The sequence below is a fragment of the Streptomyces sp. NPDC052910 genome (assembly GCF_055585605.1).
In genome coordinates this window covers 165724-277484 of sequence record NZ_JBVJJR010000002.1, presented here as the reverse complement: position 1 = coordinate 277484, position 111761 = coordinate 165724, and the positions used below count along the sequence as shown (strand labels likewise).

Here is a 111761-nt window from a genome sequence, read left to right as displayed (position 1 = left end):
CCCTCAACCTCGTCTACGAGGAGACCACCCCGGAGCGCGCGGTACTGCGCCTGCCCGACCAGGCCGAGTACCGGAACCACGTGGGCGGCCCGCACGCCGGCGCCATGTTCACCCTGGCCGAGTCGGCGAGCGGGGCGATCGTCCTGGCCGCGTTCGGCGACCACCTGTCGCGGATGACACCGCTCCCCGTCCGGGCCGAGATCGCGTTCAAGAAGATCGCCAAGGGCGAGGTCACCGCCACCGCCGTCCTGGGCCGCCCGGCCGCTGAGGTGCTCGCGGAACTCGACGCCGGCGAGCGCCCCGAGTTCCCGGTGCGGATCTCCATCACCCGCGAGGACGGGGCGGAGACCGGCGAGATGTCCGTCGTCTGGACGCTGCGCCCCAACGCCTGACCGCTGACCTCGCCGGGGGAGGGGCCGGTCGACGCGGACTCCGCGCCGACCGGCTCCGCCCCCCGCTGTCGCGTCACCGTGCGGTCACAATGCGGGAACGGCCGGAAGGCCCGGAAGGACGGACGACGCGGAGGGCTTTTGTCAGTCCGAGTCCGTATATGAACGCCGTGAGGCAGGCCACCGTGGACGTGGCGCCGGGTCCGGCGGTCCGCCGCACGGGCGCCGCACCGGAACAATGCGAACAAATGGCCGTTCCCCTCAACCGATCGCCCCGGAGATGAGTCCTTACCTCCAGTAGGCTTCCCGGCGTGCGCCGCCTCGGCGCACGCCGGGAACAGTTCGTCAACCGGGGAGGAACCGGCGTTGCACATCCAGGAGTGGCTCGAATCCGTACCGGCGGTCGCCGTCTACCTGCTGGTGGGCGGGGTCATCGGGCTGGAGAGCCTGGGCATCCCGCTCCCCGGCGAGGTCGTCCTCGTGAGCGCCACGCTGATGGCCGCCACCCAGGACCACATCAATCCCTACATCCTCGGCGCCTGCGCCGTCGCCGGCGCCATCATCGGCGACTCGATCGGCTACCTGATCGGCCGCAAGGGCGGCAAGCCGCTGCTCGAATGGCTCGGCCGCAAGTTCCCCAAGCACTTCGGCCCGCACCACGTCGCCACCGCCGAGCGGTCCTTCGAGAAGTGGGGCATGTGGGCCGTCTTCGTCGGCCGCTTCATCGCCCTGCTGCGCATCTTCGCCGGCCCGCTCGCCGGCGTGCTGCACATGCCGTACTGGAAGTTCCTCATCGCCAACGTCCTCGGCGGCATCGTCTGGGCCGGCGGTACGGTCGCCCTCATCTACACGGTGGGCAAGGCCGCCGAGGAGTGGATCGGCAAGTTCGCCTGGCTGGGCCTGCTGGCCGCCGTGCTCTTCGGGGTGGGCTCCTTCGTCGTCATGCGGATCAAGGCCAAGAAGGCCAAGGCCGAGAGCGAGGCGGACCTGGCCGCCGAACGGCCGGAGACGGTTCCCGCCGGCGACTGACGCGCTGCCTGTTGTGATCTTCACCCCATCCGGCCCCGACGCCTCCAGGCGCCGGGGCCGTCGGTCTACCGTGCCGGGAACGACGGCGACGAGGAGCGGACCATGACGACGGAACGGGCACTGATCACCGGTGTGGGCGGCAAGGAACCGACGGTCGACCCGGCGGCGTTCACCGCGCCCACCTCCGTCGTCCTCGGCGACGTCACCCTCGCCCCCGGCTCCGGCGTCTGGTACCACGCCGTCCTGCGCGCCGACTGCGGGCCCATCACCCTGGGCGCGGACAGCAACATCCAGGACAACTGCACCGTCCACGTCGACCCCGGCTTCCCCGTCGCCATCGGCGAACGCGTGACCGTCGGCCACAACACCGTCCTGCACGGCTGCACCGTCGAGGACGACGTCCTCGTCGGCATGGGCGCCACCGTCCTCAACGGCGCCCACATCGGCGCCGGCTCCCTCGTCGCCGCCCACGCTCTGGTGCCCCAGGGCATGCGGGTCCCGCCGGGCTCCCTGGTGGCCGGCGTCCCGGCCAAGGTCCGCCGGGAGCTGACCGACGAGGAACGCGAACACATCCGCATCAACGCACTCCTCTACGTGGAACTGGCGAAAACCCACCGCGAGGCGCTGGGCGGCTGACCCGTTCCGGCCGGCCGCCACCGCCGCCGGGCCCCGGATCCGGGGACGCCCGCGGGCCGGGACGGCCAGGCGCCGGAAGGCGTACGTGCCGCACCGCCTACGCGCTTGAACGCAGTGACCCCGCGCGGGGGTTGGGGCATAATCGCGGGTGCTTCGGCCGTACGAGTGTCGGGGGTGGCCTGCGGTGGCCCGGTATCTGGATGTGCCGCTGGACGGCGGCGGCAGTGTGCTGATCGAAGTGGCCGGGGACCCCGGCGGTGATCTCGAGCGCGTGGGCCGGGGGCGGCAGCTCGTCCACGACGCGGCGGAGACGCTGCAGCAGGCGCTGGCCCGCGTCCGGCCGGCCGTGGGCGCGGTCCTGGACAGCGTGCGGGACATGGCCGAGGCTCCCGACCACGTGAAGCTCGAGTTCGGGGTGAAGCTCACGGCCGAGGCGGGGGTCGTAGTGGCCCGCGCGGCGAGCGAGGCGAACTTCACCGTGACGGTCGAGTGGACGCGGCGCGACCCGGGCGGCGGCGATGCCTCCTGAGGGAGCGGCCCCGCGAACCGGCCGGGACCGGCTCGTCCCCGGTCTCGCGCGGATCCGGACCGTTTCCGGCCCGGTGGCCGGAGCCGGCTTCCTGGTCGGCGACGACCTGGTGTGCACCTGTGCCCACGTGGTGGCCGACGCACTGGGCACCGAGGCGACGGTGGCGGACGCGCCGGAAGGAAGCGTGTGGGTGGAGTTCCCGCTGCTCGCCCCGGGCGCCCTGGTCGAAGCCGTCGTCCACCACTGGGAACCGATCGGCCCCGACGACCGCGGCGACATCGCCCTGCTGCGGCCGGCGGAGCGCGTACCCGGCACCCTGCCCGTCCCCCTCGTCGCCGGCGGAGACGTATGGAACCACGAGTTCCGGGTGCTGGGGTTCCCGAGGGACCGGGACCACGGTGTATGGGCCCACGGCCGGTTGCGCGGCGTCCAGGGGCTGGGCTGGGTGCAGATGGACGCCTCCCCCGGCATACGGATCGAGCGCGGCTTCAGCGGCTCACCGGTGTGGGACGACGCCCTGGGCGGCGTGGTCGGGATGACGGTGGCGGCCGACGGCCCCGCCCGTCCCGGCACCGCCTACCTCGTTCCCGTCGCCGCCCTGGGCGAGGTGGCGCCGCGGCGCTGGCCCTGCCCCTACCGCGGCCTGTCGCCGTTCACCGAGGAGGACAGCGCCCTGTTCCACGGCCGGGACGCCGACATCGACCGGCTGGCGGCCGCCGTGCGCGGGCCCGGACCGGTGGCGGTGACCGGTCCGTCCGGAAGCGGCAAGTCCTCGCTGGTCCGCGCGGGGTTGATCCCCCGATTACGGGCCGAGGGCACCACCGTGACCACGGTCCGACCGCTGACCGGCCCCCCTCCGGCGCTGCAACTCGCCCAGGCGCTGCTCCCCGCTCTGGAACCGGGCCTCGGCGAGGTCGCCCGGCTGGAGCGGGCCAGGTCGCTCGCCGCCCTGCTGGGCACGGACGAGGCCGGGCTGGTCGCCGCACGGCTGGCGGAGCGCGCCGGCCCGGGCGGACATCTGGCGTTCCTGGACCAGTTCGAGGAACTCACCGCCGTCGATCCGGGGGCGGCTCGCGAACTCTTCGGCGTCCTCACGCGCATGACGGCGTCCGCCCCCGGGCTGCGCGTGGTGGCGACCCTGCGCACCGAGTCCGTCGACGCCCTCCTGACCAGCGCCGTCGCCACGTCCCTCCGCACGGTGCTGATCGCCCCGCCGGACCGCGGACAACTGACGGCCGCCATCGTCGAACCGGCCGCCTCGGTGCCGGGCCTGGTCTTCGAACCCGGCCTGGTGGAACGGATCCTGACGGACGCGGGCAGCGAACCCGGCCGGCTGCCGCTGGTGGAGTTCGCCCTGACACGGCTCTACGAGCACCGGGTCGCCGGGCTGCTGACCCACGCCGCATACGACGCCGTCGGCCGGGTGACAGGAGCCCTGGCCGCCTACGCCGAGGAGACCTGGCTCCATCGCCTCACACCCGGCGAACGCCCGGTCGTACGACGCGTCTGCACCCAGCTCGCCCGCCCCGACGGCCGCGGGGGGTTCGTCAGACGTCCGACGCCGGCGCGTTCGCTGGACGCCGACGACTGGCCGGTCGTCCTGCGGCTCGCCACCGAGACCCGTCTGGTGATCGTCGGTCAGGACGCCGAAGGCGAACCGATCGTCGACCTCACCCATGACGCGCTGATCCGCCAGTGGCCGCGGCTGGCCGGCTGGCTGGTGGAGACCCGCGAATTCCGGGCCTGGCAGGAGCAGTTGCGTGAACACATGGCCCAGTGGCGGGACACGGGCGAGGACCGGGGCGGCCTCCTCCGCGGCGCACCGCTGGCCCGCGCCCGGGAATGGCTCGCCTCCCGACCGGACGACATCGCACCGGACGAGAAGGAGTTCATCCGGACCAGCCGGCGCACCGAACGCCGCGGCATCCGGCTGTGGCGCGCCGTGACGGCCACCGCCCTGGCGCTCGCTCTGGCGGCGGGCGTACTCGCGGTGCTGACCGTACGAGGCAACGCCGTCATCCAGCGCCAGCTCCGCACCCAGGCGTCCTCCCTCATCGGACAGGAGGCCCGGCGTCAGGCGGGTACCGCCCCGGCCACGGCGCTGCAACTCGCCCTCACCGCGTGGAAGAGCGACCCCGGCACCAGTGAGGCGTACGCTGCCCTGCTCCAGCAGTACCTCGCGCTGGGCACGGCGGAGAAGGTCCTGCCCGGCCTGTGGCCCGGAGCGTTCGGTTCCTGGCACCCGTCCGCCGACGGGCGGACGGTCGTCGTCTCGTCCTCCGGGACGGACGGCGGGCAGGCGATCACGGTGTGGACCGGGATGCAGGGCGACGACCCCCGACCGTGGCGGGTGCCGGAGCGGTCCGGCAGCGTCACCGTCGCGCTGAGCCCCGACGGACGCACGCTGGCGGCGGCCAGGACGGACGGGACGGTGGCGCTGTGGGACGTGCCCGGCCGGCGGGGGCCGTTCGTCCTGCGGGGCCGGGACGCGGTGGTCACCGACCTGGTCCAGGACACGAGCAGTCTGGCGTTCTCGTCGGACGGCACGCGGCTGCTGCAACTGCGGCTGGGAACAGGGGACTTGGTCAGCCGACGGCGGCCCGCCGGTTTCTTCGTCTGGGACGTGCGCCGCCGGCGTCCGCTGCCCACAGGGCCGCTCGTCTCTCCCGCGAATCCCCCTGTGGAGGCTGCCTTCGGGCGGGACTCCGGCTCCGTGGTGCTCGTGGCGGGGGAGGGAAGGGGAGCGGAGAAGAACAGCGCTGTGGAAGCCGACCTGGCGACGGGCAAGAGGAGACGTCAGGTCTTCGGGAGCGAAGTGGTCCTGGCCGAGGGGGCCCGGGCCGTCGTGACCTGTTCGCTCCTCGGGGAGCCAGGTCGCGTGGTGCGGGTCACGGACCTCCGTTCCGGTGCGACGCGTGCCATCGAGGGGCAGACCTCCTGCTCGGGCGACGCTCCGAAGTACGACGACCATCCCCTGGACGGCACGGGCCGGTACCTGGTGGAGAAGACCACGGCGGACGGCCAACGGTACGGCCTGGTCGTCCTGACCGACGTCGTGACCGGCCGGACGTACCGGACGACCGTGCCGTCACCCGACGTCGCGGCGGTGTCCGCCGAGTCGATCGGCGAGCACCTGCTGGTGCTGCCGAGCCCCGACGGCCGCCCGGTGGTGCTCGCGGCCGTGGGCGCGGACCTGCTGCGGCTGCGCGCCACGGAGATCCCCCCGGTCGGCCTGCCCACCAAGCACAATGCCCTGACGGTGCTCCGGCCTGGCTCGTCCGCCACCGAGCCGCTCAGCCCGGACGGCCGGTACTGGGCTAGCGTCTTCGACAAACGCGTGACCGTCATCGACGCCCGCACCCACCGCCTGCTGGCCGACGAGCCGACCCCTCCCGGCGAGCTCTTCAAAGTGGCGTTCAGCGGGGACAGCCGGTCCCTCGGCGTCCTGGCCGGCGACACCCTCACCGTCTACACCGTGCCCGGCCTCGCCCGCGCCTTCCGGGCCCGGATCCCCGATCCGCCGCTGACCGGGCCCGAAGACACCAGCAGCATGTTCTCCCAGTGGTACACGGACGTTCTTCCCGGTACGGGGAGCGAGGTGGTGGTGTGGAGAGGAGGCGCCTTCTCCCGGTGGGACACCACGAGCGGACGTCCGGCGGCGCCCCCACTGGAGATCGCCCGGACCGGCGAGGAAGCCCGGGAACTCGCCAACCAGGCCCACGTCTTTCCGCGCGCCGGCCACTCCCGCCAGTACATGGTGGCCACACCGGACGGCAGCGTACGGCTGTGGGACCTCGGGCGGCGTTCGCTTGTCTCCCGCTTTCACGCGGGCACCGCTTTCGACTCCGGGCACACGTCGGCTCCGCTCGTCTCCGATGACGAGGGCGAGCGGGTGGCCGTGGTCAACGTGAGGGGGACGGTGACCGTACGTGCCGTAGGCTCCGGGCGCCCGCTGTTCGAGACGCTTCCGGTCAAGGATCTGCACTGGATCGTCGGCTTCGGGCCACGCGACACCTTGCTGGTTCTGGTCGAGAACGGCCGGGCCGATGTGTTCGCACTGCAAGTCTGGGACCTCGCCCACCACCGGCTGATCACCATGATCGACACACCGGCCAAGGCCCACCACTGGATGGTGCGGGACGGCCGGCTCACCGCCTACCTGATGCGCACCGAACTCTCGGTCTCCCTGCGGCCGGAGGTGTGGTTCCGTACCCTTTGCGCGGCCGGTGGCCGGGCCCCCACGGCGGAGGAGCGGAAACTGCTGCCGGCGGGCGCGGACTCGTCGGCGCCCTGCCACTGACGGCCGCCCGGCCATGGTCCGTCGGGAGGGCCGCCGCCCGGTGGCCTGCCGTGGTGGGGGCAAGATCACAGGGTGGGCCCGGGCCGCCGTGGGGTCGGCTGAGTACGGTGGGCAGGTGCCGAAGTATCGAAACACGTTCTCGTCCGGCGCCGCTTCGGCTCTCGGGGCCTGGCGGCGCCGTGCCGTCTCGCGCGTGGTCCACCGCGGCTGGCGCTGGGTGCAGGACCATGGCGCGGTGACCGCGGAACGCCCGGGTCCGTACCGTTTCCGCAGGATCGGGGACCACACGCGCCTCGCGTTCCCCCTGGGCACCGTGTTCGGGGAGCAGTGGATCGAGATCGGCGACCACTGCATCATCGGCGAACAGGTCACGCTGACCGTCGGCATGGTGCCCGGCATGGACCTCGGGCCCGATCCGCTGCTGCGGCTGGGCAACGGTGTCGTGCTCGGCCGGGGCAGCCATGTGATCGCCTCGCGGGAGGTGACCATCGGGGACGACGTCTTCTGTGGCCCGTACGTCTATGTGACGAGCGACAACCACTCGTACGAGGACCCCGGGCAGCCCATAGGCCGGCAGTGGCCGCGCAGCGCGCCGGTGGTGATCGGCCCGGGCAGTTGGCTGGGCGCCGGAGCGGTGATCCTGCCCGGGGCCCGACTGGGACGGAACGTCGTGGTGGCCGCCGGGGCGGTGGTCCGTGGCGAGGTGCCGGACCACGCCGTGGTGGCCGGCGTACCGGCGAAGGTCGTCCGGCGGTGGGACGAGGAACGGGGCTGGACCCCGCCGCTGCGGCCGGTACCGGAGCGCGAGACGACGGAGTCGTGAGGGCGGGGGTGTGGGGGCGAGGGGGCGGGGGTCGGGGAGGGATGTGAGGTGCCGGATGCCCGCCGGGCACCCTCCGGCGACGCTCAGCCCGTCGCGAGCAGCACCGTGCCGACCAGCGCCAGCCCCGCGCCCGACGCCTGCACCGAACGCAGGCGCTCGTTGAGGACGCCGCGCGCCGTCAGCGCGGTGACCACCGGATAGAGCGAGGCGAGGACGGCCGCGACGGTGACCGGGCCGCTGTGGGCGGCCACGCTGTAGGTGCCGTTGGCCGCCACGTCGGCCAGTCCGACGAAGGCCAGGGCGGGCAGGACGGGCAACAGGGCGCTCCGGCCGCCGTCCGGCAGCACCGCGCCGCCGCGCCGCGCGGAGACGAGCAGGGCGCCGCCGCCGACGAGCACGTTGCACAGCCGCTGGACGAACAGCGCCAGGAACAGGCCGGTCAGGGTGTGTGAGGCCTCGGCGACCAGGGCCATCACCGCGCCGAACCCGAAGGCCGCGACGAGCGTGAGGAGCAGGGTCTGCCGCCGTACCGCGCCGCCGCCCGGCCCGCTCGCCAGGACCACACCGGCCACGGCGACCACGATGCCCGCGACCTTGAGCGCGCCGGGCCGCTCGCCGGCCGCCAGGCCGACGCCGAGCGGCACGAGGACGCCGCCGAGCGCGGCGACGGGGGCGACGACGCCCATCGGCCCCTGGGACAGCGCCTGGTAGAAGAAGAGCATCGCCACCGGGCCGATCACCCCCGCGGCCACCGCGAACCACAGTCGGGGGCCGGCCTCGGACCAGCCGCCGGTCGCGACGACGATCGTCCCCAGCGCGGTGAGGGCCAGTATCTGGGAGATCACGACCACGGTCAGGGCCGGGATCCGCCGGGTGAGCAGGCCGCCGCCGAAGTCGGCCAGCCCCCAGAGGAGACTGGTGGCCAGGGCGAAGATCGGTGTCATGGGGTGAACCTCACAGTGCAGTACAGTGAATGCGCGATCGAGCACACACTAGTTCACTGCACTGAACCGTGTCGTCGAACATATTGGATGGAAAGTGACGACGGACCTCGACCAGCTCACGCAGTCGCTCGCCCGGAACCTCAAAAATTGGCGCGCCGAGCGGAACTTCACCCTCGACGCCCTCGCGGCCCGCTCCGGGGTGAGCCGCGGCATGATCATCCAGATCGAGCAGGCACGGACCAACCCCAGCGTCGGCACCACCGTCAAGCTCGCCGACGCCCTCGGCATCAGCATCACCACACTGCTCGACTACGAGCACGGCCCCCGCGTCCGGCTGGTCCCGGAGGGGGAGGCCGTGCAGATGTGGTCCACCGAGGCCGGCAGTCGTACGTCCCTGCTGATCGGCGCCGAGAGCCCCGGCCCGCTGGAACTGTGGGACTGGCGGGTGGAACCCGGCGACGCCAGCGCCTCCGACCCGCATCCGGCCGGCACCGTCGAACTGCTCCGCGTGACCTCCGGGACGCTCACCCTCGTCGTCGACGAGGAGGAGTACACCGTCCCCGCCGGAACGGCGGCGGCGCTCGAGGCCGACGCCCGGCACACGTACCGCAACGACGGGAGCGAGCCCGTCACGATGACGATGGTGGTGGCGGTGCCGCCGCTGCGGCCGATGACGTCCGGTGGGCCGGTGCGGTCCGGTGGGCCGATGCCCCGCGACTCCACCCACCGTGCCTGACACGGCTGTTAGCGTGGCGGCATGATCAGGCAACGGACCCCCATGGACGCCTTCGACGACGTCCGGCCCGCGTCGGAACGGGCGGACCTGCTCGTGCCGCCCGTCGCCGCGGCCCTCCGCGCCCGGCCCTTCGGCGGCCCGGCCGGCGCCGGTACCGCCGAGCGGGTACTGCACGTGGACACCGCGCCCGAAATCGCCGACACCGCCGTGCTGGTGGAGAACCACGGCCCCTGGCTGCTGGAACAGTCCGCCAACTGCGTCGTCGTCGCCGCGAAGCGCGGCGGGGTCACCGGCCTCGCCGCCTGCGTCGCCCTCGGCCACACCCGCGTCGACGTCAACGGCACCGTCCGACGGCACCTGGGCGCGCGCAAAGTCTCGTTCGCGCCCATGGACACCGCTCTGGAAGCCACCGGCATGGAATACGGCGGCATCACGCCGATCGGACTGCCCGCCGACTGGCCGCTGCTCATCGACGCGGCGGTCGTCGCGACCCCGTACGTCCTCATCGGCAGCGGCAGCCGGCGCGGCAAACTCATCGTTCCGGGCCCGGCCCTGGCCGAACTCCCGGGCGTAACGGCGCTGGAGGGCCTGGCGTCCCCCGCCTGAACCCGGGCCCCGGCCTGACCCTGCTTCCGCCGCTCAGCGACCCGGGAGAGGGAGGGGCCGGGACGACACGTCGAGCGAGAGCGCCGTCGAGTGCTCGGCGAACCCGAGCGAGCGGTACAGCCGCTCGGCGTCCGCCGTCGCGTGCAGGTCCACCCGCGTCACACCGTGCGCCGCGAACCAGCCGAGCAGCGCCTCCGTCGTCGCCCGCCCGAACCCCCGCCCCCTGTACCGGTCGTCGGTGCAGACACTGAACACGAACCCGAACCGCCCGGTGGGATGACCGGGCGCCGGCAGCCGCTGCTCCACCGTCCCCATCGCGCACGCCGCCAGATGCGGCGCCCCCGCCCCTTCCCCCGGATCCCCGTCCACGACGAACGCCCCCAGCCGCGGAACCGGGTCGGTCAACCGCTCGCGCACGATCCCCTCGGCCGTCCGCTCCCACTCCCCGGGGGAGTCGTACCCGTCCATGGCGGCGAACATCAGCCGACGCAACCGGACCATCTCGGCCGCGTCCTCGGGACGGGCCGCACGCGTTTCGATCATGCCGCGACGCTAACGGAGGCCCGCACGCCCGGGGAGCCGGGGGAACTCGATGGCCGGGCAGCGATCCATGACCATGTCCAGCCCCGCGGCGCGCGTCCGCTCGTACGCTTCCTCGTCGACGACACCCAACTGGAACCAGACCGCCTTGGCGCCGACCGCCACGGCCTCGTCCGCGACGGCCCCGGCGAGCTCGGACCGTACGAACACGTCCACGACGTCGACGGGGAACGGCACGTCGGAGAGCGACGCGTATCCCTGCTCCCCGCCGACGGCCTCCGCCTTGGGGTGCACCGGCACGACGCGCTTGCCGTGGCGGCGCAGGACTTCGGCCACGCCGTAGGCGGCGCGGTGCTTGTTACCGGAGAGGCCGACCACCGCCCAGGTGTCGCCGCTCCGCCGGAGGATCTTCTCGATGATGCCTGGTTCCGCGTACATGCCCCGGTCAACGGGGCGTGAGGCGTCGGCATTCCCGACGGAGAGGTGTCGGGACGAAGCTCGTGTGGCATCGGAGGGGCGTGCGTCCGCCAGGGCAGGTCCGCGTGCCCATGGGTGACGGGCAGGCCGGTGACGGTACCGCTGTCCCGGGGCCGGCGCGCCGGGCCGATGCGTCCCGCGCGTTGCGAGTGCACCAGCCCGCGGCGACGCTCACCGGGCCCGTGCGACAGGGCGCGGCGAGTTCAGTCGAGCGTAGGTCGTATGCCTGTTCGCCCGGCACCCTTGCCTAGGCCTTGCGGGCGAGGAGGTGCATCTCCTGGTACTGCCGCCGGTCGGTCGGCTGGGGTTCGCGGATCATCCGGGCCGTCTACGGTCATTCCCCCCTCACGCAGCAGTCCGGCGAGGTGGTCGGGCGACCAGCGGTAGGCGGGCGCGATCGGGTGGGTGCTCGTACAGCCGGTTTCGGCAGGTCGAAGCGGCAGTCGTGAAGGGAAAGGGCCTCTCGCGGGGTGCTTGGCCGGTTCTTTGATGCCTTGGTCTGCCCGTCATTGGGACGGGCGTACCGATTCGGCAAACACCCAACGTCTGTTCTCCTGCGGTGATATGGGACAGGCTGGAAGAGAGGCTGGACTGCGGATCCCTTGCCCTTTTTTGACTGTACGAGCCAACTTGACCATGACATGATCAGACCGCTCAGGGGCGGGCCGACCGCGGCAAGGGGGCAGCATGCGGTCGCCGGATTGCTCACTGCTGCGAGGTTCAGGGGGGAGTGGCTGGTGTGGGTGCGTAGAAGCGAGTTTGGCGAGGGGAAGGCCGCTATCACCCGATGGCGACTGGCAGTTGCTGTTGTCAGTGCAGTATTGGCTTGTATGCCGGCCACCACGGCTCGGTCCGATGACGCACGATCGCCGACGGTGCCGCCTTCGCATTCTTCGGACGTTCGCCTGGAGTACTTCGGTCTCCGCCAAGGCATTGAAGTGGGTGGCCCCATCGCCTTCAATGCCATGAACGTGCCGGCGGGAACAGATGAAGTGATCGTCACCTCGCCCGCTCTGGTCGAGCCGATTTCGCTGACCCCGTACAAAGCGGGCTCCGGCCAGTTTGCCCAGGTGGACAGCCCCGGAACGCACCACGAGATCCGCAGTGATATCCCTGGGGGCGTCTACCCCGTCACGGCGACGATCCGGGGCCGTGTCGTGGCCACCGTGCGGCTTGCCGTCGCCGGCAAGGACGCGCTGTCCATCGACCGGTTCGTCATCCATCCGAAAGGCGCGGCGCCATGCAGTTCCGATCCCGCGGCCGTTCGGCCCGGGAGTGAGGTCGACGTACTGGTCGCCGACACTCATATCGGCCGCCACGAGACCACGATGACAGTCAAATCACCTGCTTTCGCACACCCGGTGACCATCAAGAAAGGCGCCAACGAACCGGGATGCAAGGGGGATGACGGCGACGCCGTCTACGGCGGGCATGCCACTGTGCGGGACGATGTACCCCCCGGTCGGTACCCCATGACCGTGGTCACCGGCCGGCAGCGTGCGAGCCGGCAGATGACGGTGGCCGGAAAACCGGTGTCGCACGGTCACTCGTGGCTGCCCGCGGGCCTTGCCGCCGCCGGGATCGGCATCCTGGCTGCCCTTGGCCTTGTGGTGCGCCGCCGCCGGAAGGTCGCCGCTTCCCCCTCGACCTGATCAACTGCCAGGCGCGGAGAAGCGCTTCTGCCGTGACGTCGTGAGATGCGCTCATGGCGCTTGATTCTGCGGGCCTCGGCGGTTCACTAGCCCTCCGGCCCTTTGGCCGGAGCACTTCACCGTATGAGCGAAGGAATTCCCTTTGTCAATTTCTTGTTCGCGGCTACGCCGTTTGACTGTATCCGCTATAGGTGCCGCTCTGTTGCTGGCGGCCGGAGCGCCTCTCTCGCACGCCGATGGTGTGGGCAGAGAGCGCCGGACGACATCCCCGACTCCCGCTGCCGCTACCGCTGAGCCCCATTCGCCGGCCCGTCCGCCGGCCGCGCCACACTCGCCGGCCGCCCGGGACCCGAAGGTCGATGGCAGCGGGTGGACAGACGCTGACGCGCTGCGGTTCTGGACCCCCCAACGGATGGCGTCGGCGACCGACCCCGCCTTCCCCGCCGGGCGGTCCAGCGCGAGCGCTCCGCCCAAGCGGCGTGGCGCAGCAGCCGACATGCCGAAGGCGGAACACGTCCTGGGGCTCAAGTCCGTCGGTGTGGTCTTCACCTACGACAAGGATCCGACCACCGGAGAGATGCGGGCCCACCACTGCTCGGCCAGCGTGGTACAGAGCCCCGGCCACGACCTGATCCTCACCGCACACCACTGTGTGGCAGGTAATTCGATATTTGTTCCCTGGTACCGCACCGAATCCCCGCTGGACAAGCAGCAATACGGTTTCTACCGAGTGGAACGCTGGTACGCGGATCCCCGGTACGGCAAGTCCAACAACAAGAACCCGGAATCGGACCTGGACTTCGCCTTCGCGCAACTCGCCGCTTCCTCCAGCGGCAAGAAGGTCCAGGACGTCGTCGGAGCCAACTCGCTGGCACGCACGCCCGGATACAACAACAACGTCACCATGGTGGGCTATCCCGCGGCCAAGCACGACAGTGCGGACCATGCCGTACGCTGCCCCACCCAGACATGGGCGCTTCCCAACCAGTACCAGATGCAGGCGCTGTGCAGTGGCATGTACGGCGGGGTGTCCGGCGGCCCGTGGTTCTCGAAGGTCGACTGGAGCAACGGAACCGGCGAGATCATCGGTAACGTCGGCGGCTACAACGGCGGCGGAAACGATGAGAACGTCGACTGGTTGACCTACAGCCCCATGCACGGTGACTCGTTCTTCGAACTGTACGACGATGCCAAGGCCGGCCGGCAGGTCAAACGCTCCCAGCCCTACAAGCAGCCCCCGCTTCCCTACTCCATGGGCGGCGGCTCGACCTGGAAGCACGCCAAGCTGATGGCCTCTGGCGACTTCAACGGCAAGGGCCGCAGCGACATGATCGTGGTGTGGACCGACGGCGAGGTCACCCTCTACGACAGCAACGGCCGCGGTGGTTTCGACGGCGAGCGGCGTCTGATGAAGAAGGACAACGGCACATGGGATCACGCGGAAGCGATCACAGGCGGTGACTTCACCGGATCGTCCCAGTTCGACCTGATGGTGCGTTGGTCCGACGGTGAGGTCACGCTCTATGGCGACGTCGGCTCCAAGGGCCTGGACTGGGCCGGCACCCAGTTGATCGACCCCAAGAAGACCGACACGTGGAAGCACGCCACCCAGATCACCGCGGGTCGCTTCAACGCCGAGAAGTACGTCACCGACCTGATGGTGCGCTGGTCCGACGGCGAGCTCACCCTCTATACGAACGTCGGCGCCGAAAAGAAATTCGCGGAGGAACACAAACTCAAGGACCCCAAGGAAACCGATCACGCCTGGGAGAAGGCGACCCTGCTGACAGCCGGAGAGTACGGCGGAACCAGTAAGTGGGATCTGTTGGTGCGCTGGGAGGACGGCTCGATCAACAGCTACGTGGGCACCACGGCCGACAAGCTCGGTGCTACGCACACCGTCCACGGGGGCGACTTCGGCACCTGGACGCACAGCACCGTGATGACGACCGGCAACTTCACCGGCAATGGCCGAACCGATGACCTCGTCATTCGTTGGTCCGACGGCGAGACCTCCCTCTATCAGGACACCACCACCGAACACCTCGGCACGGAAATCAACCTCGTGCCCAAGGCGTGACACCGGCCGCGCATGCCTTGACACGGCATGCGCGGCATCCGTCATCGGTGCCCCCTCAAAAGCTTTACGCCATCAGCGGCCGGTTGTTCGGAGACGGGTGCCCGCCGGCTTCCCGCAAATCGGGAGCCTGCGGCTCGTATAGGCTGTTTCCGCAGGTCAAGGCCTAACCGTCGAGGGGTAGGATGCAGGACGCTTACCGCACCGTGGCCCATGAAGGTGTGCACGAGATCGAGATCAGCAAGTCGCGCTTCATCTGCGCGCTCGCGCCCGCCGCGACGGAGGAGGAGGCGCAGGCGTTCGTCGCCCGCGTCCGGAAGGAGCACCCGACGGCGCGGCACAACTGCTTCGCCTACGTGCTGGGGGCCGACGGGTCGGTGCAGAAGGCCAGTGACGACGGGGAGCCCGGTGGTACGGCCGGGGTGCCGATGCTGCAGATGCTGGTGCGTCGGGAGATGCGGTACGTCGTCGCGGTCGTCACCCGGTACTTCGGCGGGATCAAGCTCGGGGCGGGCGGGCTGATCCGTGCCTACGGGGGAGTGGTCGGCGAGGCGCTCGACACCCTCGGGACGGTCACCCGCAGGCGTTACCGGCTCGCCACCGTCACCGTCGACCACCAGCGCGCCGGAAAGCTGGAGAACGAGCTGCGGGCGGCGGGGCGCACGGTGCGCGAGGTGTCGTACGGGGCCGGGGTGACGATCGGGATCGGGCTGCCGGACTCCGAGGTCCAGGCCTTCCGCGCCTGGCTGGCCGACGCCACGGCCGGTACGGCGGTGCTGGAGCTGGGGGACGAGGCGTACGGAGAGGCGTAGGCGGCGCCCGGTCTGCGGCCTCAGGCGCCGGTGGGCCCCAGGGGTCCGGCCTCAGGCGCCGGTGGCCCCAGGGATGCGGTGGGACGTGGGCGTGGTCGCTCCGTCCGGGCGGACCTCCGGTCCAGGCGGGCACCCCCGGGCGGGTCTCCGTCCGGGCGGGTCCCAGCCGGTGCGCTCCGGCGACGTGAGGTGGCGCTCGGGCAGAGGTCCGGAACGCTGTCCGGAGCGGGGGCACCCGCGCCGTCTCCCCTCAGGTCGGGTCAGGTCAGGGCCGCGGCCCCGCCCACCCCCACCGTGCCGACCGCGGCGCAGACGAGGGACCAGCGCACGTACACGTGTTTGCGCCAGGCGATCCGGCTCATGACGACGAGCTCGCGGCTCAGCGCCGGCAGCGGATCCGCCTCCCGGAGCCGGTACTCCAGCGCGCCGGGCTCCCAGTGGCGCAGGTGGCCGAAGTAGACGAACCGCTCCTCGGCCGGCCCGGGCACGTCCTCCCGGAGGTTCGGCGCGACCGCGAGGACCGCGCAGGCCAGGCCCACGACAAGGGCCGCGACCCCAGCCCACAGCAGCACCGTCGCCAGGCCTCCCGCGTGGCCGAAGCCCCGGCCCACACCCGCCACCAGCCCCAGTACCAGGAGGACGGTCGACTGGGCGGTGAGGGCGAACGACGCCTTCGCGTCGGCCTTGCCCGTCCACTCGCACAGCGCGGCGTGCAGCCGCCAGGCGGTGTCCTGGGGGGATTCGGGCACGGCCACCTCGTTCCTCTCGCCTCCGGGTCCTCTCACCTCCGGCTGATCGTCCCCCGGGGCCGGGCGCTCCACGGGCCCGAGCGGCAAGCTGACCGAAAGACCGCGCAGAGCGGCAACTTTTCGCCCGTGTGAGAGGTGACGCGGACACCGGTGAGCCGGGAGCCCGGGTGCCGAAGCCGCCGGGTGAGGCGGAGCAGTGTCGGAGGGGCCGTCCCGGCTGCCCCACCTCCGTACCCCTCCTCCGTCTCCCGGCCCCGCCGCCGGATGCGAGACTGTGGGGCGGCCCTGACTCCCGCGCCGGCCGGTCGTCGGGAGGCGCGCGGGTCGGCCGGGTCGGATGAACCGGTCGGGCCGGATGGATCGGACGGGCCGGATGGATCGGACAGGCCGGATGGATCGGACGGGCCGGGCCGAAGCGTCCCGTACCGGCGGGGCCGCCGGCAGCAGTGGGAACGGCAGGCGCAAAGGAAGCCGAGGAGCGCATGGGTACGGGAGTCGACGCGTGAGACTGCTGCATACGTCCGACTGGCACCTCGGACGCTCCTTCCACCGGGTCGGCCTCCTGGACGCCCAGCGCGCGTTTCTCGCGCACCTCGTGGACACCGTGCGCGAGCGCGACGTGGACGCCGTCCTCGTCGCCGGTGACGTCTACGACCGGGCCGTGCCGCCGCTCGCCGCCGTCGAGCTGTTCGACGAGGCCCTGCACCGGCTCGCGGAGACCGGCGTGCCCGTCGTCATGATCTCCGGCAACCACGACTCCGCCCGCCGGCTCGGCGTCGGCGCCGGACTGCTCGGCCGGGCCGGTGTCCACCTGCGCACCGACCCCGCCGACTGCGGCATACCCGTCGTCCTCTCCGACGCCCACGGCGACGTCGCCTGCTACGGCCTGCCCTACCTCGAACCCGCGCTCGTCCGCACCGCCCTCGACGCCCGGGGCGCCGGGCACGTCGCCGTGCTCAAGGCGGCGATGGACCGGGTCCGCGCGGACCTCGCCGGACGTCCGGCCGGCACGCGGTCCGTCGTCCTCGCCCACGCCTTCGTCGCGGGCGGCGCCTCCAGCGACAGCGAACGCGACATCACCGTCGGCGGCGTCGCGGCCGTACCGCCCGAGATCTTCGACGGCGTGAACTACGCCGCCCTCGGCCACCTCCACGGTTGCCAGACGATCACCGACCGCGTCCGCTACTCCGGCTCGCCGCTCGCCTACTCCTTCTCCGAGGCCGCCCACCGCAAGACCATGTGGCTGATCGACCTCGCCGCCGACGGGACGGTCACCGGCGAGCGGATCGACTGCCCGGTGCCCCGCCCGCTCGCCCGGATCCGCGGCCGGCTGGACGAGCTCCTGGACGACCCGGCCCTCGACCGGCACGAGGACGCCTGGGTCGAGGCGACCCTCACCGACCCCGTCCGCCCCAAGGACCCCATGGCCCGGCTGGCGACCCGCTTCCCGCACGTCCTCAGCCTGGTCCTGGACCCCGAGCGGGCTCCCGAGGACCCCCTCGCCTCGTACGCCCGGCGGCTGCGCGGCCGGAGCGACCAGCAGATCGCCGAGGACTTCGTCGCCCACGTCCGCGGCGAGGGCCCCGACGCCGCCGAGCGCGCCCTGCTGACCGACGCCCTCGACACCGTCCGGGTCGCCGCCGCGGAGGGGGAGCGATGAGGCTCCGCCGACCGGCGTGCGCGGTCGCCGACCGGCACGCCGCCGCCGGCGTCAGCCGCCGAGCAGAGCGAACCCGCCCCCGAGCAGGGCGAATCCACCGTCGAGCAGAGCGAACGCGCTGCCGAGGAGAGCTGACCCCTCAGGGGGAGAGCGAATCCTCCACGAGGGAGAGCGGACCCGCCGCTGATCCGAGCGGACCCGCCGCTGAGCAGAGCGTGCCCGCCGCTGACCAGAGCGGACCCGCCCCCGCGAAGGGCGAGCGATGAGCCCCCGCCGCCCCGGGACCGCGCCCACCGTCCGGTACGCCGTCGTCGGCGACTCCGCCGCCGCCGAGGGGAACCGATGAGACTGCACCGCCTGGAGATCACCGCCTTCGGCCCGTTCGCCGGCACGCAGCACGTCGACTTCGACGAGCTTTCCGCCGCCGGGCTGTTCCTGCTGCACGGCCCCACCGGCGCCGGCAAGACCTCCGTCCTCGACGCCGTCTGCTACGCCCTCTACGGCGGCGTCCCCGGCGCCCGCCAGAGCAGCGGCGGCGGGCCCGGACTGCGCAGCGACCACGCCGCACCGGACACCCCCACCGAGGTGGTCCTGGAACTGACCGTCGGGGGACGGCGCCTGGAGGTCACCCGGCGGCCCGAGCAGCCGCGTCCCAAGAAGCGGGGCAGCGGCTACACCCGGGAGAAGGCGTTCAGCGCCCTGCGCGAACTGCGCGACGGGCAGTGGCACGGGCTCAGCCGCTCCCACCAGGAGATCGGCGAGGAGATCACCCGGCTGCTGGGGATGAACCGGGAGCAGTTCTGTCAGGTCGTCCTCCTCCCGCAGGGCGACTTCGCCCGCTTCCTGCGCGCCGACGACGCCGCACGCGCCGGGTTGCTGGGCCGGCTGTTCGACACCGGCCGATTCGCCGCGGTCGAGAAGCGCCTCGCCGAGCTGCGCGGGGCGGCGGAGGCGCGGGTGCGCGCCGGCGACGAGCGGCTGCTCGCGCTCGGCCACCGGATGCGGCAGGCCGCCGACGACCCGTCGCTGCCCGAGGTCGGCACGCCGTCGCCCGCCACCGCGGCCCCGGCCCGCGGCCGGGCCGGCATCCCCGCACCACGGGCCGCCGAGCCGCCGCTCGCCGCCGGTGCCCCCGGGCTCGCCGCCGCCGTGCTGGAGTGGGCGGCCCTCGCCCGTACCACCGCCCGCGAGCGGCGCGCCGTCACCGCGTCCGCCGTCCGGGCCGCCGAGGACCTGCACGCCCGCGCGGCCGAACGCGCCGCCGAGGTCCGCGAACGGGCCCGGCTCCAGCGGCGGTACGCCGAGGCCCGCCGCCGCGCCGACGAGCTGGCGGAGCGGCGCCCCGAACGGGACGCGCTCCGCGACCGACTGGAGCGGGCCCGCGAGGCGGCCGCCGTCGCCCCCGCCCTGGAACTGCGCGCCGAGGCCGGACGCCGGCACCACGCGGCGGCCGAGGCCGAACGCCGAGCCCGCGCCCGGCTGCCCGAGGAGCACCGGGAGGCCGGCGCCGACCAACTGGCCGCGCTCGACCATGCCCACCGCGAGGAGCTCGGTTCGCTCGCAGCCGCCCGGCGCGCCGAGGAGCGCGCCGCCCGGATCACCGCCGAGATCGCCGTCCTCGAACGCGAGGCCCGCGCCGACGAGGACGCCCTCACCGACGACGCCGACTGGCTGGCCGCCTGGCCCGCCCTGCGCGAGGAGCGTCAGCGCCGCCTCGACGCCGCCCACGAGGCCACCGCCCGCGCCGAACAGCTCGGCGCGCGCGTCGCCCCCGCCGAGGAGCGCCTCGCCGCGGCCCGGCGCCGCGACGCACTCGCCGTCGAGGCGGCGGCGGCCGAACAGGCGGAAGCCGACGCCCGCGACGAGGCCGCCCGCGCCCGCGAGCACTGGCTCGACACCAAGGAACGCCGGCTGCGCGGCATCGCCGCCGAACTGGCCGCCGGACTCGTCACCGGCGACCCCTGCACCGTCTGCGGCGCCACCGAGCACCCCGCCCCCGCCCGCGCCGCGGCCGGGCACGTGGACCGCGCGGCCGAGCAGACCGCCGAGGCCGCCTACCGGCGCGCCGACGCCGCCCGCGAGGAGGCCGTCCGCCGCCACGGGCCGCTCCGCGAGGCCCTGGCCGCGGCCCGCGCCGCCGCCGGCGAGGCGGCCACCGCGGAGCTCGCCGCCCTCGCGGACGCCGCCCGGCGGGCGTACGCCGAGGCGCGTACCGCCGCCGCCGACGCGCCCGCCGCCCGGGCCGCCCTCGCCGAGGCCGAGCGCGAGTACGAGCACCGCCGCGACGCCCAGCAGCAGGCCCGGCTGCGGATCGCCGCGCGCACCTCCCACCGCGACGACCTGGAACGCGAACGGGCCGTCCTGCTGGAGGAGTTGGCGCGGGCGCGCGGCGGCGAGGAATCCGTCGCACGCCGCGCCGCCGCACTGGAGGAACGGGCCGGCCTGTTCGCCGCCGCTGCCGGGGCCGCCCGCGCGGCCGAGGACGCGGCGACCGCCCTCAAGGAGGCCGACGACCGGCTCGCCGACGCCGCGTACCGCGCCGGCTTCGCCACCCCAGCCGAGGCGGCCGACGCCCTCCTCGGCGCGGCGGAACTCCGTTCGGCGCAGGCCCGGCTGGACGCCTGGCGGCAGGAGGAGGCCGCCGTCGCCGCCGCCCTGGCCGACGAGGAAGCGCTCGCCGCCGCCGGCCTGCCGCCCGCCCGCCCGGAGGCCGCGGACGCCGAACTCGCCCTGGCCGTGGACCGGTTGCGGGCCGCGTCGGACCGCGACGCCGAGGCCCGGCGCCGCTGCGACGCCCTCGACCGGCTCTCCGCCGAGGCCGCGAACGACGTCCGGCGGCTCGCCCCGCTGCGCGAGGAGTACCACCGGATCGCCGGCCTCGCCGGGCTGGCGGCCGGCACCTCCGCCGACAACGAGCGCAAGATGCGCCTGGAGTCGTACGTGCTCGCCGCCCGGCTGGAACAGGTGGCCGCCGCCGCGACCGTCCGGCTCGGGCGGATGTCCGCCGGCCGCTACACCCTCGTCCACTCCGACGCCCGCGGCACCGGACGCGGCCGGTCCGGCCTGGGCCTGCACGTCGTCGACGCCTGGACCGGCAGTGAACGCGACACCGCGACACTGTCCGGCGGCGAGACGTTCTTCGCCTCGCTCGCCCTCGCCCTCGGCCTCGCGGACGTCGTCACCGAGGAGGCCGGCGGCACCCGCCTGGACACCCTCTTCATCGACGAGGGCTTCGGCAGCCTGGACGAGCAGACCCTCGACGAGGTCCTCGACGTCCTCGACTCGCTGCGTGAACGCGACCGCGCCGTCGGCATCGTCAGCCACGTCGCCGACCTTCGGCAGCGCGTCCCGGCCCAGCTTCAGGTCGTCAAGGACCGCTCGGGCTCCACGGTGCGGCACCTGACGGCCCGTCCGTCCGGCTGAACGCCCGGCGCTCCAGCGGCGACGAGTACACCACGCTCGTCGTCACCGACCCCAGCGCCCCGATCCGTCCCGCCACCTCTTCCAGGTGCCGCATCGACCGGGCGGCGACCTTGATGACGAAGCAGTCGTCGCCGGTCACGTGGTGCGCCTCCAGCGCTTCGGGGGTGGTGGCGAGCAGGTCGTGGAACGGTTTGTAGTTGCCGTTCGGATAGCGCAGCCGCACGAAGGCGAGCACCGGCATGCCCAGCCGCTCGGGCCGGACGACGGCCGTGTACCCCTCGATCACCCCTGCCTCCTCCAGCCGCCGGACGCGCTCGGTCACCGCGCTGGAGGACATGTTCACGATCCGCGCCAACTCGGCGTACCCGGCGCGGCCGTCACTCTGCAGCGCGTCGAGTATCCGCCAGTCGGTGGCGTCGAGGGAATGCTCGCTCATGAGCGGTGTCTAACAGGCGCGTCCCGTTTGATCAAGCGTTCGCGTCGTTCGTCACATGCGCGAATCCCACCGGCCGCCGGTCGGGAGGGGCACTTCGGGGCGAGTGGGAGAACACCGGCCGGAGGTTCCGGATGCCGGGGATTCCCCGGCGGGACGTGCGGAGGGCCGGGGAATCACGGTTCACCGCCACCAGGGTGGCGCCGTAGATTTCCGGCCATGACAGCAACGACCTCCCCGGTCCGCCCCGCCTCCCGCGTCCTCTCCGTACCGCCCGCCGAACCCGCCGCGGCCGCCGCCTACTTCGCCGCCCGGCTCGCCTTCCACACCGACGTCGCCGACGTCCACGCCGCGCTCGCCGATGGCACCGCCGACTTCACCGTCGTCGACTCGCGCTCCACGGCGGCGTGGGACCAGGGGCACGTGCCCGGCGCCGTCCACCTTCCCACGGCGGGGATACCGTCCCTGGCCGGCGAGTTCCTCGACCCGGCGCGGCCCGTCGTCGTGTACTGCTGGGGGCCGGGCTGTGACGGCGCCACCCGCGCGGCGCTGGCGCTCGCGACGCTCGGCTACCGGGTCAAGGAGATGCTCGGCGGCATCGAGTACTGGATCCGCGAAGGCTACGAGGTCGAGACCTGGGAAGGCACCCGCACCCTGCCGCCGGACCCGCTGACCGCGCCCGTGGACGGCGCGGACTGCGGCTGCTGACCCTCAGCCCCGGGCGAGGGCCGCGAGCAGGGGGCCGGGATCGCCGTCCCGCGGCAGATCGCTCACCTGGCCGTCGCCCACCTCCACCACCCGCCACACCCCGTCCTCCCGGAGCGCCACGTCCGTGGTCACGAACCGGCAGCCCAGCGCGGCGACACACGGCGCCACCGCGTCGAGGTCCGGCTCCGGGAGACGGTCCGGGGTGTCCGGGTGGGCGGTCACCAGGACCGGCCGGCCGTCCAGCCACCACACCCGCGCCTCGCCCGCCGCCGAGAAGCGCTCGAAGGTCCGCAGGACGACGCCGCCCGCCAGGAACTCCGCCTGGAGTTCGACGAACCGGCCGACGACCGCCGCAAGCCGGCCCGTGTCGGCGAGGTCGGGGACGTGACACGCCTCGTCCCACTCGTGCTTGCGGGACTTCACGTAGTCCTTCACCACCACCGGACCGGAGCCGCCCAGCAGCGCCGCCCCCGCCGCCAGCCGCTCCCGGCCGGGTGCCCGTCCGGCCTCCGCCGGGAACCACACACTGTGGGGTGTCACCGCTTCGAACGTCCCATACCAGCCCGGCAGTTCATGCGCCCGCCGGTACGCCTCGGGGGGCGTCAGCAGTGTCACCCCGCGCCCGGCCAGGGCCTCCGCCAGCTCCGCGTACCGCCCCGCGGGGATCATCCACCCCCGGTACCACGCCGCCCCCGCGTCCCGCGGCACCCCCGCGACCGCCCCCACCGCGTCCCCGGCGAGCAACGCGTCGTGATCGACCAGCGCCACCCGCAGCCCCCGGTCGCCCGCCACCCGCGCCTCCACGGCGAAATGCGGATCCGGACGACGGGGGGAGAGCGGGTCGCGGCAGACGAGGAGCAGGGGAGTCATGTCCGGGACTCTACGCGGGGCTCCTGAGCGTCCCGGGTCTGTGATCCGGGTCACTTGAGAGGGTGCCCTGGGGTGGTGCGGCTCCGTCGCGAGCCGGCGGCGGAGGCGGTTTCCGCCGGTGGGAGCGATGGCGGTCCGCCGCGGAGGCGGATCGGTCTGCTGCACACGACGCGCTGCGGGCGACCGTCGACCGACTGAAGGCCGACGCCGTCGAGGAGTTCGGGCCGGGCCGCGTCCTCCACCCCGGCCCCCGGCTCGCCGACCGGATCGAGGAACTCGCCGGCGTGCTGTGAACCCGGGGCGGGCGGCCGTGCCGCCGTCCGCCCCGCCGGCCGTCAGAGCGCCGAGAGCTCCGCCACCAGGTCGTCCAGGCCCAGCGAGCCCTGGGAAAGCGCCGCCATGTGCCACGCCTTGGCGTCGAACGCGTCGCCGTGCCGCTTCCGCGCCGCGTCGCGGCCCGCCAGCCAGGCCCGTTCGCCGAGCTTGTAGCCGATCGCCTGGCCCGGCATGCCCAGGTAGCGGACCAGCTCGCTCTCCACGTAGTCCGCCGGGCGGCTGCTGTGCAGCCCGAAGAACTCCTGGGCCAGCTCCGGCGTCCAGCGCTCGCCGGGGTGGTACGGGGAGTCGGCCGGGATCTCCAGCTCCAGGTGCATGCCGATGTCGACGATGACCCGGGCGGCGCGCATCATCTGGGCGTCCAGGTAGCCCAGCCGCCGCTCGGCGTCGGTGAGGAAGCCCAGTTCGTCCATCAGCCGCTCCGCGTACAGCGCCCAGCCCTCGGAGTTGGCGCTGACCTGGCCGAGGGTGACCTGGTAGCGGGAGAGCCGGTCGGCGACGTGCGTCCACTGGGCGAGCTGGAGGTGGTGGCCCGGCACGCCCTCGTGGTACCAGGTGGACACCAGGTCGTACACCGGGAAGCGGGTCAGGCCCATGGTCGGCAGCCAGGTCCGGCCCGGGCGGGAGAAGTCCTCCGACGGCGCCGTGTAGTAGGGGGCCGCCGCGCCGCCGGGCGGCGCGATGCGCGACTCGACCCGCTTGACCCGCTCGGCCAGGTCGAAGTGGGTGCCGTCCAGCGCCTCGATGGCCTCGTCCATGATGCCCTGGAGCCACTCCCGGACCTCGTCCACGCCCTCGATGTGGGTGCCGTGCTCGTCGAGGTGGGCCAGCGCCTCCCACGGCGTCCGCGCTCCCGGCAGGACCTTCTCCGCCTCGACGCGCATCTCCGCGAGCAGGCGGTGGAACTCGGACCAGCCGTAGGCGTACGCCTCCTCCAGGTCCAGGTCGGTGCCGTTCCAGTAGCGCGCCCACCGGGCGTACCGCTCCCGGCCCACCACGTCCGGGGCGCCCTCGACGGCGGGGGCGTAGACGTCCCGCAGCCAGTCGCGGAGTCCGGCGAGGGCACCCGTCGCGACCTCGGCCGCACCGTCCAGCTCCGAGCGCAGCGCCTCGGGACCGGGGGCCGTGAAGTCGCCGAACCAGCCCTTCCCGTCCGTCCCGATCCACTCGGCGAGCTGCCCCAGCACCGTGGCCACCTGCCGCGGGCCGCCCGGCAGCCCGCGCTTCAACCCCTCGGCGAGCGACGCCCGGTAGCCCTCCAGCGCGGCCGGCACCGCCCGCAGCCGGTCGGCGACCGCCGACCAGTCCTCGGCGGTGTCGACGGGCATGAGGGTGAAGATCTCGCGTACCAGGTGCAGCGGCGAGTGGATGTTGCTGACGGCGCGCAGCGGCTCGCCGGCGTCGTGCACCGCGAGTTCGGCGGTCAGCCGCTCGCGCAGCAGCCGGGCGCAGCGCCGCTCGGCGTCGTCGTCCGCGCCGGGCCGCCGCTCGGCCTCCGCCAGTCGGGCCAGCGTCTCCCGTGCCAGGGCCGCCACCGCCTCCTGCCCCTCGGGCGAGAAGTCCGGCATACGGCGGGCGCTGGACGCCACACCGAGGTAGGTACCGGTGATCGGATCGAGTTCGACGTACGCGTCGACGTAGGCGTCGGCGACCTGGCGGGGAAGCTGAGAGCTCGTGGTGTTCGGCATGCGCACATCCTCGTATGCCGGAAGGCGCCGCGTCACGCGGGATTCACGGGGTGCCGGGGGACGGCGCCCGGCGCCCGGGAGGCGAGGCGCGGGACGGCGGCCGGGGTGACCCGGGCGGTGATCACCAGCGTCCCCTCCTCGACCTGGTAGTCCAGCGGCAGGTCCAGCCCGCGCATCGCCGCCACCATGCCCGTGTTGGACGCCCGGGTGACCGCGTAGACGCTCTCGCAGCCCGCCTCGGCGGCCATGACCACCAGCTTGCGCAGCAGTTCGGCGCCGACGCCGCGCCGCTGCCACGCGTCCTCGACGAGCAGCGCCACCTCCGTCTCCTCACCGTCCCACAGCAGGTGCCCGAGGGCGACCAGCTCGCCGGACGGCGCGAACGCGGCGAGCGTCCGGCCGAATCGCGGGCCCAGCAGGTGGCCGAGATAGCGGTCGGCTGCGGCGACGTCCCGGACCGGCCCGTGGTAACGCAGGGCGAGCGTGGCGGGGGAGCAGCGTTCGTGCATCGCCCGGGCCGCCGCGAGGTCCGCCGGCCCGGCGCGGCGGACCGTCACCTCGTCACCGGCGGGCAGCGTCAGCACGTCGTCACGGCGCGGGAACCGCGGGCCCAGCCGCGCGTCCAGCTCGACGAGCGCCCGGGCCCGCGCGAACTCCGCCGGGGTGAAAGGGAGATGCGGGCGCTCGACGATGATCGTGCCGCCGGACGGATCGCGCAGCCGCAGCACGGTCTCCCGCCACTCGCCCTCCGCGGGCACCTCCGCCCGGCCGGCCGCACCCGCCGGTACCGAGCGGATCGCGCACCGGCCGAGCAGCCGCCGCAGCGCCAGCGGCAGTTCGGCGGAGTCCAGCGCGGTGCGGGTGGCGAGGTCCAGCACCCGGGTGGGGGCGTCGACGAGGTCGTGGGCGTCGGCGCGTTCCAGCCAGGTCGCACGGCCCCCGCCCGCCTCCGCGGCCGCGGCCAGCGCGTCGGCCGTGAGCCCGCCGGGCGCGCGCAGCAGCAGCTCGTCGACCGTTCCGTCGGCCAGCGGGTGCGTCTGGAGGGCGAGGATGTCGACGCCCCGGCCGGCCAGGGCCAGGCAGAGCGCGGCGAGGCTGCCCGGCTCGTCGCGGACCGTGGTGCGCATCCGCCACAGCGTGCCGCCGACGGCCCCGTCCGCCGGCTCGGGGGCCGGCGCGGGGGCGGCGGACCGGGTCCGCCGGCGCCGGTGCCACCAGGCGTGGAACCCGGCCGTGGCCAGCAGTGCGGCGGCCGATCCGGCCAGCAGGGCCGGCCCGTCGGGACCGTGGACCACGGTGTCGGCCACGCAGTCGGCGGCGGCCACGGCGGTGAACAGGGCGGCCAGTTCCGCCAGGTCACGCCGCCAGTGGTGCGCGCGGTCGGGGGCGCCCGCGGGGGTCGCGTCGGTGTCGGTCATGACGTCCACCCTGACGAAGCGGTGTTGCCCGGTCACGAACACCTCGTGTCCTCCGGGTAAAACCGGGAAAGGGGTGCTTCCGGCGCGTTACGGGCGGGTTCGCCCGTGTTAGGGGCTTCCGCGCCGGTCGTCCCCCGCGACCGCCGCCACCTGCGGCGGCACCGGCCGCCGGGCGGGTGCCCCCGGTCGGCGGCCCGGTCCGGCCCATGGATACTGGCCGGTATGCGCGTTGACATCGACATCGACACCGCCGGGCGGGCCGCCGCCTACCGGCTCCTCACCTCGGTGGTCGTGCCCCGGCCGATCGCCTGGGTGTCCACGGTCGCCGAGGACGGGACGGCCAACCTCGCCCCGCACTCGTTCTTCACCATCTCCTGCGTGGAACCGCCGATCGTGCAGTTCACCTCGGTGGGCCGCAAGGACACCCTGCGCAACGTCGAGGCGACCGGCGAGTTCGTCGTCAACCTGGCCCCCGAGGGGCTCGAACGGCAGATCAACGAGACCGGCGCCGACTTCCCGCCCGGCATCGACGAGTTCGACGCCGTCGGCCTCGCCAAGGAGCCCTCGCTCCTGGTGAAGGCGCCCCGGGTCGCGGACGCCCCCGTCGCCCTCGAATGCCGGCTGCACAGCACGCTGTGCCTCGGCGACTCCACGATCGTCCTCGGCCGGGTCGTACACGCCGCCGTCAGCGCGTCGGTACTGGACGGCGATCATCCGGAGATCGGTCGCATGCGCCCGCTCAGCAGGCTCGGCAAGGACCAGTGGGGGACGGTCGGCGGCGTCCACTCCACCCCGCGCGTCGCGTACGCGGACCTGCGGCCCGGCGACCCGAACTGACGGACCCGGCGGGCCGGCGGGCCGCGGGGCCGCAAGGCACCCGGGCCGCCCGCCCGGCCGCCCCCGCCGGTCATGGCCCCCACTCCGCCCCACGTCCGTCCGGGGCGGAACCGGTCGTCCGCGACCCGGCGCCAGAGCACGTCGCGGACGTCGTCCGGCCCCTGTAGGGCGACGACGCCTCCCCGGGCCTTCGCCCCGGCTCTCCGCCGGCGCCCCGCCCCTATCCCCCCTCGACCAGATCCCGCAGCGCGTCCTCCACCCCCCGGTGGAACGTCGGATACGCGTAGATCATGTGCCGCAGTGTCTCCACCGGCACCTCCGCCTGCACCGCCACCGCCGGTCCGTACAGCATCTCGCCGCCCGCCGGGCCGGCCGTCGTGGCCCCGACCAGGATCCCGCGGTCCACGTCCTCGACCAGCTTGACCAGTCCCTGGTTGCCGGCCTTGTGGATCCAGCCACGCGCCGAGGACGGCACCCGCGCGAGCCCGGTCCGCACCCGCAGACCCCGCTCGCGTGCCTGACGCTCCGTCAGGCCGACGGCGCCGATCTCGGGATCGGTGAAGGTCACGCGCGGCAGGGCTCGGTAGTCGGCGCCGGGCCCGGGCTCGCCCAGCACCTCCCGGGCGACGATCTCCGCCTCGTACATGGCCACATGGGTGAAGGCACCGTGGCCGGTGACGTCCCCCGCCGCCCAGAGCCCGTCCGCGGCCCGCATCCGGGCGTCCGTGCGCACCGACCGGGCGTCCGGGTCGAGGCCGACGGTCTCCAGCCCGAGGTTCCGCAGGTCGGCCCGGCGCCCGGTGGCCACCAGCAGCCGGTCGGCGGTCAGTTCCTCGCCGCCGTCCAGGACGAGGGTGAACGCGGTGCCGTCGTGCCGGGCCCCGGCCGCCCGGGCGCCCGTGCGGACGGTCAGCCCCTCGGCCGCCAGCACCTCGACGAGCAGCGCGGCGGCCTCCGGCTCCTCCGCCGGTACCAGGGTGTCCGTCGCCTCGACCACCGTGACGCGGGTCCCGAACCGGGCGTACACCTGGGCGAGTTCCACGCCGATCGAGCCGCCGCCCAGCACCAGCAGCGACTCCGGGGGTTCCGTCGCGGCGACGGCGTCCCGGTTCGTCCAGTACGGGACGGCGTCCAGCCCGGGCACCGGCGGGATTTGCGGTGTCGTCCCGGTGGCGAGCACCACGCCGCGCGCGGCCTCGAAGGCCCCGCCCTCCGGCCCGTCCACCGTCACCGTGCGGGGGCCGGTGAGCCGTCCCCGGCCGCGCACCAGCCGGCCGCCCTTGTCGCGGAACCGGTCGGCGGCCACCTGGTCGTTCCAGTCGTCAGTGGCCTCGTCGCGGATCCGCGCCGCCACCGGCGACCAGTCCGGCTCCACCCGCGCGGTGCCGGCCATTCCCGGGATCCGGCGGGCCTCGGCCAGCAGATTGCCCGCCCGGATCATCATCTTGCTGGGCACACAACCCCAGTACGGGCACTCGCCGCCGACGAGTTCCGCCTCCACGCCCACCACCCGCAGCCCGGCCTCCGCCAGCCGCCCCGCGACATGTTCGCCGCCCGGGCCCATCCCGATGACGACGACGTCCACCTGCTCGGTCATGGCACCGCACTCCGCTCCGTCGAGGGCTTCCGCAGGACCCGTTCACCCTGCCAGCACCGGGAGCGCCCGTCACGGCCGACGCGCGCCGGGCGTACGGTCGGATGGCGGACACACCGGTGAAGGAGGCGGGGGCACGGGGAGCGGGAGCGTTTCGTCGTGGTGACGGGAGGGCCCGGCGCGGGCAAGAGCACGCTGGTCGACGCGTTGGAGGCGGCCGGCCACCACCGCTCGTGGGAGGCGGGACGCGGTGTCATCCGCGACCGGACGGCCATCGGGGGACGCGGCCCGCCCTGGGCCGACCCGGACCTGTTCGCCGAGCTCATGCTCTGCTGGGAACTGCGCTCCCACCACGACGCGGCCGAGTGGCCGGGACCGTCTTCTTCGACCGCGGCCTTCCCGACATCGTCGGCTACCTGCGGCTGACGGGCCGTCCGGTGCCACCGCACATCCGTGCCGCGGCCGAGCGGTTCCGGTACCACCGCCGGGTGTTCGCGGCCCCGCCCCGGCCGGAGATCCACACGCGGGACACCGAACGCCGGCAGAGCTACGAGGAGGCCGTCCGCACCCACGAGGCGGTGACGGCCGCCTACGCGGAGCTCGGCTACGAGACCGTGGAGCTGCCCCGGACGGCGGTGGGGGAGCGGGTCCGGTTCGTCACCGGGCGGATCCCGGAGGGCGCCCGGGGCGTGTGACCGGTTCTGCCCTTGGGGGGTTTGCGCAGGACGTGCAGAATTCCCCACCGTACCGCCATGCGTCTCGCGTCACGTCGGTTCACGTCTGTGAGGAGAAGTCATGCGCTCGGTGAAAACGCTGCTCGCCCTCGGTGCCGCGGCCCTCGCCGCGGCCGGTGCGCTCACGGCCCCCGCGGCGGCGGCCCCGCCCGCCCCCGACGCCAACGGCAAGGCCATGACCTGGACCCTGCTCGCCGACGGGCCCGGGGGCACGGTCCAGGTCGGCGGCGGCCCCCTGAGCAACCCGTACCAGGGCGACACCGCCACGACCACGGCCCTGCCGCTGCTCTGCCTCAAGGTCGACGGCCGTCCCGTCCCCGCGGGCATCACCCCCGGTTTCTACGCCGGCTGGGCGCGCGGCACGGTCGCGGCCACCGCCCCGATCCGCGGCAGCCGCCTGACCGGCCGGGCGGTCGCCGACGGCGTCTGCGCGAACAACTTCGGCGCCGGCTGGCGCATGGCCGAGTTCCACGACGGCAGATACGGGACCAATCTGGAGAGCTCGGGCGGCTGGAGCTTCTGGGCCGAGGGCGACGTGCCCGCCGGCACCCGCTTCTGGACGGCGATCAACGACCAGCCGGCCAACCCCTGGAACTGACCGGCCCGAGGGCGGCCGCGCTCAGCCCGGAGTGACGAACCCCGACTCGTACGCCGCGATCACGGCCTGGGTGCGGTCCCGCGCCCCCAGCTTGCCGAGCACCGCGCTGACATGGGTCTTCACCGTCTCCGTGCCCAGCACCAGGTGCTCGGCTATCTCGGTGTTCGACAGCCCGCGGGCCATCAGCCGCAGCACGTCCGTCTCCCGGCCCGTCAGCGCGGCCCGCTCCAGGACCGCGCGGGCGCCGGGATTGCCGTGCGCGGCGGCCAGCCGCCGCAGGGCGGCGGGGAACAGGAGGGAGGAACCGGCGGCCACCAGCCGGACCGCGTGCACGATCTCGGCCGGGTGCGCCCGCTTGAGCAGGAACCCGTCGGCCCCCGCGCGCAGCGCCTCGTAGACGTACTCGTCGTTCTCGAAGGTCGTCACCACCAGGATCTTCGGCGGCTCGGGGAACGCGGCCAGCACCGCCCGGGTGGCCTCGATGCCGTCCATCAGCGGCATCCGGACGTCCATCGCCACCACGTCCGGGCGCAGTCGCCTGACCAGCGGCAGCACGGCGGCGCCGTCGGCGGCCTCGCCGGTCACCTCGATGTCGGGCTGCGCGTCGAGGATGGCGCGCAGCCCGGCGCGGACCAGGGGTTCGTCGTCGACCAGGAGGACGGAGAGCGGCATGACGGCAGCCTAAGCGGTCGGCAGCCGGGCGCTGACCCGCCAGCCGTCCTCGTACGGTCCGGTCTCGGCACGCCCGCCGAGCAGGGCGGCGCGTTCGCGGATGCCGCGCAGCCCGCTGCCCCGGCGCGGGCCGGCGGCCGGCCGCGGGTCCGGCAGCGGATTGCGGACGTCCAGTTCGACGGCGTCCCCGGTGACGGCGATCCGGACGGTGACGGGCACCGGCCCGGCGTGCCGCAGCACGTTGGTCAGCGCCTCCTGCACGATGCGGTAGCCCTCCCGGGACACCGGGCCGGGTACGGCGTCCAGCGGCCCGGTCAGCTCGGCGGTGACCTCGGCGCCGGAACCGTCGGCCGCGTCCAGCAGCCGCCGGGCGTCGGCCAGCGTGGGCCGTCCCGCCGGATCCTGGGCGCCTTCGCGCAGTACCTTCAGGACCCGCTCCAGATCCTCCAGGGCGTGCCGTCCGGTCTCCTCGATCGCGGCCAGCGCGCGCTCGGTGAACTCCGGCGACCCGGCCGCCCGGGCCGCGCCCGCCTGCACCACCGCCGTGGTGAGCGCGTGACCGATCGAGTCGTGCAGCTCGCGGGCGAGCCGGTTGTGCTCCAACAGCCGTTCCGCGCGCTCCTCCAGGGCCGCGATCCGCTCGGCCGCCGACGGCGCGAGCAGCCACCGGGCCGCCGCGGCGACCAGCTCGCCGGCCCCCACCACCAGCGCCGCGAGGGCCGCCAACGGCAGCGGCGCCAGCAGGGCGTACGCCCACTCCCGGTGGACGGCCAGGTCCACCGCCGCCATCGGCAGCCACACCGAGGCGGCCAGCGTCACGGTCCCCAACTGCACCCGCAGCACCAGCCAGCCGACGGTCCGCCACCGGTCCGCCCAGGACGCGGCCGGTGTGGTGGCGACGGCCGCCGCCTCCGACCGGCCCGGGCCGCGCGAGCGCCGCCCCGGGACGAGCATCAGCCGGGCCTGCACGCCCTCGGCGACCCGCACCGCCGGTACCAGGCCGAGCACGACCAGCGGCGGGACGGACGCCAGGGACCCGAGCAGCAGCGCGAACCGCCCGCCGCCGTCCCCGGGATAGACGAACATGCACACCGTCGCGAACAGGCCCCCGGCCACGAGGTGCAGCCAACGGGTACAGGTGACGGCGCGGGTCAGGGGGCTCAGCAGCCGGGGGACGGGGTACATGGCGATCATCCTGGCAGCGTCGCGGACCGGGCGGCCTCCCCCGGGCGGGGGAGATCGTTTCCCCGGGCGGGGGAAGCGCCGGGCCCGGCCGGTCGGCGAGCGTGGAGCCATGACCTCGATCGACATCAGGGACCTCGTCAAGGAGTACGGCACCGTCCGGGCCCTCGCCGGGCTCACCGTGAGCGTCCGGCCCGGCCGCGTCACCGGCTTCCTCGGCCCCAACGGCGCCGGCAAGTCCACCACCCTGCGCGTCGTCCTCGGCCTCGACCGGGCGACGTCCGGCACCGCGACCGTCGGCGGCCGGCCGTACGCCCTGCTGGACCGGCCGCTCCGGCACGTCGGCGCCCTGCTGGACGCCACCGCCGCCCACCCGGCGCGCACCGCCCGCGGCCATCTGCTGGCCCTCGCCCACAGCAACCGCATCCCCCGGGAGCGCGTCACCGCCGTTCTGGAGGAGACCGGACTCGCGGCGGTGGCCCGGCGGCGCGTGCGCACCTTCTCGCTCGGCATGCGGCAACGGCTCGGCATCGCCGCCGCGCTGCTCGGCGACCCACCGGTGCTGATGCTGGACGAGCCCACCAACGGGCTCGACCCGGAAGGCATCGTCTGGCTGCGCGGCCTGGCCCGGCGGCTGGCCGGCGAGGGCCGGACCGTCCTGATCTCCAGTCACCTGATGGGCGAGGTCGCCGCCACCGCCGATCACGTGATCGTGCTCGGCCGGGGCAGGCTGCTCGCCGACGGCCCGATGGACGCCTTCCTCGCCCACCACGCCCCGGCCCGGGTGCGGGTCCGCACCACCGAGGGCGAACGGCTGCGGACGGCGCTCGCGGAGGGCGGCCTGCGCGCGGTGCCGGACGGCGACGGCCGGTGGACGGTCGAGGGGACGGAGGCCGCCCATGTCGGCGCCCTCGCCGCCCGGTCCGGCGTACCCGTCCTCGAACTCGCCGACGAACGCGCCTCCCTGGAGGACGCCTACCTCCGACTCACCTCCGAGGACACCGAGTTCGCCACCCCCACCACCGCCCGAGGAACCCGCCGATGACGACGACCCCGCCGCTCTCCGCCCTCACCGCCGCCGCCCGCGCCGAGTGGACCAAGACCCTCTCCGTCCGCGGCCTGGTCGCCGCCCTGGCCGCCACGGTCGTCACCACGATCGCCCTCGGCGCGGTGGCCTGCGCGGTCGCCGGGGACGCGACCGCGGAGAGCGACTTCGACCCGATCCGCTTCTCCTGCTTCGGGGTCGGCGTCGGGCAGATCGCGGCGCTCTGCTTCGGCGCCCTGGCCATGGCCGGCGAGTACACCCACGGCTCCCTCCGCGTCTCGCTCGCCGCCGTGCCGCGCCGCGGCGTCTTCTACACCGCCAAGCTCACCGTCGTCACGGGCCTGACGCTGGCGGCGGGGCTCGTCGCCGGGTTCGGCGCGCTCCTCGTCGGACAACCCCTGCTGGGGGACGCCGGGGTGGACGCCGGCACCCCGGGTGCCCTGCGGGCCGCCGTCGGATGCGGCCTCCACCTGGCCCTGCTCGCCCTGCTGGCGGCGGGTACGGCGGCCGTGCTGCGCAGCCCGGTGGGGACGCTGGGGCTGCTGGTGCCGCTGGTCTGTCTGCTGTCGCCCGTCCTGGGGCCCGACGCGCTGGGGGGCGCCGGGCAGTTCCTGCCCGACCGGGCGGGGCAGCAGATGATGTCCGCCGACCCGGAGGGGGCGCTCGGCCCGTGGAGCGGGCTCGGTGTCGCGGCTCTGTGGGCCGCCGTCGCCGTGGCGGCGGGCTGGTGGACGCTGCGGCGCCGGGACGCGTGAGCGGCGGTGGCGCTCGGGGGCGCGGGCCGGTGGACCCGCGCCCCCGGCGTGTTCAGGCCGCCGTCGGGCTTCCGTCAGGCCGCCGGGAAGACGAAGACGCCCTGGTCCACGGAGACCGCGCCGTGCCCGTCGGTGCTGAACACCGGGACCCGGTCGGCGTCCAGCTTCTTCGCCAGGACCTTCTTGGTCTTCACGTCGACGGCGATCGGGTCCCAGTACCCCTGCGTCCCGGGGTTGGTGTAGCCGTAGACCACGCCGTCGCCGGCGTTCAGCGGCGCGAAGTCCTTCTCGTCCGGCCCCTGCGCCCACAACCGCTTGCCGCTCTTGAGGTCCCAGGCGGTGGCCAGCCACGGCTTGCCCATGTCCGGCCGCCCCGCCGTGACGACGGTTCCGGTGGCCGCGTCGTAGGTGGTGAGGAAGGTGGGGTTGCTGTCCGGGTTCCCGAAGTCGGTCCGGGAACCGGGCGCGTCCGCCCGTACGACCGGGCCGGTGGTCAGCAGCCGGCCCGTCCTGATGTCGTTGACCGACAGGATCCAGGGCTCGGAGGAGGTATGCGTGCCGCCGTCCGTCTGCCAGGCGAGGACGACGCGGTCGCCGACGACCGTCACCGGGACGACGTTGACGTCGTGGGACTTCTCCTCCGGGATCGCCTTGTCGGGGCGGCCGGCCTCGGTGGTCGTCCAGGCCTTCTTCCCGGTCGCCAGGTCGGTGACCACCAGGCGCTTCATGTTGTTGTACGAGCCGCGCTCCACCTGCTCATAGGAGAAGGCGTGGTCGCCCGCGAACGTCCGCTCCTCCGGGGCGTACCGGTGGACGTCCTGGGAGCGGGCGGGTCCGTGGACGGCGCGCAGCTCGCCGGGCACGTCCGGCTTGTGTGCCGGTCCGCCGTCCGCCCGCGCGACGGTGCCGTCCTCGGCGGCGAACCAGCCGTCGGCGACGTGCGTCGCCCCCTCCGGGGCGCGGCCGAGCCTGGCGCCCCGCCCGTCGTAGATCTCCTCCACCGTCGTGGACTTGTCGGAGGTCATGCCGTCGGACGGGGTCTTGCTCGTCACGTACACCCGCAGGGCCGGGGCGCCATGCCAGGTGTCCGCCACGACGGTGGCGTCGCCGAACGTGAGCGTCTTCCGGATGGAGCCGTTCCGTGCGTCCCGGAACTCGACGGACTTGGGGCCCTCCCGCAGCGCGGGCCCCTTGTCGTTCGCCGATTTCGCGGCCCCCGGCGCGGTCACCACGGCGAAGGCGTCGCCGACCGCGAACACCTCCGTGCCGCCGGGCGCCGCCGGCACGGTCCAGGCCGGCTTCGCCGCCAGGCCCGGCAGCGCGGCGTCCCGCCAGGCGAGCCGCGCCGACTGTGCCGTCTTCTGCTTCGCCGGGCCGTCGTCCTGCCCGGAACCGGAATCCGAGCCGCAGGCGGTGAGCCCGGCGAGGAGCGTCACGGCCACGAAGGCCGGGACGAGGACGGTGCGCGCGGTGGACGTCACTGCGAATCCCCCAAGGTCATGCTGGCTGATCCGGCGATCTTATGCCGTCGTGGATCATGCTCCGCTGAGGGATCCTCAGGCGCGACCGCAACCGCTGCTACGCGCGGGTTCCCCGTGCCGCGGCGTCCAGGACGACCCGGGCCACGAGGGCCGGATCGTCGTTCATCGGGACGTGTCCGCAGCCCGGCAGCCGGATCAGCCGGGCGCCGGGGATGACCCGCCCGGCCCGGATGCCCTGCCGGCGCAGCAGCACCCGGTCGCGGGTGCCCCAGGCGATGGTCACCGGCAGGTCCGGCAGCTCGTGGGCGAACAGCACCGAGCGGCCCGCGGCGAGGGTGGCCTCGAACCCCACGGCGTCCCGCAGCGCGCTCGCCTCCGCTATCACGGCGTCGACCGGCCGCCGGCCGGGCCGGGCGTACACCAGGCTGACCAGCGCCGCCCGGCCGGCGGCGGTGGCGGCCAGTTGGGCCATCCGCTCCGGCGGCAGCCGGCGGGCGCCGTTGCGCAGGCCCCGCAGGACGGTGAAGGCGTAGCGGCGCTCCGACTCCGTCCAGAACCCGGCGGGGGACAGCGCGGTGACGCTCCGTACGAGCTTCTCGTGGCCCAGTTGCAAGGCGATGAGGCCGCCCAGGGAGTTCCCGGCCACGTGCGGGCGGTCCAGGCCGAGCGCCTCGAAGAACGCGCGGAGGACGGCGGCGGTGCTCGGCAGGTCGTACGGCACCGCCGGCGGCAGGGCGGGGGAGCGCCCGAACCCGGGCAGATCCACGGCGACGACGTCGTGTTCGGCGGCGAGTATCTCGAACACCGGGTCCCAGGCCTGGAGATGGTGTCCGATGCCGTGCAGCAGGACGAGCGGCTCGCCCTCGCCGGCGCGCCGGTAGACCGCCTCGGCCTGGCGCGGGCCGGCGGGGGTGTCGAGGGAGAACGTCGCGGTCCGCAAGGTGTCCAAGGTGTCACCCATGAGTCGGCTCCTGCTGATTGTCGAGGGGCTTTGTAGACAGGATGTCAGCAATGGTTACCGAGGGGTAGACCTGTGACGTGCGCCCGTCGCGCGGGGCGCTCACGGCGCTCGGCGCCCGCGTCCGCGCGCCGCTCACACCGCTTTTCCCGTGTCCCCGGCGACGGTTGGTGACGGGCCTTGCCCGCGTGGCCGGAAGGGAGCTCGCCGCGGTCACCCAGCGTGCCGAAAAGTCCGTACCACCTGCGGTGGATGCGGCGCATTGGTCTTGACCAAGTGCGCACACCGTCCTATGGTCACAGGCATACTGCAACAACCTTTAATAAAGAAGCGCGCGAAAAGCCTTTGCGGAGGATGAGGGTGGGGACGACGCAGTTGGAGACGGCGCCCGAGCCGAAGTACTGGCACCTGAAGACGGTGTTGAGCGACGCGCTCGACTCGGAGTTCGCGGTGGGGGAGATCCTGCCCAACGAACGCGAACTGGCCGCCCGTTTCGGGGTCGCGCGCGCCACGCTCCGCCAGGCGCTCGAACAACTGGAGCTCGAGGGCCGCCTCCAGCGCCGCCGCGGCGTCGGCACCACGGTCGCCCCGCCGCGCGTGGGCGTCGCCGTCGCCGACGCCGAACACGCCTGGCCCGGCACCACCCAAGATGACTGGCAGCCGGTGGACAGCGCCGAGGCCGCCCCGCCCGCCGCCGTCGCGCTGTCGCTCGGCACCGCCCGCGACGAGGCCGTGCACACCGTCCGCCGCACCCGCAGCAGCCACGGCCGGCCCGTCGCCACCGAGCTCCTGTACGTGCCCGCCGCCGGCGTCCCGGGGCTCGACATCCCGGACACCGCACCCGGGCCGGCCCGGGCCCGCGCGGTGCTCCGCGCTCTCCACCGGTTGCCGCTGGAAGGGCAGGACCGCGCCGTGGAGCTCGGGTCCGCTCGCGCGGACGACGCCAAGCAGCTCGATCGGCTGCCGGGGGCGCCCGTCCTGCTCGTCACCACCCGCTACTTCGCGGAGGGGCGCACGGCGGCGGTGGCCGTCGCCACGTACCGGGCCGACACGTGCCGGCTCACTTTCGGGGACGGCGATGCGGTGGGGTTGCTGGCGAGCTGAGCACCGGTGACCGGGCGGCCGCGCCCCGGCCCCTCCCCTTCACCGTTTCTGCGGGGCAAGCCCCCGCACCCCCGGAGCGCGGTTTCACCCCGCCGTAACCGGCCGCTCCACGGCGAAAAGCTCGCCCTCCACATGATCCAGCGCCAGCCGCAAGGCGCCGGTCGCCACCGCCGAGTCCCCCAGCAGCGACAGCGCCACCCGCGGCGGCCGCAGGCAGTAGCGGGCCAGTTCGGTGCGGAGCGGGTCCAGGATGCCGCCGATGCCGGCGGCCCAGCCGCCCACGACCACCAGTTCCGGATCGAGGGCCAGCACGAGCGCGGCGACGTCGTGCACCAGCCGGCGGAGATAGCGGTCGACGGCGGCCCGGGCCCGTGCGTCGCCCTCTCTGGCCAGGGCGAACACCCGGACCACCTGGGCCTCGTCCAGGGGGTGCAGGGGTTCGTCCGTCGGTGAGAGGACCTCTTCGGGCGTCGCCTCCCGGCCCAGCAGGTGCAGTGCGCCGATCTCCCCGGCCGCGCCGCCGAACCCGCGGTGCAGCCGTCCGCCGATGAGCGAACCGGCTCCCGGGCTGAGACCCGCCAGGACGAAGACGACGTCGTCCACGCCCTGGGCCGCGCCCTTCCAGTGCTCGGCCACGGCGGCGGCGTTGGCGTCGTTCTCGACCAGCACCGGGCAGCGGAACGAACGCCGCAGCCGCTCCCCGAGCGGCAGCCCCGTCCATTCGGGCAGCGCCGTGCCCAGCCGGACCGTGCCGTCCGCCTCCACGATGCCCGGGCTGGCGACGCCCACCGCCCGCAGCGCGCCGCGCGGTACGTCGGCGCGCCGCAGCAGGTCGGCGACGACCGCCCGGACGCGCTCCAGCCGGGCGTCCGCCGACGCGGTCTCGGTCACCTCGGCCGCCGCCGAACCGGCCACCCGGCCGCTCAGGTCGGACAGCAGCGCCGCCACCCGGTGCGGTCCGATCTCCACACCCAGCAGATGCCCGGCCTCCGCCCGGAAGCGGAACCTCCGCGCGGGGCGCCCCTGGCGCCGTGCCACGCCCTCCTCGGCGGACGCCTCCGCGACCAGTCCGGAGTCGATCAGCCCCTCGACCACGCCCTCCACGGTCGGCCGGGACAGCCCGGTGGCCTTGACCAGGTCGGTGAGGGTGGGGGAGCAGGACGGCGCGGTGGCCCGGAGGGCGTGCAGGACCACGGCCGAATTGATCCGCCGCAGCAGGGACGGGTCCCCACCGGTGAGCCGCCCCAACGTCGCCGCCTCCCTGCTCTCGCGTCTGTCGCGTCCGCGTCTTTTGCGTCCTCTTTGCCGCCACCGGATCGTAGCCGGTGCGCCTGGGGGCGGCGAGGGCCGGTGCGCCCGGCCGTGCTCCACCCGGGCAGCTTTGACGGCGGTTCACGGCGGAGTGCGCCCGGTGGTCCCCGGCCCCGCCCGCACAGTGGAGGCACCCTCGGGATCCCTCAGGACCAGCGACCCGGCACAGGAGGCCAAGCGCGTGAGCGATGTGCTGCGAGAGAAGTACGAACACCGGTTCCGCCAGCTCGACGTGGACGGCGACGGGTTCGTCAGCCAGGACGACGTCCGGGGCCGGGCCCGGCAACTGGCCGACGCGCTCGGCGTCCCGGCGCACGACCCGCTGACCCGGTCCGCCGAGGACGCGGCCGACGTCTACTGGAAGGGCGTCGTCTCGCACACGCCCGACGGCGGGGCCCGCCGGGTGGGCTGCCCGGAGTTCGTCGCGGCGCTGGAGGCGGCGCGGGAGGACGGGACGCTGCGGGCGATGGTGAAGCCGTCCGTCCGCGCGCACCTGGCCGTCGCCGACCAGGACGGCGACGGTGTCGTCGACACCGCGGAGTTCGTCGCCGCCCAGCAGGCGCTGGGCATCCCCGAGGACCGGGCCCTGGCCGCGTTCACCGTGCTGGACGCGGACGGCGACGGCCGGCTGACCCTGGCCGAGTGGGAGAACGCCGTCTGGGACTTCTACACCGGCACCGATCCCGACGGCCCCGGCGCCCGGGTCCTCGGGCACCCCTGACCCGTTACGGGGTCTCTGCCGCCTCCCGGAGCCGTGCGAACTCCTCCGCCATCGTCGCGAGCGACCAGTGGGCATTGAGTCCGCTGGGATTGGGCAGCGCCCAGATCCGGGTGGTGCCTATGGTGCGTTCCTGCGGGCCGATCCGGGCCTTCTTGTCACCGAAGGCCGTCCGGTAGGCCGTCACCCCGGCCACCGCCAGCCAGCGGGGCCGCAGCCGCTCCACCTTCTCGACGAGGAGCCGGCCGCCCTCGCGGAACTCCTCGTCGCCCAGTTCGTCCGCCCGGGCCGTGGCCCGCGCCACCACGTTGGTGATGCCCAGCCCGTACTGGGGCAGCAGATGCTGCTCCGACGGGTGGAGGCGGCGCGGGGTGAAGCCCGAGGCGTACAGCACCGGCCAGAACCGGTTGCCCGGCCGGGCGAAGTGGTGGCCGGTGGCGGCGGACATCAGACCGGGGTTGATGCCGCAGAACAGCACGTGGAGACCGTCCGCGACCACGTCGGGGACGAGGCGGTCGCGGGCGGCTTCGAGTTCCTCAGGAGTCGGACGGGCCATGCGTCACAGGATGGCACCCGGCCGGTACGCGGCGGCCTCCGGGTGGGCCTTGACGATCTCCTCGACGCGGGCGGCCACGGCGGCCACCTGGTCGGCGGCGGCACCGGAGAAGGACAGCTTGTCGGCCATCAGCGCGTCCAGCCCGGCCCGGTCCAGCGGGATCCGCTCGTCGGCGGCCAGCTTGTCCAGCAGCTCGTTGCGCTCGGCCCCCCGCTCGCGCATGGCCAGCGCGGAGGCTACCGCGTGCTCCTTGATGGCCTCGTGCGCGACCTCGCGGCCGACACCGGCCCGGACCGCGCCCATCAGTACCTTGGTGGTGGCCAGGAACGGCAGGTAGCGGTCCAGCTCACGGGCGACGACCGCCGGGAAGGCGCCGAACTCGTCGAGGACGGTGAGGAAGGTCTCCAGCAGGCCGTCCAGCGCGAAGAACGCGTCCGGCAGCGCGACGCGGCGCACCACCGAGCAGGACACGTCGCCCTCGTTCCACTGGTCGCCCGCCAGCTCGCCGGTCATCGAGGCGTAGCCGCGCAGGATGACCATCAGGCCGTTGACGCGCTCGCAGGAGCGGGTGTTCATCTTGTGCGGCATGGCGGACGAGCCGACCTGGCCGGGCTTGAAGCCCTCGGTGACCAGCTCGTGCCCGGCCATCAGCCGGATCGTCTTGGCGAGCGAGGACGGCGCGGCGGCCAACTGCACCAGCGCGGTGACCACGTCGTAGTCCAGCGACCGGGGGTAGACCTGGCCGACGGAGGTGAAGGCGTGCCCGAAGCCCAGGTGCGCGGCGATCCGGCGCTCCAGCTCCGCCAGCTTGCCGGCGTCGCCGCCGAGCAGGTCCAGCATGTCCTGGGCGGTGCCGACCGGGCCCTTGATCCCGCGCAGCGGGTAGCGGGCCAGCAGCTCCTCGACCCGGCCGTACGCGACGAGCAGCTCGTCGGCGGTGGTCGCGAAGCGCTTGCCGAGGGTGGTCGCCTGGGCGGCGACATTGTGCGAGCGGCCGGCCATGACCAGTTCGGCGTGGTCGGCGGCCAGCTTCGCCAGCCGGGCCAGCACGGCGACCGTGCGGTCGCGCACCAGCTCCAGGGAGAGCCGGATCTGCAACTGCTCGACGTTCTCGGTGAGGTCCCGGGAGGTCATGCCCTTGTGCACGTGCTCGTGGCCGGCGAGGGCGTTGAACTCCTCGATACGGGCCTTCACGTCGTGCCGGGTGACCTTCTCGCGCTCGGCGATCGAGGCGAGGTCGACCTGCTCCAGCACCCGCTCGTAGTCGGCGAGGGCGGTGTCCGGCACCTCGATCCCCAGGTCTTTCTGGGCGCGGAGCACGGCCAGCCACAGCTTGCGCTCCAGGGTCACCTTGTACTCGGGGGACCACAGGACGGCGAGCTCGGCGGAGGCGTAGCGGCCGGCCAGCACGTTGGGGATGCGGGGCTTCGAAGACGCGGCAGATGCGGCAGGTGCAGTCACGTGACGTAAGTCTACTGGCGGAACGCGCAGACCCGTGCGGCGGTCCGCCTGGTGCGTTCCTACGAGGACGGCCGGGGGGTGGTGGTGCCGTCCTCCGGCGGCGTCCAGCGGCACCAGCCGGTGACGCAGCCCGGCGGGTCCGCGGCCGGCGTCACGAAGAACGCCTCACCCGGCCCGGCGCTGAAGTGCGCGCCCGTCCGGCCGTCGCCCGAGGACCGCCCGGTGAGCCGGCGGCCTATCCACGGGCCCAGGTGTTCGCGGGCGAACCGCAGGTCCGAGGTGCGCCGCGTGACCCAGTCGGGGCGGACGGCCGGCGGCAGGGGCCGCCGCCAGTCGGACTCCGGCGGCAGGCCGAGCGCCTGCCAGACCGCCTCGGCGACGCGCCGGTGCCCCTCGGCGTTCAGGTGCAGCCGGTCCTCGGCCCACAGCCGGGGATCGCCCAGCACGTCGGCGCCGAACAGGTCGACGACCAGGGCGCCGTGCCGCTCGGCGAGCTCGTCGAGGAAGCCGAACAGCCGCTCCATCCGGGGGCGGAACCGCTCCAGGACCGGGCCGCGCCGGCCCGGACTGCGCATCAGCACCAGTTGCCGGCAGCTCGGCGCCAGCCGCTCGGCGGCCTCGGCCAGCCGCGCGCACACCAGCTCGACGTCGCACTTCGGCCGCAGCACGTCGTTGAGGCCGCCGACCAGCGTCACCAGGTCGGCGCCCAGCGCGGCGGCGGGCGCCGCCTGCTCGTCGGCGATCTGCCCGATGAGCTTGCCGCGCACCGCCAGGTTCGCGTACCGGAAGCCGGGCGCGCGGCCGGCGAGGCGGGTCGCGAGCAGGTCGGCCCAGCCGCGGTAGGAGCCGTCCGGCAGGACGTCGGACATGCCCTCGGTGAAGGAGTCGCCGACCGCGACGAAGCTGGTGAACACGGGGGCCGCCGGTGACTCCGGCGCGCCGTCGCCGGGCTCGGCGCCGTCGGCGGCCCGCGGGTCGTCCGCGTTCCGGGGGGCGTCGGCGTTCTGGGGGTGCGGGGCGTTCGTCCGCGAGGCATTCATCGGCATGGCGCGGCGATCCTACTCCCGTCCCTCGCCGCGCCCCTCCGGTCCCTCCCGCCCCCGTCGCCCCCCTCCTCCCTCACACCCGGCGTCCCACGAGCTGCCGGAGCACGTCCTCCAGCGTGACCAACCCGGCCAGCCGGTCGTCGGCGCCGAGCACGGCCGCCAGGTGGGCGCCGGTGCCGCTCATGGCGTGGATGACGTCGTCGAGCGGGGTGTCGGCCCGTACCTGCGCGATGGTGCGTATCCGGCGCAGCGGGAACGCCACGTCGCGGGGCGTCGCGTCCAGGGCGTCCTTCACATGCAGGTAGCCCAGGATCCGGCCGCGGTCGTCGACCACCGGGAAGCGGGAGTAGCCCGACCGGGCCGCCAGCGCCTCCAGTTGCCCGGGGGTGACCCCGAAGCGGGCGGCGACCACCCGGTCCACCGGCAGCACGACGTCCGCGACCGGGCGCTTGCCCAGTTCCAGGGCATCCCGCAGCCGTTCCGTCGACCGCTCGTCCAGCAGTCCGGCGGCGCTGGCGTCCGCCACCATCCGGGCCAACTGGTCGTCCGAGAAGACCGCCGCCACCTCGTCCTTGGGCTCCACCCGCAGCAGCTTCAGGATGCCGTTGGCCAACTGGTTGATGGCGAACACCACCGGGCGCAGCGCGCGGGACAGGGTCACCAGCGGCGGGCCGAGGAAGAGGGCGGTGCGGACCGGCTCGGCGAGGGCGATGTTCTTGGGCACCATCTCGCCGAAGAGCATGTGCAGATAGGTCGAGACCGCCAGGGCGATGGCGAACGACACCGCGTGGATGCCCCCGGGCGACAGGCCCGCGGCGTGCAGGGCGGGCTCCAGCAGGGCGGCGATGGCCGGTTCCGCGACCACACCGAGCACCAGCGTGCACAGCGTGATGCCGAGCTGCGCCGCCGCCATCAGGGCCGAGATGTGCTCCAGGCCCCACAGGACCCGGCGGGCGCGCCGGTCGCCCTGGTCGGCGTGCGGCTCCACCTGGCTGCGGCGGACCGAGATCAGGGCGAACTCGGCGCCCACGAAGAAGGCGTTGGCGACCAGCGTCGCCAGGCCGATCAGCAACTGCACCGCGGTCATCGGCCGGCCTCCCCGTGGCCGTCCGTGCCGTCGGCCTCCGGGCCGCGGTCGGGTGCGGTGAGCCGGACGCGGGCGGCGCGCCGCCCGGACGCGTCCGTCACCTCCAGCCGCCAGCCGGCCACCTCCAGGGTGTCCCCGGCGGCCGGGATCCGGCCGAGTTCGGTGGCGACCAGCCCGGCCAGCGTCTCGTACGGGCCCTCGGGCACCCTCAGCCCGATGGCGTCGAGCTGGTCGGTGCGGGTCGCGCCGTCGGCGTCGTAGCGCTCCCGGCCGTCCGGGCCGGTGCCGGCCGGGGCGAGGTCGGGGCGTTCGACGGGGTCGTGCTCGTCGCGGACCTCGCCCACGACCTCCTCGACGATGTCCTCCAGCGTCACCACGCCGGCCGTGCCGCCGTACTCGTCGATCACCACGGCCATGCTGCGCTTGGCGGACAGCCGGTCCAGCAGCCGGTCGACGGTCAGCGACGCCGGGACCAGCAGCGGCTCGCGGAGCAGGGTGGTCACCGGGCGCTGCGGGCGCTGGTCGGCGGGGACGGTGAGGACGTCCTTGATGTGCGCGATGCCGACGACGGAGTCGAGGCCGCCCCGGTAGACGGGGAAGCGGGACAGGCCGGTCGCCCGGGTGGCGTTGGCCACGTCCTCGACGGTGGCCCGCTCGTCCAGCGCGGTGACCTGCACCCGGGGCGTCATCACGTTCTCCGCCGTCAGGTCCGCGAGGTTCAGGGTGCGGACGAACAGCTCGGCGGTGTCCGGCTCCAGCGCGCCCTCGCGGGCGGAGTGCCGGGCGAGGGCGGCCAGTTCGCGGGGGCCGCGCGCGGTGGCCAGTTCCTCGGCGGGCTCCACGCCCATCCGGTGCAGGACGCGGTTGGCGGAGTCGTTGAGGTGCCGGATCAGCGGCCGGAAGAGGGCGGAGAAGGCGCGCTGCGGCCCGGCCACGGCCCGGGCCATGGGCAGCGGCCGGGAGATCGCCCAGTTCTTGGGGACCAGCTCGCCGACGACCATCAGGACCACCGTGGAGAGGACGGTCCCGAGGGCGATGGCCACGGAGGACGCCACCGACCGGGACAGCCCGAGGGCCTGCACCGGGCCGGTCAGCAGGGTGGCCAGGGACGGCTTGGAGAGCATGCCGATGACCAGGCCGGTGACGGTGATGCCGAGCTGGGCGCCGGACAACTGGAACGTGAGGCCGCGCACCGCGCGCAGGGCGCCCTGCGCGCGGCGGTCGCCGGCCTCGGCGGCCCGCTCGAGCTCGCCGCGTTCCACGGTGGTGAGCGAGAACTCGGCGGCGACGAAGACGGCGCACGCCAGTGTCAGCACCAGGGTGAGCACCAGCAGGAGCACTTCGGTCATCGGGTCACCTCCGTCCCATGGTCGGGCACGGGCCGGAGGGGCGCGCGGCGTCGGACGCCGGTACCGCTGGGAGGTTCACCCATGAGGGGACGCTCACACCTTTCGCTTCACTGGGGGACGGTTCGCGGGGAGTCACGGGAAGACGGATTCCCCGGGAACCGTGACCGCCCATGGTAAAGGAAAGGCAAAGTCATCGTACCGGGCCGCGGCCGGACCGCCGGGCTCAGCCCAGCCGCGGCGGCGTCCAGGCGGCGTGGCGCAGGACCGCGCGGACCGCCAGGCCCGACGGCGCCAACCGGAACACCGCGTTCCGGAGGGCGATGGCCAGAGGGCGGTCCAGTTGCTGGCCCATCCGTCCGGCCTGCCGGGCGGCACGGGCGACGCCCTGGCTCCTGGGCCGCCGCTCGGCGTCGTAGCGGGCCAGCGCGGACTCGACCGACGGCCCGGCGGCCAGCGCGGCGGCCAGGGTGACCGCGTCCTCCAGCGCCTGGCAGGCCCCCTGCCCGAGGTGAGGCGTCATCGCGTGGGCGGCGTCGCCGAGCAGTGCCACGCGGCCCGCGGTGAAGGAGGGGAGGGGGGTCGCGAGCTCGTGGATGTCGTGGTGCAGGACGTCCTCCGGGCGGGTGGCGTCCAGCAGCGCCGGGATCGGGTCGTGCCAGCCGCCGAACCGGCGGCGCAGTGCGCCGAGGGGGTCGGCGGTACGGAGCCCGGCGGGCGCGTTGAGGACCGCGTGCCACTCCGCCCGGCCGTCGGCCAGCAGGATGTGGCCGAACTCGGCGCCCCGCCCCCAGGTCAGCTCGAAGTCGCCGGTCACGTCCACCGGGTGCTCGGTGATCGCCCGCAGTACCGTCGAGCCGCTGTACGCCGGTCCCGGGTGGGCGGGGAACAGGCCGCGGCGCAGTCGGCTGCGGACGCCGTCGGCGGCCACCACCAGGTCCGCCGACCGGACCTCGTCGCCCCAGCGGACCCGGGGGCCGGACGGGTCCGCGCCGTCGACCTCCGTCACCTCGGCCCCCGTCACCAGGGCCCCGGGCGGCAGGGCCGCCCGCATGATGCCGTGCAGCACGGACCGCGGTATCCCGACGATCGGCGTCCCCAGTTCCCGTTCGAGCGCCGCGCCGTCCATCCGGGCCAGCCGGCGGCCGTCGGGGGTCCGCGTCCCGCCCGTGTACTGGAACCGGGACGCGGCGCGCACCGCCTCCCCGACGCCGAGCTCGTCCAGGGCGCGGACCCCGTTGGCCGCCAGCGAGATGCCCGCCCCCGCGTCGTCCAGGACGGGGGCGCGTTCGACGACGGTCACCTCCCAGCCGATCCGCCGCAGCCCGAGGGCCGCCGCCAGCCCCCCGATGCCCCCGCCGACGACCACCGCGCTGCCGCCCATGTCAGGCCCCTTTCCGCGTCGTGTCAGAGTGGATTTTCTACACCTGTAGAAGATCCGTGGCAGGAGCATAGGCCAGAGCTTCACCTGCGATAGAAAGGGGGGTGTGGCCACCACCGAACGACGCACCCTCATCGCCGACGCGGCCCTCGCCGTCCTGGCCGACGAGGGCATGCGCGGACTGACCCACCGCGCCGTCGACCGGGCGGCCGGCCTGCCGTCCGGCACCACCTCCGCGTACTTCCGCACCCGCAGAGCCCTGCTCGACGCCCTGGTCCGGCGGCTCGTCGACGTCGACCAGGCCGAGCTCCGGACACTCGGAGCGGCCCTGCCCGTGCCCCGGGACGCGGACGAACTCACCGGCGCCCTCGCCGCGTTCACCGAACTGCGCCTCACCGGACCCGGGCGGCGGCGCACCCTGGCCCGCTACGCCTGCGCCGTCGAGAGCGTGCGCGACCCCGCGCTGCGCGACGTCCTCCGACCGCGCGAGAACGCGGCCAGGACCGCCGTCCGGGACTTCCTCGCGGCCCGCGGCGTCCCCGACCCCGAGGAACGCACCGTCACCCTGCTCGCCTGCGTCGACGGCCTCGTCTTCGACCGCCTGGTGGCCGGCGGCGCGGTACCGCGCGCCCACCTCAGGGGCGTGGTGGAGGCGGCGCTGCGGCAGCCCGACGGCGCCTGACGACGTTTGACGACCACTCAGCCCGGCCCCTCGCCGGGACGGACCGCGACCCCCGTGACACAGGAGGACGACGGCAGCCGCGGGCCCGTCGCGGGCACCCGCACCCGGTGCCACGAACGGACCGCGAACCCGGCCGCGGACAGGGCGCCCAGCGGATCCCGGGCCGTCCGGCAGCCCCCGAACAGCCGGGGCCACACCGTCCGGTCGGCCACCCGCTGCACGGCGGCGAGAATGCGCTCCTCGGCGCGGCCGTGCTCGAAGAAGCGGACCTCCGCGCCGGGCCGCAGCACCCGCCGCAGCTCACCGAGCGCCCTCGGCACATCCCGCACCGAACACAGCACCAGGCACACCACAGCCGCGTCGAACGCCTCACTCTTCACCGGCAGCGCCTCCGCCGCCGCCGGAACGACGTCCACCGGCACCCCCGCCCGCACCGCCGCCTCCGCCGCCGGCCGGCGCAGCCGCCGCTCCGGCTCCACCGCCACCACCTCGGAGACGCCCTCCGGGTAATACGGAAAGTTCAGCCCCGGCCCCGCCCCGATCTCGATCACCCGCCCCGACAGACCGGCCAGCAACTCCCGCCGGTGCGCGGCCATCCCGCTGCGCGCTTCCAGCGCCGGGGCGGTGCGGGCGTAGAAGCGGGCGAAGAGGGGGTGGTGGACGAGGGTGGGGTCGCGCGGGGGCATGGCACACCTCTTTCCGGTCGCGCCGGGGGCCGGCTAACGCGATTGTTCCCCGGACGGGGGGTGGTGAGCCCCTGAGCGCGCAGCGCGCTTCGGGGTGCGGGGGCCCGCCCCCGCGAGAAACGGTGAAAGGGAGGGACAGGGGCCACTCAACCCAGCGCCGCCGGGGACCACGTCCCCGAAAGCTCCGGCCCCAGCCACCCCGCCGCCCGCGCGCGGAAATCGGCCGGCGGCAGGGCTCCCGCCCCAGCGGGCAGGGCGCCGATCAGCGGAGCCCCCGTCACCTCCGGAAAGTCGATGACATTGCACCGCATCGCCAGATCCGGCTCGGCCGGCCAACTGCCGACGACAACCCCCGCACAACCCAGCCCGCGCGAGCGCAAAGCCTCCGCCGTCAGCGCCGTGACGTTCAGCGTGCCGAGCCCGGCCGCCGCCACCACCACGACAGGAGCGCCCAGCAGCCGCGCCGCATCGGCGAGCGTGCCCCCTTCGTCGTCGAGCCGGACGAGCAACCCGCCCGCCCCCTCGACGAGTACGAGGTCGTGCTCGGCGGCGAGCCGCTCCGCCGCCGTCGCGACGTCCCGGGGCCGGACCGGGGGGAGGCCGGAGCGGCGGGCGGCGGTGGCGGGGGCCAACGGCTCGGGATAGCGGGCCAGTTCGAGGCCGGTGACGGGGCCGGCGAGCCGCCGGACCTCGGCGACGTCCCCCGGCTCGCCGGTCGCGACACCGGTCTGGGCCGGTTTGAGTACGGCCACCGAGCGGCCCTCCGCCAGCGCGACCGCGGCGATCGCCGCCGTGGTCATGGTCTTGCCGAGCTCGGTGCCGGTGCCCGAGACGATCAGTACCGTCATGCCCGCTCCCTTCCCGCCGACCCGGCCGCCGCCGCGGCGCGTACCGCGCGACAAATTTGGGCCAGGTCGTCGTCGTCGGTGACGAACGGCGGCATGGTGTAGACGAGGTCGCCGAACGGCCGCAGCCAGACGCCCTCGCGTACCGCGGCCTCCGTCGCCGCCGCCATCCCCGCCGCGTCGAGCGGCGCGTCCAACTGGACGACGCCGATGGCGCCCAGGGTGCGGACGTCCCGTACCCCCGGCACGCCGGCCGCCTCCGCCAGGCCGTCCCGCAGCCCGGCCTCGATCCGCTTGACCTCCGCCTGCCAGTCCTGGCCCAGCAGCAGGTCCACGGACGCGCAGGCGACGGCCGCGGCCAGCGGGTTGCCCATGAACGTGGGCCCGTGCGCCAGCACCGGCACCTCGCCCCGCGAGATCCCGTCGGCCACCCGCGGGGTGCACAGGGCCGCCGCCATCGTCAGGTAGCCGCCCGTCAGCGCCTTGCCCAGGCAGAGCACGTCGGGGGTGACCCCCGCGTGGTCCGCCGCGAACAGCGCGCCCGTACGGCCGAACCCGGTGGCGATCTCGTCGAAGACCAGCAGCACGTCGTGCTCGTCGCACAGCCGCCGCAGCAGCCGCAGGTAGCCGGGGGAGTGGAAGCGCATCCCGCCCGCGTTCTGCACCACCGGCTCCACGATCACCGCGGCCACCTCGTGCGCGTGCCGCTCCACCAGCTCCCGCAGGTGCGCCTCGTACGCCGGGTCGGGCTCGGCGTCGAAGCCGGCCGGCGGCGCGTCCGCGAAGACCTGCTCCGGCAGCACGCCCGACCAGAGGCTGTGCATCCCGCCGTCCGGATCGCACACCGACATCGGCGTCCAGGTGTCCCCGTGGTAGCCGCCGCGCCAGGTGAGCAGCCGCCGCTTCTCCGGCCGGCCCAGCGAACGCCAGTACTGGAGGCACATCTTGACGGCCACCTCGACCGAGACCGAACCGGAGTCGGCGAGGAAGACGTGCTCCAGGCCCTCCGGCGTGATCTCCACCAGTCGGGCGGCCAGCCGGACGGCGGGCTCGTGGGTGAGCCCGCCGAACATCACATGGCTCATCCGGTCCAACTGCGTCCGCGCGGCCTCGTTGAGCACCGGGTGGTTGTAGCCGTGCAGCGCCGACCACCAGGACGACATGCCGTCCACCAGCTCGGACGCGCCGTACGCCGGTTCCGCCAGCCGCAGCCGGACACCGGACGCCGACGCGACGACCAGCGGGTCCCGCCGGCCGGGCATCGGCGCGTACGGGTGCCAGACGTGCCGCCGGTCCAGGTCCAGCAGGCGGCGCGGGGTGAGGGGGTCCGCCCCGGGGCGGACGAGCGGGTCAGGCATTGGGCGGCAGGTCCGTTCCCGCGCCCCGGCGGCGTACCGCGACCAGGTCCGTCCGGGCCGCGCCGGACTCCTCGGCCGGGGTCTCGGAAACCTCACCGGCCCCCGCGTCCCCACACGGCTCGCAGGTACCGCCACCGCACCCCGCCGACCGCACCCGGTGCGCGGGCAGCGTCGTGGTGTCCGCGCCCTCCACCTCGAAGCCCGCATCCGCGATCATGTCGAGGTCGGCCTTGCCCTCCTGGCCCTCGCTGGTCAGGTAGTCGCCCAGGAAGATGGAGTTGACCAGGTGCAGGGCCAGCGGCTGGAGGGTGCGCAGATGGATCTCGCGGCCGCCGGCCAGCCGGACCTCGGCGTCCGGGTGGACGAAGCGGACCATCGCCAGGATGCGCAGCGCCCGCTGCGGGGTGAGGTTCCACCGCTCGGCGAGCGGAGTGCCCTCGAACGGGATGAGGAAGTTGACCGGCACCGAGTCGACGTCCATCGCGCGCAGCGCGAACACGACGTCCACCAGGTCCTCGTCGCTCTCGCCCATGCCCGCGATCAGCCCCGAGCAGGCCGACAGCCCGGCGCCCTGCGCCAGCCGCACGGTCTCCTCGCGGTCGGCGTAGGTGTGGGTGGTGGTGATGTCGCCGTACGTGGCCTCGGAGGTGTTGAGATTGTGGTTGTAGGCGTCGACGCCCGCCGCGCGCAGCCGCTCCGCCTGGCCCTCGGAGAGCAGTCCGAGGCAGGCGCACACCTCGACCTGCTCGTTCTCCTCCTTGATCGCCTCGATGGTGCGCGAGACCCGGTCGATGTCCCGGTCCGTCGGGCCGCGCCCGCTGGCCACCAGGCACACGCGCTTGGCACCCCCCGCCACCCCCGCCGACGCCGCCTTCGACGCCTCCTCGGGCTTCAGCCAGGTGTACTTGAGGATTTCGGCCTTCGAGCCGAGCCGCTGGGAGCAGTAGGAGCAGTCCTCGGGGCAGAGCCCGGACTTCAGGTTGACGAGGTAGTTGAGCTTCACCCGCCGCCCGAACCACTTCCGGCGCACCCGGCCCGCGCCGGCCACCACGTCCAGCAACTCGTCGTCGGAGGTCGCCAGCACGGCCAGCGCTTCGTCCCGGGTCGGCGACTCGCGCCGCAGCCCCTTCTCCACCAAGGTGTCGATCAGGTCCATGAGGAGTGATCCTCGCCCACCGGCCCGCTCCGGGCCAAGGTAGGGATCTCACAACACCCGGTGTCCAAGCTGGGTGGATCACGACATGCTGATCACGTGCGGGAACGGCTAGTTTGAGGGTCGGCCGTACTCGGCCCGGCGAACGGACCCCACGGCGATTTATGTGAATCCCACAGACGGCCCCGGGGCAGCACCCGGACCGGCACGGTGCGCACACCCGTAGTCCACCCCCTCAGGGACCGCACAGGAGCCGGGACGGCCGATGCCCCACGACAGTGCCCACAGCGTCGACGGCGTTCACCACGCCCACAGCGCCCACAGCGTTTTCGACTGGATCGACGAGCAGCACCGGGCGCGGCGGGACGCCGGCCTCATCCGCACCCTGCGCCCCCGCCCCGCCCGTCCCACGGGTGACACCTCCACCACCGACCTCGCCGGCAACGACTACCTCGGTCTCAGCCGCCACCCATGGGTCACCCGGGCCGCCGCGGCGGCGGCCCACCGCTGGGGCGCCGGCGCCACCGGCTCCCGCCTCGTCAGCGGCAGCACCGAACTGCACGCCGAACTCGAACGGAGTCTCGCCGAGTTCTGCGGCTTCGAGGCCGCGCTCGTCCTCTCCTCCGGTTACGCCGCCAACCTCGCTGCCGTCACCGCCCTCGCCGCGCCCCCGGACCCGGCGGGCACCCCGTCACTGCTGGTCTCCGACGAGGGCAACCACGCCTCGCTGATCGACGGCTGCCGGCTCGCCCGGGCCCGGAAGGCGATCGTCCCGCACGCCGACCCGGCGGCCGTCCGCAAGGCCCTGACCACCCACCCGGGCCGGGCCCTGGTCGTCACCGACTCCGTCTTCTCCGTGGACGGCGACGCCGCTCCACTCGGCGATCTGGCACGGGTGTGCCGGGAGAGCGGCGCGGGGCTGCTGGTGGACGACGCGCACGGGCTCGGAGTGCTGGGGGAGGGGGGCCGCGGCGCGGTGCGCGCCGCCGGCCTGGCGGGAGACGCGGACGTGGTGTCCACCGTCACCCTCTCCAAGTCGCTGGGCGCCCAGGGCGGCGCGGTGCTCGGCCCCGCACGCGTCGTCACCCACCTCGTCAACACCGCCCGGACCTTCGTCTTCGACACCGGCCTGGCGCCCGCCGCCGCCGCGGGGGCCCTGGCGGCCCTGGAGGTGCTGCGCCGGGAACCGGACCGGGCGGCCCGCGTCCGCGCGGTGGCGGGCGGCCTGCACCGGCGGCTGACGGCCGCCGGGTTCACCGCCGTACGCCCCGACGCGGCCGTCGTCTCGGTCCGCGCCCCCTCGCCGGAAGCGGCGGTGCGCTGGCAGGCCGCCTGCCGGGCGGAGGGGCTCGCGGTGGGCTGCTTCCGCCCGCCGTCCGTGCCGGACGGCGTCTCGCGGCTGCGGCTGACCGCCCGCGCCGACCTCTCGGACCGTGAGGTGGAACGGGCGGTCGCGACCATCGTCCGGACCGCGCCGCCGGCGGCCCGCGGCCACTGAGCCGGGGTGCCGGTCGAGCCGGGGCGCCGGTGGAGGAGGGGCCGGACCGGGCCGTCGACGCGTGCTGCCGGGCTCGTGCCGTCGAGTGTGCCGCCGACTCGTGCCGCTGACTCGTGCCCTCAACGCGTGCCGCACCCGTGGCCCGGGCCGTCCCCCGCCGCCCGGAGCAGGCCGACGAACGGTCTCCAGGCCGCGGGCCCCACCTCCACGCGGGGACCCGCCGGCCGCTTGGAGTCGCGCACGGCGAGACGGCCGGTGGCCAGGACGGCGGCCTCGACACAGTTGTTCATCCCGGTGCTGTGGCTGCTGCGCCGCCACTCGGCCGCGCGCGGAACCGAACGAGAAGGTACGTACCGCCGTGGTGCGGACATGGCGCCTCCTTGCGCGTCCTCGCGTGTTCGGGGCGGATCACCGCGTGCGGCCGCGCTCTCCCGCGACCTCCGCGATGTAATCCAGGGACTCTTCGTGAGCGAGGGCGTGCGCCCGGAGCGTGGTGAACGCGGCGCCGTACGCCCTGAGGTCTTCTTTCCGCTCCAAGTAGAGGCTACTCGTCAAGTGGTCGAGAACAACCACGTCCAGATCGGCGATGCGCGGAAAGGAAAAGATAACGAAAGGCCCGGTGATACCGATGTGATTGCCCCGGGCGAACGGGAGGACGTGCAACCGGACATGAGGCAGCCGCCCGGTGTCCAGCAGGTGCCGCAACTGCCCCGACATCACCTCCGGACCGCCCACCTCGTGCCGCAGCACCGCCTCGTCCAGGATCGCGCACAACTCCAGCGGCCGCGACCCGCGCAGCACCGACTGCCGCGCCATGCGCACCCGGACCAGCTCGTCGACCTGCCGCTCGGGCGGGTCCCCCAGCGCGGCCCGGGTCACCGCCCGGGCGTACTCCGGGGTCTGGAGCAGGCCGGGCACCACCGTGGTCTCCAGGGTGCGCGAGCGCGAGGCCTCCGATTCCAGGCTGATGAAGTCCAGATACGCGGAGGGCAGCAGATCACGGTAGGCGTACCACCAGCCGCGCCGCGAGCCGGAGCCGGCGTCCTCCGCACCCGTGGAGTCCGCTCCGCACAACGCCCCCAGCAAGGCCCGGAGTTCGGGGTCGGAGACCCGGTAGGCGTCCAGCAGCCGGGCCACGTCGGCGGGTTTGGCCCCGCTGCTGCCGGTCTCGATGCGGCTCACCTTCGACTGGTGCCAGCCGACCGCGTCCGCGGCCTGCCGGCTGGTCATCCCGGTCAGTTCGCGCTGGCGGCGCAGTTCGGCACCGAGCTTGCGGCGGCGCACCGCCGGTCCGTACCGCAACGGCGCTCCCTCCCCTCGTGCGTCGTACGTCCCACCAGTCCCGCGCGGGCCGGGTGGGGATGCCGTACGTCTTCGCATGCGTACCCCTGAGTCAATAGAGCATCGATCCGCTCACATACGGTCTGCCGTCGCAGAGTTCACCGCTTCGAGCGACAGATATATGCACATCTCGGTGGATCGCGCCCATCACGGGCGTTATCAGTGGCACCCTGACGGGAAGAGCCGCCCGTGGGCCTCTCCCGACCGGTCCTGTGTACGCCGCTGTACGGCGCGTGTGCTCGCGCACCGCTCCGGGAGCCCGCCCCGGTGGAACCCGGTGGAGTCCGGTGGAACCCGGTCGAAAGGGACAGCGACATGGCAGATCTCCAGGAAGCGTCCGTCACTCTGCCGAGCGCCCCGGCGTCGGTGTCCACGGCCCGCCGCTATGTGTCGTCCGTCCTGGGGGAGTGGGGGCTGCCCGGGGACACGGAGGCCGCCGAGGCGGTGCGGCTGATCGTCTCCGAACTGGCCACCAACGCCGTGCAGCACACCCGCGGTCAGTCCCCCACCTTCACCGTGGATGTGCTGCTCGAACGCGACGAGGAGTTGCGCATCGGGGTCACCGACAGTCACCCTCGTCACCCCCGCCGGCTGCCCGCCGCGGTCCAGCAGGACAACGGGCGGGGGATGGTGATCGTCCGCTGGCTCGCCGCGGAGCGCGGCGGCAGGGTGTCCGTCACACCGACCGCCGAGGGCGGCAAGACGGTGTGGATCCGCCTTCCGTGGGGCGTGCCGGTGCGCTGAGGGCGGGCCCGGGGGCGCGGTCCCCGGCCGGCCGGCTCAGGTCACCCGGCCGTACCAGACGCTGTTCGTCCAGATCCGCTCGAGGCGGACGACGGAACCGGTCTTGGGGGCGTGCCACATCTTGTCGCCCCCGGCGTATATCCCGACGTGGTAGACGCCCCGCCCGGAGTGGAAGAACACCAGGTCGCCGCGTTCGCGCGCGGAGCGGGGGATGTGGTGGGTGCGGTTGTACTGGGCCGCCGCGGTGCGCGGCAGTTGCTTGCCGGCCCGCTTGAAGGAGTAGAGCGTCAGCCCTGAGCAGTCGAAGCGGTACGGGCCCGTGGCGCCCCACTGGTAGGGCGAGCCCTGCTTGGATGCGGCGATCTGCAGCGCCCTGACCGAGACGGATGCCGCCTCCGCCTTGGAGGTGCCGCCCGGCGTCAGAACCGTGACGCCGACGGCGGCGAGGGTCAGGGCCGATGCGGCCTTGGCTTTGGACAGCCTTGCGGGACGTTTGTGCGCGCCCATGCGCATACCCTTCGTCAGCCGCCTGTGAAGGATTGCCTGTCGGGTTCGGGCAGGCGAAGAATGCCCGGCCGCCTGAGCGGCTTCACCCCAAGGGGCGGTTTGCCAAGACCGCCCCGCCGTGCTTGGGTCCTCCATCCCTGCCGATGCACTCCTCGTCGACCCGCCCCGGCGGCGGCAGGGTTCGGCGTCCGCCGGGACCGCCCCGCCGTGTGGCGGGGGCTTGTCGTCCCGAGGATCTTGGCGCAGTCGCGGCCGGCTTTCCGAGCGGAACCCCGGTTATGTGAGCCTCGTCACGTGTGGGCAATTCGGGTGGACGCAGGGCGGTTTGACCCTCATGGGAAAGGCGTGCTGAGGCCGCCACCTGCGCCGGTTGCGGATCACTCGAGCGCGGTGTGCGCGGGCCGCTGAGAGTGATCACCGCACCGCGTCTACGCTCCCGTCCGCTGTCTGGAGGAATCCAGTTGAAAAGCGTTTCCGCTTCTCAACTCGCGGATGGCGGCGGCAACATCACCCGGCGTGCACGGCGCTCTCCGCCGAGGACACGCAACGCCCGTGCCATTGTCCCCGTGTACACCTCCCGTTCACCGCGTTCGAACATGACCGCCAGGGCGTCCCGCAGTCCCGTGCTCGCGACCACCAGCGCCTGCGCGGCTCGTAGCCCCCCGTACGTGCCCTGTACGCGCGCGGGATTGATCCTGCCGAGGAGATCCAGTACCTCGAGGTACCGGTCCACCACTTCGCCCTCGGCGCGGGTCAGGGCGGGCAGCGGAGGGAGGTCGGGCCAGATGCCCCGCGTCCCGTCCGTCCCGTCCGTCCCGTCCGTCACGTCCGACACGGCGCCCTCACCGCCCGGCCGGCGCGGCGGGCCAGGCGGCACGGTTACCGACGACCCGGTCGGCCAGGCCGTAGGCCACCGCGGCCGGGGCGTCGAAGACCGTGTCCCGGTCGGTGTCGGCCAGGATCCGCTCGGTGTCCCGGCCGGTGTACCGGGCCAGCAGCTCCGCCTGGACCGCCCGCCGGCGCAGCAGCTCGTCGGCGTGGACGGCCAGATCGGAGGGGGTGCCGCGGACCGGCTCCGGCAGGGACGGCGGCCCGAGAAGCACCCGGGCGTGCGGGAGTACGGCGCGCTTCCCCGGGGTGCCGGCGGCGAGCAGGAGGGCGGCGGCCGGGGCCGCCTGGCCCAGGCAGACGGTCTCGATGTCGCAGGAGAGATAGCGCATGGTGTCGTGGACGGCGCACAGGGCGGCGAAGGAGCCGCCGGGGGAGTTGATGTAGAGCGACACGTCCCGGTCGGGCGCCGCGTACTCCAGGTGCATCAGTTGGGCGATCACATCCGTGGCGGCCGTGTCGTCGACCGCCGTCCCCAGCATCACGATCCGCTCCGACAGGAGCTTGGAGTAGGGGTCGAGCGTGCGGCGGCCGTCGGTGGTGCGTTCGGTGAACTCCGGCAGGACGTGGCGGGACGTGTACGGGATCACGGCTGGCCTCCAAGGGCGGACGCGCGGGGGCGTGCGGGGGCGGACGGCTCGCAGGTCGCGGAGCCGTCTGTAAAAAATGTACAGGACGTACGTGCCGATAGAATGGCCTCATGGCCTACGAGATTCCTGTGACGCAAGCCCGAGCCGAGCTGGCGGAGCTGATCAACCGCGTCGTCTACGGCGGCGAGCGGGTGGTCGTCACGCGTCACGGGAAGCCCCTGGTCGCCCTGGTGTCCGCCGCCGACCTGGAACGACTCGAGCGGCGCGAGGCGGAAGCGGCGGAACGGACCGCGGACGACGAGCCCGTGATCAGTACCGTCTCGACGGTGCGGCACCTTCCGTCCGCCCCCGGCGAACCCGGCCGGTTCGGCATCGCCGCCGAACATCGCGACCCGGGAAGCGGGCCCCGGCACTGACGGGTTCAGCGGCCGAAGACCGCGCTGGCCAGCACCACGTGCAGCAGGGTGCCGCCGAGGACGGAGAGCGGGACGTTCCGCCGCCACCAGTGCAGCGCCACGGTGAAGGCCAACGCCGACGCCACCGGCCAGACACGGGCGGGCACGCTCGGATCGACGTCGCGCAGGGTGTAGACGGCGAGGACGACCATTACCCCGACCGGCATCGCCTTTTTGAGGTACCCGGCCGACGGGCTCGACCGCAGCCGGGCCAGGACGGCGAAGGGCAGGGCGCGCAGCGCCCAGGTGACGGCGGTGGCGGTGGCGACCGCGGCGATGAGGTAACCGGTGTCAGGCACGGGTCCGCTCCCCGCGCGCCCACCGGTAGCGGACCAGCAGCCCGGCGGTGAGCAGGACGAACCCGACCAGGAGCGGTTGCCCCGGGAACACCAACCGCCCCACGAGAGCGCAGGCCAGGGCGAGCAGCGGAGTGGACAGGTCGCGGCGGGCGCGGAACGCGTCGAGGGCCAGCACGGTGAAGAGGGCGGTCACCGCGAAGTCCAGGCCCCTGATCGCGTCGGGCAGCACCGAGCCGAGCAGGGCGCCGGTCGTCGCCCCGCCGGCCCAGTAGCAGTGGATGAACACCTGGAGCCACAGCACGCGCCGGCCGGAGTACGACCGCGCGGCCGCGCCGGCGGTCACCGCGTACGCCTCGTCCGACAGGGCGAAGGTGCTGTACGCCTTGCCGAGCCGCCCCCGGACGCGGTGCAGCGGGAAGGACAGCGCGTAGAAGACGTGCCGGAAGTTGACCAGGAACGCGGTCACCGCGATCGACGCGAGCGACGCGGTGGACAGCACCAGGCCGAGGAGGAGGAACTCCAGGGAACCGGCGTAGACGCAGCCGGAGAAGACGCTCGCCCACCACCACGACAGCCCCGAGTGGGCGACCAGCACGCCGAAGGCCACCCCCATCGGGAAGGCGCCGAGCCCCACCGAGCCGGAGTCCCCGAGCGCACGCCGCAGGTCCGCCCGCAGCCTCTCGCGAGGGCTCGGGGAAGCCGGAAGGCTCGCGGAAACCGGAGGGCTCGGGTGAGCCGGTGGGGTCGCCATGCCGCAAGCGTAGGGCGATTTCCGCCTTATATGGTTGCCAAATATGGCCGTACGGTGGCCATATGAGCAACAAAACCACAGTCGACGACATCGATCGCGACATCTTGTTTCACCTCCAGCGGGACGGCCGGCTGACCAACGTCGAACTGGCCCGGAGGATCGGCCTCACGCCACCGCCCTGCCTGCGGCGGGTGAAACGGCTGGAGGAGGCAGGGATCATCACCGGGTACCGGGCGCGCGTGAACCACGAGGCGGCGGGCCGGGGGCTGGAGGTGCTCGTCTCCATCGAGGTCTCGGTCAGCGACCTCAAGACACTGGAGGGACTGGAGTCGGCCATCGCCGCCTATGAGGAAGTCGTGGAGTTCCGCCGCACCTTCGGCACGCCCGACTACCACCTGCGGGTCCTGGTCGCCGACTACGCGGCCTACGAGGCCTTCCAGACGCAGAAGATCATCGGCATCCCCGGTGTCGCCCGGGTCATCTCCCAGCCGACCATGAAGAAGATCAAGGTCATCGACTGAAGGAGGCGCGGAGCGGAGCCCGTTCGCGGGTCGCCTCACGGTGACTTCTCCCTGACGGTGACTTCTCCATGACGACGCAAAGCGGCGGTTAACACGGTGGAAAAGCTTGCGCAGTAAGTTGCAATCACCGGCCCCCGGGCGGGTCCGAGCCCCTCGGCACCGTGCTGAACTGGGGTAACGTCCCGCTGCGTTCGGACGACAGTGAGGTGGGACCCGTGCTACTGACCCCGCACGAGCAGGAGCGGCTGCTGATCCACGTGGCCGCCGACGTCGCCGAGAAACGCCGGGCCCGAGGGCTCCTGCTCAACCACCCCGAGGCCGTGGCCCTCATCACCGCGCACGTCCTGGAGGGCGCTCGCGACGGCCGGACGGTGGCCGAACTCATGGCGTCCGGACGCAAGGTGCTCACCCGCGACGAGGTCATGGCCGGTATCCCCGCGATGATCCCCGACGTCCAGGTCGAGGCCACCTTCCCGGACGGGACCAAGCTCGTCACCGTCCACGAGCCCATAGCCTGACGAGGGGACCCATGACCACCGCCGCCCCGATACCCGGCCAGATCCTCTACGCGGACGAGCCCGTCCGCCTCAACGAGGGCCTGCACCGCACCCGGATCACCGTGCTCAACGCCGCCGACCGGCCCGTCCAGGTGGGTTCGCACTACCACTTCGCCGAGGCCAACCCCGGGCTGGAGTTCGACCGGGCCGCCGCCCACGGCAAGCGGCTCGACGTACCGGCCGGCACCGCCGTCCGCTTCGAGCCGGGCATCCCGGTGGAGGTGGACCTCGTACCGCTGGCCGGCAAGCGGATCGTGCCGGGCCTGCGCGGGACGTGCGGCGGCCAGCTCGATGGCTGACCCCGTCACCGGTTCCCCGGCCGGTTTCCCGACCGGTCCCGTCACCGGTTCCAGAGCCGACTCCATGGCGGGCGGGAGCGCCGCCGGAACGCCACGGCTCGACCGGGCCGCCTACGCCGCCCTCTACGGCCCGACCACCGGCGACCGGATCCGCCTCGCCGACACCAGCCTGCTGATCGAGGTGGAGGAGGACCGCTGCGGCGGGCCCGGACGGGCCGGCGACGAGGCGGTGTTCGGCGGCGGGAAGGTCATCCGCGAGTCCATGGGACAGTCCCGGGCCACCCGGGCCGAGGGCGCGCCCGACACCGTCATCACGGGTGCGGTGGTCCTCGACCACTGGGGCGTCGTCAAGGCCGACGTGGGGATCCGCGACGGCCGGATCACCGGCGTCGGCAAGGCGGGCAACCCCGACGTCATGGACGGCGTCCATCCCGACCTGGTGATCGGCCCGGAAACCGAGATCATCTCCGGCAACGGCCGTATCCTCACCGCCGGGGCCGTCGACGCCCACGTGCACTTCATCTGCCCGCAGGCCGCCGAGACCGCCCTCGCCACGGGGATCACCACTCTCGTCGGCGGCGGCACCGGCCCGGCGGAGGGCAGCAAGGCCACCACCGTCACACCCGGCGCCTGGCACCTTGCCCGGATGTTCGAGGCGATGGAGGCGTACCCCGTCAACATCGGCCTCCTCGGCAAGGGCAACACCGTCTCGTACGACGCCATGCGCGCCCAACTGCGCGCCGGCGCCGTGGGATTCAAGATCCACGAGGACTGGGGGGCCACCCCGGCCGTCATCGACGCCTGCCTGTCCGTCTGCGCGGAAAGCGGCGCCCAGCTCGCCATCCACACCGACACCCTCAACGAGGCCGGGTTCGTCGGCGACACCCTGGCCGCCATCGCCGGACGCTCGATCCACGCCTACCACACCGAGGGCGCGGGCGGCGGGCACGCGCCCGACATCATCACCGTCGTCTCCGAACCCAACGTTCTGCCCAGCTCCACCAACCCCACCCGCCCGCACACCGTCAACACCGTCGAGGAACACCTCGACATGCTGATGGTCTGCCACCACCTCAACCCCGCCGTCCCCGAGGACCTCGCCTTCGCCGAGTCCCGCATCCGCCCCGGCACCATCGCCGCCGAGGACGTCCTCCACGATCTCGGCGCCATCTCCATCGTCTCCTCCGACTCCCAGGCCATGGGCCGCATCGGCGAGACCGTGCTGCGCACCTGGCAGACCGCCCACGTGATGAAGGCCCGCCGCGGCCCGCTGCCCGGCGACGGCCCGGCCGACAACCGGCGCGCCCGCCGCTACGTCGCCAAGTACACGATCAATCCGGCCGTCGCGCAGGGGCTCGACCACGAGATCGGCTCGGTCGAGGAGGGCAAGCTCGCCGATCTGGTGCTGTGGGAACCGGCGTTCTTCGGTGTCCGGCCGCTGCTCGTCCTCAAGGGCGGCCAGATCGCCTGGGCGCAGATGGGCGACGCCAACGCCTCCATCCCCACTCCGCAACCGGTGCTGCCCCGGCCGATGTTTGGGGCGGTGGGCCGCGCCCCCGCCGCCACCTCCCTCAACTTCGTGACACAGTGGGCCCTCGACGACGGCCTCCCCGAACGCCTCGGCCTCGGCAAGCGCTTCCTGCCCATCCGCGACACCCGGGGCGTCACCAAGGCCGACATGCGCGAGAACGACGCCCTGCCGCACGTCGAGGTCGACCCGGACACCTTCACCGTCACCATCGACGGCGACCCGGTGGAGCCGAGCCCGGTGGCGGAACTGCCCATGGCTCAACGCTACTTCCTCTTCTGATGATCCCGGTGAACCGCATGCCCGCCGTCGACACCACCGCCCTCGCCCCGCTGCTCGTCCTCGCCGACGGGCGGTTCCCCGCCGGCGGCCACGCCCACTCCGGCGGCGCGGAGGCGGCCGTCGCGGCGGGCCGGATCCGGGACGCGGCCGACCTGGAGGAGTTCTGCCGCGGCCGGCTGCACACCGCCGGGCTGACCGCCGCCGCGCTCGCCGCGGCGGCCGCCTCCGGCGCGGACCCGCTCCTGCTCGACGAGGCCGCCGACGCGCGGACGCCGTCCCCGGCCCTGCGCGCCGTCGCCCGCCGCCTCGGCCGCCAACTGACGCGCGCCACCCGGGCCGTCTGGCCCTCACCCGCCCTCGACGCCCTCGCCGCGGCCCGGCCGCGCGGTGCCCACCAGCCCGTCGTCCTCGGCCTGGCCGCCCGCGCGGCCGGCCTCGGCCCACCGGCCGCCGCGTACGCCGCCGGCTACGAGGCGATCGGCGGGCCCGCCACGGCGGTCGTCCGGCTCCTCGGCCTCGATCCGTTCGCGGCCACGGGCGTGCTGGCCCGGCTCGCGCCGGAGCTGGACGCGGTGGCTTCGGCCGCGGCGGCGGCGGGGGAGCGCGTACTCGACGAGGGGACGGACGTACTGCCGGCAGCGTCGGCGCCGCTGCTTGATGTGATGGCGGAGGTGCATGCGGGGTGGCCGGTGCGGCTGTTCGCTTCGTAGGGGGTGGTGCCCCGGTCCCGCCCTTTCACCGTTTCCCGGGGCTGCGCCCCAGGACCCCTTGTTCGCGGCTTCGCCGCTCGTCCTCAAACGCCGGACGGGCTAGAGCAGCCTGCCCGGCGCTTGAGGGCAACCGCGCGGAGCGTGGTTTCGGGGTCTGGGGCTTGCCCCAGGAATCGGCGAAGGGGCGGGACCGGGGCAGCCCCCCCCGCAAACCTCAACCACCCACCTAGGGAGACCCACCATGCACCTCGACCACCCCACCACCCCCTACCCACACCGCCACACCCACTCCGCCACCCCGGCCCTACGGGCGAACGGCACACGCCGAGCGCTCCGCATCGGCCTGGGCGGCCCCGTCGGCACCGGCAAAACGGCGACCGTGGCCGCCCTCTGCCGCACCCTCCGCGACGACCTCTCGATCGCCGTCGTCACCAACGACATCTACACCCGCGAGGACGCCGAGTTCCTCCTCCGCAACGCCGTCCTGCCCCCCGAGCGCATCACCGCCGTGGAGACGGGCGCCTGCCCCCACACCGCGATCCGGGACGACATCTCGGCGAACCTCGAAGCGATCGAGGACCTGGAAGAGACCATCGAGCCCCTCGACCTCGTCCTCGTCGAGTCGGGCGGCGACAACCTCACCGCCACCTTCTCCAAGGGCCTCGTCGACGCCCAGGTCTTCGTGATCGACGTGGCGGGCGGCGACGACATCCCGCGCAAGGGCGGCCCGGGCATCACGAGCGCCGACCTCCTGGTCGTCAACAAGACGGACCTCGCGCCGTACGTCGGCGTCGACCTGGACGGGATGGCCCGCGACGCCAAGGCGCAACGCGGTGACCTGCCGGTGGCGTTCACGTCCCTCGCCACGGAGGGCGGCGTCGCGCCGGTACGGGACTGGGTGCGCGAGCGGCTCGCCGCCTGGAAGCGGACGTGACCGCCGTCCGCGTCGCCGGGCAGCGGGGGCCGGCGGCCGCCGTCCGGGCCGCGGCCCGCCTCGTCGCGGCCCCGGACGGCCGTGGCGGCACGGCGCTCCCCGTCCTGTCCGGCGAGGCGCCGTTCGCGCTCCGCAGGACCGGGCCGCGGGGCCCGACGGCGCACGTCGCGCTGGTCGGCGCGATGACCGCGCCGCTCGGCGGCGACCGGCTCACGCTGTCCGCCACGGTCGAGCCCGGCGCGGCCCTCCGCTTCACCACCACGGCCGCCACCCTCGCCCTGCCCGGCCGGACCGGCGCACCGGCCACGTACGACATCCGGATCGCCGTCGGGGACGGCGCGACCCTGCACTGGCTTCCCGAGCCGCTGATCTCCGCCGCCGGCAGCGACCTGCGGACCACCACCCGCGTCGAACTCGCCCCCACGGCACGACTGGTCCTCCGCGAGGAACAGGTGCTGGGCCGCGCGGGCGAGCCGCCCGGGCGGCTCACGGCCCGGGTGACCGTGCACCGCGCCGGCCGCGCGCTCTACGACCAGGAGCTGGCCTACGGGCCGGGCGCGCCCGGCTGGGACGGCGGCGCGGTCCTCGGCGGCCACCGGGCCGTCGGGCAGCTCCTGGTCGTCGACCCGGCCCTCGGCGACGCGCCGACGGTGCCGCGCCTCGGAACGGCCGAGGGCACGGTGGCCGCCGCCATGCCGCTCGCCGGACCCGCCGTCGCGGTGAGCGCCGTCGCGTCCGACGCCCTCCGCCTCCGCGCACTGCTGCGCGCGGCGGAGACCGCGGTGACGCCCGAACCGGGACAGCCGGGGGTGACGGAGGACGCCACGGGAGGCATCCGGCATGACGTCATCCTTACGGATTAGTAAAGATTCACCCGAACAACCTGTCCATCTTGGTACGGGAGACGGAATCATCCCTGGTGCAGCTCTGTGATCATCGCCGTCCCGATCCGAGGACGGCGTTCCCAGCAGGGGGATTCCCACGTGAGACCTAAAGCGATACTCGGCGCGGCCACCGGCACCGTGATGACCGGCGCCCTCGTCGCGGGCTTCCTGGCCGCTCCGTCGGCCGGCGCCACCGAGCGCGTGCCCGGCGGCGCCGCCGAGGCCAAGGGCGTGCAGGCCGCCGCCGCGAAGGCGGCGAAGACGGGCGTCAAGTGGCAGGACTGTCCCGCCACCTGGGGCCTGGAGAAGCCCATCCAGTGCGGTTGGGTGACCGTTCCGGTCGACTACGCCAAGCCGAACGGCCCGACGATCAAGATCGCCGTGGACCGTGTCCGCGCCACCGGCACCGCCAAGGAGCGCCAGGGTTCGCTGGTCTACAACCCGGGCGGCCCGGGCGGCTCCGGCCTGAAGTTCCCGCGCAAGGTCACGACGAAGAACCCCATCTACACCAAGGTCGCCAAGGCCTACGACTTCGTCGGCTTCGACCCGCGCGGCGTGGGCAAGTCCGCCCCGATCTCCTGCGTCGACCCCAAGCAGTTCGTCGCCGCCCCCAAGGCCGACCCGGTGCCGGCGAACAACGCCGACAAGCTGGCCCAGCGCAAGCTCGCCAAGCAGTACGCGGACGGCTGCGCCAAGCGCAGCGGCAAGATGCTGCCGTACATGACGACGATGAACACCGCCCGCGACCTCGACGTCGTGCGTGCCGCCCTCGGCGAGAAGAAGCTCAACTACCTGGGCGTCTCCTACGGCACCTACCTCGGCGCCGTCTACGGCACGCTGTTCCCGGGCCACGTCCGCCGCATGATCGTGGACAGCGTCGTCAACCCGGCCACCAGCAACATCTGGTACGACGCCAACCTCGAGCAGGACATCGCCTTCGAGGGCCGCTTCAAGGACTGGGAGAAGTGGGTCGCCAAGTACGACTCCGTCTTCCACATCGGCAACAGCCAGGCCAAGGTGCACGCCCAGTGGCTGAAGCTGCGCGCCGAGGCGAAGAAGAAGCCGATCGGCGGGGTCGTCGGCCCGGCCGAGCTCATCAACTTCTTCCAGAGCGCCGCGTACTACGACTCTTCCTGGATCCCGGTCGCCGACACCTGGGCCAAGTACCGCGCCGGTGACAAGAAGGCCCTCGTCGAGGCCGCCGGTCCGGACTTCGCCGGTGCCGTCTCCGCCGAGAACGGCAACGCCGTCTACACCGCCGTCGAGTGCGCCGACGCCAAGTGGCCCACGAGCTGGAAGAAGTGGGACCGCGACAACACCCGCATCCACCGCCAGGCCCCCTTCATGACCTGGTCCAACGCGTGGATGAACCTCCCCTGCGCCACCTGGAAGGGCCCGCAGGGCACGCCCCTCGAGGTCAAGACCTACAAGGGCCTGCCGCAGACCCTCATCGTGCAGTCCACCCGTGACGCCGCCACCCCCTACGCCGGCGCGGTCGAGCTGCACAAGCGCTTCAAGGGCTCCCGCCTGATCACGGAGAAGGACGCCGGCTCGCACGGCGTCACCGGCCTGGTCAACCCCTGCATCAACAACCGGGTCGACACCTACCTGCTCACCGGCAAGGTCGACGCCAAGGACGTCACGTGCACCCCGCACGCCGTCCCGGCGCCGAAGGCCGCCAAGTAACACGCCGACAGGCACACCACCACCTCCGCACCCCGGGCCGGACCACGGCCCGGGGTGCGGTCTTTTCCGAGCCCGGCGCGGCACCCCGGACGAACCCCGGGTGCCGCGCCGGCGCAGAGCGGACAGGAACTGGAACCGCATGACAGCAACAGCACCGGCCACCGTCGTCGCACTGTGGTCCTACCCGGTCAAAGGCTGCGCCGGAACCCCCCTGGATCAGGCGCTCCTGACACCGACCGGTCTCGCACACGACCGCGCGTTCATGGTCGTCGACGACGAGGGGGTCTTCCGCAGCCAGCGCAAGGACCCGCTCCTCGCGACCATCCGGCCCGAGGTCGGCGCCGACGGCGCACTGCTCACCCTGCGCGCCCCCGGCGCCGGCGAGGTCGTCGTCGAAACCGACACCACCGGCCCCCGGCGCGGCGTCGAGATGTTCGGCGCGCCCTACCGGGCCATCGACCAGGGCCACGAGGCCGCCGCCTGGCTGAGCGAGGTGCTCGGCGCACCCAGCAGGCTGGTCCGGGTGCCGCCGGAACACGACCGCGTCACCGACGGACTTACCCCCGGCACCGCGAACTGGGCCGACAGCGGCGCCCTCCACCTGCTCTCCCGCTCCACCCTCGCCCTGCTGGACCGGAAGCTGACCGAACGCGGCGCGGAGCCGCTGCCCGTCGACCGCTTCCGCCCCAACGTCGTCGTGGACCACTGGGACGAGCCCCACACCGAGGACCGGCTGCGGCACTTCACCGTCGGCGACGCCGAACTGGCCTACGCCAAGCTCGCCGTCCGCTGCGCGGTCACCATGGTCGCCCAGGAGTCCGGCACCAAGGCCGGCCCGGAACCGCTCCGCACCCTCGCCACCTACCGGCGGGCACCGGGCGGCGGCGTCGTCTTCGGCGCCAAGTTCTCCGTCCTGCGACCGGGCAAACTGTCCGTGGGCGACGCACTGGCCGTCCACGCCTGGGGAGACCCCGAGGCCTGACATACCGCCGGCCCACTCGCCCCGCCCGTGGGCCGCGGGCGGGACGGGTGTGCCGCACGCGTCTTGCCGTGGCTCGGGACGGTCCACGACGATGCCCCCATGAGCCTGACGACCGAAGGCCGTGCGCCCGGGCCCGTGCGCTTTCGCCTCGCCTGCGACCGCGGCGACTGCACCCGACACACCACCTTCGACCTGGTGATCGCCGAACCGCCCCCGGACCGGGAGACCGACTTCCTCGGCCACCTCCTTCACGAGGCCCACCAGGCCATGCCCTACATCGACGGCCTCGGCTGGGTCTGCGCCGAGGGCGAGGGCTACCGCTGCCCGGCCTGCGCCGCGGCGTGCAGCCGGCCGGCCGACACGGCGTGAGCGCGCGTCGGCGGGCGAGTCCGATCCGACGTGGGCGGGCGCGGCCCTTCGCGGCGACGGCGGGTGGACGGGGTCCGAGCGGCGTCGGCGAGTGAGTCTGATCCCGCGTGGGTGGCACGGGCCGAGCCTTTGCCGGGGGCACAGGGGCTGGGGCCGGCTTCCGGGCGGATCACTGCCGGAAGCCGGCCCCAGCGGGTCAGGCCTCGCCCTCCGGCGGTGCGCGAACACGGCCCGGCGAGCAGCGGTGAGTGGTCCCGAAGCCGCGGGGCGGGCAGGGCGCGAGCCCGCGACGGCCGCGTGAACACGGTCCGAGCGGCGCCGGTGGGCGAGCCTGATCCCCGCGGGGAGGGGCGGTCCGGGCTCGCGGTGGTGGGCGAACGCGGTCCGAGCGGCTGCCGGTGGGCGGGCTCGATTCCGTACCGGTGGGCACCGCCTCGGTCACCGACGGCGGTGCGCGGACGGGCCACCCTGTGCCGATGACGGTCACGGCCGTCCCATGTCGGCGGGCGGCGGGGTGAACGGCGGGCCGCCGGGGGAGGGCGGCCGTCGGCCGTCGTGTCACCCCGGCCCGGGACCCGTCAGGGCCCGGTCGGCCCGGTCGGCCCGGTCGGCCCGGTGGGTCCGCCCGAGCGCTCGAACACCGCCGCGAAAGCGGCCCGCGTCGGCGAGTCCGGGCGTCGGTCCAGGACCGCGAAGACGACGTGCTCGAACCGCCCGGCGAAGCGGCCCCCGCCCGTCAGGTGCCCGGCGAACGCCGCGGCCACGTCCGCCGGTTCGTTGCGGAACACCCCGCAGCCCCACGCGCCCAGCACCAGCCGCCGGTGCCCGTGCGCCACCGCCACCTCCAGCACCCGCCCGGCTCGCGAGGCGAGCACGGCCGGGATCCGGCCGGTCTCGTCCGGCGTCCGCCGTGCGATCACGCCCGCGTTGGGCGCGGCCGAGGTCAGGAACCCGGCCGGGAACGGAGCGTCGAGCAACTCGCCCCGGTCGTCGCGGAAGACCGGCACGCCGGGGGAGTGGATCACACGGTCGCTGTAGAAGGGGCTGGGGTCCGCCCGGTGGGCGGCGTAGAACCCGGGCACCTCACGCAGACAGGCGTAGAGCGCCGAACCCCGGCACACCGCCTCCTCCTGCGCCTGCGCACCGTTGAGATAACCCCCGCCCGGATTCCGGGCGGAAGCGAAGTTCAGCACCGCGACCTCGTCGCCCGTACCGCAGTCCGCCAACCGGCGAGCCGCCGTCAGACTGCCCTCGTCGGTCACCTCGAACACCGTGGTCACCTGGGCCCCGTCCCGCTCCGGGACGGCCACCGGCTCCGGTCCGTACATGCGCGTCCCGGCCCGGGCCGCCGCCACCGCACCGGCGATGTCCGCCACCCGCCCGCCGGGCGCCGTGTAACGCCCCTCGGCGACGATCCGTTCCGTCTCCTGCGCCATCCCGCGCAGCCGTGCACTCATCCGTCACTCCTTGTCACGGGGGTGACTGTATGCACGCGAACACCGTGGCGGCCACGGCATTTCCCTGTGAGCACCACGCCGGCAGAGCCCCGGCGTTCCCCGGCCACTCGCTCATCGCTACGGCCGACACGTCCGGCAGCCCGGGCAGCCCGCCGCGCGACGGCGCTCCGCAGTGGACGCAAGCGGCGACGCCGCCGGTGTGGGCGCATCCGAGGAGTCCTTCGAACGCGGCGAGAATGCGGCAGTGTGGGCCGGCGTCGCGGAAGCCGTTGCCTGCGAGCGTTCGGAGGAGCGCTTATGGGTCCCGGGTGCTGTGAGCGGTCCGGAAGTGCGTGGGCCCGCGAGCGTTCCGGGGAAAACCGTGTGCGCCGTCGCCCCGCCCCTTGGTACCGTCGCCGGCATGTGCTTCCTCGCCGCCCAGAGCTGGTTCCTCAAGCCCCGTAGTGCCGCCTAGCGGCAGGCTGCGACCGGCATTTCGTCAGCTTCGCCGCGCTCCGGTTCCCCGCCGGTGCGGCGCTTCACGCTGCCCGGCTCCGACGACGATGACGCACACCGCGGAGCACATCTCATGAACGAACAGCATCACGGCCACGACACCGGCGATCTGCGCGACCTTCTTCCCGCCGCCGAGCCGACGTTGACAACCGCCCCCGCCGAGTTGGTGCGGTGGGTCGGCCGGAACGCCGTCCGCCTGACCCCGCCGGGTCCCGGCGCCGATCCGGACGCCCCGCTCGACGACCTGGAGCCGCTGCGCGACCTCGTCGGCGACGCCCGCGTCGTCGCGCTCGGCGAGAACGCGCACCAGATCCGCGAGTTCGGACTTCTGCGCCACCGTGTCCTGCGGTTCCTCGTCGAGGAACTCGGCTTCACCGCCTACGCCATGGAGTACGGCGCCGCCGAGGGGCGCGCCGTGGACGCCTGGGTGCGGGGCGGGCCCGGTGACCTCGACGGCCTCCTCGCTCCCGGTGCCGCGGAGAGCGGCGTACATCGCCTGGGGCTGCCCGTCGAGGTCCGGGACACCCTGCGGTGGCTGCGCCACCACAACGCCACCGCCACGCACCCGGTCCGCTTCCTCGGCTGCGACATTCCCATGGCGGGCGGCTCGCTCGCGCCCGTCCTGGGCCCGGTCGCCGCCTACCTGGCGGACGTCGACCCCGGCGCCCTGCGCTTCCTGGACGTCGCGCGGGAGATCGACGCGTCGATCTCGGGCGGGACGGTGATGGTTCCCGCCTACGCCCGGCTCGACCTCGATCCGGCGGTCCAGGACCGTCTCACCACCGCGCTCGCCCGGCTCCTCGGCCGGTTCACAGACCTGCGCGAGGTGCACACCGACCGCGCCGGCCGTGCGGCGTACGAGACGGCGCTGTCGGACGTCCGCGCGGCGGTCGCCACCGACCGGGCCCAGCGCGCCATGGCCGAGGCGCTCTCGGGCGCGTCCGACGGCCCGGGCTTCGTGGCGCGGGAGCGCTACCTCGCCGACACGCTGCTGGATTTTCTCGACCGGTCGGCGGCCGACACCCGCGTCGTCCTCGTCGGACATAACGCCCACATCCAGCGCTGCGTCGTCGGCGCCGGCGGTCCGGTGGCGGTGACCACCATGGGCCACCTGCTCTCCCGGGCGCTCGGTGCGGACTACGTGCCCGTCGCCCTGACCGGCAACGGTGGCGAGACGGTCGAGAACCTGCCCGACCGCGACCACCCGGCCGGGATGCGCTGGGGCCGGGCCGCCGCCCCGGACGCCGTACCCGACAGCGTCGAGGCGCTGTTCGCGGCCGTCCGCGGCCGGCCCGCGCTGGTGGACGCGCGGGCGCTGCGCGCGTACGCCCGACGGAGCGGGCTGCCCGAGCCGGTCCGCACCCGGCTGGACACCGCCTTCATCGAGGTCCCCGCCCTGGAGGCGTTCGACGGAATCATCTGCGTGCCGGACACCACCCTCAGCGCCGACCTCCAGGAGTGATCGACAGGCGGTCCGCTTTGCCCCGAAAGAGGGGTGAAAGTGGCGGTCTGCGGGGCGGGTATGCGAGCATCCGGGCCCGCCCTGCCGGGCCCCACGCTCCTCGGAAGGCACAGCCATGTCCGTATCCAGTACCCTCGCCGCCGGCGCGGCGGTCGTCGTCGCGCTCGCCCTGCCGGCCGCCCCGGTATCCGCCGCGCAAACGGACCCGGTGCAGGGTGAGTTGCTGCTCACCCTCTCCGGCGGCGACCACACCTGGATCCGTGGCGTCCGGCTGACCTGCCCGGACGCGGGTGGTCCGCACCCGCACGCGGCCGAGGCGTGCGCGCGCCTCGCCGAGGCGCACGGCCGGCTGAACGCGCTCCCGCACGAGGACCGGCCGTGCGGCGCCGAACGGGAGCCGGTCACCGCGACGGCCGACGGACGCTGGGGAGCGGCCGACCTGCACTGGAAGGGCACCTACTCCGGCCCATGCGCCCTCGACGCGGCGACCGGGCCGGTGTTCCGCTTCTGAGCGGGGGGAGGAGGGGGGGGAGAGGCGCAACCTGCCGAGGCGTTCCCTTCACGGCCCGGCGGCGGCGAGCGGCCCGGCGATGGCAAGCGGCCCGGCGGCGTCGAGTGACCCCGCCACAATGGGCCGCTTGCCGGAGTCGGGCCGTCCTCGTCGGGCCGCCGGACCAGGAGCGACGGAGCCGGAGCCCGCCGGGCCACGAGCCCGCCCACCGGCAAGTCCGCCCACCGGCAAAACCGCTCCCCGGCAAGCCGCCCACCGGCCAACCCGCCCAGCCTCTCACCCCTCAAGCGCGCCCCTCACGTCCCTCGGGCCACCAGCGCCCCCACCGTCGTCAGCCCCAGCACGACCCAGGCGAACCAGAGCCAGCCGTTGCCCCCCAACGTCACCGTGTAAGCGGTCACGGCCACCAGGCCGCCCACGGTGAGCCAAGCCATCGTCTTCGTCGATCCGGGCACCCCGCACCTCCTCACGGCGGCCTCGCGCACATATGAGGCGCACATATGCGCGAGCCGCGGCCGGAGACCATCGTCCCCGGCCGCGGCCGTCAATGCCACAGCGCTGTAGGTGCTTGTCGCTCGGCGATGCCCGAGCCGGTGCGACGCCGCCCGAGCCGGTGGGTCAGTACCCGAGCCGGTTCACCTGCGGCGCGCCTGGAGCGAGGCCAGGTACGCGTTGTAGGCCGCCAGCTCCTGGTCGCCGTCCCGGTCCGCCTGCCGGTCGCTGCGGCGGGCCTGCCGCTGCTCGGAGCGGTACCACTGGAAGGCCAGTGCCAGCAGCACGACCACCGACGGGATCTCGCTGAAGGCCCAGGCGATGCCGCCGCCCGCCTGCTGGTCGTCGAGCGCGTCGATGCCCAGTGAGGCCATGGGGTGCTTGTACGTCCCGATCATGGGCTCGGACGACATCATCAGCGCGATGCCGAAGAACGCGTGGAACGGCATGCCCGCGAACAGCTCCAGCATCCGCATCACATAGCCCGGCCGGTGCGGGCCCGGGTCCACGCCCATGATCGGCCAGAAGAACACCAGGCCGACCGCGAGGAAGTGGATCATCATGGCGATGTGGCCGGTCCGGCTCTCCATGAGGAAGTCGAAGAGCGGGGTGAAGTAGAGGGCGTAGAGGCTCGCGATGAACATGGGGATCGTGAACGCGGGGTGCGTGATGATCCGCATATAGCGGCTGTGCAGCAGCATCACGAGCCACTCGCGCGGGCCCTTGCTCCCCCGGCGCGCCGGCGGCAGTGCGCGCAGGGTGAGGGACACCGGCGCGCCCAGCAGGATCAGGATGGGGGAGAGCATGCTGATCACCATGTGCTGGACCATGTGCACGCTGAACATGACCATGCCGTAGTCGTTCAGCTTGGTGCACATCACCAGCGCCACGGAGAGGACGCCGAGGGTGAACCACACGGTCCGGTTCACCGGCCACTTGTCGCCCCGGCGCCACAGCCGCACCACCGCATAGCCATAAAGGGCCAGCGCCACGGCGCAGGCGGTGGTGAAGAACGGATCACCGCTCCACTCCAGACCCCGTCCGAGGGTGAACGGTGGCATGTCCATCATGTCCATGCCGTGCCCGCTGTGATCCATCCGCTCTCTCCCGATTAGGACCGATGCGCCGGGTCCAGAGTAGAGGCGCCCCCGGTGTGACCTGCGCCCGGGGGCTCCTCCGAAGCGGTAGCGGAAGGGTGGCGAAGAGTGAGGAAGGGGGGCTCAGAGCACGGAGTCGACCTCGCCGTACCGGTCCTCCGGCACCGTCTTCAGCGACTCCACCGCCTCCGCCAGCGGCACCAGCGTGATCTCCGTGCCGCGCAGCGCGGTCATCATCCCGAAGTCGCCCCGGTGGGCCGCCTCGACGGCGTGCCAGCCGAAGCGGGTGGCGAGGACGCGGTCGTACGCGGTCGGGGTGCCGCCGCGCTGGACGTGGCCCAGGATCACCGGCCGGGCCTCCTTGCCCAGCCGCCGCTCCAGCTCCACGGCCAACTGCCGGGCCACCCCGGCGAAGCGCTCGTGCCCGTAGACGTCCGTGCCGCCGCTCTCGAACGGCATCGACCCCTCGCGCGGCTTGGCGCCCTCCGCGACCACCACGATCGCGAACCGCTTGCCGGCCTCGAAGCGCTTGCCGACCACCGACGTCAGCTCGTCGATGTCGAACGGCCGCTCCGGCACCACGATCGCGTGGGCGCCGGCGGCCATGCCCGAGTGCAGGGCGATCCAGCCGGTGTGCCGGCCCATGACCTCGACGATCAGCACCCGCTGGTGCGACTCGGCCGTCGTCTTCAGCCGGTCCAGGGCCTCCGTGGCGACCCCGACGGCCGTGTCGAAGCCGAAGGTCACGTCGGTGGCCGCGATGTCGTTGTCGATCGTCTTGGGGACGCCGACGATCGGGATCCCGCCGTCGGACAGCAGCCGGGCCGCCTTGAGCGTCCCCTCGCCGCCGATCGGGATCACCGCGTCCAGACCCAGCGCCGCGACGTGCTCCCGGGCCCGCTCGACGCCGTCCCGCAACTGTTCGGGACGGACCCGCGAGGAGCCGAGGATGGTGCCGCCCGCGGCCAGGATGCCGGCCACCGCGTCGAGGTCCAGCGGCCGGTGGTCGCCCTCCAGGAGACCCCGCCAGCCGTCGTGGAAGCCGATCACCTCGTCGCCGTGGTCGGCGACCGCCCGGTGCACGACGGAACGTATGACGGCGTTGAGACCGGGGCAGTCGCCGCCGGAGGTGAGCACACCGATGCGCATGGTGGAAACCTTTGTGACAGGGCCGACGACCGGACCCCGTCGTCCGGTGGAATCCCCGCCACCCTACCCAGGGCGGGTGACGGGGAACACCGGCGTCCGTCATACAGACGGAGCGGACGTACAGGCCGCGTCAAAAGGTCACGCGGGCTGTGTCGCCGCCGCGATCCGCTCGTTGCGCAGCGCGTCGTACCAGCGGTCGTCCACCGGCGGCAGCGCGTTGACGTCCAGCGCCAGCTTCAGCAGCAGGTCCGCGATGTGCGGGTTCCGCGCCATGACCGGGCCGTGCATGTACGTACCGAAGACCGTCTCGTTGAACGCGCCCTCGGTGCCGTCGCCCGTGCCGTTGCCGTTGCCGAAGCGGACCCGGGCGAACGGGCGCGCGGCCGGGCCGAGGTGGGTGACGCCCTGGTGGTTCTCGAAGCCGGTCAGCGGCGGCAGGCCGAGCTGCGGGTCGATGTCGCCGAGCACGTCACCGACGCAGCGCTCGCCCTCGCCGCGGGTGCTGTAGACGTCGAGCAGGCCCAGGCCCTGCTCGCGCTGGCCCAGGTCGTTGATGAACTCGTGGCCCAGGATCTGGTACCCGGCGCAGACCGAGAAGACGATCGCGCCGTTGGCGACCGCCCGGTTGAGACCGCCGTCGCGGCGCAGCCGCTCGGCCGCCAGCCGCTGCGGACGGTCCTCACCGCCGCCGATCAGGTAGATGTCGCCCGAGGTGGGGATCTGCTGGTCGGAACGGACGTCCAGGCGCTGGACGTCCAGCCGGCGCTGGTGGGCGCGCCGCTCCAGGACCAGGACGTTGCCCTGGTCCCCGTAGGTGCTGAGCAGGTCGGGGTAGACCCACACCACACGCAGACTGTTCTGGCTCATGCTGATGGTCCTTTGCGGGTCAGTTGCCGACGCGGCGGCGGAGGTCCTGGAACGCGGTGTAGTTGGCGATGACCTCGATCCGGCCGGGCGGGGCCGACTGCACGGCCTCGTCCACGGTGTCGCAGACCCGGAAGTCCAGGCCCGCGACCTCCAGGCGCACCGCCAGGTCCAGCTTGCGGTCGCCGATCACGAAGATCGGGTGGCCCGCGAGCCGGGTGTAGTCCACGTCCCACAGCCACGAGGTGTCCGTGCCGTCCGCGCCGCGCGCGTTCACCGACAGCAGCACCGGCGTCGGCGGGCCGTCGATCAGCGAGAAGGTCTCCAGCCAGCCGGCCGGGTTCTTCGCCAGCAGCAGCCGCAGCTCGCGGTTCATGAACGTCACCACGTCGTACCGGCCGGCCACCGCCTGCACCTGGTACATCCGCTCCAGCGCCACCTGCGGCGGCACCCCGAAGGTGGCGGCCACGGCGGCGGAGGTGGTGGCGTTCGCCTTGTTGGCCCGGCCCGGGAGCTGGAGGTGGATCGGCCACGCCGACCCGTGCGGGTCCAGCACGTAGTCGCCGGAGAGCGCCCAGCTCGGCGTCGGCCGGCGGAAGCCGCACTCGCCGCAGAACCAGTCGTCGCCCGGGCGCTGCATCACACCGCCGCAGGACGGGCAGGACCAGGCGTCGTCCTTCCACTCCTGGCCGGCCGCCACCCACACCACGTTCGGCGAGGACGACGCGGCCCACACGATCAGCGGGTCGTCCGCGTTCGCGATGATCACCGCCTTGCTGCCGGCCAGGCCCTCCCGCCACTTCTCGGCCAGCATGCGGGTCTCCGCCGCGCGGTCGAGCTGGTCACGGGAGAGGTTGAGCAGCGCTATGGCCTTGGGCGAGACGTCCCGGGCGACCATCGCCAGGTACTTCTCGTCCACCTCGATCACGCCGAAGCGCGCGTCCGAGCCGCCGGCCAGGGCGGAGGTGATGCCCGCGGGCATGTTGGCGCCCAGCGCGTTCGACACCACCGGGCCACTGGCCCGCAGTGCCTCGGCGATCAGCCGCGTCGTGGTCGTCTTGCCGTTCGTGGCCGAGACGAGGACCACGTCGAGGTGGGTCGCCAGCCGGGCGAGCAGGTCAGGGTCGAGCTTGAGCGCGACCTTGCCGCCGATCACCGATCCGCTGCCGCGCCCCGCGGCCCGCGACACCGCTGCCGCGGCCTTGCCCGCTGTCACGGCCAGCTTGGCCCGTGCGGACAGCGGCCCCGAGTTGCCTGCCATCGTCCTAGATCCTCCTTGTTCGGCGCCGTCGCCTGCCCCTGGTCCGCCGGCGGAACGCCCCCTCCGCGCCGAATCGTCAGCCAGGAGGCTTCGGTCGGGGATCAGCCTATCGAGATCCGCCCGTGGGCCCGAAACCGTCGTCCCCGGCCCCGTAGGGTGGACCCATGCGAAGACGTGCCATTCCCGGAAGTTCCGGACGCGTGCGGCCGGTGCGGCTGCTCGGCGACCCGGTGCTGGCCGCGCCCTGCGCCGAGGTCGAGGACTTCACGGCGCCCGTCGAGATCGGCGGGGAGCGCGTCGGCCTCGCCGACCTCGTGGAGTCGATGTTCGCCACCATGTACGCCTTCGACGGCGTCGGCCTCGCCGCCAACCAGATCGGCGTCCCGCTGCGCGTCTTCGTCTACGACTGCCCCGACGACGAGGACGTCCGCCACCTCGGCCACCTCGTCAACCCCCGGCTGGTGGAGACCGACGGCATCGAGGTGCGCGGGCCCGAGGGCTGCCTGTCGCTGCCCGGCCTCGAGGCGCCGACGCCGCGCGCCGACGAGGCGGTGGTGGAGGGCTTCACCCTGGACGGCACCCCGGTACGGGTAACGGGCACCGGGTACTTCGCCCGCTGCCTCCAGCACGAGTGCGCCCACCTCGAGGGCGGCCTCTACGTCGACCACCTCACCGGCTCCGCCCACCGGCGCACCCTCCGCGCGGCACGCCGGGCGCCCTGGTCGGGGGCAGGGGTACGGGCGGTGCCGTAGCGGGCGGGGCGCGCGGTGTGCCGGGGGCCTGTGCTGGGGCTCGCGCCGGGCGTGGCCGCGCGGGCGCGCGCTCGGCGGATGGACGGCGCCGGATGGTGGCGCGCGCCGTCTCGCGGCCGGTGGGCCGTGCGGCTGCCGTCCGGCGACCGGCGAGCGTCGCTTCATGCCCGACAGGCGCCAGGTCCGCCGTCCCCCGCTCGGCAGGGTCAGGTCCGCCGTCCCCTGCCCGGCAGGCGTTCCGCGCGCCGCCTCACGGCCGGTAGGCGCACGCCGTCAGGACCGCGTGCCGCTTCCAGCCCAGCGTCTCGTACAGCGCGCGCCCTTCGTCCGTCGCGCCCAGGACGCCAATGAACACGCCTTCTTCCAGGGCGCGTTCGGTGAGCGTGCGCATCACGACGCGGCCGAGGCCGCGGCGGCGGTGCGCCTCCTCGGTCACCACGCGGTCGACGACCGCCGTGTCCCCGACGAGCGCGAGCTGCCCCTTGGCGGCGGGTGCGCCGGCGCTGTCGGTCACCCTGACCCGGACGACACCGCGGGCCGAGGTCACGGAGACCGCGTAGCCGGCCGGCACCGGCGCCGGGGCGGCGGGCGCGAGGTCGACGGCCATCAGATGGCCGGTGTCCTCCTCGTCCACCGCCCAGCCCCGGGGGAGCAGGCGCGCGACCGCGTCGGGGTCCTCGGCGGCCTTGAGCCACGCGTGCGGCACGGGACCGGCGGTCGCGGCCCGTACCGCATCCGCGTCGGGGGTGTACACGACGCGGCGTTCCGACTGGTCCGGCAGTCCGAGCGCGATGACACACCCCCAGGGGTGCTCGGCCGGCGGGGGCGTCCCCCGCGAGGCGGCCCAGCCGACCGCCCAGGACCTGACGAGTTCCGGAACCATACGCCCCTCCCGAATCATGACCGAACTTCGTCGGCGCACCTTACGCCGGGGGAGAGGGAAGATCATCCGGTTTTCCGCCCGGCCCGGTCCGCCGGGCCGCGGCGGACCGGAGTCGGCGCCGGCGCCTCAGAACCCCGGGCCGTCCGCCCGGTCGCCCGCCGTGGCGAGGCGGCCCCACAGCAGGTCGGCGAGGTGGCTGACGAGGCGTTCGCGGGGGAAGGGGCGTTCGCGGAGCCACCAGTCGCCGGCCGCGTGCATCATGCCGACGATGCCGTGCCCCCAGGCGCGGGCCAGCTCGGTGCCCTCCGGGCCCAGTTCCACCCGCTCGGCTATCACCACCGCGAGCTCCTCGCCCATCCGCCGCAGCAGAGGCGCCGAGTGGCGGCCCACGTCGAAGCCGCGCTCCGAGGGGCCGGCGTCCTCGGCCGGGTGCATCAGGAACCTGTACACCTGCGGCCGTGCCTCTATGGCGGCGAGGTAGGTGTCCAGGGTCGACTCGACGCGCCGCCGCCGCTCGGCCGGCGCGTCGAGCGCGGCCCGCAGCCCCTCCAGCAGCGCCTCGGTGTGCCGCGCCGCGAGGGCCCGGTAGAGGCCGCCCTTGTCGCCGAAATGCCGGTAGAGGATCGGTTTGGTGATCCCCGCCTCGGCCGCGATGGCGTTCATCGACGCCCCCGGCCCGTCCCTGAGCACCACCCGGTCCGCGGCCTCCAGCAGTTCCCTGCGCCGCCGCTGCGCCGTGCGCTGCTGGTCTTCCCGCTGACTGGTCGTCATGGTTGTGCCTCCCGCCCCCGTGTCTTCTCGCATGCCTGCGCAACGTAACACTCGCGGCACCCAGCGGATCCGCGGGGGAGAGGGCGGTTGACAGGTGCTACTGACCGGTAACAGACTTCTGTTACCGCAGGTAAGCAACGTTCGGGAGGGGCCATGGCGGGATTCGGGCTGGAGCTGGACGACGAACAGAAGGCCGTACGGGACTGGGTCCACGGCTTCGCCGCCGACGTGATGCGGCCCGCCGCCGCGGAGTGGGACGAACGCGAGGAGTTCCCCTGGCCCGTCGTGCGGGAGGCGGCGAAAATCGGCCTGTATTCGCTCGACTTCTACGCGAAGCAGTTCTTCGACCCCACCGGGCTCGGCATTCCCGTGGCCATCGAGGAGCTCTTCTGGGGCGACGCCGGCCTGGGCCTGGCCATCACCGGCACCGGCCTGGCGGCCGTCGGCGTCCTGACCAACGGCACCGACGAGCAGATCGGCACCTGGATCCCGCAGATGTACGGTGACGCCGACGACGTGAAGGTCGCCGCCTTCTGCTCCTCCGAGCCCGACGCGGGCTCCGACGTCTCCGCGATGCGCACCCGCGCCGTCTACGACGAGGCGAAGGACGAATGGGTGCTCAACGGCACCAAGACCTGGGCGACCAACGGCGGCATCGCCAACGTCCACGTCGTCGTCGCCGTCGTCGAACCCGGCCTCGGCGCCCGCGGCCACGCCTCCTTCATCATTCCGCCGGGCACGCGGGGTCTCTCCCAGGGGCAGAAGTTCAAGAAGCACGGCATCCGCGCCTCGCACACCGCCGAGGTCGTCCTCGACGACGTCCGCGTCCCCGGGCACTGCCTGCTCGGCGGCAGGGAGAAGCTCGACGAGCGCCTGGCGCGCGCCCGGGAGAGCAAGAAGAAGCGCGAAGGGGAGAAGGGCGGCTCACGCGGTGGCTCACGCGACGGCGAACGGAGCGGCAACGCGGCCATGGCCACCTTCGAGGCCTCCCGCCCCGCCGTCGCCGCCCAGGCCGTCGGCATCGCCCGCGCCGCCTACGAGATCGCCCTGGACTACGCCACCACCCGCGTCCAGTTCGGCCGCCCCATCATCGACAACCAGGGCGTCGCCTTCCAGCTCGCCGACATGCGCACCCGTATCGACGCCGCCCGCCTCCTGGTCTGGCGCGCATCGGCGATGGCCGCCGCCGGCAAGCCCTTCACCTCGGCCGAGGGCTCCATGAGCAAGCTCTACGCCGGCGAGACCGCCAAGACGGTCACCGCCCAGGCGATGCAGATCCTCGGCGGCAACGGCTACACCCGTGAGTACCCGGTGGAGCGCATGCACCGGGACGCCGCCATCTACACGATCTTCGAAGGCACCAGCGAGATCCAGCGCCTGGTGATCGCCCGGGCGGTTTCCGGGGTGCAGGTGCGCTAGTGCGCGGGCGCGTGCCCTCCCGGCGCGCGCCCGCGGGTGTCAGGGCACGCCGTACCCGTGCCCTTGGCGGCCCCTCATGTGCCGGGCCAGCCGGACCATTGCGTCGTGCCGCATTTGCGGCAGCGGCTGGCACCGCTCCACAGGACCCACTCGTGGTCGCATTCGTCACTCATCCCGTTCTCCCCTTCTCCCGGAGTGTCCCGAAGTCTCCCGAACGTCTCCCGGGCGTCTTCCGACGCCCTCGGGAGACGACGCGCCAGTCGCCCGGCCACCGACCGTGAACCCCACGCGGCCCACCAGTACCACCAGCCTGCACCAGTGCGCCCCCGGTCGTGGCCGGGCGGGGTGACCGTCACCCGCCGTATGCCCTCACCCGCAGTGACTCCCCGCGAGCCGCGAGGGTTTACCGCCGACGCGGGAACTCCGCCACCTCAGGAGCCGGAGACGGCGCCGAGCGCCGGCAGGGCCCGGCGGCCCCTCTCTCACCGGACGGGAAGACTCCTCCGCAACGGCCGCGGCCGCGGATCCCGTTCACGGTTCCCCCGCGCCCGAGCCGGCGCCTACCGCAGCCTGATCCACGTCAAGCGGCGCGCGCCGTCTTTTCCCCAAGGTTCACGGGAACGAGCGTACGCATCGGCGGACGGCCCCGCGACGGAGTTCTCTCCGTGTTCCTTCCGTTCCCTCTCGTCATGCGAGGGGTGACGGCAACAGGGCGTGGTGCCAGTACCGCAGGCCGGGGACGACCGTCAAGCGGATCGCTTGAATCACAGCTCGTCACGCCACAACTCCCTTACCTCCGGGGCATCTTCTGTTTGCATGCGTTCGGGGCCCCGACGTTCGTCCCATCCGGTGGGCCTCGGAGAGGTGAGGTGTATCCATGTCGATCCAGCACCATCAGCACCACCCGTCCCGCCGTCGGCTGCTCGGCGGTGGGCTCGCGCTCGGGGCCGCGGCTCTCGGCGGGGAGATCCTGTCCGGTGGCGCCCGCGCCGCCGCCGCGGAGTCCCCGGAGGCGGTGCGGGACGGGGCGTACGTTCCGGCCGTCGTCGTCGGGACCGGATACGGGGCCGCCGTCACGGCGTTACGGCTCGCCGAGGCCGGGGTGCGGGTGCTGATGCTGGAGATGGGGCGGTGGTGGAACCGGCCGGCGAGTGACGGCAAGGTGTTCTGCGGAATGCTCGACCCCGACCGGCGGTCCAGTTGGTTCCGGACCCGGACCGCGGCGCCGCTGGGATCCTTCCTGTGGCTCGACGTCGTCGACCGGAAGGTCGATCCGTACGCCGGAGTGCTCGACCGGGTCGACTTCGGGTCCATGGCCGTCTACGCCGGACGCGGCGTCGGCGGCGGCTCGCTCGTCAACGGGGGCATGGCGGTCGCGCCCCGCCGCGCGTACCTCCAGGAGATGCTCCCGCGCGTGGACGCGGGGGAGATGTACCGCCGGTATTTCCCGCGCGCCCGCGCCATGCTCCGCGTCAACGGCGTGGACCGCGCGTGGTTCGAGAGGACGGAGTGGTACCGGTACTCCCGTGTGGCCCGTGAGCAGGCGGCGCGGGCCGGAGTGCGGCCGGTGTTCCTCGACAACGTCTACGACTTCCGGCACATGCGGAGGGAGGCGGACGGTACGGCTCCCCGTTCCGCGCTGGCCGGCGAGCTGATCTACGGCAACAACCACGGCCGGATGTCCCTCGACAAGACCTACCTCGCCGCCGCCCTGCGCACCGGCCGCGTCACGATCGCGAGCCTGCACCGGGTGCGGTCCATCCGCCGCCGGAGGGCGGGCGGTTACGTCGTGACGGCGGAGCGGTCGGACGAGTCCGGCCGCCGGACCGCCGTCAAGGAGATCGGCTGCCGCCACCTGTTCCTGGGCGCCGGCAGCCTCGGGACCACCGAACTGCTGCTGCGCGCCCGGGAGACCGGCGCGCTGCCCGACCTCGGCCCCGAGATCGGCCGGGGCTGGGGACCGAACGGCAACGTGATGGCCGCGCGCGCCAACCACCTCACCGATCCCACCGGTTGCCACCAGTCGACCGTCCCCGCCCTCGGCCTCGACGCCTGGGGCGATCCGCGGCACCCGGTCTTCGCCGAGATCACCCCGGTGCCGGCGGGCACCGAGACCTGGATCAGCCTCTACATCGCGATCACCCGCAACCCCGAGCGCGGCACCTTCGTCTACGACCGGGCCACGGACCGGATGGGGCTGCGCTGGACGCGGGACCAGAACGGCCCCTCCGTCGAGGCGGCCCGCTCCTTCTTCGACCGCGTCAACCGGGCCAACCGCACCGACTACCGCCACGACCTCTTCGGCCCCCGCGCCAAGGCGTTCGCCGACGACTTCACCTACCACCCCCTCGGCGGCTGTGTGCTCGGCCGGGCCACCGACGCGTACGGCCGGATCCCCGGCCACCCGGGCCTCTATGTCACCGACGGCGCGCTGATCCCGGGGTCGCTGGGCGTCAACCCGTTCCTGACCATCACCGCGCTGGCGGAGCGGAACGCCGAACGTGTCGTCCGGGAGGACGTGGCGCGGTCCGCGGGCCGCTGACGGGGCGTCGGGCGGCGGCGGGCGGCACGGTCCCGGGGGACGTGACGCTCGCCGCATCAGGTGTGGGGCGGACCTCGGCGGGGCACGTCTGACCCGGCCGTACCCGACCGGCCGGTCGGAGGACGCGGACATGCCACCCTGGTGTCCAGCAGTCCGCGGCACCGCCCGGCAGGCCCTGGAAGGAAGACCCGCTCGTGAACGACGTCCGCGTCAGCACCGACGAGAACGCCCAGTGGATACGCAGGTTCGACCCGCGTCCGGACGCCGACGTCCGGCTGGTCTGCCTGCCGCACGCCGGTGGCTCGGCCACCTTCTACTACCCGATGGCCAGGGCCGTGCCCCGTTTCGCCGACGTGCTGTGCGTCCAGTACCCCGGCCGCCAGGACCGCCGGCACGAGCCGCTCATCGACACCGTCCCCGAGCTCGCGGACCGGGTGTTCGCGATGCTGCTGCCCTGGGCGGACCGGCCGCTGGCCTTCTTCGGGCACAGCATGGGCGCCTCGGTCGCCTTCGAGGTGGCCCGGCGCTTCGAGCGGGAGAAGGGCATCGTCGCGACCGCCCTGTTCGCGTCCGCCCGCCGCGCGCCGTCGGTCCCCCGCGAGGAGACCGTCCACCTCCGGGACGACGACGGGATCCTCGCCGAGACCCGGCGGCTGAGCGGCACCGACGCCCAGGTGCTGGAGGACGAGGAGCTCGTCCGCATGATCCTTCCGGTGCTGCGGGCGGACTACCACGCCGCCGAGACCTACCGCTACGAGCCCGGGCCGCCGCTGCGGTGCCCCGTGGTCGCGCTGACCGGCGACGCGGACCCCAAGGTGAGCGTGGACGACGCGGCGGCCTGGGCCGGCCACACCGAGGCCTCCTTCGACCTCCGTGTCCTCACCGGCGGTCACTTCTACCTGAACCAGCACCAGGACGCCGTGGTGCGGGTGATCGCGGACCGGCTGCGGGGCGTCTGAGAAGCACGGGTCCGCTGCGGCGGCCGGCCGAGGGGCCGCCCGGGAAGAGACGAAAGCGCCGCCCGCCCCGGACCGGGACGGGCGGCGCCACGCTCGCCGTGACGGCCGTCACGCCGACATGCCGCCCTGCGACCGGCCGTCCTGCCCGGTCCAGGCCGTGAAGGGGTACTTGCCCGACGGCTGGGTGCGCGCACTGCTCAGCTTGCCGTCCATGCCCACGACGACGACCGTCGTCCGGCCCCGCGCGTCCCGTGCGACACCAGGGGTCGCCCGGTACGTCACACCACCGCCCTGCCAGGGTCCGGGACGCCCCGAGCCCTTCGACAGCCGCACCCGGCCCCGGGTGTCGCGGGCGGCGAGGACGACCGTCCGGCCGTCCTGTGCCAGGGCCACCCGGCCGTACCCGCCGATCTCCGGCAGTTCGGACGTCACCCGCCAGGAGCCGTCCCCCGGCCGCTCGGCGACCAGCACCCGCGCGGTGCCGGGCTGCCGGGTGACCAGCCGCATGCCGCCGCCCGGGTAGGAGGCCAGCGACAGGGGGCCGCTCGCGGTGGGCAGCCGGGTCGCCCCGGTGGGCTGCGGCGGTTCGCCGTCGCCCTCGGACATCCAGTGGTAGACGGTCTTGGCGTCCGCGGCGACCACGTGGACGCGGCCCCGGTCGTCCAGCGCGGCGTCCAGCCCGTCCAGGACGGCCGGCGGCCGGTCCCCGTCCGACTCCAGGTGCTCCCAGTCCGACCAGTCCTCGCCGCCCTCGCCGGTGCGGAACATCAGGCCGCCGGCCCAGTCGCGGACGAAGAGGAAGACCCTGCCGTCCTTGTCCGCGACGGTCACCGGGTAGCCGACCTCCATCGACCGCTCGGGGTCCGCCTCGGGGGAGCCGAGGGACTCCCAGTTCCCGAAGGACGGGACGGCTCCCGGGCGCGGCCTGCCGTTCTGCCGGGCGGTGACGACCTCCCGGTGGTGCGGTGTGCCCCGCGTCGGCAACACCGTGCGGACGGAGAACAACTGGAGCGTGCCGTCCGCGTGCCGGAGGACCTCCACCTGCCCCTCCAGCATCGACCCGCCCACCTTGACCGGCCCGGACCAGGCGCCGGTCCCGGGCCTGGTCTCGGTCCAGCAGTGCACGGCGCCGTCCAGCAGCGCGAAGGCCGCGAGCCGGCCGTCGGGCAGCGGCTGCACCCAGCGCTGGGTGCCCGGCGCCCGGTAGCGGAGGTTGTCGGACCAGCGGACGTCCTTGGAGCGGGCGCCGACCTTGCGGTCGCCACAGCCGGCGGGGTCGCCGCAGTCCTTGCCGTCGGCCCAGCCGTAGGTGTCGAGGATCTTCACCTTGTGCCGGGTGGTGGCCGCGTCGAGGTTGGACGGCAGGAGGGAGACCTCGTAGCCGACGTAGTTCTCGACCGCCGTGGGACGGCTGTGCCGCCGTCCCCAGTACTCGGCCAGCGCCGCCTGGGCGAAATGGGCGGAGGTGGTGTGGTCCTGGTGGTCGTAGTGGGATATGCCCGCCAGTTCGTGCGGCACGCCGGGGAACTGCTGCTGGACCGCCCGGTGCGTCGGGTTGGGGTCCAGCGTGCGGACGACCGTCGGCCGGTACCGGTCAAGCACCGCCACCAGCGAGTCGATGACGTGCCGGCGCTCGTACAGGTACGTGCGCTTGACCGGACTGTGGGCCGGTACGAGCGTCGTCAGCCTGGGCGTCACCCCGAGCCACAGCCCGCGCAGGCTCTCCTTGCGCGGCACCCGGATGAACCGGGCCTCCACCAGCTCCAGGAAGATGAGCTGGACCTGGGGGGCCGCCTTGAGCGTGTGCAGCTCCGCCTCGAAGCCGGGGATCAGCGTCGTCGTCTCCACCCGCCAGGGGCTGAGCCAGTCGCCGGTGGCCATCTGGGCGGTCGCCTCGCGCAGGCCGTTGATGCGCGCGCGGACGAACTCCGGCCGCCGCATGGGCAGCTTCCCGTACCCGGGCGTCTGCGACAGGGCGTTGCGGCCGTCCGACTCACCGCCGGTGAGACACACGGTGACGGTCGGGGCGCCGCTCCGGATGGAACGCTCCAGCTCCGGGTTCATGAAGTACAGCGAGTCGTCCGGGTGCGCGATGATGTGCACGAACGACTCGGTCGTCACGACCTTCGCCGGCTGCACGGGGAACTCGTCCTCGTGGCCGCTGCCCTGCGCCGAACCGGGGGCCAGCCACTGCCAGGCCCCGACCGTGCCCGTCCCGACGACCAGGCCCGCGCCACCGACCTGGAGCAGTTGGCGGCGCGACAGTCGTGATATTCGCCCCGGCACAGGGGTCTCCCATCTCCTGCGCCCAAAGCGCGGCTGAGCAAACGCGGACATGTCGGACAAAGTCGAACCAACCCCCCTTAGTTGACCGTAAGATCTTACGACTCGTGGGGCGCGGTTTTCCGACTGTCATGTAACAGCCGTGCTTCGGCGAACCATAGATTGCGATGCGATCGGGTGTCGTGAGCACGGGGAATGGCTGTGAGGCGGCTGAGAAGCCCTGGGGTCAGTGCGGTTCGCGGTCGTGCAGAATCCTCTGAAAGAGGTAGTGGTCACGCCAGGCGCCGTCGATGTGCAAGTACTTCCTCGCGGTGCCGATCCGCTCGAAACCGCACTTCGCCAGGACCCGCTGGGACGCCAGGTTGGCGGTCACCGTGCCCGCTTCGACCCGGTGCATCCCGAGTTCGTCGCCGGCGGCCCGGCATACCGCCGTCACCGCCGCGGTGGCCAGCCCCCGCCCGGTCCGGCCCGCCGCGATCCAGTAGCCGAGCGAACCGCTCCGGAAGGCGCCCAGTACGACGTTGCTCAGATTGACGACGCCGACGATGCCCGCCCGCTCGTCGTCGAGCACCCAGGGGACCGTCCGCCCCGCCCGGCGCAGTTCCGTCAACTCGGCCAGCCGGGCCGCCTGGCCCTCGGCGGTGAAGAACTCCGGGGCCCGGCGCGGCTCCCAGGGGCGCAGATGCTCGCGGCTCTCGGAGTACGCCCGGGCCAGGTCCGCCGCGTCGTCGGGGGTGACGAGGCGGAGGACGACGCCGGGCGCGACGGCACGGGGTTCGATGATCATCCCCGTAGCGTAGGACGGCCCGGCTCCCGACGGCGAACGGGCGCCCGGAGTACGGGCGGGGGGCGGGCGGACCCTCCTGTGTCTCCGCGTCCTGTGCCTTCGCGCCGTCCCGCGTACCGTGCGCCACCCCCTACCCCGGTATCACTCCCGAGTTGGCTCCGGAGGGTGACGCCCGCCCGGACACCGTCTTCTTACCGTCCCCTCGCACCGCACGGAACGAGGGAGAACGCACCGACATGCACCGCTTCAAGCGCACCCTGGCCGCCGTCGCGCTCACGACGACCGTGGTCGCGGGAACGGCCGGCTGGGCCGCCGCCCACCGCGAGGCCGCGGTCACCGGCCCGCCGCCCGGCACCGCCGCCTGGCGCGCGGACCACTCCCTCCACCGCACGCTGCCCGACCCGGCCACCGCCGCGCCCGCCGAGGTCGCCCGCTTCTTCGCGGGACTGACGGAGGACGCCCGGCAGCGGCTCGCGACCCGCCACCCCCTCGTCGTCGGCAACCTGGACGGTGCCCCGCCGGCCCTGCGCTACGCGGCCAACCGCCGCGCCCTCGCCGCCGAGCGCGCCGGGCGGCTCCGGGAGGCCGCCGACCCCTCCCTCCCGCGCCACGAGCGCGCGGAGGCCCGCGCCCTCGCCGACCGCTACCGGGAACTCCTCGCCCCCGGGCGGCGGATCCTGGCCTTCGACCCGCGCGGGCGCGGCCAGCTCGCCGAGGTGTACGGCGACCTGGCCGCGGCCCGGCGGACGGCCGTCGTCGTCCCCGGCTCCGACATCGACCTGTCGTCGTTCGACCGGCGCACCGACCCGTACGGCACGCCGGCCGGCATGGCCCGGTCGCTGCGCGCCGAGATGGCCCGGCAGGCCCCCGGCACCCCCACCGCCGTCGTCGCGTGGGCCGGCTACACCACCCCCGTCGGCGTCGGCCCGGACGCCGCCACCGGCCGGCTCGCCGAGGCGGGCGCGCCCCGGCTGGACCGTTTTCTCGCCGGGCTGGCCGCCACCGGAGCCGCCGCGCCGGCCGTCTTCTGCCACAGCTACGGCTCGGTGGTCTGCGGCCTGGCCGCCCATGCCATCGGCCGCGGCGAGGCGACGGACCTCGTCGTCCTGGGCAGCCCCGGCGTCCGCGCCGCCTCCGCCGCCGGGCTGCGCACGGCGGCCCGGGTGTGGGCGGTCCGCCGCAATGCCGCCGACTGGATCGGGAACGTCCCCAACGTCGAACTGTTCGGCCTCGGTCACGGAACCGACCCCACGTCGGCGGCGTTCGGTGCCCGTCCCGTCTCCTCGGCGGGCGCCCACGGCCACACCGGTTACCTCGCGCCCGGCACGGAATCGCTGCGTCATTGCGCCGAGATCGCGCTGGGCGCCTACGCCGCCGTCCGCTGACGGTGCCGACGGTACGTCCGCCCCGAATCCGAAACCGCCAAGAGTCCTTCGCGAAAACCTCTTTGCGAAGAACTCTTGGCGGTCTAGAGTGCCCACTCATGGCAGATGAGAGTGAACTTCCGGCCGCATCCGACAGGTTGGGGCCGGATCCCGAGACGGACGTGGTGCTGGACGCCAAGGGTCTCCGCGCCCTCGCCCATCCCCTCCGCGTCCGGCTGGTCGGCCTGCTGCGCACGCACGGCCCGTCCACCGCCACCCGGCTCGCCCAGGACCTGGGCGTCGGGTCGGGGGTGACCAGCTACCACCTCCGACAGCTCGCCGCCGCCGGGTTCGTGGCCGAGGACGGCGAGCGCGGCAACGCGCGGGAACGCTGGTGGCGCGCGGCGCACGAGACGACGTGGCTCCGCGACAAGAGCCTCTACGACGAGGAGCCGGAGGCCGCGGCGGCGTTCCGCGGCTCCGTCGCCGGCATGCACGCGCTGCACACCCAAGTGGCCCTGGAACGGGCTCCGTCCATGCCCCGGCCGTGGCGCGACGTGCTGGAGACGAGCGACTGGCTGCTGCGGCTCACCCCCGGGGAGACCGCCGAACTGTCGGCGGAACTTCGGGCCGTGCTGGCCAGCTACCGCCGCTTCGCCCCGGGCGCGGAGGGCGCCGCGCCCGCCGGCGCCGAGCAGGTCAAGGTCGTCCTGCACGTCCTGCCCGACCCCGGGCAGAGCGCCGGGCCGGGGGAGACGGGCGCGGAACCGGGCGGCGGGCCGGAGCGGCCGGCCGGGCAACCGGAGCGGTCGTGACGGGCGTTCCCGCGGCACGCGCCCGCCGGGGCGCGAACCGCCGCCGGGCGGCGCGCACCGGCGCCCGCCCCCTCGTCGGCGTGCTGGCGTCCACGGCCGTCGCCCTCACCGCCACCCGGGTCTCGGCCATCGCCCTGCCCTGGTTCGTGCTCGTCACCACCGGCAGCGCCACCCGCACCGGACTCGTCGCCTTCTGCGAACTGGCGCCCTACGTCGTGGTGAAGGCCCTCACCGGACCGCTCGTGGACCGCGCAGGACCGCGCGTCGTCTGCTGGACGGCCGACTCGCTCAGCGCGACCGCCGCAGCCCTGATCCCGCTCTGCCACGCCCTCGGCGTCCTGCGCTTCTGGCTGCTGCTCGTCCTCGTCGCCGTCATCGGCGCCGTCCGCGGACCGGGCGACCTGGCGCGCGACGTCATGGTCCCGGAGGCCGCCGACCGCGGCGGCCTGCGGCTGGAGCGGGCCACCGGCCTCGCGGGCGTCGTCGAACAGTTCGCCGCGACGGTCGGACCCGCGGCCGGCGGCGCCCTGGTGGCCCTGGTCGGCCCGCTGACGGCCCTGATCGCCACCGCCGGCTGCTTCGCCCTCGGCTCGGTGGTCATCGCACTGGTACTCCCCTCCGGCATGGGACGCCCGGCCGCCGCCCCGCGCACCGGAGACCCGCCCGAGCCCGGCTACGGGCACCGGCTGCGCGAGGGGTTCGCCTTCCTGCGCGGCGACCCCCTCCTGCTCGCCGTCTGCGCCGTCGTCGGCGTCGGCAACTTCCTCGGCGCGGCCTTCGCCCAGGTCCTGGTCCCCGTCTGGGCCCGGGAGTCCGGCGGCGGACCGGCCGTCATCGGACTCGTCAACGGCCTCTTCGGCGCCACCGCGGTGCTCGGCGGTCTCACCGCCGCCGCCGTCGCCCACCGGCTCCGCCGCCGCCTGGTCTTCTTCACCGGCTACCTGCTCAGCGACACCCCCCGCTATCTGGTCCTCGCCCTCGACGCACCGCTGTGGCTGGTGGCCGTCGTCTTCGCGACCGGCGGCCTCGGCGCGGGTTTCCTCAACCCGATCCTGAGCGCCATCTCCTACGAACGCGTCCCCCGCCCGCTCCTCGGCCGGGTCCGCGCCCTGACCGCCGCCCTCGCCTGGGCCGGCATCCCCTTCGGCGGTCTGGCGGCCGGCGCCCTGCTCGCCGTCACCGGCCTGGCACCGACGCTGCTGGCGGCCGGGGCGGTCCACGTCACGGCGGTGGTGACGGGCGGGGTGCGACGCGAGTGGCGGGAGGCGAAACAGGCGGGGCCGGCGGGCGGGGGACGACGGACCGGGGGCGCCGCCCGCGAGGAGCCGGCGCCGGTCCGCCGGGAGTAGCGGGAGCGGCGGTACCGGGGCGCGCCCGTCGGCCCGCACGGTCACCGGCGCCGGGGTCCGTCCGGGGCCGTGAGACGATCCCTCCGCCCCGCAGGATCCGATCATGAAGGAAGGCCGCGATGTTCGCGATGTCCCTGGGTGACGACGGCGCCGAACTCGGACCGCTGGAACCGTGGCAGGCCGAGGAGTTCCTGGCCCACATGGACCGGGGGAGGGAGTTCATCGGGCGGCACAACGGGCTGCCCGACGTCGTCAAGGACCTGGAGTCCGCCGAGGCGTTCCTGCGGACGTACGCCGAGCGGACCGCCGCCGACACCGGACGGATCTTCGGAATCCGGACGGAGGGCCGACTGGTGGGTGCCGTCATCTTCCGGCGGTTCGACGTCGGGCAGGGTGTCGCGGAGGCGGGGTGCTGGCTCGAACCGGCCGTGGTGGGCCGGGGGCTGGTCACCCGGGCGGTGCGCGCGATCGTCGACTGGGCGGTGGAGGAGCGCGGCATCCACCGTGTGGAGTGGTGGGTCTCGGCCGGAAACGCGCCCAGCATCGCCGTGGCCCGCCGGCTCGGCATGACGCGGGAGGCCGTGCTGCGCGAGAGCTTTGCCTACCGGGGGGAGCGGCACGACGAGGAGATCTGGTCGGTGCTCGCTCCGGAGTGGCGCGCGGCCAGGGCGGCGAGGACGGCGTCCGGGGCGAGAGGCTGACACCGGGTCACCGGGTCACCGGGTGGGCGGCCGGGGGTGGGGGAGGGGCGAAAGGCGGCCCCGCCCGCCGTGCCCCGCCCGGAGTGGGGTCCGCCCGGAGTGGGATCCGACCACCGGGCCATGGCCCGGCGCCGGGCGGGTAGACGTCGGGTGGTGCCCCGCCCTCCGTGCCGGGCGGGGCACCACCCGCCCCCTCGCCGGTCAGCGCAGGCGCCGGACGCGCAGGACGTGGTCCATGTGGAATCCCGCCTCGCCGTCCGGCCCGGTCGCCTCCGTCCGCAGCGACTCCCGGACCTCGACGCGCCAGTCCGGCGACGGCAGGCCCAGTGCCGCGAGGAGTTCGTCCGCGGTGGGCAGGTGCAGGTGGGCGTGGGCGTCCCGCTTCCAGGACGGGCTCTGGGCGTGGCCGCCGAAGAGCAGGTCGCCGCCGGGCGCCACCGCCGCCCCGGCGGACCGGATGACGCGCTCGACCGGCAGGCCCAGGGGGGAGTGCAGGAACTGGAGGGACACGAGGCCGTAGCCGCTCTCCGGGCTCGCGGGGAACGACGCGCCCAGGTCGTGCCGCTGCCACTCGATCCGGTCGGCGACCCCCGCCGCGGCGGCGTGCGCGGCGCCCCGCTCCAGCGCGGTCGCGGAGATGTCGACGGCGGTGACCCGCCAGCCCCGCCCGGCCAGCCAGATCGCGTCGGCCCCTTCGCCGCACCCGAGGTCCAGGGCGGTGCCCGGTGTGAGTCCCGCCGCCTCCCTGACCAGCAGTGGGTTGGGCCGACCGCTCCACACGCGGTCGCCGCGCCCGTAGAACTCCTCCCAGAACGCTTCCGGAGTGGGCTCCGGGCGGGTGTCCGTCATGGGTGGTCCTTCCCTCGTCGCCGCGTCGTCCGCGGAGCCGGCGCCCTCGTGGCGCCCGCGTGCCGCCATGGTCGGCGCAGGCCGGACCGGCGGGCAAACCTTGTTGCGGAAACGGCAAAACGCAGGGAGGGCCGAGGTGGCGGCCGTGCCCGCGTCCCGCGCGAGACCCGCCGGGCGCCGTCGCGGTGACCCGCTGTCGGGCCGTCGAGGCGCCTGGTAACTTCTGAGAAGTCGATCTTCCGTACGCATCCCGAACGTACGGACGTCAACTGGTTTTTGACCACCCATTCCCCGGTTCACCCGTCGAAGGACGCACCCTTGCTCCGCCGTTTACACCGCCTCACCCGCAGCGCGTCGGTCTCCGCCGCCCTCCTCGCCCTCCTGCCGGCCGGTCCGGCGTTCGCCGCCGGAGACGCTCCCGGCACCCCGCACCTCGACGCCGTCGAGCGGACCCTGCGCCAGGTGTCCCCCGGCCTGGAGGGCGACGTCTGGCAGCGCACCGCGGGCAACCGGCTCGACTCCTCCGCCGCCGACTCCTCGGACTGGCTGCTCCAGACCCCCGGCTGCTGGGGTGACGCCGACTGCGCCGAGCGCCCCGGGACCAAGCGGCTGCTCGCCAAGATGACCGAGAACATCGCCCGGGCGCGGCGGACGGTGGACATCTCCACCCTCGCGCCGTTCCCCGACGGCGCCTTCCAGGACGCCATCGCGGCCGGCCTCAAGGCGTCGGTGGCCGCCGGTCACAAGCCCCGCGTCCGCGTCCTCGTCGGCGCCGCCCCGGTCTACCACCTCAACGTCCGCCCCTCGGCCTACCGGGACGACCTCCGCGCGAAGCTCGGCCCCGCCGCGGACGCGGTCACGCTGAACGTGGCCTCCATGACCACCTCCAAGACCGCCTTCTCCTGGAACCACTCCAAACTCCTCGTGGTGGACGGCGAGTCGGCGATCACGGGCGGCATCAACGACTGGAAGAACGACTACGTCGACACCACCCACCCGGTGACCGACGTCGACCTCGCCCTCACCGGTCCCGCCGCCTCCACCGCCGGCCGCTACCTGGACACCCTCTGGGGCTGGACCTGCCGCAACAAGGGCGATGTCGCCAGTGTCTGGTTCGCCGCCTCCGACGGCGCGTCCTGCATGGCCGACCTGGAGAAGGAGGCCAACCCGCGGCCCGCCGCGCCCACCGGCGACGTCCCCGTGATCGCCGTGGGCGGCCTGGGTGTCGGCATCAAGGACCGGGACACCACGTCCGCGTACCGGCCCGAGCTGCCGACCGCCTCCGACACCAAGTGCGTGATCGGCCTGCACGACAACACCAACGCCGACCGCGACTACGACACGGTCAACCCGGAGGAGAGCGCCCTGCGCGCGCTGGTGGGCAGCGCGGAGAAGCACGTCGAGATCTCCCAGCAGGACCTCAACGCCACCTGCCCGCCCATCGCCAAGTACGACATCCGGCTCTACGACGCCCTCGCCGCGAAGATCGCGGCCGGGGTGAAGGTCCGCATCGTCGTCAGCGACCCGGCCAACCGGGGCGCCGTGGGCAGCGGCGGCTACTCGCAGATCAAGTCCCTGACGGAGATCAGCGACGTCCTCCGCAACCGGCTGGCCCTCGTCACCGGCGGCCGGGACCAGGCGAAGAACGCCCTGTGCTCCAACGTCCAGCTCGCGAGCTTCCGGAGCGCGAAGAGCGCCAAGTGGGCCGACGGGCACGCGTACCCGCTGCACCACAAGCTGGTGTCCGTGGACGGCTCGGCGTTCTACATCGGGTCCAAGAACCTCTACCCGTCGTGGCTCCAGGACTTCGGCTACATCGTCGAGGACCGCGCCGCCGCCGGTCAGCTCGACGAGAAGCTGCTCGCGCCCGAGTGGGAGTACGCCCAGGACACCGCGACCGTCGACTACCGGCGGGGCGTCTGCTCGCTCTGACCCGCGGAGGTCCCGCCACCTCCCCGACAGCCCCAGGGGCCCCGGCCGTACCGCCGGGGCCCCGCTGTGTGGTTCCCCGCAACTCCCTTATGTGCCAAGCGAGTTCGGCAGCCGAACAAGTGAACGCATCCATCCCTCACTCGTTCGTGATGCGATTTCCCGTCGCGCGCCGCGAGGTGCGACCATGCGCTCTTCCCGAACCGATCAGTGAGCAATCCTGGAGTTTCCATGGCACGACATGGGGGAAGCGCGGCGCGCCGCCGGGCGGCGGCTCTGGCCGTCGTCCTCTCGGCCGGCGCGGCCCTGGCCGTCGCAGTCCCGACCGCGGCCGACGCCGCCGACGGCCCCACGGGCGTCGGCGCCAAGGGCGCGTTCCTGCTCGACGGCGCCGGCGGCAAGGCGCTGTGGAGCAAGGCCGCCGACGTCCGGCGGCCGATCGCCAGCACCACCAAGATCATGACGGCGGTGGTGGTCCTCGACGGGCGCCCCGCCGACCTCGACCGGCAGGTCACGGTCAAGCAGTCGTACCGCGACTACGTCACCCGGCACGGCGCCAGCACGGCCGACCTGCGGACCGGCGACAAGCTCACCGTGCGCCAGCTCCTGTACGCCCTGATGCTGCCCTCCGGCTGCGACGCCGCCTACGCCCTGGCGGACGCCCTCGGCAGCGGGCCCGACGAGGCCGCGCGGACGACGTCGTTCGTCGCGAGGATGAACGCCGAGGCGGCGGCGCTCGGCCTGCGGAACACCCGGTTCGACTCGTTCGACGGCATCACCGCGGGCGGCGGCTACTCGACCCCGCGCGACCTGGCCGCGCTCACCCGGCACGCCCTGCGGAACAGCACGTTCACCACGGTCACCAGCGCGATGAGCACCCAGCAGAAGGCGCTCAACGTCAACCGCCGCTACACCTGGTACAACACCAACAAGCTGCTCGGCTCCTACGAGGGTGTGTTCGGCGTCAAGACCGGCTCCACCCGGGCCTCGGGGCCCTGCCTGGTCTTCTCGGCCCGGCGAAGCGGCCGGACGGTCGTCGGGGTCGTCCTGGACGACGCGGCGAGCCGCTACCCGGACGCCGCGAAGATGCTGGACTACGCGTACCACACGCGCACCCCGCTGAAGCTGCGGCGGCTCCCCGCGGCGGCCCACGAGGACTGACCGCGCCCGCGCCCCTACGACGAGCGGTCCGGCCTCCCCGAGGGGACGTCGGACCGTTTCACTGTTTCCCCGCCCTTCCCGGCCGTTCCCTCACCCACCGGCGCGGGGCGAGGGCAGCGGGGTCCGCGCCACGGCGGCACGGTTCCGGAGCCCGAGGCGCTCCACCGGATGGCAGTAGTCCAGACCGGTCAGCGGTTCTCCGCCGAAGAAGCGCAGCAGGAGGTCGACGATCTCCGTGGGGCGCTCCAGGTGGACGAGGTGGTCGGCGTCCTTGAACGCGGTGAACCGGGCGTCCAGGCACCGGGCCGAGACCTCGCGGCTGAGGGCGGGCGTGGTCAGCGGATCGTGCTCGCCCGTCGTCACCAGGACCGGGACCTCCACCGCCGGGCCGCCGGGCGGCTCGGCGTGGTCCAGCAACCGCCGGGAGTTCTCCCGGTACTTGTCCACGCCCTCGGTGGTCAACTGGTTCAGGGCCTGGGTGAGGCAGCGGATCACCGCGGGCCGGCGCGCGACGGTGATCCGGGGGTCCCGGCAGACCATGGTGCCGATGACCTGGTCCACGAACTCCGCGTGACTGCCCCGCTCCAGCATCCGGATGGTGAGCTCCACCTTGGCCCGTACGTGGTCCGTGAGCCGGGCCATGGTGCCCACCAGGGCCAGCCGCTCGACCCGCCCGGGGTTCCGGCGCACCCACTCGTGGGCCACCGCGCTGCCGTAGGAGGCGCCCACCACGTTCACCGGGCCGGGGGCGATCGTCGCGAGCAGCCGGTCGAGGGCGCCGGCGAGGAAGTCGATGCCGTGGTGGGCCGGGAGCCGGTCGGAGGTGCCCCAGCCGGGCAGGTCCACGGTGACGACGCTGGCGGACTCCAGGAGCATCCGCTCCAGCCTGCCCCAGCCCCCCTGGTGCTGGAAGGCGCCTCCGACCAGGACGACGGGCGCGATCCGCGGCGCCGGGTGGTGGATGATCCGGCCGCTGTACCCGAAACCGCCGTATGTAAGCGGAATGACCTCTTCCGAGAGTGCGGTAGGCGTCATCAGAGCCGGTCTCCGTTTCACGATCGTGGCCGCGCGTCCGGGAAGCGTCCCCGCGCCCCGCGCGGCCGGGATCTCGTGGTGCCATCACCAGGGGAATGGGTGTCTTACACCAGAGGAACGAGAGCCGATAGGAGGACGTTACTCCTGACGGGCGTCCCGGGGCCGGTGCGACCCGGCCCGTCACCGGCCCAGCGCGCGGATCTCGCCGTGGAGGAGACCGGCGAGCCGCCCGGCGAGCCCCTGGTGACCGTGATCGGCGATCACCGCGAGCGTCGCGCCCGCCGTGTCCCGGGTCATGGTCATCGCCAGCGGATGTCCCGGACTCAGCGGCGGCAGCAGCGACAGCCCGGTCAGCCGGGCCGCGCCCAGGGCCAGCGGACCGGTGCGCTCCGTCAGACTGCTGCACAGCACCGACGCGTACAGCGGCGAGTCCACGTAACGGCCCAGCGCGTCGGTGAGCGGCGAGTGCCGCCGGGGCGCCGCCGCCACGGCCAGCGCCTGCGCCCGGGCCCGTTCGCGCGGCGCCGCCCGCCGGGTGAAGCCGTCCACCGCGGCCAGCCGCCGCCGCGCCCCGCCGGCCGCCGGCAGCGGGACGCGGACCGTGGCGTAGTGGTTGCCGAGCTCCACCGGCTCCCCGGCCGGGCGGACGTCCACCGGCACCATCGCGCACACGCCCGGCAGGAACGGCAGCCGCCCGGTCGCCTCCGCCGCCCGCAGCGCCCCGGCGGCGGCCGCCAGGAACACGGCGTTGGCCGAGGCGCGCCCCGAGGGCAGCGCGTCCCGGGCGCCCTCCAGCTCCGCGCCGGTGACACGGCGCCAGGCCACGGCCCGGCGGGCGTCCACCGGACCGTGGAACGGCAGCGGCCGCGCCCGGGGCAGCAGATCGGCCAGACCGCGCAGGGGCCGGCGGCGCGGCGCCCGGACGGCCCCGCCGGCCGGCCGGGGGAAGGGCACGGCCGGCGGGCCGTCGAGCAGATCCCGGACGAGCGCGAGCAGCGACCGGCCGTCCAGGAGGGCGTGGTGCGCGCGGAGCAGCAGCGCGAACCCGTCCTCGCCGCCCGCCCCGGGCAGCAGGTGCAGCCGCCACGGCGGCCGCGCCGGATCGAGCGGCCGCGCCAGCAGCCGGGCGACGTGCTCCTCGGGCGGGCCGTCCGGCGCGCCGACGACGTGCCGGACGAGGTCGGGCCACCCCCCGGACGTCCACCGCGGCCACGCCGGGTGCGCCGCGCCCCCGGCGGCGAGCCGCAGCCGGCCGTACCCCGACCAGCGCTTCCCGACGAGCGACCGGAGGGCGTCCGGCTCCGGGGCCGGGCCCGAGAAGCGGGCCAGCAGCGCCACCGTCATACAGACGGCCCCGCTGCTCTGGTGCCGGTGCAGCCAGGCGTCGAGCGGCGGCATCGGGGTGCCCGCCGCGGTCTCCCGCCCCGTCACGGCGCCATCGCCGCCACCGCCCGCGCCACCGCGCCCGCGCCGTCCTCCCGGGCCAGCCGCCCCGCCAGCTCCGACGCCCGCGCGGCGAACCGGGGTTCGCCGGTCGCGCGGGACAGCGCGTCCGCCAGCCGTCCGGCCGTCAGCCCGGACAGCGACAGCGCCCCCGGGCTCACGCCCAGGCGTACCAGGCGCGACGCCCACCAGGGCTGGTCGGTCAGGTGGGGGACCGGCACGGCCGGCACGCCGGCCCGCAGTCCGGCCGCGGTCGTGCCGGCCCCGCCGTGGTGCACCACGGCGGCCGTCCGGGGGAGCAGCCAGCCGTGCGGCAGCGGCCCGACCGTGATCACGTCGTCGCCGGTCACGGAGAGCCCGGCCCAGCCCGCCTGCACGATGCCGCGCAGCCCGGCCCGGCGCAGCGCGCGGGCCGTGACGTCCCCGACCCGCTCCGGATCGCCGGGCATCATGCTGCCGAACCCGACGAACACCGGCGGCGGCCCGGCGGCCAGGAAGTCGGTGACCAGGGGCGGCGGTTGCCAGGACGGGCACTCGTGCGGCCACCAGTAGCCGGCCACCCGCAGCCCCGGCCGCCAGTCCGGGGGCCGGGGCACGACCGTGCGGCTGTAGCCGTGCCAGATCGGCCAGCGGCTCTTCTCCCGTTCCCTGCGCAGCAGATGGACGCTCCGGCAGGTCAACCCGAGCCGCGCGTGCAGCCGCCGGTTGGCCGCCGAGTAGAGGGCGTCGGTCACGGCGTTGACCGCCCGCGCCCGCAGCCGGTTGGCGTACCCGGGCGGCTGCCAGGGGAACACGCAGGGTGGGAACGCCGAGGTGGGGACGTCGGGTTGGAGGAAGACCCCCATGCTGCGCACCCGGTGGTAGCGGGCCACCACCCGGCCGATGGGGGCGGCGAGGGTGGACAGCAGGACGAGGTCGGCCTTGGGGTCGACGGCCGTGAGCATCCCGTCCACCAGTCGCACCGCCGCCCGTTCGGTGGCGCGCGCGAGGTCGCGCAGGGCGCGCGGTGAACGGCGCGAGCCCTGGAAGGTCTTGTGCGCCGCGAGCAGCTCCTCGAACGGGTCCGGCTCCAGGGGGCGGGTCCGCAGGCCGCAACAGGTCACCGTGTCGGCGAACTTCGCATGGGTGACGAGCTCCACCTCGTGCCCTTCGGCGACGAGCCGGTGCCCGAGGCCGGTGTACGGGACGACGGAGCCCGTGGTGCCCGCGGTGATGATGTCGATGCGCAATGTTCCGGCCTTCCCTGCTCCCGGGTCCTCCCCGGCCGCCGGGACCGTCCGGCGGATCACGAGGCGTGTGCCTGCCGGAACAACGACGGGGCGCGCGGCCGGATACGGCACGGGTGCCACCCTGGGCGCAGGTGTGCGGTTTCCGGCCGCGAAGGCGGTCCCGCCGCCCGGTCGCCGGTGCCTGACGCCGGGATGGCGGCGCGTCCCACGGTCCGGGCCACCGCCGGCCGGCGGACCGTCGCCTCACACCCGTCGACCCGCGGGCACCCCGGCCGGCGTCCCGCTCAGGACCCCGTCGAGCAGCCGTGACAGCGCCCAGGAGAAGTCGGCACGGGGGTCGCCGGCCTGACGACGCGGTGCGCGGGTGTGGTCGGTGGGGCGGGAGTTGAGGAGGTGGCCGAGGAGCAGGTTCCACAGGACCCGGTAGGCACGGGCGGCCTCCTCCGGCGCGAGGCCCGCCCCGGCGAGGGCGGCGAGGGCGCCGTCGGCGAACGGTGTCACCGCGTCGGCCGGGTGCTCGCCGTCGGCGATGACCCGGGCCGCCCAGGGGTGCCGGGCCAGGTGGTCGTGGGCCGCCAGCCAGTGATCCCGAAGGCGCTCCCGGGGTTCGCCCCCGCCCGTACGACCGTCCGTACGGCGCGGCAGCCGTACGGCGATGTCCTCGGCCAGCAGGGCCAGCAACTGGCTCCGGTCGGTGATGTGCCGGTAAAGGGACGCCTGCCCGGTGCCGAGCCGTCGGGCGACCTGACGCACCGTCAGGGAGTGGAGACCGTCCTCGTCGGCGATCCGGTGCGCGGCGGCGACGATCAAGGCCCGGGAGAGCGGACGCCGACGGCCGGGGACTGGTGATGTCACAGCGTCACCTTACACAGCGGAGCGTGACCGACCCCGGGGGGCCGACCGCGGCCGGCCGGGCTCAGCGCGCGGCCGGCCCGTCCGCCCGCCCCAGCCCGTACACCCGCCGCGCGTTCCCCGCCCCGACCAGCTCCGCCACCCGCTCGGCGTCCGCCGCCGACCAGGCGCCGTCGCCCACCCACCCGGCCAGCAGCCGCTCCAGGCCCCGCCGGAACAGCGCGGCCCCCACCACGTACAGCTCCGGCAGCCCGTAGGCGTCGGTCGAGAACATCAGCTTGCCGAAAGGGGCCAGCTCCAGCGCCTCGGCCAGCACCGCCTCGGCCCGCGCTCCGCTGTACGACAGGGCCAGGCCGACGTCCGCGTACACATGCGGGAAGGCGTGCGCCAGGTAGGCGGCGCCGCGGTGGTACGGATAGCAGTGCAGCAGCACCAGCGCCGACCCGGTGGGGCGGACCGCCCGGGCGAAGTCGGTGAGCAGCGCCGGATCGCAGCGGTGCAGCCGCAGGTCGGGGTCGCCGAAGCCGGTGTGCAACTGGATCGGCAGGCCTGTCTCGGCCGCGGACCACAGCAGATGGCGCAGCAGCACCGGGTCGGCCAGCTTGCCGCCCGGGGCCCGGTGCGCCAGCCACCGGTCGGCCGCCATGCGCACCTCGGTCCTGCCGGGCGGGTTGGGCTCGAAGTCCAGCCCGTAGCGGTAGGCGGCCACCGACTTGAAGGCGACGGCCCGCCCCGCGGCCGCCTCCACCGCGTCGGCGACGCCGGAGAGGAAGCGCGCCGGACCGTCCGCCGTATCGGCGACGCACTCGGCCAGCCGCTCCAGCCGGACCACCTCGTGGCAGGCGGCACCGCCCATCCGGGCCAGCTCCTGAGGGGACGTCAGGTCACCGGGGATGCCGGTGTCCACCACGTAGTCGGTGATCCCGGTGGCGCCGAGCAGCCGCCGGGCCGTCTCGGCCGGGCCCAGCTCACGGCGCCGCTCCAGGTATTCGGCGGGCGCGCAGTGCGGGTCCAGATCCAGCAGCGGCGGGCACCAGCGGCGGACGGCGTAGCCGAGCTGGCTGTCGAAGAAGCTGGTGCCGGGGGCGGCGGGCGCGTCGGACTCGCTGAGGAAGGAGACGAACGCGTCCGGACCGAGGTCGGACCGGGCCACGCCGTGGCAGTGGTGGTCGACCAGCGCGGGCGGCGGAACGGCGGTGCTCACGTCAGTACCGTCCCTTGGTCGCGTCGACGAGCTCCCACGCCGTCGCCCCTTCGTACCGTTCGATCTCACCGCGGCGGACGGCGGCCACGGCCTCGAAGAGAGGGGCGCCGAGGGCCTCGCGGAGCACGTCGGAGCCGATGAAGCGGTCCAGCGCCGCGGCCGGCGAGTCCGGCAGCCGCTGGTGCCCGCCGCCGCGCGCCGGATCGCCCGCGACCGGCGGCGGGAGCGTCGCGCCGGCCGCGATCCCGGCGAGCCCGGCGGCGATCACCGCGCCCGTCACCAGATAGGGGTTGGCGGAGCCGTCGAAGCACTTCACCTCGGCGTTGGCCTGGTCCTCGGCGTCCGGTGGTCCCGGGATGAAGCGCAGGGCGGCCTCCCGGTTCTCCGGCCCCCAGCAGGCGTAGGCGCCGGCCCACCGTGAGGGCCGCAGCCGCAGGTGGCCGGCGGGGGAGGGGGCGCCCAGGGCCAGGAGCGCGGGCAGCTCGCGGAGCACGCCCGCGAGGAACGCCGCGCACTCCGCCGTCATCCCGCAGGGGCCGTCGCCGCCCCGGCAGAGGTTCCGCTCCCCGCGCCACAGACTGAGGTGCAGGTGCGCGCCGTTGCCGACGGTGTCCGGGGCGACGACGGGCCCGAAGAGGGCGTCGAGCCCGTGCGCGCGGGAGACCGCGCGGACCGTCTCCCGGACGAGCACGGCCAGGTCGGCCGCGCCGACCGGGTCGGCGGCGGCCACCGACACCTCGAACTGGCCGGGCGCGTACTCCGGGTGGAGCTGCAGCACCTCCACCCGCTGGTCGGTGAGGGCGTCCAGCAGGTCCAGGAGGTAGTCGGACAGCTCGACCACCCGGGCCATGCCGTAGGCGGGCCCGGCGCCGGGCGGCCGCCTCCCGTCCGGCCCGGGCCCGTCAGGGGTGGCGACGACCCACTCGGTCTCGAATCCCATCCGCAGCCCCAGCCCCCGCTCGGCCGCCCGCGCGGTCATCCGGCGGGCGAACCCCCGCTGGCAGGCGGCGTACGGGCGCCCGTCCTGCTCGAACCGGTCGACGGGCGCCCAGGCCCAGCCGCGCTGGCCTGCCAGCACGGTCAGCCGGCCGAGATCGGGGAACAGGCGCAGGTCACCGTCGGGACCGCCCAGGTGGGGGCTGGTGACGCTGGAGTCGTCGGTGAGGTAGACGTCGAAGACCGGTGACATCCCGACACCCCACCGTGCCGCGTGGGCGAGCCGTGCGGTGGGGACGGTCTTGACGCGGGTGATACCGGCGTTGTCCACCCAGGTGAGCGCGACGGCCCGGACCCCGAGCGCGGTGAGCCGCGCGGCCTCCTGCCGGGCGGCCGACTCCGCGCGTTCCCGTTCCGGCCTCTGCATGCTGGGCTCCTCCGCCGGCGTGAGGTGGCGTGTGGGGGGAAGGGGGGACAAGGGGAGAATGGACGACGGCATTCCATGGACCGGGAGGCCCGCCGTCCGTCGACTGGATCCTCGGCCGGATTCTTCCGTATTTCACCTCGGAACGGGGCCGTTCGGGGGAAGCAGCGGGGGCGTGGCGGCCGGTCCGTCACCCGGTGTCCCGCCGGCCGGCCGCGACCGGTCAGCGGGGGTCGGCGGCGGTCGGTACCGGACGGCATCCGGTGGGGCGCCGATCGGAACCGGTCACGGTCTCCGAACCCCCTGCCGGCCTCCGAGGCCCGCCTCCCGGACGACGAGTTCACCCTCCGGTCCTCCTTCCCGTCCGGCGGTGCCACCCCTGTGCCCCGCGCCACGCTCCCTCCGCCGCCCCGACTCGTCGGCCACCGCCCCGGCCTGAGGCCGCGACGGCTCCCGGTACCCCGCGGCGGTCCGGACGGCGGACCCATCGGTTGCGGGAGCGGATACCTGCCCCGAGGCTGGAGCCAAGATCACCGATCGAGCTCGGGTGCGTGTCCCGGAGCGGCTTCTCCCCGCCTGAGAGCACCGGGGCGTGAGGTGCCGGACCGGCCGCCCGCCGCCGCCCGCACCGTTGAGGAGTCAGCATGTCGGAAATCCGTGGCGTCCTCCGGCGCGGCCGCGGACGCCACCGGCGCCGCAAACGGGTGCCGTTGAAGACGGCCGCCGCCGCGGCCGTGCTGGTGGCCGGCTCGGCCTTCGCGGTGAACGCGGTGGACGACCGCCCGGAGTGCGAGACCCAGGCCCGGCCGGGCGGCGCGCACGACGACCACCGGCACGGCACGGCCATGGGCACCTGCGGCACCCGTCCCGCCGCCGCCCACGACCGGACCGAGGGCCACGGCGCCCCCGACGCCGCCGATCACCACCCGGCCGGCGGCCGGCAGGCCCCCGCCCTGGTCCCCGACCCGGCGGCCGGCTACGACCGCGAGCGCTGCGGCAACACCTCCGGCCGGGTGCTGCTCTCCCTGGACGACTGGTCCTACAGCGACCCCGAACGGGCCACCCGCGTCGGTGCCCAGCTCCAGGCCCAGGGCGTCCGCGCCGCGTTCTTCCTCATCAACAAGTACGCCTCCCAGTACCCGCAGATCACCGCCACCCTCCGGCAGCAGGGCCACTGGGTCGGCAGCCACACCTGGTCCCACCGGCAGCTCACCCGGCTGACCGACCAGGAGCTCCAGGACGAGCTGCGCAACGGACTCCCCGGCAACTTCCTGCGGCCGCCCTACGGTGACGCCGGCCCGCGCGAGACGGAGGTCGCCGCGAGCCTCGGTCAGCGGGTGTGCAACTGGACGATCGACACCTACGACTGGCAGCAGTCCGACGGCGCCTTCCGGGACGCCGAGGCGATCCGCACCACCGTCCGCGAGGCCACCCCCGAGGAGAAGAACAGCGGGGTGATCCTCGGTCACCTCTTCAGCAGCTTCCCCGACGCCCTGCCCGGCATCATCACCGACCTTCGGGAACAGGGCTACCAGATGTGCCGCAACACCGGTCCGACCACCGAACAGGTGCCGTACCCCCTCCAGTGCTGACCGGCGGGCCGGCGGCCGTCACACGGACGACAACAGCAGGGCGCGCAACGGACCCCTGCGCGCCCGCGCCACCCACGGCGCGCCCCGCGCGGCCGACACGGTCAGCGGCGCGGCCAGGACGACACCGAGCAGCGCGCCCGCCGCGACGTCGTGCGGATAGTGGGCGCCCACCCAGACCCGGGAGGCGGCCATCATCACCGCGGCCGGGACGGCCCCCGCCGCCAGTGCCCGGTCCACCACCCAGAGCGCCGCCGCCGCGGCGAAGGCGACGACGGCGTGGTTGCTGGGGAACGACCAGTCGCCCGGCGCCGGACAGCCCTCCAGCGTGAAGCGGCCGGGCAGCGACCGGCACGGCCGGTCCTCCCGCACCAGCTCCTTCAAGGCCAGGTTCACGCCGTACGCCAGCGCCACGATCAGCGGCACGGCCAGCGCCCGCGCCATCACCGGGGCGTCCGCCCGGCGCGCCCGCCACCAGGCCGCCGTCATCAGCGCGGCGAACGCCGTCAGCCCCAGCGCCGACCAGGCGGAGGCGGTGTCGTTGAGCAGCCAGGGGGCGTCGTGCGCCGCCCGGGTGACGGCCGTGTAGAGGCCGCCGTCGATGCCCGATCCGTCGAAGGCCAGTGGAGTGACCGTCATGTCCCCTCCCGTCACGGCGCCCGTCAGGGCGCCGCCGTCGGTCCCGCCGTCCCCGCCCCGCCGCCGTCCCCGGCCTCACGCCCGCCCGTCGGCGCCGCCTTTCGCCGCCGCCCGGCGGCGGGCGCGCAGCAGCTCCACGGCGAACGGCAGCAGCGACAGCACCACCACGGCCGCGACCAGCGGCAGCAGGTACCGGTCGACGTCCGGCACCACGGACCCCAGGGCGTACCCGGCCAGCACCAGCCCGGCCGTCCAGAGCAGCCCGCCGGCCACCTGCCACAGCAGGAAGGTACGCGGCGGCACCGCCAGCGCCCCGGCCAGCGGGTTGAGCACCGTGCGCACCACGGGCACGAACCGCGCCAGCACCACCGCCCTGGCGTGCCCGTACCGGCCGAGCAGTTCCTCGGCCCGGGCCGCGCCGTCGAGCAGCCGCCGGTTGCGGGAGCGGGCCAGCAGCGGCCGGCCGCCGCGCCGCCCGATCAGGTAGCCGCACTGGGCCCCGGCCAGCGCTCCGGCCGCCGCGCACACCAGCACCTCGGCCAGGGCCAGCCGGGGCCCGGAGTGGGCCCCGGGCCGGCACAGCAGACCGGCGGTGAACAGCAGGGAGTCCCCGGGCAGGAAGAAGCCGACCAGCAGACCGGTCTCGGCGAACAGGACGACGGCCACCCCGACGGCCCCGAAGGACGACAGCAGCGAGGAGGCGTCCAGGAGGTCGACGGCGAGGGCGGCGGGCGGAGCGGGCGCGAACGGCACGGCTGACACGGCTGAGCGGCCTCCGGCGGTCGAGGGCGGTGGCCCGCCCGTCGCGACGGTACGGGCCGGACGTCTACACGGCGGTGGACGGTCTACGCGACTGTAGACGATCCAAGGTGGCCGACGGGCGCCTTGACCGACTCCATACGTGTCCCGGCCGCGTCCGCGCGCGGGGGCGCGCACCACCGGTCCGGGACCCGTCCGGGTGACGCCCTCGCCCTCCGGGGGGAACGGCGCGGGGCCCGCCGGACGACCGGCGGGCCCCGCGTACCGGACGGGGTGTCAGCCCAGCGCGATGTCGTCCGCCAGGACGGCCCCCTGCCCGAACCAGCCGTGCACATAGACCGTCACCCGGCCGGTGGAGTCGGTCGTGAAGGGCACGGACAGCCGCGTCCAGTCGCCGGCCGACGCCCAGCGGCTCGCGTTCGCCCCGCCCGAGACGCCGAGGAACGCGTAGTCTCCCCGCACCCAGCCGGTGAGGGTGTACGAGGTGGCGGGGGAGAGGGTGAGGGTCTGCCGGCACTCGCCGGTCCCGCCGCTCGTCGGCGCGGTCCGCAGCGCGTACGAGCCGCCGTGCACCGGGCTCTTGACCACCGAGGCGCCGTCGTCGCACGTCCACGGCCCGGTGCCGCCCGACTCGAAGTCGCCGTTGACCACCCGGCCCGGCGTGCCGCCGCCGGTGACGGTCAGGGCGAACGGTGCCGAGTGGCTGCCCGAGGGCGCGGTGCCGGTCACCGTCACCTGGTGGGTGCCGGGCGGCGCGTCCTTGGCGACGGTGAAGGTCACCCGTGCCGACGCTCCGGCGGTGACCGAGGACGGGCTGAACTCGGCCGTCACCCCTTTGGGGAGGCCGCTCGCGGACAGCCGCACGGTCTGCGCCGGCCCGGACACCGCGCGCGTGGCGACGGTCGCCGTGGCGGTCCCGCCCGGCGGCACGGAGGCGGCGCCGGGCGAGACGGCGAGCGAGAAGTCCTGCTCGGCGGTCCCGCCGCCGGTGAAGGGGGTGAAGGTGTGGGTGAAGTACCAGGTGTCCTGGACGATCCCCGAGCAGGTGTCGGAACCCTTGGTGCCGGGGCAGCCGCCGTTGTCGCGCTGGAGCGCCCAGAAGGAGAGGGTGTTGATGCCCTTGCCGACGGCCCAGTCGTAGACCTTGACCGCGTCCTGGGTGGTGAAGGTCTCGGCGGGCCCGTAGTCGTCGATGCCGGGCATCTCGGTGACGCCGACCATCGCCCACCGCCGGGCGTCGCTCGTGTCCGGGTAGAGCGAGCCGAGTTGGGTGTGCAGGCCCTCGGCGGCGGTGATGGTGTCGGCGGCCATGTCGTGCTGGGCGCCGTCGTAGTAGTCGAACGTCATGATGTTGACGACGTCCACCCGGGCGCCGTTCTCGACGGCGTTGCGCAGCACGGCGAGCCCGCTGTCGGCGAGGCCCCGGGTGGTGGTCGGCAGGGTGTAGGCGAACCGCACGGTGCGCCCGTTGGCGGCCGCCCAGTCCTGCACCTTCTTGATCGCCTTGTTGCGGCGGTCGATCCCGGCGGTGTTGGTCAGTGAGTTGTCCTCGATGTCGAGGTCGAGCCGGGTGACGTCGTAGGTCGTGATCACCTTCTCGAACGCCTCGGCTATCCGGTCCACGTCGGTGCAACTGTCGGCGAGTTCGGTGCCGCCGTTGTCGGCCGCGTATCCGCCGAAGGACGGGATGACGTCCCCGCCCCGGGCACGGATCGCGGCGATGTCGGAGCCGAACACGGAGGCGTCCACCGGCTTGCCGGTGTCGCCGTTCCAGTAGGGCGTGCAGGAACCCTTGGCCTCGGTCTGGAGGAAGGCCAGGGTGAGGTGCTTGGCCCCCGACTTCTCGGCGAGCGCGGCCGGGCTGTCGGAGCCGTAGGTTTCGAAGTAGGGCGCGAAGACGCGTGGGGGGACGGGCGTGGCGGCGGTGGCGGCGGTCGCCGTACCGGCGCCGCCCAGGGAGAGTCCCGCGCCGGCCAACGTGGTGGCCAGGGCGGCCACCACGGCGCGGACGGACAGACGTCGTCTCAACGGATGCTCCCGGTGACTGAGGTGTGCACGAGGTGGGGGCGGTTGCGCGCTGAACATCGTTGGACTGGACCAGAGTTGCGTCAAGGGGACAGGGGCCGGAAATTCCGTCCGCCCGGCGGGGGAATCGGTAGCCGGACCGGAAAAACCTCCGCCCCGCCCTGCGGATACGGAAAAGGGAAATCCCCCCGGTCCGGCACAAGGGCCGGACCGGGGGGATTTCCCCGGAACTGCGGGGCTTTCGTCAGCCGTTGGCGGAGCCGTTGCCCGACAGGATCGGCAGCTCGTCGAGGATGTGCGACAGGGGGTCGTCGCCGTCGTTGATCGTCGAGTTGTCGGTGCACTGCTGCTGCTGCTGCGAGCTGAGGACCGGGATGTCCTGGAGGCCGACGTTGATCAGGGCCACGATGTTCTGGATGTTGACCCGGCCGAGGCCGATGCAGAGCTTGTTGAGCGAGCCCTGGACCAGGCTCATCTGCGGGCTTTCCTTGCCGCCGGTGTGGGTGTTGCCGTAGCCGGTCTTGGCGCCGTTCCCGTTGACGGCGTCCTGCTCGTCGGCACCGAATGCCATCGCGGGAGTGGCCATGGCGCCGATTGCGGAAGCCGTCACCGCGGCCGTGGCGATTGCCTTCTTGAGCACGTCTATGCCTTTCGATCGAAGAGGTTTTTTCCCGCTGGGAAGCGAACTGAGTAACTGTGCCCCTTTTGGGAAGTTCCGGAGTTTCACTCGTTCGCCTCATCGCCGCTCGTCGGAGCGCTTGCGGGGAGTCGGCGTCGGCCTCCGGTCCATGCCGCGCGCCTCCGGTCCATGCCGCGCGGGGAAGGGGCTCCTACGGCACCGGCCGCCGGAGGTGCCTGTGGGTGACGCTGTCCGGACGCTGTGCGTCCGGCTGGTAGCGTGCGGTGCGCGGCGGGGTCATCCGGCCGTCGGCCCGCTCGGACGGCGCCCCCACGCGACGCGCCGGGCGGGCCTGCCGCACCTCGTCCCGGGCTCCGTGCGGTCCCGACGCCCGCCTGTCCGGCGCCCTCGTACGCCCAGGTCAACAGGTGTGACGAGGGGGACACCGCCAACCGCTCGGCGGTCGTATACCCTCGTCCGTGTGAATCTGCTTGTAAAGCGACGCCATGTGGACTTCCTGCGCGTCACGAGCATGTCCTGTCGCCTTTCCGGCTGACCCGCGCCTCCTGCCGCCCGTCCGTTCCGACCGGGCCGGGGCGCCCTCCGCGCTGATCCCGCGCGTTCTCCGCGCTGTTTTCCGGCGTTTCCCCGCATCGTTTTCGTACCGCTCGCACTTCGCACCGGGCACCCACCCGCTCCGAACCCGCGCGCCCCGCTCCGCCCTGCCCGTGTCCGGGCGGCGGTGCGGGGTGCGCGGGGACCCCGGGCGTGCCCGGGCCCTCACGCTGTGGACATCTCATGAACGACAAGCTCCCCGTCATCGACCTCTCCGCCGCCTCCGGTACCCCCGAGGAGCGCGCCCGCCTCCACGAGGCGCTGCACTCCGCCGCCCGGGACGTCGGCTTCTTCCATCTGACGGGCCACGGCATCACCGACGACGAGACCGCCGCCCTGATGCGCACCCTCCGCGCCTTCTTCGCCCTGCCGGAGGCCGACCGGCTCGCCATCAGCAACCTCAACTCCCCGCACTTCCGCGGCTACACGCGCATCGGCGACGAGCGCACCGGCGGCAGCCGCGACTGGCGCGACCAGCTCGACATCGGCGCCGAGCGCGAGCCCCACATACCCGCCGCCGACGAGCCCGGCTACTGGTGGCTGGACGGCCCCAACCAGTGGCCCGCCGCCCTCCCCGAGCTGCGCACCGCCGCCCTGCACTGGATCGACCGCCTCAGCGCGGTGGCCGGGCGGCTGCTGCACGAACTCCTCGCCTCCATCGGCGCCCCGGCCGACTTCTACGACGACGCCTTCGCCGACCGCCCCCACCTGCACCTCAAGCTGGTCCGCTACCCGGGCAGCGCCCCCGACGGATCCGGCCAGGGCGTCGGCGCGCACAAGGACTACGGCTTCCTGACCCTGCTCCTCCAGGACGAGGTCGGCGGCCTCCAAGTGGAGGGCCCCGACGGGTCGTTCCTCGACGTCCCCCCGCTGCCCGGCGCCTTCGTCGTCAACCTCGGCGAGCTCCTCGAAGTGGCCACCGACGGCTACCTCAAGGCGACCAACCACCGCGTCGTCAGCCCGCCCGGTGCCCGCGAGCGCTACTCGGTGCCCTTCTTCTACAACCCGCGGCTGGACGCCCGCATCGAGCCCGTGCCCTTCCCGCACGCCCACCACGCCCCCGGCGTCACCCAGGACGCGACGAACCCGCTGTTCGCCGAGTACGGCCGCAACGAGATCAAGGGCTGGCTGCGGGCGCACCCGGGCGTGGCCCGGCGCCACCACCCCGACCTGCTGGCCCCCGCGCCGGTGGGGTGAGCCGGATCACTCCATGGCCCCCTCCCGTTCCGCCCCACGATTTATAAGGTGAGCGGGCGTCATCACCCGGGGTCCTGAGGCCCCGGGCGCTTGGGGGTGGGGATCATGGTTGTTCCGGGGAAGCTGGGGACGGGGATCGGCTGGCGGCCGGAGATAGCGGACGACATCGCGGCACTGCCGGGCGTCGACTGGGTCGAGGTGGTGGCCGAGAACCTGTGCCCCGGCCACCTGCCCGATCCGCTGCTCCGGCTGCGCGCCCGCGGCCTGCCCGTCGTGCCGCACGGCGTCTCGCTCGGACTGGGCGGCGCCGAGCGGCCCGACCTGGCCCGGCTCGCCGCCCTCGCCGACCTCGCGGAGGCCCTCGGCGCCCCGCTGGTCAGCGAGCACATCGCCTTCGTGCGGTCCGGCGGCGGGCTCCTCCCGTCCCACCGCCTGGAGGCCGGGCACCTGCTGCCCGTCCCGCGCACCCGCGACGCCCTCGACGTCCTCTGCGCCAATGTGCGCATCGCCCAGGACGCCCTGCCGGTCCCGCTCGCGCTGGAGAACAGCGCCGGCTATCTGACCTGGCCCGACGAGGAGTTCACCGAGGGCGCGTTCCTCGCCGAACTCGTCGGGCGGACCGGCGTACGGCTCCTCGTCGACGTCGCCAACCTGCACACCAACCACGTCAACCGCGGCGAGGACCCGGCCCGCGCGCTCGACGAGCTGCCGGTGGAGGCCATCGCCTACGTCCACGTGGCCGGCGGCCACGAACGCGACGGCGTCTGGCACGACACCCACGCCCACCCCGTCGGCCCGCCCGTCCTCGACGTCCTCGCCGACCTGTGCTCGCGCGTCACCCCGCCCGGCGTCCTGCTGGAACGGGACGACGACTTCCCCACGGCGGACGGCCTGGCGGCCGAGCTCGACGCCGTCCGCGCCGTGACCGCCCGGGCGGGCAGTCGTGCCGGCTGACCTCGACGCCGCCCGCCGCCGGCTCGCCCGCGCCCAGCACGACCTGCTCTCCGCCCTCGTCGAGGGAACCGAGCCGCCACCGGGCTTCGACCCCGCACGACTGGCCCTGCAACGCGACGTGCTGCTGACCAAACGCCTCCGCGTCCTCGCCAAGGTGGCCCCCGGCCTCACCGCCGTCCTCGGCGACCGCTACCGGCCGCTGTTCCTCGCCTACGCCACCGGCCGGCCCATGGAACACGGCTACCGCCGGGACGCCCGGGACTTCGCCCGCCACCTGGTGCGTACCGCGGCCGTCACCGGCGAACCGGCCCGGCGGCTGGCGGAATGGGCGGACGCGCCGGAGCAGACCACCAGGCCCGGGCCGCTGCGCCGCTTGACGGCGGCCCTGCGTGACCGGCGCGCGACGCGCCGACCGAAAGGCAGCGACCGATGATCCTTCTGCTCCTCGCCACCGTGCTGACCATCGCACCCACGATCTGGGTGCTGCGGCTCTGGTACCTCGGCTACGGCGACCTCACACCCGGGGCCGAGCTCGGCCGGCTCGACCTCGCCTATCTGACCGGCGGAGCGGGCCGGGTCGCCGACACCGTGATCACCGGGATGCACCAGGACGGGCGTGTCACGGTGGACGGCGGCCGGGTCACGGTCGTCCGGCCCGCCTCGCGGGACACCCTGGAGCGCGCGGTGCTGCGGCACTGCGGGAACGACTGGGTCCGCTCGCTGTGGCGGCTCCGCCGTGACCTGCGCGAGGACCGGGCCATGCGGGACCTGCACCGGTCGCTGGTCGAACGGGGAGTGCTGCTGCGGCCGGACGTCCAGCGCTGGTGGCCCTGGGCGATGTGGATCCAGCCGCTCGGACTGGTACTGACGGTCGTGCTCGCCCTGGCGATGTTCCAGCCCGCCTCGATGGTCGCCCTGATCCTGGTCGTGATCGGCGTCGTGCTGCGGGTGCTGAGCCGGCGCGAGAAGAGCCGGATGCCCTTCACGTCGGAGGGGCGCCGGTTCGCGCGGGAGCGCATCCGGACGGCTCCCTGGAACGAACCCGACCCGGCCCGCCACCCGGAGGGCGCCGCGGGCGTGGTCGCCGTCGGCGGGACCGGCGCCCTGCCCGACGGCGGGCTGCGCCGGGAGTTCGAGCGGGTGGCCGAGCCGGAACCGGTGTCCTCCCGGTGGCAGCGGAACCGCCGGAGCCGCACGCGGTCCCACGACTCCGGGACGTCCTCGACCTCCTCGTCGACGTCGTCCTGCGGCGCGGTGTTCGTCGTCGGTGCCTCCTGCGACAGCGGCACCTCCCGCGACACGGGCGGTTCGGCCGGGCACACCGGCGGTTTCGTCTGCTCCTCCGACTCCTCCTCCGGGTCGAGCTGCTCGTCGGGATCGAGCTGTTCGTCGAGCAGTTGCTCGTCGTCGAGTTGCAGCAGCAGCAGTAGCAGTAGCTGCTCGTGAGGGGCCGCACTCACCGGTGCCGGTCGGCCGCCGCCACCGCCCCGCAGGTCAGCGCGGCGAGGACCGCGCCGGCACCGAGCAGGGCCGGGATGCCGAAGGTGCCGGACAGCAGGGTGACCGCGTACGGCGCGAACATGCCGAGGTAGGCGGCCGTCCAGAAGCGGGAGGTCAGCCGGGCCAGGCGGTCCGGCGG

At 74.1% G+C, this 111761-nt stretch carries 105 protein-coding genes, 2 pseudogenes and 1 riboswitch (2 of these 108 only partly in view); of the genes and pseudogenes, 53 read left to right on the top strand and 54 right to left on the bottom strand.

Translation table 11 applies throughout. The features are described from left to right. The 6 genes from ACZ6X9_RS07055 to ACZ6X9_RS07030 form a co-directional block, all read left to right on the top strand. Positions 1-392 carry the 3' portion of a DUF4442 domain-containing protein gene (locus ACZ6X9_RS07055; RefSeq protein WP_469776917.1) on the top strand. Its footprint begins 64 nt before the window's first position, so 392 of the gene's 456 nt are visible here — the last part of the coding sequence; its start codon lies beyond the left edge, outside the window; its stop codon occupies positions 390-392. Between the two features lie 363 nt (positions 393-755). After that, complete coding sequence (locus ACZ6X9_RS07050) at positions 756-1418, top strand: DedA family protein (protein WP_469776916.1); 663 nt, start codon at positions 756-758, stop codon at positions 1416-1418. 102 nt (positions 1419-1520) lie between these two features. Beyond that, on the top strand, positions 1521-2054 hold the full coding sequence (locus tag ACZ6X9_RS07045; protein WP_469776915.1) for a gamma carbonic anhydrase family protein: 534 nt from the start codon (positions 1521-1523) through the stop codon (positions 2052-2054). Between the two features lie 184 nt (positions 2055-2238). Next, positions 2239-2583: a CU044_2847 family protein gene (locus ACZ6X9_RS07040; RefSeq protein WP_469776914.1), complete on the top strand. Its 345-nt coding sequence runs from the start codon at positions 2239-2241 to the stop codon at positions 2581-2583. Further along, positions 2573-6883, top strand: coding sequence for an nSTAND1 domain-containing NTPase (locus ACZ6X9_RS07035; protein WP_469776913.1), 4311 nt, complete (start codon positions 2573-2575; stop codon positions 6881-6883). The genes ACZ6X9_RS07040 and ACZ6X9_RS07035 overlap by 11 nt, the downstream gene beginning before the upstream one ends. A gap of 115 nt (positions 6884-6998) precedes the next feature. After that, on the top strand, positions 6999-7706 hold the full coding sequence (locus ACZ6X9_RS07030; protein WP_469776912.1) for an acyltransferase: 708 nt from the start codon (positions 6999-7001) through the stop codon (positions 7704-7706). 83 nt (positions 7707-7789) lie between these two features. Here ACZ6X9_RS07030 and ACZ6X9_RS07025 read toward each other — a convergent pair whose 3' ends face one another. After that, positions 7790-8650 carry an EamA family transporter gene (locus ACZ6X9_RS07025; protein ID WP_469776911.1) on the bottom strand — a complete coding sequence of 287 codons (861 nt, stop codon included), beginning with the start codon at positions 8648-8650 and terminating at the stop codon, positions 7790-7792. A 94-nt stretch (positions 8651-8744) separates the two neighbouring features. On the opposite strand from ACZ6X9_RS07025, the gene ACZ6X9_RS07020 reads away from it, so the two are divergent. After that, positions 8745-9386, top strand: coding sequence for a helix-turn-helix domain-containing protein (locus ACZ6X9_RS07020; protein WP_469776910.1), 642 nt, complete (start codon positions 8745-8747; stop codon positions 9384-9386). A 42-nt stretch (positions 9387-9428) separates the two neighbouring features. After that, a complete protein-coding gene (locus ACZ6X9_RS07015; protein ID WP_469777630.1) occupies positions 9429-9992 on the top strand; it encodes a YbaK/EbsC family protein in 564 nt (187 codons plus the stop codon). 33 nt (positions 9993-10025) lie between these two features. Here the strand turns inward: ACZ6X9_RS07015 and ACZ6X9_RS07010 are convergent, their stop codons facing one another. From ACZ6X9_RS07010 to ACZ6X9_RS07000, 3 genes and pseudogenes are all read right to left on the bottom strand, one after another. Further along, on the bottom strand, positions 10026-10535 hold the full coding sequence (locus tag ACZ6X9_RS07010) for a GNAT family N-acetyltransferase (protein ID WP_469776909.1): 510 nt from the start codon (positions 10533-10535) through the stop codon (positions 10026-10028). Between the two features lie 9 nt (positions 10536-10544). Then, on the bottom strand, positions 10545-10970 hold the full coding sequence (locus tag ACZ6X9_RS07005) for a CoA-binding protein (protein WP_469776908.1): 426 nt from the start codon (positions 10968-10970) through the stop codon (positions 10545-10547). A gap of 286 nt (positions 10971-11256) precedes the next feature. Further along, positions 11257-11413 (bottom strand): annotated as a pseudogene (locus tag ACZ6X9_RS07000) (SAM-dependent methyltransferase); the annotation flags it as partial. Between the two features lie 426 nt (positions 11414-11839). On the opposite strand from ACZ6X9_RS07000, the gene ACZ6X9_RS06995 reads away from it, so the two are divergent. From ACZ6X9_RS06995 to ACZ6X9_RS06985, 3 genes are all read left to right on the top strand, one after another. Then, on the top strand, positions 11840-12661 hold the full coding sequence (locus ACZ6X9_RS06995) for a hypothetical protein (RefSeq protein WP_469776907.1): 822 nt from the start codon (positions 11840-11842) through the stop codon (positions 12659-12661). A gap of 412 nt (positions 12662-13073) precedes the next feature. Next, complete coding sequence (locus ACZ6X9_RS06990) at positions 13074-14741, top strand: trypsin-like serine peptidase (protein ID WP_469776906.1); 1668 nt, start codon at positions 13074-13076, stop codon at positions 14739-14741. Positions 14742-14923: 182 nt separating this feature from the next. Further along, positions 14924-15550: a YigZ family protein gene (locus ACZ6X9_RS06985; protein ID WP_469776905.1), complete on the top strand. Its 627-nt coding sequence runs from the start codon at positions 14924-14926 to the stop codon at positions 15548-15550. Between the two features lie 260 nt (positions 15551-15810). On the opposite strand, the gene ACZ6X9_RS06980 is transcribed toward ACZ6X9_RS06985, so the two are convergent. Then, a complete protein-coding gene (locus ACZ6X9_RS06980; protein ID WP_469776904.1) occupies positions 15811-16299 on the bottom strand; it encodes a Pycsar system effector family protein in 489 nt (162 codons plus the stop codon). 502 nt (positions 16300-16801) lie between these two features. Between ACZ6X9_RS06980 and ACZ6X9_RS06975 the strand changes: the two genes are divergently transcribed. Both ACZ6X9_RS06975 and ACZ6X9_RS06970 read left to right on the top strand, forming a co-directional pair. Then, positions 16802-17959 carry an exonuclease SbcCD subunit D gene (locus tag ACZ6X9_RS06975; protein WP_469776903.1) on the top strand — a complete coding sequence of 386 codons (1158 nt, stop codon included), beginning with the start codon at positions 16802-16804 and terminating at the stop codon, positions 17957-17959. A 342-nt stretch (positions 17960-18301) separates the two neighbouring features. Further along, complete coding sequence (locus ACZ6X9_RS06970) at positions 18302-21382, top strand: AAA family ATPase (protein ID WP_469776902.1); 3081 nt, start codon at positions 18302-18304, stop codon at positions 21380-21382. On the opposite strand, the gene ACZ6X9_RS06965 is transcribed toward ACZ6X9_RS06970, so the two are convergent. Further along, positions 21327-21818, bottom strand: a complete 492-nt coding sequence (locus tag ACZ6X9_RS06965) for an Lrp/AsnC family transcriptional regulator (RefSeq protein WP_469776901.1) — start codon at positions 21816-21818, stop codon at positions 21327-21329. The genes ACZ6X9_RS06970 and ACZ6X9_RS06965 overlap by 56 nt on opposite strands. A 216-nt stretch (positions 21819-22034) precedes the next feature. Here ACZ6X9_RS06965 and ACZ6X9_RS06960 point away from each other — a divergent pair, with 216 nt between their 5' ends. Beyond that, positions 22035-22523: a rhodanese-like domain-containing protein gene (locus ACZ6X9_RS06960; protein ID WP_469776900.1), complete on the top strand. Its 489-nt coding sequence runs from the start codon at positions 22035-22037 to the stop codon at positions 22521-22523. 3 nt (positions 22524-22526) lie between these two features. On the opposite strand, the gene ACZ6X9_RS06955 is transcribed toward ACZ6X9_RS06960, so the two are convergent. After that, on the bottom strand, positions 22527-23393 hold the full coding sequence (locus ACZ6X9_RS06955) for an ATP-grasp domain-containing protein (RefSeq protein ID WP_469776899.1): 867 nt from the start codon (positions 23391-23393) through the stop codon (positions 22527-22529). A 62-nt stretch (positions 23394-23455) separates the two neighbouring features. Between ACZ6X9_RS06955 and ACZ6X9_RS06950 the strand changes: the two genes are divergently transcribed. Then, a complete protein-coding gene (locus ACZ6X9_RS06950; RefSeq protein WP_469776898.1) occupies positions 23456-23686 on the top strand; it encodes a hypothetical protein in 231 nt (76 codons plus the stop codon). Between the two features lie 42 nt (positions 23687-23728). Here the strand turns inward: ACZ6X9_RS06950 and ACZ6X9_RS06945 are convergent, their stop codons facing one another. Further along, on the bottom strand, positions 23729-25417 hold the full coding sequence (locus tag ACZ6X9_RS06945; RefSeq protein WP_469776897.1) for a DUF885 domain-containing protein: 1689 nt from the start codon (positions 25415-25417) through the stop codon (positions 23729-23731). 32 nt (positions 25418-25449) lie between these two features. Further along, positions 25450-26835: a GNAT family N-acetyltransferase gene (locus tag ACZ6X9_RS06940; protein WP_469776896.1), complete on the bottom strand. Its 1386-nt coding sequence runs from the start codon at positions 26833-26835 to the stop codon at positions 25450-25452. A 222-nt stretch (positions 26836-27057) separates the two neighbouring features. On the opposite strand from ACZ6X9_RS06940, the gene ACZ6X9_RS06935 reads away from it, so the two are divergent. Then, the gene (locus tag ACZ6X9_RS06935; protein ID WP_469776895.1) at positions 27058-27672 is read left to right on the top strand and encodes a flavin reductase family protein; all 615 of its coding nucleotides are present in this window, start codon (positions 27058-27060) and stop codon (positions 27670-27672) included. Positions 27673-27892: 220 nt separating this feature from the next. Here the strand turns inward: ACZ6X9_RS06935 and ACZ6X9_RS06930 are convergent, their stop codons facing one another. Continuing rightward, a complete protein-coding gene (locus tag ACZ6X9_RS06930) occupies positions 27893-29269 on the bottom strand; it encodes a dihydrolipoyl dehydrogenase family protein (protein ID WP_469776894.1) in 1377 nt (458 codons plus the stop codon). A gap of 156 nt (positions 29270-29425) precedes the next feature. Here ACZ6X9_RS06930 and ACZ6X9_RS06925 point away from each other — a divergent pair, with 156 nt between their 5' ends. The 3 genes from ACZ6X9_RS06925 (at position 29426) to ACZ6X9_RS06915 (ending at position 30598) form a co-directional block, all read left to right on the top strand. Then, positions 29426-29692 carry an AAA family ATPase gene (locus ACZ6X9_RS06925; RefSeq protein WP_469776893.1) on the top strand — a complete coding sequence of 89 codons (267 nt, stop codon included), beginning with the start codon at positions 29426-29428 and terminating at the stop codon, positions 29690-29692. Further along, complete coding sequence (locus ACZ6X9_RS06920; protein ID WP_469776892.1) at positions 29632-29961, top strand: AAA family ATPase; 330 nt, start codon at positions 29632-29634, stop codon at positions 29959-29961. The genes ACZ6X9_RS06925 and ACZ6X9_RS06920 overlap by 61 nt, the downstream gene beginning before the upstream one ends. Before the next feature lie 100 nt (positions 29962-30061). Further along, positions 30062-30598: a hypothetical protein gene (locus ACZ6X9_RS06915; RefSeq protein ID WP_469776891.1), complete on the top strand. Its 537-nt coding sequence runs from the start codon at positions 30062-30064 to the stop codon at positions 30596-30598. Positions 30599-30619: 21 nt separating this feature from the next. Here ACZ6X9_RS06915 and ACZ6X9_RS06910 read toward each other — a convergent pair whose 3' ends face one another. Together ACZ6X9_RS06910 and ACZ6X9_RS06905 are read right to left on the bottom strand one after the other, a co-directional pair. Then, on the bottom strand, positions 30620-31270 hold the full coding sequence (locus tag ACZ6X9_RS06910; RefSeq protein ID WP_469776890.1) for a response regulator transcription factor: 651 nt from the start codon (positions 31268-31270) through the stop codon (positions 30620-30622). Positions 31271-31279: 9 nt separating this feature from the next. Then, the gene (locus ACZ6X9_RS06905) at positions 31280-32455 is read right to left on the bottom strand and encodes a sensor histidine kinase (RefSeq protein ID WP_469777629.1); all 1176 of its coding nucleotides are present in this window, start codon (positions 32453-32455) and stop codon (positions 31280-31282) included. A gap of 109 nt (positions 32456-32564) precedes the next feature. Here ACZ6X9_RS06905 and ACZ6X9_RS06900 point away from each other — a divergent pair, with 109 nt between their 5' ends. Next, a complete protein-coding gene (locus tag ACZ6X9_RS06900) occupies positions 32565-33497 on the top strand; it encodes an ATP-binding cassette domain-containing protein (RefSeq protein ID WP_469776889.1) in 933 nt (310 codons plus the stop codon). After that, a complete protein-coding gene (locus tag ACZ6X9_RS06895) occupies positions 33494-34252 on the top strand; it encodes an ABC transporter permease (RefSeq protein WP_469776888.1) in 759 nt (252 codons plus the stop codon). Before ACZ6X9_RS06900 ends, ACZ6X9_RS06895 begins: the two co-directional genes overlap by 4 nt. A 74-nt stretch (positions 34253-34326) precedes the next feature. Here the strand turns inward: ACZ6X9_RS06895 and ACZ6X9_RS06890 are convergent, their stop codons facing one another. Further along, positions 34327-35733 carry a hypothetical protein gene (locus ACZ6X9_RS06890; protein WP_469776887.1) on the bottom strand — a complete coding sequence of 469 codons (1407 nt, stop codon included), beginning with the start codon at positions 35731-35733 and terminating at the stop codon, positions 34327-34329. Between the two features lie 97 nt (positions 35734-35830). Further along, positions 35831-36694: an alpha/beta fold hydrolase gene (locus tag ACZ6X9_RS06885; protein WP_469776886.1), complete on the bottom strand. Its 864-nt coding sequence runs from the start codon at positions 36692-36694 to the stop codon at positions 35831-35833. A gap of 357 nt (positions 36695-37051) precedes the next feature. Here ACZ6X9_RS06885 and ACZ6X9_RS06880 point away from each other — a divergent pair, with 357 nt between their 5' ends. After that, a complete protein-coding gene (locus tag ACZ6X9_RS06880) occupies positions 37052-37795 on the top strand; it encodes a GntR family transcriptional regulator (protein WP_469776885.1) in 744 nt (247 codons plus the stop codon). Between the two features lie 84 nt (positions 37796-37879). On the opposite strand, the gene ACZ6X9_RS06875 is transcribed toward ACZ6X9_RS06880, so the two are convergent. Beyond that, on the bottom strand, positions 37880-39043 hold the full coding sequence (locus ACZ6X9_RS06875) for an ROK family protein (RefSeq protein ID WP_469776884.1): 1164 nt from the start codon (positions 39041-39043) through the stop codon (positions 37880-37882). A 244-nt stretch (positions 39044-39287) separates the two neighbouring features. Between ACZ6X9_RS06875 and ACZ6X9_RS06870 the strand changes: the two genes are divergently transcribed. Continuing rightward, positions 39288-39827 (top strand): EF-hand domain-containing protein, encoded by a 540-nt coding sequence (locus ACZ6X9_RS06870; RefSeq protein WP_469776883.1) that lies wholly within the window; start codon positions 39288-39290, stop codon positions 39825-39827. A 4-nt stretch (positions 39828-39831) separates the two neighbouring features. Here ACZ6X9_RS06870 and mug read toward each other — a convergent pair whose 3' ends face one another. The 6 genes from mug to ACZ6X9_RS06840 form a co-directional block, all read right to left on the bottom strand. Further along, a complete protein-coding gene (mug, locus tag ACZ6X9_RS06865) occupies positions 39832-40380 on the bottom strand; it encodes a G/U mismatch-specific DNA glycosylase (RefSeq protein WP_469776882.1) in 549 nt (182 codons plus the stop codon). Between the two features lie 3 nt (positions 40381-40383). Then, positions 40384-41841, bottom strand: a complete 1458-nt coding sequence (purB, locus tag ACZ6X9_RS06860) for an adenylosuccinate lyase (RefSeq protein ID WP_469776881.1) — start codon at positions 41839-41841, stop codon at positions 40384-40386. Between the two features lie 59 nt (positions 41842-41900). After that, positions 41901-42887, bottom strand: a complete 987-nt coding sequence (locus tag ACZ6X9_RS06855; protein ID WP_469776880.1) for an SGNH/GDSL hydrolase family protein — start codon at positions 42885-42887, stop codon at positions 41901-41903. Between the two features lie 73 nt (positions 42888-42960). Beyond that, on the bottom strand, positions 42961-43974 hold the full coding sequence (locus ACZ6X9_RS06850; protein WP_469776879.1) for a hemolysin family protein: 1014 nt from the start codon (positions 43972-43974) through the stop codon (positions 42961-42963). Continuing rightward, positions 43971-45323, bottom strand: a complete 1353-nt coding sequence (locus ACZ6X9_RS06845) for a hemolysin family protein (protein WP_469776878.1) — start codon at positions 45321-45323, stop codon at positions 43971-43973. Before ACZ6X9_RS06845 ends, ACZ6X9_RS06850 begins: the two co-directional genes overlap by 4 nt. 223 nt (positions 45324-45546) lie before the next feature. Further along, positions 45547-46704, bottom strand: a complete 1158-nt coding sequence (locus ACZ6X9_RS06840; protein ID WP_469776877.1) for an FAD-dependent monooxygenase — start codon at positions 46702-46704, stop codon at positions 45547-45549. 169 nt (positions 46705-46873) lie between these two features. On the opposite strand from ACZ6X9_RS06840, the gene ACZ6X9_RS06835 reads away from it, so the two are divergent. After that, complete coding sequence (locus ACZ6X9_RS06835) at positions 46874-47383, top strand: TetR/AcrR family transcriptional regulator (protein ID WP_469777628.1); 510 nt, start codon at positions 46874-46876, stop codon at positions 47381-47383. 17 nt (positions 47384-47400) lie between these two features. Here the strand turns inward: ACZ6X9_RS06835 and ACZ6X9_RS06830 are convergent, their stop codons facing one another. The 4 genes from ACZ6X9_RS06830 to bioB form a co-directional block, all read right to left on the bottom strand. Next, on the bottom strand, positions 47401-48069 hold the full coding sequence (locus tag ACZ6X9_RS06830) for a class I SAM-dependent methyltransferase (RefSeq protein WP_469776876.1): 669 nt from the start codon (positions 48067-48069) through the stop codon (positions 47401-47403). Between the two features lie 146 nt (positions 48070-48215). Continuing rightward, positions 48216-48917 carry a dethiobiotin synthase gene (gene bioD, locus ACZ6X9_RS06825; RefSeq protein WP_469776875.1) on the bottom strand — a complete coding sequence of 234 codons (702 nt, stop codon included), beginning with the start codon at positions 48915-48917 and terminating at the stop codon, positions 48216-48218. After that, positions 48914-50272 (bottom strand): adenosylmethionine--8-amino-7-oxononanoate transaminase, encoded by a 1359-nt coding sequence (locus ACZ6X9_RS06820; RefSeq protein ID WP_469776874.1) that lies wholly within the window; start codon positions 50270-50272, stop codon positions 48914-48916. Before ACZ6X9_RS06820 ends, bioD begins: the two co-directional genes overlap by 4 nt. Further along, positions 50265-51428: a biotin synthase BioB gene (gene bioB / locus ACZ6X9_RS06815; protein ID WP_469776873.1), complete on the bottom strand. Its 1164-nt coding sequence runs from the start codon at positions 51426-51428 to the stop codon at positions 50265-50267. The genes ACZ6X9_RS06820 and bioB overlap by 8 nt, the downstream gene beginning before the upstream one ends. A 262-nt stretch (positions 51429-51690) precedes the next feature. On the opposite strand from bioB, the gene ACZ6X9_RS06810 reads away from it, so the two are divergent. Further along, positions 51691-52923, top strand: coding sequence for an 8-amino-7-oxononanoate synthase (locus ACZ6X9_RS06810; RefSeq protein WP_469776872.1), 1233 nt, complete (start codon positions 51691-51693; stop codon positions 52921-52923). 119 nt (positions 52924-53042) lie between these two features. Here ACZ6X9_RS06810 and ACZ6X9_RS06805 read toward each other — a convergent pair whose 3' ends face one another. Beyond that, positions 53043-53294, bottom strand: coding sequence for a DUF397 domain-containing protein (locus ACZ6X9_RS06805; RefSeq protein WP_469776871.1), 252 nt, complete (start codon positions 53292-53294; stop codon positions 53043-53045). 37 nt (positions 53295-53331) lie between these two features. Beyond that, a complete protein-coding gene (locus tag ACZ6X9_RS06800; protein ID WP_469776870.1) occupies positions 53332-54225 on the bottom strand; it encodes a helix-turn-helix domain-containing protein in 894 nt (297 codons plus the stop codon). Between the two features lie 354 nt (positions 54226-54579). Here ACZ6X9_RS06800 and ACZ6X9_RS06795 point away from each other — a divergent pair, with 354 nt between their 5' ends. Continuing rightward, entirely contained in the window at positions 54580-55008 is a 429-nt protein-coding gene (locus tag ACZ6X9_RS06795; protein ID WP_469776869.1) for an ATP-binding protein, read from the top strand. Positions 55009-55044: 36 nt separating this feature from the next. Here ACZ6X9_RS06795 and ACZ6X9_RS06790 read toward each other — a convergent pair whose 3' ends face one another. The 3 genes from ACZ6X9_RS06790 to ACZ6X9_RS06780 form a co-directional block, all read right to left on the bottom strand. Beyond that, positions 55045-55515, bottom strand: coding sequence for a C40 family peptidase (locus tag ACZ6X9_RS06790; RefSeq protein WP_469776868.1), 471 nt, complete (start codon positions 55513-55515; stop codon positions 55045-55047). 4 nt (positions 55516-55519) lie between these two features. Continuing rightward, positions 55520-55712, bottom strand: a riboswitch (cyclic di-AMP (ydaO/yuaA leader). Positions 55713-55996: 284 nt separating this feature from the next. After that, positions 55997-56341, bottom strand: coding sequence for a hypothetical protein (locus ACZ6X9_RS06785; RefSeq protein ID WP_469777627.1), 345 nt, complete (start codon positions 56339-56341; stop codon positions 55997-55999). A gap of 16 nt (positions 56342-56357) precedes the next feature. Further along, positions 56358-56993 carry an ATP-dependent Clp protease proteolytic subunit gene (locus ACZ6X9_RS06780; protein ID WP_469776867.1) on the bottom strand — a complete coding sequence of 212 codons (636 nt, stop codon included), beginning with the start codon at positions 56991-56993 and terminating at the stop codon, positions 56358-56360. A gap of 110 nt (positions 56994-57103) precedes the next feature. Here ACZ6X9_RS06780 and ACZ6X9_RS06775 point away from each other — a divergent pair, with 110 nt between their 5' ends. After that, positions 57104-57409 carry a type II toxin-antitoxin system Phd/YefM family antitoxin gene (locus tag ACZ6X9_RS06775; RefSeq protein WP_469776866.1) on the top strand — a complete coding sequence of 102 codons (306 nt, stop codon included), beginning with the start codon at positions 57104-57106 and terminating at the stop codon, positions 57407-57409. Between the two features lie 5 nt (positions 57410-57414). Here the strand turns inward: ACZ6X9_RS06775 and ACZ6X9_RS06770 are convergent, their stop codons facing one another. Then, a complete protein-coding gene (locus ACZ6X9_RS06770) occupies positions 57415-57747 on the bottom strand; it encodes a branched-chain amino acid transporter permease (RefSeq protein WP_469776865.1) in 333 nt (110 codons plus the stop codon). Then, the gene (locus ACZ6X9_RS06765) at positions 57740-58381 is read right to left on the bottom strand and encodes an AzlC family ABC transporter permease (RefSeq protein ID WP_469776864.1); all 642 of its coding nucleotides are present in this window, start codon (positions 58379-58381) and stop codon (positions 57740-57742) included. Before ACZ6X9_RS06765 ends, ACZ6X9_RS06770 begins: the two co-directional genes overlap by 8 nt. Before the next feature lie 179 nt (positions 58382-58560). Between ACZ6X9_RS06765 and ACZ6X9_RS06760 the strand changes: the two genes are divergently transcribed. The 10 genes from ACZ6X9_RS06760 to ACZ6X9_RS06715 all read left to right on the top strand — a co-directional run bounded on the left by ACZ6X9_RS06760 (position 58561) and on the right by ACZ6X9_RS06715 (position 67250). After that, positions 58561-59019, top strand: a complete 459-nt coding sequence (locus ACZ6X9_RS06760; RefSeq protein WP_469776863.1) for an Lrp/AsnC family transcriptional regulator — start codon at positions 58561-58563, stop codon at positions 59017-59019. Between the two features lie 215 nt (positions 59020-59234). Continuing rightward, a complete protein-coding gene (locus ACZ6X9_RS06755; RefSeq protein ID WP_469776862.1) occupies positions 59235-59537 on the top strand; it encodes an urease subunit gamma in 303 nt (100 codons plus the stop codon). 11 nt (positions 59538-59548) lie between these two features. Then, positions 59549-59875, top strand: coding sequence for an urease subunit beta (locus ACZ6X9_RS06750; protein WP_469776861.1), 327 nt, complete (start codon positions 59549-59551; stop codon positions 59873-59875). A gap of 64 nt (positions 59876-59939) precedes the next feature. Continuing rightward, entirely contained in the window at positions 59940-61685 is a 1746-nt protein-coding gene (locus ACZ6X9_RS06745) for an urease subunit alpha (protein ID WP_469777626.1), read from the top strand. After that, the gene (locus ACZ6X9_RS06740; RefSeq protein WP_469776860.1) at positions 61685-62395 is read left to right on the top strand and encodes an urease accessory protein UreF; all 711 of its coding nucleotides are present in this window, start codon (positions 61685-61687) and stop codon (positions 62393-62395) included. The genes ACZ6X9_RS06745 and ACZ6X9_RS06740 overlap by 1 nt, the downstream gene beginning before the upstream one ends. A gap of 241 nt (positions 62396-62636) precedes the next feature. Then, on the top strand, positions 62637-63329 hold the full coding sequence (ureG, locus tag ACZ6X9_RS06735) for an urease accessory protein UreG (protein ID WP_469776859.1): 693 nt from the start codon (positions 62637-62639) through the stop codon (positions 63327-63329). After that, positions 63326-64192, top strand: coding sequence for an urease accessory protein UreD (locus tag ACZ6X9_RS06730; protein ID WP_469776858.1), 867 nt, complete (start codon positions 63326-63328; stop codon positions 64190-64192). Before ureG ends, ACZ6X9_RS06730 begins: the two co-directional genes overlap by 4 nt. A 162-nt stretch (positions 64193-64354) precedes the next feature. After that, complete coding sequence (locus ACZ6X9_RS06725) at positions 64355-65899, top strand: alpha/beta hydrolase (RefSeq protein ID WP_469777625.1); 1545 nt, start codon at positions 64355-64357, stop codon at positions 65897-65899. Between the two features lie 139 nt (positions 65900-66038). After that, positions 66039-66881, top strand: a complete 843-nt coding sequence (locus ACZ6X9_RS06720) for an MOSC domain-containing protein (protein ID WP_469776857.1) — start codon at positions 66039-66041, stop codon at positions 66879-66881. 99 nt (positions 66882-66980) lie between these two features. Next, positions 66981-67250, top strand: a complete 270-nt coding sequence (locus ACZ6X9_RS06715; RefSeq protein WP_469776856.1) for a hypothetical protein — start codon at positions 66981-66983, stop codon at positions 67248-67250. 578 nt (positions 67251-67828) lie between these two features. Here ACZ6X9_RS06715 and ACZ6X9_RS06710 read toward each other — a convergent pair. Next, a complete protein-coding gene (locus ACZ6X9_RS06710) occupies positions 67829-68707 on the bottom strand; it encodes a TIGR02452 family protein (RefSeq protein WP_469776855.1) in 879 nt (292 codons plus the stop codon). A 568-nt stretch (positions 68708-69275) separates the two neighbouring features. Here ACZ6X9_RS06710 and ACZ6X9_RS06705 point away from each other — a divergent pair. Both ACZ6X9_RS06705 and ACZ6X9_RS06700 read left to right on the top strand, forming a co-directional pair. Next, positions 69276-70664, top strand: a complete 1389-nt coding sequence (locus tag ACZ6X9_RS06705; RefSeq protein WP_469776854.1) for an erythromycin esterase family protein — start codon at positions 69276-69278, stop codon at positions 70662-70664. 115 nt (positions 70665-70779) lie between these two features. Continuing rightward, positions 70780-71175: an SSI family serine proteinase inhibitor gene (locus tag ACZ6X9_RS06700; protein ID WP_469776853.1), complete on the top strand. Its 396-nt coding sequence runs from the start codon at positions 70780-70782 to the stop codon at positions 71173-71175. Between the two features lie 296 nt (positions 71176-71471). Here the strand turns inward: ACZ6X9_RS06700 and ACZ6X9_RS06695 are convergent, their stop codons facing one another. The 5 genes from ACZ6X9_RS06695 to ACZ6X9_RS06675 form a co-directional block, all read right to left on the bottom strand. Beyond that, positions 71472-71630, bottom strand: coding sequence for a hypothetical protein (locus ACZ6X9_RS06695; protein WP_469776852.1), 159 nt, complete (start codon positions 71628-71630; stop codon positions 71472-71474). 180 nt (positions 71631-71810) lie between these two features. Continuing rightward, positions 71811-72764, bottom strand: coding sequence for a cytochrome c oxidase assembly protein (locus ACZ6X9_RS06690; RefSeq protein WP_469776851.1), 954 nt, complete (start codon positions 72762-72764; stop codon positions 71811-71813). A gap of 123 nt (positions 72765-72887) precedes the next feature. Continuing rightward, on the bottom strand, positions 72888-73913 hold the full coding sequence (locus ACZ6X9_RS06685) for a 6-phosphofructokinase (protein WP_469776850.1): 1026 nt from the start codon (positions 73911-73913) through the stop codon (positions 72888-72890). A 138-nt stretch (positions 73914-74051) separates the two neighbouring features. Then, positions 74052-74780 carry a type 1 glutamine amidotransferase gene (locus ACZ6X9_RS06680; RefSeq protein WP_469776849.1) on the bottom strand — a complete coding sequence of 243 codons (729 nt, stop codon included), beginning with the start codon at positions 74778-74780 and terminating at the stop codon, positions 74052-74054. Positions 74781-74799: 19 nt separating this feature from the next. Continuing rightward, positions 74800-76038: a DUF1727 domain-containing protein gene (locus tag ACZ6X9_RS06675; protein WP_469776848.1), complete on the bottom strand. Its 1239-nt coding sequence runs from the start codon at positions 76036-76038 to the stop codon at positions 74800-74802. Between the two features lie 164 nt (positions 76039-76202). Here ACZ6X9_RS06675 and def point away from each other — a divergent pair, with 164 nt between their 5' ends. After that, complete coding sequence (def, locus tag ACZ6X9_RS06670) at positions 76203-76790, top strand: peptide deformylase (protein ID WP_469776847.1); 588 nt, start codon at positions 76203-76205, stop codon at positions 76788-76790. A gap of 250 nt (positions 76791-77040) precedes the next feature. Here def and ACZ6X9_RS06665 read toward each other — a convergent pair whose 3' ends face one another. Beyond that, positions 77041-77673, bottom strand: a complete 633-nt coding sequence (locus ACZ6X9_RS06665) for a GNAT family N-acetyltransferase (protein ID WP_469776846.1) — start codon at positions 77671-77673, stop codon at positions 77041-77043. A gap of 126 nt (positions 77674-77799) precedes the next feature. Further along, positions 77800-78444 (bottom strand): TetR/AcrR family transcriptional regulator, encoded by a 645-nt coding sequence (locus ACZ6X9_RS06660; RefSeq protein WP_469776845.1) that lies wholly within the window; start codon positions 78442-78444, stop codon positions 77800-77802. A 153-nt stretch (positions 78445-78597) separates the two neighbouring features. Here ACZ6X9_RS06660 and ACZ6X9_RS06655 point away from each other — a divergent pair, with 153 nt between their 5' ends. The 3 genes from ACZ6X9_RS06655 to ACZ6X9_RS06645 all read left to right on the top strand — a co-directional run bounded on the left by ACZ6X9_RS06655 (position 78598) and on the right by ACZ6X9_RS06645 (position 83364). After that, positions 78598-79863: an acyl-CoA dehydrogenase family protein gene (locus ACZ6X9_RS06655; RefSeq protein ID WP_469776844.1), complete on the top strand. Its 1266-nt coding sequence runs from the start codon at positions 78598-78600 to the stop codon at positions 79861-79863. Positions 79864-80740: 877 nt separating this feature from the next. Then, positions 80741-82405 (top strand): GMC oxidoreductase, encoded by a 1665-nt coding sequence (locus ACZ6X9_RS06650; RefSeq protein WP_469776843.1) that lies wholly within the window; start codon positions 80741-80743, stop codon positions 82403-82405. Positions 82406-82599: 194 nt separating this feature from the next. After that, positions 82600-83364, top strand: a complete 765-nt coding sequence (locus ACZ6X9_RS06645) for a thioesterase II family protein (protein ID WP_469776842.1) — start codon at positions 82600-82602, stop codon at positions 83362-83364. 108 nt (positions 83365-83472) lie between these two features. Here the strand turns inward: ACZ6X9_RS06645 and ACZ6X9_RS06640 are convergent, their stop codons facing one another. Next, positions 83473-85650: a PIG-L family deacetylase gene (locus ACZ6X9_RS06640; protein WP_469776841.1), complete on the bottom strand. Its 2178-nt coding sequence runs from the start codon at positions 85648-85650 to the stop codon at positions 83473-83475. A gap of 223 nt (positions 85651-85873) precedes the next feature. Then, positions 85874-86434: a GNAT family N-acetyltransferase gene (locus tag ACZ6X9_RS06635; protein WP_469776840.1), complete on the bottom strand. Its 561-nt coding sequence runs from the start codon at positions 86432-86434 to the stop codon at positions 85874-85876. A 236-nt stretch (positions 86435-86670) separates the two neighbouring features. Here ACZ6X9_RS06635 and ACZ6X9_RS06630 point away from each other — a divergent pair, with 236 nt between their 5' ends. The 4 genes from ACZ6X9_RS06630 (at position 86671) to ACZ6X9_RS06615 (ending at position 90663) form a co-directional block, all read left to right on the top strand. Next, a complete protein-coding gene (locus ACZ6X9_RS06630) occupies positions 86671-87819 on the top strand; it encodes an alpha/beta hydrolase (protein WP_469776839.1) in 1149 nt (382 codons plus the stop codon). A 98-nt stretch (positions 87820-87917) separates the two neighbouring features. Then, positions 87918-88613: a helix-turn-helix domain-containing protein gene (locus ACZ6X9_RS06625; protein WP_469776838.1), complete on the top strand. Its 696-nt coding sequence runs from the start codon at positions 87918-87920 to the stop codon at positions 88611-88613. Further along, positions 88610-89962: an MFS transporter gene (locus ACZ6X9_RS06620; protein ID WP_469776837.1), complete on the top strand. Its 1353-nt coding sequence runs from the start codon at positions 88610-88612 to the stop codon at positions 89960-89962. The genes ACZ6X9_RS06625 and ACZ6X9_RS06620 overlap by 4 nt, the downstream gene beginning before the upstream one ends. 119 nt (positions 89963-90081) lie before the next feature. Next, positions 90082-90663, top strand: coding sequence for a GNAT family N-acetyltransferase (locus tag ACZ6X9_RS06615; protein WP_469776836.1), 582 nt, complete (start codon positions 90082-90084; stop codon positions 90661-90663). 201 nt (positions 90664-90864) lie between these two features. Here ACZ6X9_RS06615 and ACZ6X9_RS06610 read toward each other — a convergent pair whose 3' ends face one another. Then, a complete protein-coding gene (locus ACZ6X9_RS06610; RefSeq protein WP_469776835.1) occupies positions 90865-91512 on the bottom strand; it encodes a class I SAM-dependent methyltransferase in 648 nt (215 codons plus the stop codon). Between the two features lie 318 nt (positions 91513-91830). Between ACZ6X9_RS06610 and ACZ6X9_RS06605 the strand changes: the two genes are divergently transcribed. Then, a complete protein-coding gene (locus ACZ6X9_RS06605) occupies positions 91831-93444 on the top strand; it encodes a phospholipase D-like domain-containing protein (protein ID WP_469776834.1) in 1614 nt (537 codons plus the stop codon). A 228-nt stretch (positions 93445-93672) separates the two neighbouring features. Then, positions 93673-94602, top strand: coding sequence for a D-alanyl-D-alanine carboxypeptidase family protein (locus tag ACZ6X9_RS06600; RefSeq protein WP_469776833.1), 930 nt, complete (start codon positions 93673-93675; stop codon positions 94600-94602). 90 nt (positions 94603-94692) lie between these two features. On the opposite strand, the gene ACZ6X9_RS06595 is transcribed toward ACZ6X9_RS06600, so the two are convergent. From ACZ6X9_RS06595 to ACZ6X9_RS06570, 6 genes are all read right to left on the bottom strand, one after another. Beyond that, the gene (locus tag ACZ6X9_RS06595) at positions 94693-95637 is read right to left on the bottom strand and encodes an alpha/beta fold hydrolase (protein ID WP_469776832.1); all 945 of its coding nucleotides are present in this window, start codon (positions 95635-95637) and stop codon (positions 94693-94695) included. A gap of 180 nt (positions 95638-95817) precedes the next feature. Next, the gene (locus ACZ6X9_RS06590) at positions 95818-97068 is read right to left on the bottom strand and encodes a wax ester/triacylglycerol synthase domain-containing protein (protein WP_469776831.1); all 1251 of its coding nucleotides are present in this window, start codon (positions 97066-97068) and stop codon (positions 95818-95820) included. Then, entirely contained in the window at positions 97065-98309 is a 1245-nt protein-coding gene (locus ACZ6X9_RS06585) for a glycosyltransferase (RefSeq protein WP_469776830.1), read from the bottom strand. The genes ACZ6X9_RS06590 and ACZ6X9_RS06585 overlap by 4 nt, the downstream gene beginning before the upstream one ends. A 243-nt stretch (positions 98310-98552) precedes the next feature. Further along, positions 98553-99164: a TetR/AcrR family transcriptional regulator gene (locus ACZ6X9_RS06580; protein WP_469776829.1), complete on the bottom strand. Its 612-nt coding sequence runs from the start codon at positions 99162-99164 to the stop codon at positions 98553-98555. Between the two features lie 61 nt (positions 99165-99225). Further along, the gene (locus tag ACZ6X9_RS06575) at positions 99226-100365 is read right to left on the bottom strand and encodes an amidohydrolase family protein (protein WP_469776828.1); all 1140 of its coding nucleotides are present in this window, start codon (positions 100363-100365) and stop codon (positions 99226-99228) included. A gap of 1 nt (position 100366) precedes the next feature. Continuing rightward, the gene (locus ACZ6X9_RS06570) at positions 100367-101728 is read right to left on the bottom strand and encodes a type I glutamate--ammonia ligase (RefSeq protein WP_469776827.1); all 1362 of its coding nucleotides are present in this window, start codon (positions 101726-101728) and stop codon (positions 100367-100369) included. Positions 101729-102369: 641 nt separating this feature from the next. Between ACZ6X9_RS06570 and ACZ6X9_RS06565 the strand changes: the two genes are divergently transcribed. Next, entirely contained in the window at positions 102370-103317 is a 948-nt protein-coding gene (locus tag ACZ6X9_RS06565) for a polysaccharide deacetylase family protein (RefSeq protein ID WP_469776826.1), read from the top strand. Positions 103318-103335: 18 nt separating this feature from the next. Here the strand turns inward: ACZ6X9_RS06565 and ACZ6X9_RS06560 are convergent, their stop codons facing one another. From ACZ6X9_RS06560 to ACZ6X9_RS06545, 4 genes are all read right to left on the bottom strand, one after another. Continuing rightward, the gene (locus ACZ6X9_RS06560) at positions 103336-103953 is read right to left on the bottom strand and encodes a phosphatase PAP2 family protein (RefSeq protein ID WP_469776825.1); all 618 of its coding nucleotides are present in this window, start codon (positions 103951-103953) and stop codon (positions 103336-103338) included. 75 nt (positions 103954-104028) lie between these two features. Continuing rightward, positions 104029-104706, bottom strand: coding sequence for a DedA family protein (locus tag ACZ6X9_RS06555; RefSeq protein WP_469777624.1), 678 nt, complete (start codon positions 104704-104706; stop codon positions 104029-104031). A gap of 282 nt (positions 104707-104988) precedes the next feature. Further along, positions 104989-106740 carry a carbohydrate binding domain-containing protein gene (locus tag ACZ6X9_RS06550; RefSeq protein WP_469776824.1) on the bottom strand — a complete coding sequence of 584 codons (1752 nt, stop codon included), beginning with the start codon at positions 106738-106740 and terminating at the stop codon, positions 104989-104991. Between the two features lie 241 nt (positions 106741-106981). Further along, positions 106982-107377 (bottom strand): rodlin, encoded by a 396-nt coding sequence (locus ACZ6X9_RS06545; protein WP_469776823.1) that lies wholly within the window; start codon positions 107375-107377, stop codon positions 106982-106984. A gap of 777 nt (positions 107378-108154) precedes the next feature. Here ACZ6X9_RS06545 and ACZ6X9_RS06540 point away from each other — a divergent pair. The 3 genes and pseudogenes from ACZ6X9_RS06540 (at position 108155) to ACZ6X9_RS06530 (ending at position 111568) form a co-directional block, all read left to right on the top strand. Beyond that, on the top strand, positions 108155-109168 hold the full coding sequence (locus tag ACZ6X9_RS06540; RefSeq protein WP_469776822.1) for an isopenicillin N synthase family dioxygenase: 1014 nt from the start codon (positions 108155-108157) through the stop codon (positions 109166-109168). 105 nt (positions 109169-109273) lie between these two features. Next, positions 109274-110555 (top strand): annotated as a pseudogene (locus ACZ6X9_RS06535) (MbnB/TglH/ChrH family RiPP precursor modification enzyme). Continuing rightward, positions 110552-111568: a TIGR04222 domain-containing membrane protein gene (locus tag ACZ6X9_RS06530; protein ID WP_469776821.1), complete on the top strand. Its 1017-nt coding sequence runs from the start codon at positions 110552-110554 to the stop codon at positions 111566-111568. Before ACZ6X9_RS06535 ends, ACZ6X9_RS06530 begins: the two are co-directional and overlap by 4 nt. Before the next feature lie 10 nt (positions 111569-111578). Here ACZ6X9_RS06530 and ACZ6X9_RS06525 read toward each other — a convergent pair whose 3' ends face one another. Continuing rightward, a protein-coding gene (locus tag ACZ6X9_RS06525) for an MFS transporter (protein ID WP_469776820.1) crosses the window boundary here: on the bottom strand, positions 111579-111761 show its 3' portion. Its footprint extends 1026 nt past the window's final position; the window shows 183 of its 1209 coding nt (coding positions 1027-1209); its start codon lies beyond the right edge, outside the window; it ends in the stop codon at positions 111579-111581.

Bases quoted from the DNA above. Each gene is read 5' to 3' on its own strand.
- ACZ6X9_RS06720 (WP_469776857.1), top strand. From the start codon at position 66,039: ATGACAGCAACAGCACCGGCCACCGTCGTCGCACTGTGGTCCTACCCG.
- ACZ6X9_RS06855 (WP_469776880.1), bottom strand. From the start codon at position 42,887: ATGCCGATGAATGCCTCGCGGACGAACGCCCCGCACCCCCAGAACGCC.
- ACZ6X9_RS06830 (WP_469776876.1), bottom strand. From the start codon at position 48,069: ATGCCCCCGCGCGACCCCACCCTCGTCCACCACCCCCTCTTCGCCCGC.
- ACZ6X9_RS06790 (WP_469776868.1), bottom strand. From the start codon at position 55,515: ATGGGCGCGCACAAACGTCCCGCAAGGCTGTCCAAAGCCAAGGCCGCA.
- ACZ6X9_RS06945 (WP_469776897.1), bottom strand. From the start codon at position 25,417: ATGCCGAACACCACGAGCTCTCAGCTTCCCCGCCAGGTCGCCGACGCC.
- ACZ6X9_RS06970 (WP_469776902.1), top strand. From the start codon at position 18,302: ATGAGACTGCACCGCCTGGAGATCACCGCCTTCGGCCCGTTCGCCGGC.
- ACZ6X9_RS06905 (WP_469777629.1), bottom strand. From the start codon at position 32,455: ATGTACCCCGTCCCCCGGCTGCTGAGCCCCCTGACCCGCGCCGTCACC.
- ACZ6X9_RS06900 (WP_469776889.1), top strand. From the start codon at position 32,565: ATGACCTCGATCGACATCAGGGACCTCGTCAAGGAGTACGGCACCGTC.
- ACZ6X9_RS07005 (WP_469776908.1), bottom strand. From the start codon at position 10,970: ATGTACGCGGAACCAGGCATCATCGAGAAGATCCTCCGGCGGAGCGGC.
- ACZ6X9_RS06985 (WP_469776905.1), top strand. From the start codon at position 14,924: ATGCAGGACGCTTACCGCACCGTGGCCCATGAAGGTGTGCACGAGATC.
- ACZ6X9_RS06560 (WP_469776825.1), bottom strand. From the start codon at position 103,953: ATGACGGTCACTCCACTGGCCTTCGACGGATCGGGCATCGACGGCGGC.
- ACZ6X9_RS06810 (WP_469776872.1), top strand. From the start codon at position 51,691: ATGCCCCACGACAGTGCCCACAGCGTCGACGGCGTTCACCACGCCCAC.
- ACZ6X9_RS06625 (WP_469776838.1), top strand. From the start codon at position 87,918: ATGGCAGATGAGAGTGAACTTCCGGCCGCATCCGACAGGTTGGGGCCG.
- ACZ6X9_RS06940 (WP_469776896.1), bottom strand. From the start codon at position 26,835: ATGACCGACACCGACGCGACCCCCGCGGGCGCCCCCGACCGCGCGCAC.
- ACZ6X9_RS06935 (WP_469776895.1), top strand. From the start codon at position 27,058: ATGCGCGTTGACATCGACATCGACACCGCCGGGCGGGCCGCCGCCTAC.
- ACZ6X9_RS06650 (WP_469776843.1), top strand. From the start codon at position 80,741: ATGTCGATCCAGCACCATCAGCACCACCCGTCCCGCCGTCGGCTGCTC.
- ACZ6X9_RS06715 (WP_469776856.1), top strand. From the start codon at position 66,981: ATGAGCCTGACGACCGAAGGCCGTGCGCCCGGGCCCGTGCGCTTTCGC.
- ACZ6X9_RS06910 (WP_469776890.1), bottom strand. From the start codon at position 31,270: ATGCCGCTCTCCGTCCTCCTGGTCGACGACGAACCCCTGGTCCGCGCC.
- ACZ6X9_RS06930 (WP_469776894.1), bottom strand. From the start codon at position 29,269: ATGACCGAGCAGGTGGACGTCGTCGTCATCGGGATGGGCCCGGGCGGC.
- ACZ6X9_RS06960 (WP_469776900.1), top strand. From the start codon at position 22,035: ATGACAGCAACGACCTCCCCGGTCCGCCCCGCCTCCCGCGTCCTCTCC.
- ACZ6X9_RS06750 (WP_469776861.1), top strand. From the start codon at position 59,549: ATGACCACCGCCGCCCCGATACCCGGCCAGATCCTCTACGCGGACGAG.
- ACZ6X9_RS06635 (WP_469776840.1), bottom strand. From the start codon at position 86,434: ATGATCATCGAACCCCGTGCCGTCGCGCCCGGCGTCGTCCTCCGCCTC.
- ACZ6X9_RS06745 (WP_469777626.1), top strand. From the start codon at position 59,940: ATGGCGGGCGGGAGCGCCGCCGGAACGCCACGGCTCGACCGGGCCGCC.
- ACZ6X9_RS06665 (WP_469776846.1), bottom strand. From the start codon at position 77,673: ATGGTTCCGGAACTCGTCAGGTCCTGGGCGGTCGGCTGGGCCGCCTCG.
- bioB (WP_469776873.1), bottom strand. From the start codon at position 51,428: ATGGACCTGATCGACACCTTGGTGGAGAAGGGGCTGCGGCGCGAGTCG.
- ACZ6X9_RS06655 (WP_469776844.1), top strand. From the start codon at position 78,598: ATGGCGGGATTCGGGCTGGAGCTGGACGACGAACAGAAGGCCGTACGG.
- ACZ6X9_RS06680 (WP_469776849.1), bottom strand. From the start codon at position 74,780: ATGAGCCAGAACAGTCTGCGTGTGGTGTGGGTCTACCCCGACCTGCTC.
- ACZ6X9_RS06885 (WP_469776886.1), bottom strand. From the start codon at position 36,694: ATGGGTGACACCTTGGACACCTTGCGGACCGCGACGTTCTCCCTCGAC.
- ACZ6X9_RS06690 (WP_469776851.1), bottom strand. From the start codon at position 72,764: ATGGATCACAGCGGGCACGGCATGGACATGATGGACATGCCACCGTTC.
- ACZ6X9_RS06710 (WP_469776855.1), bottom strand. From the start codon at position 68,707: ATGAGTGCACGGCTGCGCGGGATGGCGCAGGAGACGGAACGGATCGTC.
- ACZ6X9_RS06835 (WP_469777628.1), top strand. From the start codon at position 46,874: ATGCGCGGACTGACCCACCGCGCCGTCGACCGGGCGGCCGGCCTGCCG.
- ACZ6X9_RS07010 (WP_469776909.1), bottom strand. From the start codon at position 10,535: ATGATCGAAACGCGTGCGGCCCGTCCCGAGGACGCGGCCGAGATGGTC.
- ACZ6X9_RS06995 (WP_469776907.1), top strand. From the start codon at position 11,840: ATGCCGGCCACCACGGCTCGGTCCGATGACGCACGATCGCCGACGGTG.
- ACZ6X9_RS06610 (WP_469776835.1), bottom strand. From the start codon at position 91,512: ATGACGGACACCCGCCCGGAGCCCACTCCGGAAGCGTTCTGGGAGGAG.
- ACZ6X9_RS06845 (WP_469776878.1), bottom strand. From the start codon at position 45,323: ATGACCGAAGTGCTCCTGCTGGTGCTCACCCTGGTGCTGACACTGGCG.
- ACZ6X9_RS07035 (WP_469776913.1), top strand. From the start codon at position 2,573: ATGCCTCCTGAGGGAGCGGCCCCGCGAACCGGCCGGGACCGGCTCGTC.
- ACZ6X9_RS07015 (WP_469777630.1), top strand. From the start codon at position 9,429: ATGGACGCCTTCGACGACGTCCGGCCCGCGTCGGAACGGGCGGACCTG.
- ureG (WP_469776859.1), top strand. From the start codon at position 62,637: ATGCACCTCGACCACCCCACCACCCCCTACCCACACCGCCACACCCAC.
- ACZ6X9_RS07045 (WP_469776915.1), top strand. From the start codon at position 1,521: ATGACGACGGAACGGGCACTGATCACCGGTGTGGGCGGCAAGGAACCG.
- ACZ6X9_RS06595 (WP_469776832.1), bottom strand. From the start codon at position 95,637: ATGACGCCTACCGCACTCTCGGAAGAGGTCATTCCGCTTACATACGGC.
- ACZ6X9_RS06775 (WP_469776866.1), top strand. From the start codon at position 57,104: ATGGCCTACGAGATTCCTGTGACGCAAGCCCGAGCCGAGCTGGCGGAG.
- ACZ6X9_RS06565 (WP_469776826.1), top strand. From the start codon at position 102,370: ATGTCGGAAATCCGTGGCGTCCTCCGGCGCGGCCGCGGACGCCACCGG.
- ACZ6X9_RS06615 (WP_469776836.1), top strand. From the start codon at position 90,082: ATGTTCGCGATGTCCCTGGGTGACGACGGCGCCGAACTCGGACCGCTG.
- ACZ6X9_RS06820 (WP_469776874.1), bottom strand. From the start codon at position 50,272: ATGCCTGACCCGCTCGTCCGCCCCGGGGCGGACCCCCTCACCCCGCGC.
- ACZ6X9_RS06760 (WP_469776863.1), top strand. From the start codon at position 58,561: ATGAGCAACAAAACCACAGTCGACGACATCGATCGCGACATCTTGTTT.
- ACZ6X9_RS06700 (WP_469776853.1), top strand. From the start codon at position 70,780: ATGTCCGTATCCAGTACCCTCGCCGCCGGCGCGGCGGTCGTCGTCGCG.
- ACZ6X9_RS06840 (WP_469776877.1), bottom strand. From the start codon at position 46,704: ATGGGCGGCAGCGCGGTGGTCGTCGGCGGGGGCATCGGGGGGCTGGCG.
- ACZ6X9_RS06705 (WP_469776854.1), top strand. From the start codon at position 69,276: ATGAACGAACAGCATCACGGCCACGACACCGGCGATCTGCGCGACCTT.
- mug (WP_469776882.1), bottom strand. From the start codon at position 40,380: ATGGCCCGTCCGACTCCTGAGGAACTCGAAGCCGCCCGCGACCGCCTC.
- ACZ6X9_RS07025 (WP_469776911.1), bottom strand. From the start codon at position 8,650: ATGACACCGATCTTCGCCCTGGCCACCAGTCTCCTCTGGGGGCTGGCC.
- ACZ6X9_RS06675 (WP_469776848.1), bottom strand. From the start codon at position 76,038: ATGGCAGGCAACTCGGGGCCGCTGTCCGCACGGGCCAAGCTGGCCGTG.
- ACZ6X9_RS06850 (WP_469776879.1), bottom strand. From the start codon at position 43,974: ATGACCGCGGTGCAGTTGCTGATCGGCCTGGCGACGCTGGTCGCCAAC.
- ACZ6X9_RS06895 (WP_469776888.1), top strand. From the start codon at position 33,494: ATGACGACGACCCCGCCGCTCTCCGCCCTCACCGCCGCCGCCCGCGCC.
- ACZ6X9_RS06660 (WP_469776845.1), bottom strand. From the start codon at position 78,444: ATGACGACCAGTCAGCGGGAAGACCAGCAGCGCACGGCGCAGCGGCGG.
- ACZ6X9_RS06805 (WP_469776871.1), bottom strand. From the start codon at position 53,294: ATGTCCGCACCACGGCGGTACGTACCTTCTCGTTCGGTTCCGCGCGCG.
- ACZ6X9_RS06915 (WP_469776891.1), top strand. From the start codon at position 30,062: ATGCGCTCGGTGAAAACGCTGCTCGCCCTCGGTGCCGCGGCCCTCGCC.
- ACZ6X9_RS06990 (WP_469776906.1), top strand. From the start codon at position 13,074: ATGGCGTCGGCGACCGACCCCGCCTTCCCCGCCGGGCGGTCCAGCGCG.
- ACZ6X9_RS06600 (WP_469776833.1), top strand. From the start codon at position 93,673: ATGGCACGACATGGGGGAAGCGCGGCGCGCCGCCGGGCGGCGGCTCTG.
- ACZ6X9_RS06630 (WP_469776839.1), top strand. From the start codon at position 86,671: ATGCACCGCTTCAAGCGCACCCTGGCCGCCGTCGCGCTCACGACGACC.
- def (WP_469776847.1), top strand. From the start codon at position 76,203: ATGCGAAGACGTGCCATTCCCGGAAGTTCCGGACGCGTGCGGCCGGTG.
- ACZ6X9_RS06965 (WP_469776901.1), bottom strand. From the start codon at position 21,818: ATGAGCGAGCATTCCCTCGACGCCACCGACTGGCGGATACTCGACGCG.
- ACZ6X9_RS06685 (WP_469776850.1), bottom strand. From the start codon at position 73,913: ATGCGCATCGGTGTGCTCACCTCCGGCGGCGACTGCCCCGGTCTCAAC.
- ACZ6X9_RS06570 (WP_469776827.1), bottom strand. From the start codon at position 101,728: ATGCAGAGGCCGGAACGGGAACGCGCGGAGTCGGCCGCCCGGCAGGAG.
- ACZ6X9_RS06740 (WP_469776860.1), top strand. From the start codon at position 61,685: ATGATCCCGGTGAACCGCATGCCCGCCGTCGACACCACCGCCCTCGCC.
- ACZ6X9_RS06955 (WP_469776899.1), bottom strand. From the start codon at position 23,393: ATGACTCCCCTGCTCCTCGTCTGCCGCGACCCGCTCTCCCCCCGTCGT.
- ACZ6X9_RS06530 (WP_469776821.1), top strand. From the start codon at position 110,552: ATGATCCTTCTGCTCCTCGCCACCGTGCTGACCATCGCACCCACGATC.
- bioD (WP_469776875.1), bottom strand. From the start codon at position 48,917: ATGACGGTACTGATCGTCTCGGGCACCGGCACCGAGCTCGGCAAGACC.
- ACZ6X9_RS06725 (WP_469777625.1), top strand. From the start codon at position 64,355: ATGACCGGCGCCCTCGTCGCGGGCTTCCTGGCCGCTCCGTCGGCCGGC.
- ACZ6X9_RS06795 (WP_469776869.1), top strand. From the start codon at position 54,580: ATGGCAGATCTCCAGGAAGCGTCCGTCACTCTGCCGAGCGCCCCGGCG.
- ACZ6X9_RS06540 (WP_469776822.1), top strand. From the start codon at position 108,155: ATGAACGACAAGCTCCCCGTCATCGACCTCTCCGCCGCCTCCGGTACC.